Consider the following 113,810-nt stretch of genomic DNA (forward strand, 5'->3'; position numbering starts at 1 on the left):
GGTTGGCAAGGAGAGGAAATTGATCTCGAAGATATTGAGGATAGTAGACGCAAGTTAGTTAAACTCAGTTTATTTCAACGAACCAAAGAGAAAACCTATCGACTCCATCAACTCCTACGAGAGTTTTTCCGCGACAAACTAGAGGAACAAAAAGACGTAGCCGCAATGAAACAAGCCTTTGTCACCACAATGGCTAATATTGCTTCTCATATTCCTCACAATATGACAACGCAACAAGTTAAACGGGTTGAACTTGCTATTAAACATATTGAAGAAGTTGCTAATTCCTACATTGAGTTGTTATCCGATGAAGATTTAATTAGACCGTTTACTAGGTTAGCTTGGTTTTATAAAGGTCAGACTTTGTATTCTGAAGCAGAACCTTGGCTGAAGAAAGGTGTAGAAATTACAAAAAACCGTTTCGGAGAGGAACATCCATCTGTTGCCACTAGCCTGAATAACTTAGCCTCACTTTACGAGTCTCAAGGACGCTACGCTGAAGCTGAACCCCTGTTTCAGCAAGCCTTAGCAATGAGACAACGGCTATTTGATGGCGATCATCCCGATGTTGCTTCCAGCCTGAATAACTTAGCCTCTCTTTACGAGTCTCAAGGACGTTACAGCGAAGCCGAACCCTTGTATCAGCAAGCTTTAGAAATGACACAACGGCTATTTGATGGTGACCATCCCTCTGTTGCACTCAGCCTGAATAACTTAGCCTCTCTTTACAACTCTCAAGGACGCAACAGCGAAGCCGAACCCTTGTTACAGCAAGCCTTAGAAATGACACAACGGCTATTTGAAGGCGACCATCCCGATGTTGCCACTAGCCTGAATAACTTAGCCTACCTTTACAAGTCTCAAGGACGCAACAGCGAAGCCGAACCCTTGTTACAGCAAGCCTTAGCTATGTATCAACGGCTATTTGAGGGCGACCATCCTAATATTGCCACCAGCCTGAATAACTTAGCCTACCTTTACGAGTCACAAGGACGCTACAGCGAAGCCGAAGCTTTGTTTCAACAAGCTTTAGAAATGAGACAACGGCTGTTTGAAGGCGACCATCCCTCTGTTGCTACCAGCCTGAATAACTTAGGCTTACTTTACAACTCTCAAGGACGCTACAGTCAAGCCGAACCCTTGTATCAGCAAGCCTTAGCAATGAGACAACGGCTGTTTGAGGGCGATCATCCCAATGTTGCTTCCAGCCTGAATAACTTAGCCGGACTTTGCCATTCCCAAGGACGCAACAGAGAAGCCGAACCCTTGTATCAGCAAGCCTTAGCTATGTATCAACGGCTATTTGATGGCGACCATCCCGATGTTGCTTCCAGCCTGAATAACTTAGCCTACCTTTACAAGTCTCAAGGACGCAACAGCGAAGCCGAACCCTTGTATCAGCAAGCCTTAGAAATGACACAACGGCTATTTGAAGGCGACCATCCCGATGTTGCCACTAGCCTGAATAACTTAGCCTACCTTTACAAGTCTCAAGGACGCAACAGCGAAGCCGAACCCTTGTATCAGCAAGCCTTAGAAATGAGACAACGGCTATTTGAGGGCGACCATCCCGATGTTGCCACCAGCCTGAATAACTTAGCCTATCTTTACGAGTCACAAGGACGCTACAGCGAAGCCGAACCCCTGTTTCAGCAAGCGTTGTTTATGTTAGTCAAAACTTTAGGTAAAGATCATCCTAATACTCAAACAATTTGGCAAAACTTAATCATATTTTTAATCAAAGTCATCCAGGAAAACAAAACCGATCAATTAAGTGATAATGAATTCATTCAATCTTTAGTTTCTCAGCTTCAGCAGCAAGAAAACTCATCATAATAAATTCAAAGTCCCTCGCCTCGTAGGAGAGGGATTTAGGAAGAAGTTCTTCACAAACTGCGATCGCATTCTAACGAGCTATACTATAATTAACCTAAAATATAGAATCCTCAAAAAAAAGATTATGCTAAATGGTATCAAACAGCGAGGAGTTGTTAGCAAAGATGGCACAATTGAAATTCAAACACCTGAACTTCCAGAAGGAACCGTTGTTGAGGTGATTATTTTAGTAGAGTCAGAGGCAATAGAGTCAGATAGTAGCTCACAAATTCCACAAGATACAACAGAATATTTACTCTCAAATGAAGCGAACCGTCGTCACTTACTCACTGGAATTCAAAATATAGAAACCAATACTAATTTAGTCAGTTTTACATTAGAGGAATGGAATGAGGAACATAACATTCACTCCTAAATCTTTTGAAGATTTTAATAATTGGTCAAAACAGGATCGGAAAATTTATCGTAAGATTATTACTCTGATTAACGATATACTCCGTCAACCTTTCACTGGGCTGGGTAAACCTGAACCCCCTAAAACATGAGCTGAAAGGATATTGGTCACGACGCATTACCGATGAGCATCGTTTAGTATATCAGGTCAGTGAGAATGCAATCACTATTCTAAGTTGCCGATTTCATTACGATAATTAAAATCAAATAAATTCTATACGAAAAGTTTATAAAATCAAACTCAATTCATCTAATCCTCGTTACTATTGCTTAAAATATTTAAAATGCGATCGCTATGTTTCCAAGTCCCTCGCCTTATAGCAGAGGTATTTAGGGAGAGGTTGAAATGGTAAAATAAAATTATCCTTGATTAAGATTCCGATTATGGAAGAAATTCTAGAGTTAAAAGAATTGCTACTCAAAGGTGATATCAAAGGATCGTTAACCCTGGTTGACGAGTTAGAAGAAATGGGTCGCAAAGATATTATTAACAATATTCGCAGTTATGCGGTCATTTTACTCCTACATTTAATTAAACAACAAGCAGAAAATCGGACAACTCGATCCTGGGATGTTTCCATTCGTAACTCGGTTTTGGAAATTCAAGACTTAAACGAACGTCCGAAGTCAAAAGGGGTTTATTTGAATTCTGAAGAATTACGGGGTATTCTGGAGAAAGCCTATCCACAAGCCGTTAACAAAGCTTCCCTGGAAGTTGAAGAAGGACGTTATGATTCTCGCGAATTGGAACAAAAAGTTAATCAGATCGAAATTTTGAATCAAGCGATTAATTTAATTAATCCGGCTTAAAAATTTTATCCCAAAAAATTAATCCGAAACCCCCGTGACGTTGCCCCCAAACCCCCAATATTGGGGGCTTTAAGAAATGGGGACTTTTAAGAATATTCCCCCCAGAATTGGGGGGCGAGGGGGGCGAAAAATGGGGATATTAACTGCAAATAATTCCGCCACCTAAGACAATTTCTCCGTCGTACCACACGGCTGCTTGACCCGGTGTAATTCCAAAAATCGGTTCATCAAATATCAGCTTAACTTGTTCATCTTCTGCGGAATTTAACGGTACAACGGTAACAGGTTGAGGTTTTGTCCGGTATCGAATTTGCACTTCGGCGCGAATAGGAGAAGTTGGCGGTGCTATTGATACCCAATTCACCCGTTTAATGATACACTCAGTTTGTGTTGCATTTTCGCGATCGCCAACAATAACTAGATTTCGTCCGGCATCAATTCCAATCACATACAACGGGTTAGGTGCGGCAATTCCTAAACCTTTGCGTTGTCCGATGGTGTAGTGATGAATCCCCTCATGTTGACCCAACACTTTACCATTTTCATCAACAATATCGCCTGTTTTCCCAGTAATATATTTATCCAAAAACGCCTGCATGGAACCGTTGGCTTCAACTAAACACAGGTCTTGACTTTCCGGTTTGTCTGCCGTTTTTAGATTATATTGTGCCGCAATACGTCGGGTTTCAGTTTTGAGAACTTCCCCCAACGGAAACACTACACCCGCCAGTAAATCTTGAGTTAAATCATACAAGAAATAAGACTGATCTTTACTTTTGTCAACCGCTCTTAATAATTGATAACGGTTATTTTGTTCATCATACCGAATTCTGGCATAATGACCTGTGGCAATCAAATCAATTCCCAATTCTTCTTTTGCATGACGCAACATCGGGCCAAATTTTACGGTTTTATTACATTGAGAACAGGGTAGGGGGGTAATCCCGGCACTATACCCTTCGACCAAATAATCAACAATATGAGTTTGAAACAACTCTCGACTGTCCACGATATGATGAGGAACGCCTAACTGTTCGCAGATAAACGCTGCATCTACCATTCCTTCCGAACAGCATTGACCTTTTCCTTTCATTAACCATAGCGTTAACCCAACCACTTCATAGTCTTGGTGGTGGAGAATAGCGGCGGCGGCGGAACTGTCAACTCCTCCGGATAAACCGACAACGACTTTTTTCATTGGATTAGGGGATAATAAGCTGCTACTTTAGATTTACTTCTCTATAAATGATGGCATTAATACGTTCAGTGTTGGAGGAACCGAGAATGTCTGTAACTTCTATGATAATACATAAAAACTACAAATGGGGGACTTGGCAGAGATTGCGAACCCCGCTGAGGTTGATTTTGATACTGTTGGGAACTTGTATAACAGTAATTTCTCCAGGGTTCGCCCAAGAAGAACGCTATGGAGTGTATATTAACAGCGATAGTGTCTTTTTGCTGGAAGTGGTTCAACAGGTACAACCGGGCGCTGTCATTCGGAGATATAGAAATCGCAGAATTATCGATGCGGGGATTTATTTTAGAGAGAGTGAAGCCGAAAGAGTGGTTGAAGATTTACAGGCTGTCGGTGTAGACTCCCAAATTACAGATTTTGAGGATGAAAAAGAATTTACAGGTGCCATTACTGCTTTTCCGCCTGTTGTTCCTTTACCCACTGAAGAAGATAAACCCATCGAAACCAATTTTCCGCCCATTTATGTTTTTCCAGAAGGGAGTTTAGGTTTATATCAAGTGTTTGTGAGTGTGAATGATGCAGCATTATTTGAAGTTCTTCAAGTGGCACCCTATGCTGAGATAAAAGAATATCAAGGTAAACTGATTATTCAAGCCGGAAGTTTTCTAAACTTAGGAAATGCTCAACAATTGATGGATGAGTTAAACTGGCGAGGAATTCCCTCAGAAGTTATTCAAAGTTTGCGAGAGTTGCAACTTTGGGTAGCAATTCAACCTGAAATTCCAGCTACGCGAGTTACTGCGACTCCTGCGAATCCGGGTGGGGGTTATGGGTTATCGGAAACGAATCGTTATTTTGTATTAATTCCGACTCAACCTGCTGATTTAAACATTGTTGCGAATGATGTGGTTGCTTTGGGTGCGCCCGAACAAAGTGTGATTGTTCAAGACTTAGAAGTTGACCCTTTTGTTGCGGTGGGGCCATTTTCAAGTGAGACTCTAGCCGAAGAATGGGAAAATTATTTTATTGATGCGGGAATTCCGGGGGCGCAGGTTTATTTTGGGAAGTAAAGTATGACCTTAAATTCAAAAAAAGTGTTAAAAAAAGACAGAAGATATAGCGCTACGCGCTAGGGAACAGGGAACAGGGAACAGGGAACAGGGAACAGGGAACAGCAGACTATGAAAGGGTTTCAGAATTTATAAATGTCCTAATCAATTTGCGTAGCGCTATAGAAGTCAGAAGTTTTTTCTATCTCCCGATATCCTTCCTATGACTGAAGACACTCAGGAAAATGAATCATGTTTACTCGTGAAAATCGACAAGAAATTCAACAGTTTGTTGTGACAGCCAAACAAATGCAGGCAATAGAATCTCGTATCTTTGAAGCGGGAATGCCTGTAGCCGCGTTAATGGAAAAAGTAGCCGGACGAATTACCGAACGGATTCTCAGCAAAATCAAGTCAATTTCGGTGACTTCAATTGGCGTTTTAGTCGGGCCTGGTCATAACGGGGGGGATGCGTTAGTTGTTGCCCGAGAATTACTATTTTTAGGATATTCTGTGGTTGTTTGTTGTCCGTTTTCCAAATATAAAGAACTCACCGAATCTCATTATCATTATATCACAAGTTTGGGGATTTCAATTCATCAAAATATAGATGCTTTGCAAAACTGCGATGTGATTATTGATGGAATGTTTGGCTTTGGTTTAACTCGTCCGATTACCGATGAATTGGCGGAGGGGGTTAACCAGATTAATGCTGGGAACAAGCCAATTTTTAGCATTGATTTACCTTCCGGGATTCACACCGATACTGGGGAAGTTTTAGGAACAGCTATTCAGGCGAATTACACGTTTTGTTTGGGGTTGTGGAAGTTAGCATTCTTGCAAGATTCAGCCTTAGAATATCTCGGAAAAGTTGAACTGATTGATTTTGATATTCCTTTAGCAGATATTGAGGCAATTTTAGGTCAAACTCCAGAATTTCGCCGGATTACACCTGAAAATGCGATCGCTGATTTACCGCTTCCGCGTCCTTTGGCTACTCACAAATACAAGAATGGTAACTTACTAATTGTCGCAGGTTCTCATCGTTATACTGGGGCGGCAATTTTAGCTGGTTTAGGCGCTAGGGCGTCGGGTGTGGGAATGTTATCAATTGCGGTTCCTAACTCGATTAAACCGTTACTCAGTACCCAACTTCCTGAAGCATTAATTATTGGCTGTCCCGAAACAGAAGACGGGGCAATTTTAGATTTTCCCTCTCATTTTAGTTTAGATCAATTTGATGCGATCGCCTGCGGCCCTGGTTTGACACAATCGGCAACTACCGTTGTACAATTGATTCTAGACTGTAATCGACCTTTGATTTTAGATGCAGATGGTTTAAATATTTTAGCCCAACTCAACCCCGTTTTTACGCTATCTCAACGACAAGCTGCAACGATTATTACCCCTCATCCAGGTGAGTTTAAGCGATTGTTTCCTGAGTTAGCTGAGGAATTAAAAGATCATGTTTTAGTTACTCAAAAAGCCGCCCAAAAAAGTCAAAGTATTGTAGTCTTAAAAGGGGCAAGAGTTTGTATCGGAACAGCGAACACCGTTTGGATTAATCCTGAAAGTACACCTGCATTAGCAAGGGGAGGAAGTGGAGATGTTTTAACGGGTTTATTAGGGGGGTTATTAGCCGCAGTGGTATTAAATCAAACTCCTCTTGATGCTATCGTGAAAACGGCGGTTTGGTGGCACGCCCAAGCGGGTATTCAAGCTGCAAAAGACAAAACAGAATTAGGGGTTGATGCGTTTACCTTAACTCAGTATTTGAATCTCAACCCAATTCAATCTCGTTTTTTGAACAAATCTCACCCTTGAGGTGATAAAATTTGAGTTTAAACTCGTCGTCTACTCCCTTGTCTTTCTGGTTCGATTAGCATCTAAATTTAACTCCCATGAAACTCAGAATCATTAACAATACTGTTTTTAAAGATCGACCTATTCAATCTGATTTGATTGCTTACAACCGAAAAGTATCAGCTTATGCGGGAACAGAATTTGAGATTGAGAGTTATGATTTTGTTGAAAATAACCACTATAAGATTATCTTTATTAATCCTTTACCCCGCAATCAAAATCTTTGGTATGTATTCTGTGATCATGTCGAAATTGTTGATCCTAATAATCCGATCAAAAGCACTCAACCCGACTCAACTAACTCCTCTGACCGTGATAAACTTTATACCTCATCCGGCTGGATATGGCCGATGAGAGGAACCAGTATGGGGCCAAGAACAGAATTTGGTTACGCCCGAGGACGCTTACACGCAGGGGTTGATATTGGTGGCTACACTCCCGATGAATGTTTTGCAGCGAGTGATGGAACAGTAAGTTATGTTAAAAGAGATACCAGTGGGCTAAATGGTCGTATGATTGAAATTACCCGTCCTGATGGTTGGAAACACATTTATTTACACTTACGATCTATTTCAGTTGAACTCAATCAAAATATAGAAACAGGTCAATTAATTGCAATTCGAGGCGGTTCAGGATTTGGTTCAGAAGGGTTAGAAATTGATGGCGGTGGCTATTCAATTCATCTACATTTTGAAATTCATAACCCAGCAGGAACACCTGTTAACCCTCGTTTATATTTACCCAAAGATGGGAGTGTACCCAATTTAGGATATTAGTTTTTTAGAATTTCCCCTTTTTGTTCTATAAAATCAAGTAAAATATTTTGATGAGGACGACCTAATAATCTCTCCATTTTAGCATTTTGAGAGTAGGCTTGACCCTGGCGAATTTGTTCAGGGGTAATCAATCCAAAATCCCACCCTTCACCGAGAACTAATTGACTCATCTCAACCTTTAAAGGCGCGTAAAACACATGACGAACGACATTTGTTTCTTGATAACAGTGAAACGCTAAAACTTCAGATAGTTCATAACCAATTTCTTCAATCACTTCTCGTTTGACTGCTATTTCCGGCGTTTCTCCGGGTTCGATATGACCCCCAAATAAACCCCAAACACCCGGATAGACAATACTCGGAATATCATCTCGCAACTGCATTAAAAATTGACCTTCGCGGTACAAAATTGCCAGGGAAACATGAACAGGTGAGTTGATCATTCTTCGTCATCCACAACTTGTTCAGACTTAGGAGTTGGGGGTTGAATGGGTTCTTTCTCCCCGTTTTCGGGTGTCGGTTCTTGAATGCGTTCTAGTTCTTGAAGATAAACCCCACCAATATTTTGACCTTGAAGTTCTTTGAGGGTAATTGTCTCATAATTCACTTGACCTCGAACTAATATTTCCTGTCCCTCTTTCGGTAAATCGTCAGTGCTAAAAACCCAAACTGTACCTGTGTTATCCTCAAGTTGATAGGCACCGGCACCAACAAAGGGCGCAAGACTTTCGACTGTTCCTTTAATATAAACCTTTGTGTCAGCTTTGCGTTTTTCGAGGTTTTCAATCGGAGTAACATTGAGATTGAGTTTAGCCGTTGAAGTCGCTAACTTTTCGCAGCCAAATAGCAACGGTGTTAGGCCAAATAACATGACGATGGGAAACGCCCGAACGAATTTAGATTTGGTTGCAGTAGTCATGGAATAGAAAACATCCTGTAAAATTGTAGGCAACGAATAAATTATGGTATTTTGATCGCTGTTCTGAAAAAAAGAGGTGAGTTGGGAAGTTTGTAATTACCCCGTCTCACCTGAAAATTTAAGCAAGGAGTTATGAGACATAACTCGATCTACAGAGAGTGACGGTAGGTTCTATAGTTTTTGTTCCGAATGTAGCCAACAAAACAGGCTTGTGTGAATATAGTTGAACTGATGTCCTTTTAACCTAAAAATTATTATGGCTAACATATTAGATGGTAAAGCACTCGCCCAAAAAATTAGAAAGCAGCTACAACAGGAAATTCAATCTTTGCAAGCCCAAGCTGGACGTCCACCGGGACTCGCCGTGTTGATGGTGGGAGAAAACCCCGCCAGTTCGGTGTATGTTCGCAATAAAGAACGGGCTTGTGAACAGGTGGGAATTGTATCATTTGGAAAACATTTTCCCACAAATATCACTCAAGCGGAATTAACTGAAGTCATTCATTCACTCAACCAAAACTCCGAAGTCGATGGAATATTGCTTCAGCTTCCTTTACCGCCTCATCTCAACGCAATTCCGCTATTATACGAGATATCTCCCGACAAAGATGTAGACGGGCTTCATCCGGTGAATATGGGGCGACTGGTTCGAGGTGAAGCGGGACTTCGTAGTTGTACACCTGCGGGAGTGATGCAGCTTTTGCGAGAATATGAGATTGAGGTTACAGGAAAAGATGCGGTGGTTGTTGGGGCGAGTATTTTAGTCGGAAAACCGATGGCGTTGATGTTGTTGGAAGCCGAAAGTACCGTGTCTATTACTCATATTAAAACAAAAGATTTAGCAAAACTCACTTGTGAAGCTGAGATTTTAGTGGTTGCTGCGGGTTATCCGAAGTTAATTACACCTCAAATGGTTAAACCGGGCGCTGTAGTTGTTGATGTGGGAATTAACCGTATTACTGACTACGAAGGACGATCACGAATTGTCGGAGATGTGGATTTTGAGGGAGTAGAACCTTTAGTTGATTATATTAGCCCAGTTCCGGGCGGTGTTGGGCCGATGACGGTGGCGATGTTGTTACAAAATACTCTTTGGAGTTATAAACAACGAGTCGGTAAAAATCTGGAATAGACATCGTTTTCTCCGAGTTGGGAGATCAAAGGCTGTGAATTTTACCTGCGAAACCCGGTTGATTAAAAAGTATCGGGTTTTTTATTAATTTTCTGCTGCTGTTGAATTGGGAAATAATGTGGTTTCTTGGGGAAAATAACCCGCAGGCATATTCACGTTAACGGTCGTCCACTGGAGTTGATTTTCAAAAGCTTTTTCGATGAATTTGACTTGAAAATCACCAAGTTTAATTTCTTTACCCTGACGAATATCAATGGCTTCAAGTTTGAGGATATTACCCTGACGAACTCCCCATAAACTAATCTGTTTCCATTCATCTTCTGTGGTATAATTATAGGTATCAACATACCCTCGAACTTCTCCTTTTTTTGACTCCAAACAAACATCAATAAAAGGAGGAGGTATTGCCACATTACCTTCATTACTCCAACACTGAGAAATGAGTTGATCGAGTTTTTCGTCCTGCTGCTGTTGGTTTTTTCCGACGGTATTTACTGTATTGATCAGTGTTGTCGCAGAATCCGTGAAAGTAGCTAAACCTGTTATGCCAATAGAGATGAGAATAATCACCACAATTAACGGATGATTTTTTATATTCTCTGTTGTTTTTTCAAGGAGATTTTTATCTTCACTCATTTTTCTATCCTTTTTTTATCTTAGAAAATGGGTAGATTTTGACCGCTAGAAGGCGCAAACCGCAGCGCCCCTACAGATCATTTTAAGGTTCGATAAAATGCGCCCAAACATTCCCATCGGGGCCAGCAACTTGGTTGAAATAACCATAGGAATACAACAACCGTCGCCCTTCTGTATTGTTATAACCAGTGTAAGCATCTCCCCAAGGATCATTGACAATATAGCCTTTTTTGTTGTAGCCAATAATCGTTAAAATATGACCGGACGGCGTTAAATCTGCCCCAATAACCACAGGACGACGATTAATTAATTCTTCTTGAATCTCAGACCAACGGCGAGTCGTACTAAAACTACTTTTATAACCATAAGCCCGAATTAAAGCCGTTAAAACATTATGTTCAGTTTGCGATCCAACTCCAGCATAATTAAAACACCATTGCAACAATTCATCCTCTAATTGTCCGCCATATTGCGATCGCAAACCATAATAATATAACACCATCGCAATTGAAGTCACATTACAAGTAGACCAAGAATAGCGAGGATTATCTCGTTGAGAAAAATAGGGAACATTCAATTCAATTTGGTCAGGTAAGGGATCAAAAGTTTTCCCGCCTCGCTGAAATTTCACAAAGTCAGGAAACACATAACCCGTATTCCCAAAGCCCCGTAATTCCTCCGTTAAAGCAACTCGAATATGATTGTCAGCGATCGCATAACTTCTGACTCCATACACTCGACCTAACGGTAAAGTAGTCCGTTCAGAAGCCGCCAAACGACTCGCATCTATCGGGCGTTTTTTTAACACTGTTGTTTGCCCAATTGTCATCGTCAACGAGTCAGGATCAAAGGGGATTTCTTGACCATTTCGCAGCAACCGAACGTGTTGCCAATAAATATATCCGACATTACCAAACTTCTCAACAGAGTCAGCCAAAGTGACACGAAAATGACCTTGAGTAGAAGCATAACCCTTAATCGGATAAGTTTGACCGAGTAATAAAAGTGCGGATTGATCCGGTGACAAATCAGAAGAATCAATCGGTTTTGCTTTAATTTTTGTCGTTTTAATCACCAACATTTGGGCATTAACATCAGTATCCCGTACACTATCAATCTCAAACTGAAGCACTTCCGAACCTTTGCTGAGTTGAACATGACTTTGGAAGAAATAACCAAATGTTCCGATAGGTGAAATCGCGTTATTTAATAACACTTTCAAATGACCATCAACCCAACCATACTTCAAAACCTTAAACTTCTGACCCGATGCGATCGCGACTTTTTGAAGTTGATTTAGAGAAGCAGAATCAAACGGTGCGACCTTAAAAAGGGTATCATTAGTAATCCTTAGAGTTAACCCTTCTCCCACCGTCAACGGGCTACTACTCACCGTTAAATTAATCACCTGAGAAGCAATCAACTCCTTTTTACTATTTGTTGCTTTCAGTCGTAACCAACGATAACCCGCCTCACTAAATCCTTTTTCTAACTTGACTTCCCAAGTCTTCGCCGTCGAATTCAAAACAACATCAAAACCATAACGATCTTCCGCCATCAAAGTCATCGCCGTCACAACACGCGGATCAAAACTTCCTTTAAGAATAGTCGGTTGATTCACCAAAACTTCTGATGGTCCCTGATAAGTCACAGGTAATTTAGGAATAATCGGTTGATCAGCCCGACTCAGTTGAACAAAATCAGGATAAACATAACCCGTATTTCCAAAACCCGGTAAATTTTCCGTGAGGGCGACTTTGAGATGACCATCTTCTGTGGTATAACTTTGTACACCATAAACCATTCCGGCTGGAATTATGACCTTATCCGTTTCGCTGAGATAAGCCCCATCAACAGGTCGTTTTTTGAAAACAGTGGTATTAATAACCGTTAGATTAATTGCATTTGTATTGTAGGTAATGGCTTGATCTTGTTCCCAAAGTTCAGCATGATAACGGTAGATATAACCATATTGACCAAAACCCGGAATACTGCGATCAAAAGTTACACGGAAATGATCTTCAACACAAGCATAACCTAAAATTGTGTAGGTACTGCCGTGAGTTAATTCAATGGTTTGATTCATTCCCAATTGGGCGGAATCTTGAGGTTTTACTTTGACAGAGGTAGTTTGTGTAATCCATAATAATTGAGTCCCCGATGGAGTCGGGGGTAAATCTTCACGATCAAACCAGAGGATTTGTCCATTTTTAACTAATAGTACGTGTTCTTCGTAGAAATAGCCGAATTTTCCGACTCCACCGAGAGGATTTTTAAGTTCAACTTCGAGGTGATTGTTGACTAATTTGTAGTCCTTGAGAGGGAGAACTTCACCAACGTTAATATTTTGTTGTTGTTGAGGAGTGAGGCGAGAAGAAGAAATCGCTTGTTTTTTAAAGGGAGTTGTATATCGGGCGATTAACAGAGTCTCCGATCCAAAATTGCCTTCGAGGGCAACCGTTAAACGAATAACTTGATCAGAAACCGATTTGTTTTGGCGATCAAAACCTTTTAAGCGTAACCATCTTTGACCTTGAGTATTGAATCCTTTCTCTAGGCTAACGTGCCAAATTCCCGATTTAGAATTGAGACTAACAGTAAGAGGATATTTGTCTTCTGCGATAACAGAAACAGTCTGAATTTTTTCAGAATCAAAGGTTCCAATTAAAGCAACAGGTTGGTTAACTAAGACATTTATCGGGCCGAGATAATTCAGCATAGTTCTAGGAGTTGTCGTAAGTCACAATGAAGGCACAGTTAACTGTGAGTAGCTTGGATGAAGCTAGAAATGAGCTAGTGGGGACGGATCAAGTCAAGGGATCGTTTGAGGTTTATCGCTTCAAACAGAGTTATAGCAGTTCGCGCTAATATTGTGAACAAACTAACAGAACCCAGAAACTCTAAAACCTTGATTTAAAGGGTTTTTAAATCCCCTGTTCCCTGTTCCCTGTTCCCTGTTCCCGCCCGCGTTGCGCTATAGCATAGCTCACAACTGCACCAATAAAGCCGCCCCTAGAACTATCTACGGACGGCTACATCGTTAATAAGGATGAATTTTTCCTGAGACTGGATCAAATCATCGCTTGATTAACCGAGTCGGGCGAGAATATCTTTAGCATGAGACGAGGTATTCACCTTGTCATCAACATAATCAATCATTCCTTCACCATTAATCAGATAGGTAACACGTTTGGCATAGCCTCCACCATCAACATCATAGGCTTTGGTAATCGTGCCATCGGGATCGGCTAACAGAATAAACGGTAAACCATACTTTTCTGCAAAAGCCTTGTGGGAGGCTTCGTCATCCATACTCACCCCTAAAACCACCATGTCTTTGCCTTGGTAGTCGGCGAAGCTGTCACGGAAGCTTTCGGCTTCTTTCGTGCAACCCGGGGTATCATCCTTGGGGTAGAAGTACAGAACAACTATCTTGCCCTTATAGTCCGCCAGAGAGACAGTTTTTCCATTGCTGTCTTTTGCGGTAAAGTCAGGGGCTTTTGTTCCTACAGATAAAGCCATAGCTCAGAGATCCTCCCCAAAAGAAATTTTTTCGATTTTCTTCACAAATTGACACTCCCACGCCGTAAACGGCGGGGATTCTTGGTTCAGCGAGTCCATTTAATACAGATAGGTTGCCCTATCTATACCAGAGATGAATTCTCCCCAAGCGTTTTGCTCCATTTCAGAAACCTGTTTGGGTATGCCCTACCCTACAGTTCAAAACCTAAAATCTTGGTTTCTCTGTACTTGTTGCGTTGCGCGCTAATAAGCGCACAAGCTTTCCCGTGCGGAACCCCATAACTTCAGTGCGTCAAGGTGCGTTGCCTTTCGGTGACTGGGTTTTTAGTGTGGTTGATTACCCTTTCCACAAAAGAAAGTTTAACATAAAGCCGTCAATCACGGACGGGGCTTGTATCCCAATTTTTTCGGTCATTTTAAAGGATTGGGAACGCTTTTTCACAGGCAACAGGCAATCATGCAACAGGCAAGATCTCCCGACCTCCCCATTTGATGAAGTTGTACAACAAAAACTTGAGAGCCAGTCTAGTTTCTGTAACAATGAATACAGAAAATAATTATAATGTCAGGTTTTCAGAGGAAACTTGCGGTGAGATCAAAGTCTCTGAGAACAAACTCAACGAGGAAAAAGCCATGTCACTTGACCTACACCCCCAAATCACCCCAAATCCTTCTCTGACGGGTGGGCTTCAGAGATTTTATTCTAAGAGCGAATATGAACCCGGAAGTTGGGTTAACCTCTCGGAACTTCCCAACCCCTACAGTCACGACGAAGCCCTACTCTTGTGTGAAAACGCTGCAAATCAGTGGATCGCTTGGATACCCGATCATGGTGAAACCATCCTTGATAGACACCAGTTTTTCCGCTAACTGTGGCGTAGTCACCAAATCCCCCCTAATATGGAATAAAAGAAAAGCCCGGTTTTTGAAATTAGCCGGGTTTTTCCATTCATAAAAACATCGGCTGTTTTAAATTACTCTTACCATTACAAATTAGATGACCTCTGTTGAGTCTTCCCCCCCTAAATCAATCCAATATCCCTCTCGCACTCTCGAACGGGCTGAACGTGCGATTCGTTGTTCTCCCTTTACCCTGAAATTGCTGAGTTTGATGCGATATGAAAGCGTTGAACTCAATGCGATCGCCGGATCGCGGGGCGTTGAACAGGGCTACACTCGTTCCCCTCAATCCGAACTCAGTGTGGAAAACCATTTAATGTGGCTCATTCAAGTCGGTGTATTGCGACGGGAAGTAGACGGACAGGGAATTACCGATAGTTTTCGACTCACCCCCCTCAGTCGTCAGCTTGTCGAAAAAGCAGAACATCAAACTCAAGGACTCGAGACTCCCACCGCGCGTGAACGCTGTTTAAATTTCCTCCATCGCCGTTTACGGTTTCCTTTATCTTAATTAAGCAAGAAGACCTACGCCATAAGGAACGTTGGCGTCGGGAGGATGTCAAAAACAGATTTAATTTCCAATTTTTCTAGACATTCAATACAACTTCTCAACCTGTTTTTGTAATACTAACTTTGTAATTTGTCAACATGAAAGCAATTATGATTGTGGGAACCACCTCCCACGCTGGTAAATCCATGATCACCACCGCCCTATGTCGGATTTTGTACCGTCGAGGGGTGAAAGTCACTCCGTTTAAGGGTCAAAATATGGCGTTAAACTCCTACGTGACACCCGCAGGCGCAGAAATTGGTTATGCTCAAGTCGTTCAAGCGTGGGCGGCGGGAATTTCTCCTTCTGTCGCCATGAACCCGATTTTACTCAAACCTCAAGGTGATATGACCTCTCAGGTGATTCTAAAAGGTAAAGCTGTGGGTGTTGTCAAAGCGAGTGAATATTATGAACAATATTTTGATATTGGTTGGCAAGCCATTACCAAATGCCTTGATCATTTAGCCTCAGAATATCAAATGATCGTCTGTGAAGGGGCAGGAAGTCCAGCCGAAATCAACCTCAAACACCGCGATTTAACCAATATGCGGGTGGCTGAGTATCTAAATGCAAAAACATTGCTGGTTGTTGATATTGATCGCGGTGGGGCTTTTGCTCATGTTGTCGGAACTTTACAACTTCTTGAACCTCAAGAGCGGGAATTAGTTAAAGGGATTATTATTAATAAATTTCGAGGTCAGCGATCGCTATTAGAATCGGGGATAACATGGTTAGAAGAATATACCGGAATTCCTGTCGTTGGTGTGATTCCTTGGGTGGATTTACCCTTACCCGCAGAAGATTCTTTAAGTTTGTTAGATCGTCGTCCTCGCAACAATCCTCAAAGCGAAGTTACCATTGCAGTTGTTCGTTTACCTCGGATTGCTAATTTTACTGATTTTGATCCGTTGGATGCAGAACCAACTGTTAATTTAGAATATATTAACCCGCAAGATGCGTTAGGTCATCCCGATGCCGTCATTATTCCGGGTTCTAAAACCACCATTGCTGATTTATTAGTTCTTCAAGAAGCGGGAATGGGAGAAGCCTTGAAAAAATATGTCGCCGCAGGAGGTCAGGTGATGGGAATTTGTGGGGGCTATCAGATGTTAGGTGAAAGTGTCGTTGATAGTCAAGGTATTGAAGGTAAACGGGGCGAATTTCCCGGTTTAGGATTGTTACCTGTAAAAACGATTATGGATCATCATAAAGTTTCTTGTAAGCGGACTGTGACCTCTGCAAACCCTCAAATAGGTTTATCCATCGAAGGATATGAAATTCATCAAGGTCGTACTCAAGTTTTAGATGGAGAAAACACATTACCTCTGTTTGATGATCGCAATTTGGGGGTTACAAATAAACAATTTTCAGTTTGGGGGCATTATCTGCACGGTGCTTTTGATAATAGTCCCTGGCGACGTTCTTGGTTAAATCATCTGCGAACTCCACGCGGTTTAGGAACGTTGCCCACTGGCATTCCCAACTATCGAGAACAACGAGAAATGATGCTGGATGTTTTGGCAGATGTAGTAGAAGAATATTTGGATTTGGATCAGATTTTGAATTAAATTTTGAATTAGATTTTATTCATTCTATAATAGAAATATATCCCAACTCTTGCTTTCTCTTGTTAAGTATTTAACTCGATTTAGCTTCATCTGCAAATTAATTCTTGAGTCAAATTCTGAAAAAAATGGTGAATTCTCAATCCTTGCAAATTCATTTTTTACCGGATGATATCACAGTTTCTGCCCAACCCGGAGAAGCGATTTTAGAAGTTGCTAATCGGGCGGGTGTTAGCATTCCAACAGGCTGTTTAATGGGTTCCTGTCATGCTTGTGAGGTCGAAATTGACGGCGGAGATGTGATTTGTGCTTGTATTAGTGCCGTTCCACCAGGACGAGATAAAATTACAATTAACGTTAGTGTTGATCCGACTTGGTAGATCGAGATCTAGACATTCATCAATTCTCTCCCATTTCACCTCTGATCTGAACCCGGTTTTTCTTGTACGGGAAGACTATCAGACTGAAGTAATTGTTCAATTAAAGCCGGGGGTGTAGCTTGACGAAAAGCACCACAATAATACATACTCAAAACCGCTTTATAAGCCCAATGAGTCGGTTCAACATCGCTATAAGGGTTGGGTAAGGTTTCCGCCTGATTGCGAACACAAGCATTGAGAACATCTGCTTTTGTAGGTGTAGCAGAATTCCAAGATTGAGACAAGTCAGAGGACTGTGATTCAGCATGAGTAGGGCGATTAGAACTCAGCAAGGTGAATAAAAGAATTGCTGCAAAGTTTGTGAATTTCATCAGCTAAAATCACCAATTACAACGACTTTAGTTATAGCAGTCTCTTGAACATCAGACGCACCCTCAACATCGATTTACTAATTTTAAAAATTGAAGTCATTACTTCTCCTCTTAAAGTAGTAGAATAAAACTCGTTTTTATTTCATCAATTCCATGATATAAACCCAGCTGCCGACAACAAAACAGAATTAGGATGATTGTTCTTGTTCAACTTCCGCAGGTAAACAAATTAAATTTTCTCCTTGAGTATGAATCAATCCAGAGGAACGCAATTTACCCATCAATCGTGTTACCGTCACCCGAGTTGAACCAATTGCACTCCCAATTTGAGAGTGAGTTAGAGGCCAAGGCAAGCAATATCCTCGAAAGGGATGTTCTTCACTATCATTAACGTAACATTCACCGTATTCTTCAATGAGTAGCGTTAAAAACCCTAAAAGTCGGTCAATCGTTCGGCGCTGACCCAAGGTACTCAACCATAACAATTTACGCTGATGTTGGTATCGAAACGCATCTAAAACTTCTCGGCGGAAATGCGGCCAATTATCGAGATCTTCCCAGTACATCCACAAAACAGTGGTATCATCCGTATGAGCATAAGCTTGAAGGGAAAAGGGCGACTGGGCGACCAACTCAAAGGGTTGACCTGCACCGACAAAACCCAGAAACGCCTCATCTAAACTACGACGAGGTTCTTTAGAATTGGATTGATTAAAAGTGGTTCCGAGTTGGGCGCTACCGACTAGACGAACAGAACCGCATTGTACAAGATACAGTAAACCCGGACGGGCAGGAATTCGTTCATCTTTGTTAAAACTACGACAACGGTAATGTTCCTGCGCCCAGTCAATAATACGCTGCCAGGTTAAAAAGGGTCGATTACTGGGCGTTTCAGAAGATACAGAGGTTGACTGCATAAGAGGTAATATGAGAGTTCAAGGACAATAGAAAAGCTAAATTCGCGCTTTCAAAGCACGGAGGGTTAAACTAGATACTCAGTAAACGGCGGCCAAAGCTAGCCCAACTTTATACATTGCTGATCTCCGTTTGAGCTATTCTTCTAATGTAGCAAAAAACACATCATCTGCACGCTAGAAAATTAAATTTATACAACGTTTTACTCAGAGATCGACTACAGGAACCTACACAGAATGGTACTCGGGTTCCGGAACTTGGGGCTAGGATCTTCTCTAAATGGTTCTTTGTGCAAATTGACTCTACTATCGTTTCAGTGGTTTTATGGACATCCCCAGGGTTCAATATTTTTTAGTTAACCAGCTTGATCAGCAAATTCAAGATTCAGGAGTTAACATAGATCCCCTCGATATTCCCGTTTATCCCCTCAAAGATTCTTGGCCAATCCGATATCACTCTGCGATCGCCTTGAAACTTGCAAAAATTTACAATCAAAATCCCCTAGAGATCGCCACTAAAATTCTTCAATGTTTGTTATCCCAAAGTGAATGGGTTGAGATTACTATTGATGTTATTCCATCGGGAATCATTATATTTGAATTAACCGATCAGGCTGTAGTTGCTTGGTTAAAACAGATGACTCAAACTCCGTTACCGATATCATTAAGTTCTCCCCTATCCTCAACAACAACATTCACTGAAAATTACAATCAAAACTTATTTGCCGTACAATATAGCCATGCTCGTTGCTGTTCTTTGTTGCGGTTAGCCGATCGCGATCATATTATTACTATAGCTGAACCCCATCCCCAAACTACTCCCCCATTCTGGCTATTTATTAACCCCAATCCGATTCCCTGGCTCGATATTAACGGAAAACTCCAACTCAATCATGCCAGTGAACAGCAATTAATTTGGCAACTTCTTACCGCCTTAGATGCGTGCTATACCTCATCGGAAACACAATTCTGGCAAAACAAAGCCCATCAAATTTCCGATGCGTTTCAAGCCTTCTACAGTCAGTGTCAAATTTGGGGAGAAGTCAAACTCAAAACCCCAAAAAAAGCACAAGCCAGACTCGGATTAATCTCAGTCACTCAAGCCCTATTGCGATACATTTTACAAGAAAAACTGGCGATTATCGCCCCCTTAGAACTATGAATTGATTCTCAAAATAATTCTAAAAAAAGCCTGCTTTTGAGGTGCAGGCTCGATAAAATTTTCTGAAAATTTCTATTTTCTATTCAATAGTGATTGATTGTGGCCCTTTGTTACCGTTACTCGCTTCCGAAGAAGACGTTTGAGAGACTGTTGCGCCCTCTTTTGTTAACCAGGTTTTTACAGGGTCATCAGATAAATTCAACTTGAGAACACCAGAGACAAAACCCCCTAAAAAAGCGATGGGCTGTTGAGTCAGTCCCTCAAAAATTGGCTTTAGTTCATCCATGACAACTTATAGTCTCCTTTTTGACAGTGAACAGTTCTACAGTAAACAATTACCCGTTATTTTAGTTTACAGTTATCGATTTTTTCAGGGATGACCGAAAAAATTGGGATACAAGCCCCGTCCTTTAGGACGGCTTTATGTTAAACTTTCTTTTGTGGAAAGGGTAATCAACCACACTAAAAACCCAGTCGCCGAAAGGCAGCGCACCTTGACGCACTGAAGTTATGGGGTTCCGCACAGGAAAGCTTGTGCGGATAAAAGCTTCAAGCAACAAGTACAGAGAAACCAAGATTTTAGGTTTTGAACTGTAGGGTAGGGCATACCCAAACAGGTTTCTGAAATGGAGCAAAACGCTTGAGGAGAATCCATCTCTGGTATAGATAGGTAGCCCTGTCTGTATTAAGTGGACTCGCTGAACCAAGAATCCCCGCCGTTTACGGCGCGGGAGTGTCAATGTTTAATAACCGCTATATCCGTAGCCCCCGCTAGAGTAGCCCCCACTATATCCATAACCGCCACTAGAATAACCCCCACTAGAATAACCCCCGCTAGAATAACCCCCGCTAGAGTAGCCCCCGCTATATCCATAACCCCCACTATACCCATCATTGTAAGAACGGGAGTTGTAGTTGGTCTTATTCGTGTTCGAGAAGAACCGATGGTAATCTGGATCATCTTTTTGAACAGCAGAACTTCCCGTCACAATGCTGTTGGGTTGATGAGGTTTGGCTTTGATACTTCCCTTGCGTCCTTCCAAGTCGGGTAATTTTGGGAAATCTTCAGCAGGAATATCCTCAACCACCTGCTTCATAAACTGACGCCAGTTGTAAGCCGCAGTTTCACTGGTTCCCCAAGTCGGTTTGTTATCATCATTTCCCAACCAAACTCCCGTCACCATCTGAGGAATATAGCCAATGAACCATAAATCTCGCGCTTCCTCAGAAGTTCCGGTTTTTCCGGCGACATTGCGATCCGATAAATAAGCCGCAGTTCCCGTTCCGCTTTCGACAACCCCTTCTAACATCCAAGTGGTAATCGCAGCACTCCCTTTATCTAAAACTCGTTTAGGTTTAAAATCGGCTTGATAAATCGTTTCGCCTTTTTGGTTAACCACCCGACGAATTCCATGAACAGGAACATGATTCCCCTCATCGGCTAGCGTCCCGTAAGCATTGGTCAACTCCAGCAAATTCACTTCATAAGCACCCAACGCCAGAGAATAGGTTGGTTTTAACGGGGAGTCAATTCCCATCTGTTGAGCCATTTTAATCGTCGGTTCAAAGCCCACATCAACCAACACTCTCACCGCCACCACATTCACCGAACTACTCAAAGCGCTGATCATTGATCGCCAGTTATTTGAGTGACGGTTGCCATAATTCATGGGTCGATAGCCATCTATCCGATAGGGTTCATCCTTGTAGCTATCATAGGGAGAAAATCCGGCCGCGATCGCCGTCGCATAAACCAAACCCTTAAACGTTGATCCGGGCTGACGTTGAGCTTGAGTAACGCGATTAAACTCACTATCGGCAAAACTCGCTCCTCCGACCAGCGCCTTCACCTCTCCATTACGAGGATCAATCGCCACTAACGCCGCCTGATCAAACGCTTGAGACGCCCCATCAATTTCAACCGCTTCTTTAACCACAGTTTGGGCGATTTCTTGCCATTTGAGATTCACACTCGTTTCAACGGTTAATCCTCCCAGTTCCAGGGCTTCCGGCGAGATATACTTCGGTAATTCCTTTTCAATGTAGCTGGCAAAATAGGGAGCGCGAACTTGCAACCGTTTGGGTGAACTCGGCTGAACAGCGATTTTTTGTTGTTTAACCTGTTCGGCTCGAGCAACGGTCAACACCTCAGCATCCGCCATGCGCTGCAAAACCACATTACGACGTTCTGTAGCCGTCTCCAAGTCTACCAACGGAGAATATTGACTCGGAGCCGGAGGCAAACCCGCTAAGGTGGCAATTTCGGAGAGAGTCAGGCGTTGAACTGGCTTGCTAAAGTAGACCAGAGCCGCATCTGCTACTCCGTAAGCTCCTGAACCCAGATAAACTAAATTTAGATACTGCTCGAGAATATCCTCTTTGCTCATCTGGCGTTCAATTTTCGTTGCCAGCAGTGCTTCGCGGAGTTTACGAACAATACTCCGTTCTTGATCGAGAAATACAGTTCGAGCCAATTGTTGCGTGATCGTACTTCCGCCTTCAACAACACCTCCAGCCAACAAGTTTGAGCCAAAAGCCCGGAAAATCCCTTGATAATCAATGCCATTGTGCTTGTAAAACCGACGATCTTCAATCGCCACAAACGCTTCAACCAATTGTTCTGGAATTTCATCAAGCTTGACTTTATCGCGAGTTGCAGGGCCTCGCTGCATCAAAATCGTGCCATCTCCGGCTTTAATAGTTAACGTACCGTCTCGATTGTAAGTGGAAAGGTCAGTCACCTCGGGCAAATTTTGATAAAGCTGATAAAACTTCCAACCCCCATAACCCAGACTTCCCCCTCCCACGGTCACCACACCAATACCGACCCAAACACTCACCCGTCGATACCAAGGCGTTTTACCTTCTTCGGGTGTGGGAATTTTCGATTTTACCCAGACCCACGCTCGACCCGACCAACGTTGTAGAGCCTGCGGGTCCTTTTGATCGGGGGAAGAGGGTTCTTGATCGAGATCTCCTTGTTGATCCTCAGACGAGTGATCCCATTCAGACGTTTCCTCAACAGCATTCGTAGAGGGCTTTAGAGAAGAATCTGTCTGTGTGTCTTCCTCGGTGGCTGACGATAATGACACATCTTGAGTCGAGGGCGTGGGGTTAACGGCGGAATTCGATCTAACTCCTGTCATAGCGCTATCTGGCTCTGAGTTGATAAAAGTTGGATATTTTGTTTCACCCTGGTTGTTAGAGATTTGCCACTGCACGTCTCTAGACTCAGTGCGTTGATCATCGGAATCAATCGAGTAGTCTATAAACTTAGATTGATTTTCCGTATCCTGAGGAAATTTTGTCACGAGAGGCTCCCAAAATTCGTTGGAAACGGATATCTCAAGAGGATAGGTAGGATAAACTCAATCAAAAGTATATCCGTGTTCCGCTTAGGATATCTGTTATGGGGTTGAAAATCAACCTTTTCAAATGTTTTTCTATCTAAAGGCATTAAATGGTATGACCCAATGCCAAACCCACAACCAGCATCCCTAAAACCAAAAACGGTTGAGCGCTAGCTTGATATTTAACATCATTTTCTAAAGGATTGCGTAGAAAATACATATCTTGGAATGTAATCTGAGGAATCACTAACAACAGCAGAATCGTTGCGTAGAGGTTTTGTTGGATGCTGATCAGATACACCGCCACACCTGCTTGAAATATATCAATCATCAACACACAAATCCAAGCCGCAGTTCCGACCCCAAACATCACCGGAAGTGATTGTAACCCCAGTTGGCGATCGCCTTCGACACTCTTGAAGTCATTAACAATGGCAATTCCGAGTCCTGCCAAACTGTAGAATAACGTCAACACCACAATTGTCGAGGTTAAATCCCCAAATAAAGCATGACCTGTCCACCAGGGTAAAGCAATATAACTCGCTCCCAAGGCATAATTTCCTAACCAGCCATTCTTTTTCAGCTTCAAAGGCGGAGCAGAGTAAATATACGATAAAAACGCTCCCCCCAGACACAGACAGGTAATAATGGGGAATTCATGCTGCGCCCAGACATCCAACCCATAGGATAAGGCGACTCCAGCAAACAACAAAACCAAAATTTGCGTCACGACTTGGGGAATAGAAATCACACCCGAAGGAATGGGTCGATAGGGTTCATTGATCGCATCTAAATCCCGATCATAAAAATCATTCAATGTCTGAGTATAACCCGCCAGTAACGGCCCAGCTAGCAGCATACAAGCCGCAGCAATCAGAAAATTTTCTAAACTCCAGGTATAGTTTCCCGAAGATGCCGCCCCACAAACCACACCCCAAATTAAGGGTATCCAGGTGATGGGTTTCATCAGTTGTAGACGGATTTTCCAGATGGACTTTTCTCCGGGGGCAGCACCCTTCATGCCTAACAGTTGGCGAGTTTTGGCACTGCGATCTGGCTGAGGATTGGGGTTCTCGCGAACTTGAGTTTCAGGCGTATCAGACATAACTTGTTATAGAAAATAGTGAGGAGTAAACAGCTTTTACAGTCAACAGTTTACAGTCAAGAGGCAGAAGTAAAGACTGTTCCCTGTTCCTTTTTTTAATGAACTAGAAAGAAATGATCAAGGAATTGTTTTGAAACTTAGCCCCAGTGACAGGTTTTCCGCGTAGGGAATCAGGGAGAAAGATATTGCGTCGCTGATCTCCGGCTTCTATAGTGACTTCAGGGCCGTATTGAGTCAGTTTAATTTGTTTTTTATCAAAACTGGGTAAAAATAAGCTCACTTGCCGTTTAGCCACGTCTATCGAGATGGAACGAGGGGCTGTTGTGGCGGAGGCGCTAAAGTCGGGTAAAGCTTGGGTTAAAATTTGCCAATCCTGAGCGGGAATTTTCGGCACGGAATGGATGTTGAGAGGAGCAAAGCTTTGAGTGATCTCCGGGCTTAAATTGGCTTGATTGAGAATCACTCCACCCACCGTTAAACAGACTTGTTGAGCGCTTCCCCACAAATACTGGGCGGTGGCCAGGGAAATGTCATCGGCAGTTGTCACCAAATAAGCCATCACGCGGTTAGGATCAGCAACGGCGGCTTTTCCATCATCCAAGATATTATTGACTTGATTGGTGGGTTGGGTGAAGTTGTCAGCAGACAGATCCACACTCAATACAGCACTGCTAACGGGTTGAGCAAAAGGAGAAATCGCTTTCCAGAAGTCAGAGTCGAGAAAAACCTGACGAAACCGACGCACATACCAGCTTAAAATCTCTGGCATTCCCAGCATTCTCAGGGTTTCTGGGCTGCTGATTCCATCATAAATAATCACATCATAGGCACCGCTAGCATCGTACTGTCGAATCGCATTTAAAGCTAGCGCACTATCCATTCCCGGTAGTACCCCAAGTTCCTGACCATAAACATTTTTAAAAAAGGGAGTCCGAACATATTGGGCTTCTAGGGTTTTGAGTTCTTCCCAACTCTCTTCGAGTAATTGAGCGCTTTTGAGATAAGTCGCTTTGAGATTGGGTGCGATGTCTGTGGGCTGAGAACCGACTGTTTCCCCCAATAATAGGCTGAGGGCTGGACTGGTATCTTGACTTGCGAGGAGAACTCGCTTTCCTTCTTGTGCAAACCGTTTAGCGGTTGCGACTGCAACTGTGGTTCGTCCAGTTCCACCTTTTCCGAGAAAGGTTAATATTAGAGCCATCTACTCTTTCCTACTGTTAAAATCGCGTACATTTTCTGGGCTTAACCGCACTTTGAAATCTTAGCGTATGTTTTTTAGTGATTTACAACAACTGATCCCCATGAGCTAGGAACAATCAGGTGAAGTCGGGGAGGTGTGTGACTCTCAAGGGAAATTTGTCTTTTTAGGGTTAACCTGATGGATGTTACCCGCAACGCTGGCGGTTTCCAAGCGGTTTCTTTCCCCAATTCAACGTTCTATCCGTTAGAGTCACCGATCGTATGACTCCCCACCTCACAGGAAGTTTAAGATGCCGTTTCTAGTTCATCTTCAAAGAACCAGGTTGAGAGGTTATCATCGAGCTTAACGACGAAACCAACTCCACTCCCATCAACCATTTTGTAGTCTTCGACTGTGCCGAAAGGATTTTGTTTGAGTTTGTTGACAACATTTTCAGGCATCCGATCTCTGATGCGGCATACCTTCACTTTTTGACCGATTTCGATTGCCACTTCCAGTGTTCTCCGTAGGACTTTAACCAATCCACAGTTTATCTGAATCTGTACCCACTCCTCCATTTTTTCAGGTAGAGCCGAAGGACACGAGGCCGAATTCCCAAAGTCAGAAGTCAGACGTTTCAGATATCCCCACCTCCCCACCTCCCCACTTCCCAACCTCCCCACTTCCCCACTTCCCCACCTCCCCACCTCCCCACATCCCAACCTCCCAACCTCCCAACCTCCCCACAAATCAAGTTTTAGGGTTAGAACACGCACAGTCCTGAAGTTTAGGGGGGCTTCAGAATGTTAATGAATGTACATTCAATTTCCCATTCTATTAAGCTAATATATGAGAGGATATACAATTATCACTAAAACTTTATAAACTTAAATTTAAGATTTTCTTTAGATATAAGTTTATGTCTCTAGAGTGGATATCAATCTTATTAATCTAACTCCCCAAAAGTCTAAACTCATTATCTTGTTTTAAGATATTTAATGTTTGAGTGTATATTCTGGGTGTACTTTTGGTAAAGTTTGAGTCATTATCTGATCATGAGTAAATGTTATTTAATTAACAGATTCTTTAAAGCCAAGACAAAAACAGCATTAGATTCACAACCCGGATCGTAAACTCGAATAAGTAGTGATATGAACGTCTCCCAAAAAACATCAAATAATTTTTTTTCTAAGCTTAATAAGAAAGCAAAAACTCAGCTAAATCTTCCCAAAAAACTCAACTTAATCGCTCAAGAATCTCGGAAATTCTTGAAGGTAAGCCGAGTTAAAATTTATCAAATCAAGAATGAAGATTATGGGGTGATTATTGCCGAAGCTCTACAACCCGAAACCTTACCTGCTTTGCTTGGTTTGCATTTTTCCATTCAAGATATTCCAGATGATGCTCTTAATCAATTTAATCACACTCATCAACGAATTATTATAGATGTTTCAGCCAAACGAAAAATCATTGATCGTGCAAACTTATTCTGGGATCAATCTAACCCCTCCAATCGTGATATTTGCTATGCTCCAGTCAACGAATGTCATCTACAATATCTACTCGGAATGGGAGTCTTATCATCTTTAACAATTCCCATTTTTCACTGGGAAAAACTATGGGGTTTGCTCATCATTCATCATAGTGATCCACGCCGTTATCACGAAGCCGAACTTCAAACACTCGAACTATTTAGTAAACAAGCTTCCCTGGTGCTAGCTCAAGAAACGATGATTGCTCAAACTAAACACCAACAAAAACAAGAAATCGCGATTACTCGCATTGACCAAATTTTCGCTCAAAACCCCGATAATCATCAAACTTGGCAAATGATTCTTGAAGAAAGTATTACTATTTTAGAAGCATCGGGAGGACGACTTTTCTTAACAGATGATCTGACCGGAAAATCTTCTCACACATATACTTGGGGCGAACAACCCAGTCAAAACCAACTCGAAAATCATCCCAGTTGGCAACAGTTAATCCAAGAAAATATTCATCCAGTTAGCCAGAAAATTGACTCAACTCAGTTTCACAATCTTGATGAGATTCATCCCATCCAAGCAAACTGGCCACGGGGTTATACCGTTGCAGACTTTTCTAAGCATTCCCATCTTCAATTCCTCGCTGAAGCTTTTAAGAATACCTCTATTCACTCATTATTAATTATTCCTCTGGGATCTCGCCATCAAATGATCGGTTGTCTGACCCTATTTAGAACAGAACAAGAAATTGAAATTCAATGGGCGGGCTATCCAAACAAAGATCCACGCAATCAGATTACCGGACAATCCTTTGAAACCTGGCGAGAAATTCGACGAGAGACTCCTATTTGGCAACTCCATCAACTGAAGTTAGCACAATTACTAAACCTACATCTTTATACCACTTTTATTCAACAACAGCTTTCTCGTTTAACTAATAATCAAGCCTCCTACGATAATGTTACGAAACTGCCCAATCATATTGTTTTAGAACAACAACTAACTTTAGCATTAATTGATGCGTTAAACAATGCAGAAATTATGGCAATTGCCATTTTAGACCTAGATAAATTTAAAAATATTAATGAATCTTTTGGGTATCAAGTTGGAGACCAACTATTACAAGAAGTTGCGATTCGATTACAAGACCGTTTAGCACAATTACAACTCAAGAATAGCTTACTTGCTCGTTGGCATGGAGACGGATTTGTATTTATTTTATCGGAAGTTGCCTATGCAGATGATGCGATTTCCTTCTGTCAAAGCTTACTCAATGTTTTAAGCGAGCCATTTTATCTTCAAAATCAAGCAATTTACCTCAATGCTAGCATAGGAATTACTCTTGCTCCTTATGATGGAGAAACCTCAGAAACGCTACTCAGGAACGCTGAAATTGCTCTAGATCAAGCCAAGCAGTATGGTAATACCTACAAACTTTATTCGCCTAAAGCGAATGTACAGAATCACAAGTCTTTGATCTTAAAAACGGATTTAAAACAAGCATTACAACAGGAAGAATTTGTCGTTCACTACCAACCTAAAATTGAAATTGCAACCGGAAACTTAATAGGTTTAGAAGCTTTGATTCGTTGGAATCATCCCCGTCTAGGCATGATTTCTCCTGACTTATTTTTAGCTAGCTTTGAACAAGCTAATCAGTCAAAAAACATTGATGCTTGGGTTTTAAAAACCGTGTGTAATCAATATCGAACCTGGCAAATGGTCGGGTTGAATATTCCAAATATTAGTGTAAATATTGCCTTACAACAGTTGAATTCTGAAAATTTAGTTGAGGTATTAAGTGAGATTATTCAAGCAGAACAGATAGAACCTAAATCTCTAGAGTTAGAAATTACAGAAACCAAGCTGATATCTGATGTGAGTCACTCAATTAACCGACTTAAAAAATTAATAGATCAAGGACTTCAGATTTCTATAGATGATTTTGGTCGGGGGTCTTTTTCTCTGATTTCACTCAAAGAATTACCCATTAAAACCCTAAAAATTGATTCATCCTTTGTGGAAGATTTAATGAGCGATCCGAAGCAAGGTGCAATCCTAGAAGCATTGGTTCATTTAGGAAATGCTCTAGAGTTTAATGTCTTAGCAAAAGGAGTAGAAACTCGACAACAGTTAGAATTTCTTCAATCTATTGGCTGTCATCAAGCCCAAGGCTATCTGATCAGTCATCCTCTATCGGGAGAAGCTGTGATCGACTGGTTGAGAAAACCTCAAAACCCAACTTCTATTCATTCTGAGTTACACCCAATTAACAGGACAAGAAATTATCCGGGAGGAACTGTAGTTTCTACATCTGAAGATGTCATACCCATGATGCAGATCGAACAACAGAAACTCGCCGAAAAAATTCTTGAATATGCTCACTTAAAAGAAGAACTCAAACAGCAAGTGATCCGTGAAAAACTCGTCATGGAAATTGTGCATAAAATTCGTCAATCTCTCAATCTTAATGATATTCTCAAGACCGCAGCAGATGAGGTGCGACGGCTTCTCGATACAGATCGGGTGATTTTATTTCGCTTTGATAGTCAGTGGAATGGAACTGTAGTCGTAGAATCGGTTTTAACGGATTATCCAGTTAGCTTAGACGATGAGATTGATGATCCTTGTTTTCGAGAAAACTATGTAAAATATTATCGTCAAGGGCGAGTCAGAGCGATTGAGAATATTCGACAAGCAAATTTAAACGAGTGTCATATTGAACTTCTAGAGCGCTATGCAGTCAAAGCTAACTTAGTTGTTCCGATTATTTATCAAGATAAATTATGGGGATTGATGATTGCTCATCATTGTCGCGATACTCGATATTGGGAACAGCATGAAATTACCCTGCTGAGTGAATTATCTGCTCAGACGGCGATCGCCATTCATCAGGGACAACTGTATCATCAACTCGAAATCGCCAATCAAGAATTAGAGCGTCTAGCCGCCCGAGATGGATTAACCCAAATTGCCAACCGTCATTGTTTTGATCGAGTTTTAGAAAAAGAATGGCAACGACTGATGCGATCGCCGGATCAACTCTCGTTAATTTTATGTGATATTGATAATTTTAAACTTTATAACGACACCTACGGGCATCAAGCGGGAGATTATTGCTTGCAGCAAGTCGCCCAAGCGATCCAAGCCGGAGTGAAACGTCCAGCAGATTTAGTTGCTCGCTACGGAGGAGAGGAGTTTGCGGTGATTTTACCGAATACTTCCTTAGAAGGAGCGCTGCGAGTCGCCGAAGAAATTCGAGTGCGAGTCAGAGGGTTAGGAGTCTCTCATACGGGATCTGCTCATCAATGCGTCACCCTCAGTTTGGGAGTAACGAGTTTAATCCCAAACACGAGTTCATCGGTTTCTAAGCTCATTGGAGCAGCAGATGAGGCTTTATATCGGGCTAAAGCAACAGGACGCGATCGCAGTTGTTGTTCTTCGATCTGAACTCATACTCCGGCAATCCCCCGAGGCTGGTAAACTGAAATTTAGGAACAGATACCGACTAGGCTTCCTAGAATTAGCTTAATCGGTTTCTCTGCTCAGGCAGTCTGTTTTAACAATTCGTGACTCAACTTTTTTCAAATTAGACTAAACACATACAAAAGCTTGATGGATATTAAAGAATTCCTTGAACTTTCAGAGGGAAAGTGGTTTTCTCAACGCACAATTCATAACTTATCCTCCGGAGAATTGCAGGCGGGAAAATCTAACCTAACAATTGATCTTTTACCTGAAAATGAACCCACTGTTGTCCAACTATGCGAACATTACCAAGTGAATCCTAGCGAGGCTTGGAAAGGATTAAAATTTAGTTGGGAAGGAACAGTAGACAGTGACTCCAAAAAGCAAATCGGATCAACGATTGTACTTCCTTTAATCGATGATAACTCACCCCAAGCGGGTCAATTTTTGCAAACTAGACCGGGTTCTGATCAGTCTCCCCTCAAAACCTCTAAAGGTCGTTATCTTTTAGGAGAGGATGAGGTTTTAGTTTTGACGACAGAAACCGATACATTTTCGGTAGAAGAACGGTTATGGTATCTGATGCCAAATTTACGATTACGAACGAGCGTGGTTAAACAAAATAATGGCTTAACCCAAGCTTCTTTTTGCTCGGAAATTCGTATGGGTGTGAAGTAAGCCGTCACCCGTGACCGGGGTAGGGGAAATTGATCAATTGCCCCTACGATAAACAGTTGATTAACGGCACATAATTAAAGTATTGGCGGAGATAAAACCCGCTAACGGTTCAACAATTTCTACCCAATTGCGAGGTTCATTATTGACATCGCCAACGAGTTGATAATCCTCAACCAGATAAACTTCTTGACCTGTCGGAACTCCTCCCACCCGAGACGAAAAGCGAGACGGCCTCGCCCGGACAGCTACCCCTCTCGGGGCTGCCCGTCGGTCAATACGACGACACAGAGACGCACTTTGTTGGGGAGGCTGAGAAATGAGATCATCGGAACACAATACTAAGTTACTCCGTCCGTCTGGATAACCATTAGAAATAAATCCACGTATAGGATAGGTAATTTCGATCCAAGTCCGACCTCCTGGCCCACGAATCCCTTCAGAATTGCGAACAAGAGTCACTTCATCTCTATAACGCACTCCCCCAACCCGAGGAGAATTCGGGGTAGGTCGCCGACGAATGGCTAAACCTTGAGGTTCAAACACTTGACGACACAGATCCGATGTCGTTTGACCCACTCGACTTTCAGAGGGCAAAAACTTAGACGGAGTAGTTTTTTGCTCCGCGATCGCCTGAGACTGAAGCCCGATCACAATTAGCAATAAACCACTTAGCCCGGACACCCACCGAGATCTAGAATAGAACATATTTTCCCGTTCAACTCCTAACAAACCCACACACTTGAACAGTCCAAGCAAAATTGCTTTCAAACCCCTGCAATTGAGAATAATTAGAATTGTCTCAAAAAACGTAAATCACTGGCATAGACACGGCGAATATCATCAAGCTGATGCAAAACCATCGCAAAGCGTTCGACCCCAAATCCGGCGGCAAATCCGGTATATTGCTCTGGATCATAGCCCACCGCTTGCAAGACATTGGGATCAACCATCCCACAACCCAAAACTTCTAACCATTTCCCCTGCCATTGTAAATCCACTTCAGCCGAGGGTTCAGTAAACGGGAAATAACTCGCCCGGAACCGAATTGGTAAATCTCCAAACATTTGACGCAAGAACTCTTTAATCGTGCCTTTGAGGTCACTAAAACGCAATCCTTCATCAACGGCTAACAGTTCAATTTGATGAAACACGGCGGCATGAGTCGCATCAACGCTATCCCGGCGATAAACCCGACCCGGTACTATTACTCGTAACGGAGGTTTATGTTGTTCCATGTAGCGAATTTGCACCGGAGAAGTATGGGTTCGCAACAAGTTCCCACCAGGGAGATAAAAAGTATCCTGCATATCTCGCGCCGGATGATCTGGGGGCATATTCAAGGCTTCAAAGTTATAGTAATCACTTTCCATATCTGGCCCGGTGGCGACGGTATAACCTAAACCGACAAAAATATCCAGGGCGCGATCAATAATGCCATTAAGCGGGTGAATTTGACCTTGAGGGCGATAAATTCCCGGCATGGTCACATCTAGGGTTTCACTTTGGAGTTGGGCTTCTAGTTGGGCGGCTTGCAGGGCGGTGCGTTTGTCGTCTAAGTCGGTTTGAATGGCTTGTTTAACTTCATTGGCCATTGCCCCAATTCGAGGACGTTCACTCGGATCGAGTTTGCCCATTGCCCCTAAGACTTTAGAAAGTTGACCTTTTTTACCAAAGTAGTTGATTCGCAACTGTTCGAGTTGATCGAGAGTTTCACAACTGGCAATTTCATCTTGGGCATTTTGGCGTAAATCTTGGAGTTGGGTATCAATTTGAGTCATATCCGGAATTTTCAATAAACAACTTTTAAGTTTAAATGATGCTTAACAGAACAGATGGAATCAATTACAGGTTGTTCGGCGCAAAAATCCTAACATTGATCGATTAACATTACACTGATTGTTGAATGTTCGCTGTTGAGTCTTTGGTGAAACATTTATATTCTGCCCTACACCTGCACTACAATCGCAAATTGCATTTATGAAACTTTTAATTAGCAATGATGACGGCATTTTTGCCCAGGGAATTCGTAGCCTTGCCAATCATCTGGCGGATGTGGGCCATGAAGTGATTGTGGTTTGTCCCGATCAAGAACGATCCGCAACAGGTCATGGTTTGACTTTACATCACCCGATTCGCGCTGAAAAGGTGGAGTCGGTTTTTCGTTCGGGCGTGGAAGCTTGGGCTTGTTCGGGAACTCCGGCTGATTGTGTAAAGTTGGCTTTGTTTGGGTTACTGGAGACACAACCGGATATTGTCCTTTCTGGGGTGAATCACGGGCCAAATTTGGGAACGGATGTTCTCTACTCGGGTACGGTGTCGGCGGCGATGGAAGGGATGATCGAAGGCATTCCCAGTATTGCGTTGAGTTTGGGAAGCTATAGCGGGCGAGAATTTCAGGGGGCGGTTCGTTTTGCGGAACGGTTGGTCAAGCAATTGGAAACCCAACCCTTGCCTCAGGCGATGTTGCTCAATGTTAACATTCCGGCGGTGGCTGAAAAAGATATTGTGGGTGTGGTGATTACTCGTCAAGGGATTCGTCGCTATGTTGATACGTTTGAAAAACGAGTTGATCCCCGTGGGAAGACTTATTATTGGTTAGCTGGGGAAGTGTTAGAAGATGCTGAAGATCCACAACAGGCTGTCATTGATAATGATTTACCTACGGATGTACAAGCTTTACGTCAGAATTACATTACGATGACTCCCTTGCAATATAATCTCACGCACACGACCGGATTAAAAGAGTTGCAGATCTGGCACAATCAAAACAGCACAGATTGAGGGGCAATGGGGTGCTAGGTTGGTTGACAGATATAAGTTTTTGTGCTGATCATCTTAACTTCTTTTAGTACGGGTGTTGTTCTTTTTTCGGAATGTTAACTGACTCTATTTTTCTCAGTTGTTACGGATCCGTATTCTAGGGGTTGATGGAATTGTCAGGAGCGTTAGACTAGATATAAAGAGCAACAAAGTGTCACATCGCTTATGCTACAAGCGTTACTACTTGGGTTCTTGGGGTCGTCAGTTTTATCTATTTGAGTTATTCTGAGTCATTTTGTCTATGAACGCTGATACCTTCAATACATACTCTGTTACTTGCCCGATTTGTCATCACACAAGCATTGTGTCTTCAATGGGGGTATTGGGTGGGCTTTTTACTTGTCCTCATTGTCATACTCACTTTGTCATCAGCAACAGTGGCCATTTTGTCCGTGATCCTTTTTGTCTGAGAAAATGGGCTGTGGGACAAATGTTACGTCGCCAGAGTCATCCTTGGGCAAGAATTCGCAGAGACTTATGGCTGACTCGACGGTTTCCGTTGGCGATGTTAGTGAGTGGGATTTTATTTATTAGTTTAGCAGTCGCGGCAAATAACCAACTCAGTTCTGAACAAAATACACCCGGTATTCAGTTAGAGTCGGTGAAGGAACAAGAATCAAATTCTCAATCTTCTGAGTGAAGTTGAATGAATTTTATTCATGTTATTGAGTTTCATCAGCAATTTTTGCAACTTTTTTAAATCCCTAATTTTCGATCAAATGCAATTGAATCAATCTGGGAAAAGCTGATCAAAAAAACTCAAGATATCTAGCCGTGTAATTTTGAATTAGACGAACCTTCTGATCAAGTTTAAATTGTTGATTTTTGAACGAGGTTTTCACAGCAGGAATTCTGGGTAGTTTGGGTTTTGTTTTTGGTGATGAGTGTCCATCCAGACACGGTACCTAAAGATTTCACTTGATCGAGTTGAAGTCGTTTTAAGCTAGCAGCATCGAGTAACAAATAAGCATGAGGAGATTGCCATTTTTGTTTCAACTCCTCATCTCCAACTGCCCGAATTTTGCGATCGCTATAAAAATTCAAGGAAGGACGAGAATAGGGATGAGAAGTATAGATTGAGTCATCGGCAGATGTTCTTTGTTGAACTAAAGCGGCGACGGGTTTAACCGGATAATCTTCGGCGAGTTCCCAAACCCAATTATTAGAACTAACAAACAAAATTAAGGAAACATACATTCCCCAAAATAAAATGATTAAAAATTGTCGATCTTTGCGATAAAGTAATAAAGCTGTGAGGGCAAATGTGAGTGATAATGAAGCTAAGGTTAACGGTAAATCAATTTCCTGTTCAGCAACCGGAAAGGCGGGAATTAAATCAGCAAAATACAGACAACCTAAGCAACCGACAAAGCTTAAAAGGGCAAAAATAGGGATGAATTTGTGGGGTAAAGGTTCAGGTAAATCTTCGAGTTGGCGATCATTTCCTTGCCATTGTCCAGTTTCGCGATCGCCTTCTCGCCAAACTTGGGCAAAATAACCACCCACGGCTAAAGCCAAAGCCGGATAAATCGGTAGAATATACCAGGGAAGTTTGGTCGTCATTAGGGAAATAGAAACGAAATAAACCCCAGTCCAAACTAAAATTAATTTAGCCCAACTAAAATTCCGATTTTTCCACGTAAAAATGAGTCCGGGTATCCAAAACAGTTGCCAAGGCCAAGCATATTTTAAAATCTCTAGCAAATAATACCAAGGAGCGCCTTGATTATTTTCAACAGACTCCCAAATGCGTCGCCAAGATTGAGATCCTAAATTAATCTGAAAAAACTCTTGATCATATTTTAGCCATTGGGCAGAATACCAAATTGCCACCGGAAACAAACCCAGTAGTAACCCAAGCCAAAGATATTTACACTGAAGCAGTCGCGGCGTATCCCACGCTAAAAAGATCAAAGCGATCGCACCCAGTAACAAAGCCAGAAAAATTCCTTTGGTTAAACACAACAGTCCAAAGGCGAGTCCTGAACCGAGAGCGTAACGTAAATCTCGACGCGATCGCAAGACACAACCAAACATCATAATCAACAAAAACAGCACCGTTCCATCTAACATCGCTAACCGTCCATGTCGAACCACCGGAAGCAACGTCAGATAAACTAAAGCCGAACAAACCGCCGCAGTGCGTTGACGAAATAACTCTAAACCCACAACATAAAGCAGAGGAACAGAAGCCGCCGTTAATAGGGCAGAGGGAAAACGAGCCGTCCATTCGTGAATCCCCGCAAAGTGGTAGACTATAGCCATTAAATTATGGACAAGCGGGGGTTTGTTGAAATAAGGGCTACCATGCAAAGTCGGATAAAGCCAGTGCAGATCTCCTTGGGCAATTTCTCGGGCAACTTGTGCAACCGTTCCTTCATCCCAGTCTCGTAGTGCCACACCGCCAAGATTGAGTCCAAACAGCAATAAAGCGGCAATGAACAGTCCGAATATCCATAAAGAATCAGTCCACTCCTGGTGATCGGGAGTTTGGTTTCTGGGCTTACCTGTCGCAAAAATTTGATGAGACATAGATTAAGGGAATTAAAATTGCAGACACAAGCGCGAGAAATTCCCGCTAAAATCTACAGTGTAACTTTTGTTAAAGAAAGGTTGTCAGTCGAAGGTAATATGGAAGTTTTAGAAATCAAACGCGAACTCGAAACGTTATCTGAGCGCCTGGGTAAAACCCAGGACTATCTTTGACCTACGCCTACTCAATGCTAGGGTAAAAGATTTAGAGCAAATTGCTGCCCAACCCGAGTTTTGGGATGATCAAAGCACAGCTCAAAATACACTCCAAGAACTCAATGACCTCAAATCTATTTTGCAGCAATATCAGCAATGGCAGAAAACGATCGAAGATACTGATGCCATTGTAGAGTTGTTGGAGTTGGAAAGCGATGAGTCTCTGTTAGCGGAGGCAGAATCGAATCTAACCCGCCTCAATCACGATCTTGACCGTTGGGAACTCCAACAGCTTTTATCGGCTCCCTACGATAAAAATGGGGCGGTTCTGACGATTAATGCAGGCGCCGGTGGAACGGATGCTCAAGACTGGGCGGAGATGCTGCTGCGGATGTACACTCGTTGGGGAGAAGCTCACGGTTATAAGGTCTATCTAGCGGAATTGTCGGAGGGCGATGAAGCGGGAATCAAGTCGGTGACTCTGGAAATTGAGGGTCGTTATGCCTATGGTTATCTCAAGTGTGAGAAGGGGACTCATCGTTTGGTGAGGATTTCTCCGTTTAATGCCAATGGCAAGCGACAAACCAGTTTTGCTGGGGTGGAAATCATGCCGATGATTGATCAAGGCGTACACTTGGAGATTCCTGAAAAAGATTTGGAAGTCACCACCTCCCGAGCAGGGGGAAAAGGGGGCCAGAATGTGAACAAGGTGGAAACGGCGGTGCGTATTGTTCACCTTCCAACGGGAATTGCGGTTCGTTGTACTCAGGAACGTTCACAGTTGCAAAACAAGGAAAAGGCTTTGGCATTGCTGAAGGCGAAATTGTTGATTATTGCTCAAGAACAACGCGCCCAAGAAATCGCTGAAATTCGCGGAGACTTGGTAGAGGCGGCTTGGGGAAATCAAATTCGCAACTATGTTTTCCATCCCTATCAGATGGTTAAGGATTTGCGAACGTCTGAGGAAACGACAGCGATTGATGATGTGATGAATGGTGAGTTGGATCGTTTTATTCAAGCTTATCTGCGTCAGGAAAATCAACTGGTAACGAGTGAGTCTGCTTAAGGCTCAGATTTTGTATTCGTTTTCAAGGAAGGGATAAATTTGATCAATCCCTTCCAAAATTCAGGGATAAAATCTACAATCGTGTTTATTTATCAAGTTTAGAGTTGAGCAGTAGGAGGACGCAGAATAATGTCCAAGATCTATAGCACCGATGAACTCATAGAAATCTTGAATGGTGAACGTAAAGCTTGTTTAGATGGAGAGCGTCTCAATTTATCTGCGACTCCGGCGGTGGGGAATCCGGTGATTGATTCTTTTCTCAAACCCGAAGGAATTCAAAAATTCACGGCTTATCAAGATTTTAAAGCGGCTATTCATCAATATCAAATTGATTACCAAGTTTCGGGGATTGTTTGGCGAGAAATTACGATTTCTGGAAAAACGCTTTGTTATCCGAGAGTTGATGATCAATTGATGGCTTTACCCCAGGATAAGTTAACGCTAAAAGCCGCGAAGTCTCAAGTTCTTGAGTTTTGGTATGAGGTGACGGGAGATATGGATTTGTATCTCAGTTTGAATGCGGGGAAAGATTATCGTCGGATTCATCCCCAAGATGTGGATGCCATTGCTCAACGGACTGAATGGGCTTGTATTTTAAAATGGGAAAAGTCTAATTTTTTAGAAGTTTTATTACAATTGGGTTGGGGACAACCTGGAGAGGCGTCTTATCGTCGGGGATGGCCTCACTCGGGAAGTGAATCAATTCATGCGGTGAAACCGGGAAAGTCTCCCATTTGCTAATCATTTTTTTGATTATTTTTTGAGCCAAATTATCAAGGATTTTCATCGGGTTATTTCTTCTGCGCCCGATTTTTATCCTGTTATCTTAAAATCGTTCAGATGGTTTATCCGCTTTCTGCCACTAAACTCCTAGATTACCATCGTTGTCCCCAGGCTTATTATTTTAAGTATGAACGTGGACTCAAAGCCAATGCTTTTTTTAAGTCTCCCCTCCTCGGAAAAGCACTTCACGCCGCTTTAGCACGAATTTATGGGGACTGGAACTATACTGAACCCAAACCCAGTTTAGATTGGATTCGTTTCTGTTGGCAACGGGTTAATCATGAGTTAACCCCAGAGTTATCGACGCAAGGACTGGAAATTTTAGAATCCTATTATTATCAATATATTGCGATTTTACCTGCTTTAAGAAAGCCTGTAGCAGTAGAAGGTAAAATACAAGCTCGGTTAAATCTTTGTAATATAGAGTTTAAGATCTCTGGTCGTTACGATCGTTTAGATTGGCGAGATGATGGACTTGAACTGATTGATTATAAGTCTTCTCGCAAAATTCGAGACTTTGAACCCGATGAAATCGATTTACAACTCGGGTTGTATTATCTTGCTCTCGAACAACGGTATAAAAAGAGTTTGCAGCAAATGAGTCTGATTTATCTGCAACGGGCGAGAATCCATCATTTTTGAGGCAACTCCCCAACACAAACAACAAGCCCAATTAACGATTGGAGAACTGGCAACACAATTAAGAACAGATTGTGAGTGGGAACCGATTCCTGGACATCACTGTGACCGATGCAGTTATACGGGTTACTGTCCGGCAATTACAGAATCTCCTCAACCTCTACCCCAAACGGCTAAAGATCAACGTCCGCTCCAACTCACTTTAGGACTCGATTAAACGTGACCTAAATAAAAATGGAAAAAGTACCTGGGAGTCTGGCCGTGTTTCGACCCCAAGCACTTCTTCTACAGACCTCACTCCTCACACTGATACTAATATACACGATAATCTCAGCTTGTCAAGCGATCAGTCTGTTAAATAAATCTAAACTCATCTAAACAGTCGTTGCCGGTTGAGGTTGGAACTGGAACATAGAATAAATCACATTCCGGCGAATGTCAGTCATCATATCGAGGAATTGTTCGTAGCCTTCGCGTTTATACTCAATCAAGGGATCTTTTTGACCATAGCCCCGTAGTCCAACTGATTCACGTAACGCATCCATCTGCTGAAGGTGTTCGCGCCAGAGGGTATCAATTTGCTGCAAGATAAAGAACCGTTCCGCTTCTCGCATCAAACCGGGCTTAATTTGATTGACTTGGGCTTCTTTGATATCGTAGGCGTTGCGTAACTGTTCGTGTAAGAAGGTCTTAATCTCATCAACACTCAAATCAATCAATTGGTCTGCATTTAAGTCTGACAGCAAATAAACAAACTCTTTGACCTTACTGACCACATTTTCCAAATCCCACTCCTCAGAGGGCAAATCCGGGTTAATGTAGGCATCAACAATGTCATTCATCGTCTGTTCGCCGTACTTAATCACCTGTTCTTTCAAATCCTGACCTTCCAACACCCGACGGCGTTCAGCGTATATTGCCCGACGTTGGTTGTTCATCACCTCATCGTACTCAAACACCTGTTTCCGGATGTCGTAGTAGTAGGTTTCTACCTTTTTCTGAGCATTTTCCAGCGATCGCGTTAACAGTCTGGACTCAATGGGCATATCCTCATCAACATGGAAAGCATCCATCAAACCTGCGACCCGATCTCCGCCAAAAATCCGCAGTAGATTATCCTGCAAACTCAAGAAGAAGCGAGTTGAACCCGGATCACCTTGTCGTCCCGCCCGTCCCCGCAATTGATTATCAATTCGACGAGACTCGTGACGTTCAGTCCCGATCACGTGTAACCCTCCGAGTTGAACCACTTCATCGTGTTCCCGCTCAGTAAAGTTTTCGTATTCTGCGACAATGGTTTTATAAACTTCTCGCAAGCGCTGAATCACCGGATCAGTCGTGGGTGCTTTTTCTGAGGCAATCGCCAGTTTGTCTTCAGCCAACAATTCCGATAAACTGCGTTCTCCATATTGAGAAACCGCAAATTCAACCGTCTCTTTTAATTGTTGTTCAGTTTCTCGTGACAGTTGAGTCGGAAAAATTTGAGGGGAGACTTTCCAGGATTTACCTTTTTTCGGATCACCGCCAAAGCCCTGACCCCCTCCGCTGCCGCCTCCACCCGAAAAAGCCCGTTTCATCGCCAGTTCTCGTTCATCTTCGGGCTTGACAATGCGAGGCATGAAATATTCCCGCATTTTCAGTCGGGCCATGAAGTCGGCATTTCCCCCTAAGATAATATCAGTTCCGCGACCCGCCATATTCGTAGAAATCGTCACCGCCCCTTTGCGTCCAGCTTGGGCAATAATTTCCGATTCCCGTTCGACGTTTTCCGGTTTAGCATTGAGCAGATTATAGGGAATCTGACGTTCAGCCAACAACCGAGAGAGTAACTCAGATTTTTCAACACTGGTCGTCCCGACAAGCACCGGACGGCCAACTTCATTCATTTGGGCGCATTCTTCAGCGATCGCACTCCATTTCCCGAGTTCAGTTTTGTAGACCACATCAGATAAATCTACACGACCTGTGGTTCGGTTTGTCGGTACAATCGTGACTTGTAGATTATAAATTTTCTCAAATTCAACTTCTTCTGTTTTCGCGGTTCCCGTCATCCCCGATAATTTGGGATAAAGCAGGAAGAAGTTCTGATAGGTAATGGTCGCTAGCGTTTGGGTTTCGGGCTGAATATCAACGCTTTCTTTGGCTTCAATCGCTTGATGTAAGCCATCACTCCAACGGCGTCCCGGCATCACCCGTCCCGTAAATTCATCGACGATCACCACTTCATCCTCACGGACAATGTAGTTGACATCTTTGGTAAATAGCTCTTTGGCTTTGACCGCATTAAACACAAAATGCGCCCAAGGATCGTTGGGATCGTATAAATCCCTAACCCCAAGTAGTTCTTCAGCTTTGGCAAACCCTTCATCACCCAACAAAACATTCCGGGCCTTTTCATCGACCTCGTAATCTTCTTCGGGTTGGAGTGTTTTGGCCACTTGAGCCGCACGAATGTATTTTTGGCTCGGACGTTCGACTTGACCCGAGATAATCAAAGGAGTCCGGGCTTCATCAATGAGAACCGAGTCTACTTCATCGATAATACAAAAGTTAAACGGACGCTGAACGACATCATCCATAGAGGTTGCCATGTTATCGCGGAGATAATCAAAGCCCACCTCGCTATTAGTCGCATAGGTGATATCACAGCCATAGTTTCTCTGGCGTTCCTCCGGACTCATGCCCTGCTGAATTAATCCAACGCTCAATCCCATAAAGCGATGGACTTGACCCATCCATTCGGCATCACGGCGAGCGAGATAATCGTTAACAGTAATAATATGAACCCCATGACCTGATAGTGCGTTGAGATAGGCGGGTAGAGTGGCAACGAGTGTTTTTCCCTCTCCAGTTTTCATTTCGGCAATTTCGCCTTTATGAAGGATCATCCCTCCCAACAGTTGCACATCAAAATGGCGCATCCCTAAAACTCGCAGTGCAGCTTCTCGGGTCACTGCAAAGGCTTCGGGCAGAATTTCGTCTAAAATTTGCTCCCGCTCGTCACGCGATTTTGCTTTGGCTAGAATTTCTCTAAACTCTCCCGTTTTTGCGGTTAATTCCTGATCGGAGAGTGCGTGAATTTCTTCTTCTAAAACATTTATATCGGTTACGATCGGTTGATATTTCTTGAGTTTGCGAGCGTTTGGATCGCCCAGCAGAGCTTTCAGCATGGCAACAACAGGACCTTTACACCGACGAGAACTTATTGCTTATTGTAGCAATTGATGCCTCAAAGCTGGATCTTTTCGGTGGCGAACCTGCAAACTTTGCCGATAACCTGCCCAATTTTTAGGACTTATTTTTACACTAATGATCATGTACAAAGGTCTTGTAGCCGTTAGACAGACGGTAATACTGCCGATCAAGAAAGGTGGTGTGCGTACCCCGTTGAAGCCAGAAACCTCAAAAGTGATCTGGGGAAGCCCGCGCTCTACCCGGTGTGGGTGAGCGTCGGGAGAAGGTCACGAAGACGGAACGGCTTGACCTGCGGCTTCATCAAATAGCCACCACAGTTCCCCTTGAGGTTGAATTGCACGAGATGGATAAGCCATTTCGTCGGCTGTTTCTGCAAAAACTTGGGTTAATGCAGGTTGCTTGTTTGCACCTGTAACCAAAAACAGAACGCATTCGGCTTGGTTAATCAGGGGAACCGTAAAGGTTAGACGAGGTTGACCCGCTTTATTCCCCACTGCAATTAAGCGATCGCGAACTTGTAAAGCTTCTGTATGGGGAAATAGAGACGCAGTGTGAGCATCATCGCCCATGCCGAGCAAAATCACATCAAAAGCTGGAAATTCTCCCTCTGAGACTTGAAAAAATTTCTGCAATTGGGCTTCATACTGACGAGAATCAGCGAGCGGATCATTTCCTCCCGTTGGCATTGGGTGAATATTCTCTGCCGGAAATGCCACACAGTCAAGCCAAGCCTGACGAGCCATCCCTTCGTTACTATCCGGGTGATCAGAGGGAACGTAGCGCTCATCTCCCCAAAAAATATGAATTTTATCGAGGGGTAAATTTTCAGTCGCCAGTGCTTCATAAAGGGGTTTGGGCGTACCTCCTCCCGCCAACACGAGCGTAAACCGTCCTCGTTGCTTGATAGCGGGTTCGATTTTGTCCAAAATAATCGATTTTGCTCGTTCTACAAGCTGATCACGACTGGGAAAAACTTCAATATTTTTTTTCATTGTCCTTCAATCGAGTTCAACAATAAATAACAGGAATCAAGCATCAGGAACTGTAGATTAGTCGTGGGTTTAACCCCATATTTCTCTTTGACCTAGCTCCTGACAAAATCAACAGTTAAAATAAAACTGTTAGAGTTTGCTATTCAAACCTGCGAAAATGGCAGTGACGAATCAATCAAGCCAAGACTAGGTTACACCCTGAGATTATCAGCGATTGACTGTTTGCGGTGAGAACTCTAATCATTTCTTTAATCCCTCTGGAACGGAAACTAAACCGATGTCTATCTTAAAAAAAACATCTGAGTCTCTCAGTGGTGTTACCAGCGCACTCAAACCACTCACCCAACCCAGGTTCTGGGGATCAATGAGCGTTACGGCTGTCGTTGTTGCTTTTATTTGGCAAGTTTCAGAACATCCTGAATGGTTTGAGTTGGATGATATCAAGCAAGCAATTTCTGATTCGGGGAATTTCGAGGATCGACTTTCCGAAGAAGAAAGATCAATCGCCGCAGATATTGATAGTTCAGCCGTCTTACTCAAGGAATTAGAAGGCCCACAACTGTTACCCTTTCCGATGGATACTCCGATTAATGCAGGAGCTGGGGTTCTCGATCAGGTGCGTAAATCTCGTTTAGATCGCTCTACAACGCCTCAAACTTCCTCTAATCCCCGATTGAAACCATCCCCATCGGATAACAGTTTACCTGCTTTTCCGGTGACACAAACGCCTTCTGATCCGAACAATATTCTTAATTTTAATTCAACGCCGCCTTTATCTTCAACCACCCCTTCACCTCAATATCCTTCGGGCTTAACGCCTCAGATTACTTTTGATGGCAACTTTCCGAGCGTGACAGCGACAGAGGGAGAAACATCAACGCAGAGTCCCTTACAAGCCGCGATGGATCAACAATCTATTTCTGGACAAGGACAATCTGAGAGTTCTAGCTCATCTTCCTCGTCTACGGACTACAATAATCCGGTTCTGAACTTCAATCAACCTCAAGTCAACTCTGTCAATACTCCCGGAAAACCCACCATTTCCACTCCGACAACCGTTGGGACTCAACCAACTGTTCAAATCCCACCAGCTACCTGGATTGTTCCTCGTACAACGACAACTCCCACTACCCCCACCAGCCCGATACCGACGACCAACTCCTATCAAACTAATATTTCGATTACTTCTCCTGTTATTCCTTCTCAACCGATTATTCAGCCTTCTCGAACCGGGGCGATTGTGACTCCTGATCTACAGAGTATTTATAATTCCTATGGGGCCTATCCTAGCGTGAATTCTAACGGTTCCTACGGCGCTCCTTTTCCCAATAACGCTTCTTCTCCTTCAGTCTATCCGGGCTATTCTAACAACGCTTCTACGAATCCTCAAGATTATCAAGTTAATCAAAATACCCTCATGCAAAACAATCAGGCGGATCAATTTAATCAAATGAATCAGCGTCCTTTCTCTGCACCTCGTCCCGTTCCTGGGCGAAGAATTGGAGGGGGTGAAATCAACACTTTTGCTAACCCTTAAAGCTGGTTTTGACCTTGTTTTAAGATACATTCAGCATCGAGTAGTTGTCGGTGTTCACTTCTAACAACTGCACAGCCTTCGACTAAGGTTGAAAGGACAAATACTTGTCCTTGTTTGATACTGTTTAAAATGGGATCAACTAACTCGACTTGTCGAATTAAAACACGAGTTGAAATATATTCGGCTTTAAATGTACTTTCTCCATCGAGTAACCAAAAATCAATTCCATATTTACGGATAAAGTCTTGAACTTGACGCAAATCAGAACTATATTGAGCGTTAATCAAGTCTATTAACCGTTGCTGAAATGGAGTGTAATATTGGGTATGGTAGGGGTAGTCATATTCCTGTGCAATTAAGGTTGAACGTTGGGCGAGAGTGGGAATAAAATCGGCTTCTTCTGAGAGAGTCGCAACTAATGTATCTTTGGGTTGTTTCTGAAGAAATTCATAGATGAGGGGTTCTTTTCCTGTACGATAAAGTTGGTTCGGGAGAGTAACTCCTGGTAAACAAGGAACCGCAATTAGCACAATTCCCAAACAGAAGGTGAGGCTAAACAGCATTAACTGATATCGAGTCAAACCGTTTTCTAGGAGTTTAATTAAAGCTCGTAATTGTGCTTCTAAGATTAACGTTACTGCTAAACCAGATGCTAAAATTAAGACGATTTTTAAGCTATGATAGGTGTAGCGTGTTGGAAAATAAAGCTGGAATAAAACGGCGTGAGCTAAGAAATATAACGCCAAAGAAGCTAAAATAATTTGTCCTAAAATTTTAACATTATAATTAATTTTTTGAGCCAGATAAAAGCGTTTAGTTTGTTTGAGTAAAAAAGGGAATGCAAATCCAAATAAAGCGAGTGGCGGTAAAATTCCTAAAAACAGTAAACCCGTTTGAGGGGCGACTAGCCAGTAGATTAAAGGATTATCGTGAAAGAAAAAAGCTCGTCCAAATAAACCATCTAGAGGATAAAATTCAGGTTTTAATTTTGCTTGAGCTATTGTAATCATTTCACCAAATGCAGTCGTTGTTAGTTTGTAGGGAAGTAAAATTAAAACAGCGACAATTCCTCCGAATAACCATGATAAACGGTTGAATTTCAGCGAAGAAAGTTTGATTTGAGAATTCTGTATATTAAATAGTCGTAAGGTGAGAATAGCTAAAAACAGTAGTGTAATTTGGGGATAAAATAAACCCGATAAAGCGATAGTAATCAGCAAAGGAAACAATGATTTTTGTAATAAGTAGTATAAAAACGCAAAAAATATAGGGTAGACAAACGCTCTAGGGGTTGCGGAAACGAGATCATCTTCTATCCATAAAGTTTGATTTAAAATTAAGGTTGTGATTAAACCCACAGCCGGAATGGGTAAGAATTGTAAGCTGACTGCAAAACAATAGCCTGTCGTAATTAAGCCTAAAATTAATGGTAAAATTTTACTTGAAATCAGAGGATTAATCCCTAAAAATGCGAGAAACTCATAAAATTTTGTATAACCCCACGGGGCGAGAGATTGTAAATAATTGGCAATTAAATCTTCAGGAAAAAGTTCAGGATCAAGAAATCTTTGCATCCAAAAAACGTGTTGTCTCGCATCATCTTGAATCACATATTCACTGGTAAAAGCTTGTTGTAGAGAAAGCAAACCATATCCCAGTACAATCAATAGACTCAGAACTAGACAAAATCTCATAGCAGGATGAGAAAGAGAAGTCGTTTGAGTTGTTAAAGATCGATGTAAAGTTGTAATTAGGCGATGAGAAAATGGTTTGAAGCTTTTAAGGTTGAACATATTGAAACGACAGATACTCCCGATGCTTTAAGGATGCTTTGAAAGTTTTTTCAGTTCAGAGTTTAACGAGAGTTTTTATAGAGGAAAAATCCTGAAGCCCCTAAACCAATCACAATCGGTAGCCAACCCGCAAGAAAAGGACTAATAATCGCTTTTTGTCCCATCGCCCCGGTGATAAATGCCAACATATAATAAGAAAAAATAATGACAATACTAATCCCGAAACTGGTTGATCGATTCGTTCGTTGATGTTGAGAACCCAAAGCAGCCCCTAATAATCCAAACACCACACAAACAAACGGAAGGGAATATTTTTGTTGAATTCTAACTTTAGTTTTCTGAACAATCTTTTCATTCCCACTACTTTTCATCAGTTCTAAATATTCATGGGCTTGGACAATATTCATCTCATCATAGCGGCGTTTCCGACTCGCTAAATCCAAAGGAACCCGAGGCAATTTTAATTCTTTATGATCAAAACGGATAATATTACGATAAGAGCCTTTAGGATCAATCATATAAACCGTACCATCAAAAAAGTCCCAACTCTGTTGTTTCCCATTCCAGACGGCTGATTCAGAGGAGATTATTTGAGTTATCCCTTGTTGAGACTTATCCAAAATCGTTACTTCATTCATGTATTTTCCATCAAATTCTTGAGCATAGAATAACCGCACAAGAATGGTTATTTCTTCATCAGAGTCTTCGATAGGAATTGTACGATACTCTGGATAAAAAATATTTTCTTCTTGAACGGGAAGCCGATCTTGATGCAAGGCTTGTTCGAGAGTAATTGAAGCCCGATAGTTAGTTGCAGGAACAATTAACTCATTGAAAACAAACATAGAGGCGGTAATAAATAAGCTAAAAATTAGCGTCGGAATCACTAACCGATAAATACTAATCCCACAACTCCGCAAGGCGACAATTTCACTATCACTCGACATTCGCCCATACACAATTAGCGTTGTCAAGACCATGGACATCGGAAAGGATAAGACGACAAACTCAGGCATCTTTAATAAAAAGATTTGCATCGCAATGCCCACATCCAAACCCGACTCAGCCACTTTCCGAACTAAGTCAAAAACCGTATCAATCGACAAAGCGACAGAAGTAAATAATCCGACACCAAACAAAAACGGGGCAATGAGTTCACTAATAATATAGCGATCTAAAATCGATAGGTAGAAACTCGGAAATTGAAAAGAATTAATAGACTTGGAAACTGATGTTTTCATAGTTGAAAGCTATCACCAAGGTAATATTGTCGTACTAGAGGATTATTGTAGAGTTCTTCGGTTGAACCCGCAGCAAAAATTTGTCCGTCTCGCATAATGTAAGCTCGATCGGTGATTTTCAGCGTTTCACGAACATTGTGATCGGTAATCAAAATTCCCATCTGGCGATCGCGAAGTCGGGCGACAATTTGTTGAATTTCAGAGACAGCAATCGGATCAACTCCTGCAAACGGTTCATCAAGCAACAAAAAGTGAGGAAGTTTGACACCTGAAGCCAAAGATCGGGCAAGTTCTGTTCGTCGTCGTTCCCCTCCTGAGACTTGATTTCCCATCGTATCAGCTACTTTATCCAAGCGAAACTCCCGCAATAAAGTATTCAGTCGAGAATGCCACAAATGGGGAGGGACTTGGGTTTGTTGCAAGATTAACAGAATATTGTCCCTTACTGTTAGGTGACGAAAAATGCTCGCTTCTTGTGTCAGATATCCAATTCCCAGTCGCGCTCGTTTGTGTATGGGTAAAGTGGTAATGTCCTGTTCTTCGAGATAAACCTTACCTTCATCGGGTTTTTCGAGTCCTGTAGCGATGTAAAATGTGGTTGTCTTTCCGGCTCCATTTGGCCCAAGTAAGCCGACAATTTCCCCTTGAGAAACCGACAAGTGTACCCGACTGACGACTATGCGTTTTCCGTAGGATTTGTGAATATTTTCTAGGACAATTTTCATAAATTGATCAACCTATACTTCTGCCGATGTCAGTGAATTGAGACAAATAGAGACTAAACCCCTGTACAAGATTTAGACTCAAAAAGTCGGATCAGGGGTCAACTTGCGCTAACAGAATATCTACTCTCTTACTCCAGTCTATTTCGGCAGTTTTCTTCGATTCACTGATCATTGCCGTGAGTTCAAAGAGTTATGGGGTCTAGATTTAGGGAGCAGGAGGAGCGCTAAACGGGTTCTTAAAAGCAGGTTTGGGATTAAAGGGTTCAACGGCAGCATTTTTTGTGCTGGTGCTATCGTCTGGAACGATATAAGTCGATTCCACCTGTTGACCTCCCCCCGGAAGTGCAACAAAGCGTCCTTCCTCGATCAGATAGGTAACGGTTTCTCCACGAATACTACTCCCTTCTTGCAAAATGTAGACATCTCCACTCAATACAATTCGTCCTTCTCGACTAAAATATTGAGCTTGAGCGGCAGTGGCTTGAATATTACGAGCCGGATAGTTAATTTGAACATTACCTCGAGCGGTGATAATTCCGGTATTCGCGTCTGCTTCTTGAATATCAGAGCGAACGGTCATCGCCGTTGCGGGATCTTGTTTAGCGGGGGGAGTGCTTTGGGCTTTACTAACAGAAGGATTGAAAAAGTTTTCGGCAACAATTGCGCCGCCGATCGCACTTGGCAGTAATAGCGCAATCAGTAAGCGTAATATTGTTAAGTTGAGTAATTTAGTAGGATACATTATAACGTCTTGACAGAACACAACGGACAAGAAAACAGACCCCTTTACGGTTCTGACTGTGTAGCAATATAGATTGATCTGTGTGCTTATTGTACTCGATACAACGCCGTCATTGTGCGATCCGGCAATCAGGCATTAACCGTGACCCATTTTTTCTCTCGGGTTAAAAGTCAAAATCTCCCGATCTCCCCACTTGATTAGTAGTAATGAACGTCTCTAAGCTGATATAGCTGATATAATTGAGTAGCATATTTCTGACTGCTTCTGACGATCCCATGCAGCCTGATGAACCTTCTTTGGGCTTGTAATCGTCAATGCTATCTGCAAGCGTGAACAAGTTGAGGGAATTACAGCCTTAAGCTGTGATCGGCTAGCTTGGTAATCGTAGCAGTATCTTTGAAGTGCGACTTCGAGAATATACCCTCAGACCCCTTGCGGTTAATGCCGAACGTGTGTCAAGTTAGATTAATCTCCAACTGTAGCGAGTTCCATGCAGACTGAAGCTTTCAGCGAGCTTTTTCCCTTATTTAAAGGGGCGAATCCAGAGACCTTAGAATGGCTCCTATCCGTTGCGGTTAAGCATGATTATCCGGCTAATCGTGCTGTCGTGATGGAAGATGCCTGGGGGAATGCGGTTTATTTTATTGTCTCCGGATGGGTGAAAGTCCGACGCTTATCGGGTGATAACGTGGTGACATTAGCAATTTTAGGCCGGGGTGATTTTTTTGGAGAAATGGCAATTTTAGATGAATCTCCTCGATCCAATGACGTGATCGCTCTTTCTCCAGTTCGGTTGATCAGTGTTTCGGCTCAACGATTTATTCAAACGTTGTTTAAAGATCCCCAGTTACATCATCGGATGTTGCAGTTAATGGTACGTCGTCTTCGCCAAACCAATCAACGCTACCAAATTCGCCACCGTCCTCCGGCTGTGAAGTTAGCAAATACTTTAGTGGAATTGGCTGAAAATTATGGTCAAATCACTGAAAAACGGGCGGATATTTTTAATATTCCTTACCAAGATTTAGCTGATGTGACAGATATTAGCTTTGAAGAAACAAACAAAATTATGGAAAAGTTGATTTCTAAAGGGTGGTTAGAAATAGATGAGGAAAATCAGACTTTGCATTTAATTAACCTCAAACATTTAAGTCATCTCTCTAGCCAATAATTCGTTGTAAAATGAAAAAATAGTTTTTAACTCTAAGTCTTTTCTGAACTGAATTGTCCATCCAGAATCAAAAATTTAATGACTGAAGCAACTCAATCTCGTCCTCACCTCCAAGCGGAACAAACCCCTGTGATGCAATATTGGGTGGCGATGTCTCAACCCCAATCTCATCTATTTGAAGTTAAATTATGTGTTCGGGTTGATCAGGAATTGAGACATTTAGTAAAATCTGGGGTTCTGGATTTAAAAATGCCTGTATGGACACCCGGTTCCTATTTAGTGCGGGAATATTCTCGACATCTCCAAAAGTTTCAAGCCTATGATCAAGCGGGACAACGCCGAACTTGGCGGAAACTGAGCAAAAATCATTGGCAAATTGATATTAATGATGTTCAGGAATTATTCATTGAATATCAGATTTTTGCCAACGAGTTAACGGTTCGCACAAATCACTTAGATCAAACTCACGGATACTTTAACAGTGCGGCTCTGTTTTTCTACATTCCCGGTTGGGAAAAACATCCGATTTGGATAACAATTGAACCGCCCGAACATTGGCAAGTCACAACAACTTTACCGAAAGTTTCTGAACAGGTTAATACTTTTAAAGCTGTAGATTTTGATACTTTAGTTGATACTCCTTTTGAAATAGGAACACATCAAATTTATGAGTTTAAAGTTCGTGAAAAATCTCATCAATTGGCGATTTGGGGGGAGGAAAATAGACAAAGTAATTCTCGTTCTGAGAGACTTCGCGATCGCTTAATTGCGGATTTTCAAAAAATCATTGAAGAAGAAGCTGAGTTGTTTGGAGATTTACCCTATGAACGCTATTTGTTTTTACTCCATTTATCAAGTCAAGGATTTGGAGGATTAGAACACAAAGATAGTTGTTCATTAAATTATCCTCGTTTTGGCTTACGCGACAAAGACAAATATAATCGCTTTATGCAGTTAGTCGCCCACGAATTTTTTCATTTGTGGAATGTGAAGCGGATTCGTCCGAAAGCGTTGGAAGTCTTTGATTATGAGCAAGAAAACTATACAGAGTCTTTGTGGTTTTGTGAAGGAACAACCAGTTATTATGATATTGTGATTCCTTGGCGATCAGGTATTTTTGATGTCCAAGCCTTTTTTAGGGAACTTTCAAAAGATATTACTCGCTTACAAACGATACCTGGGCGCAAAGTTCAACCGTTAAGTGAGTCCAGTTGGGATGCTTGGATTAAACTCTATCGCCGAGATTCCAATAGCGATAATTGTCAGATTTCTTATTATTTGAAAGGGGAAGTCGTTTCCTTTTTACTCGATTTATTGATTCGAGATCGTCATCGTAACCGTCGTTCCCTAGATGATGTCATGCGGCGAATGTGGGAGGAGTTTGGACGAGAAGAAATTGGCTATACTCCCGAACAACTCAAACAGGTGATTGAATCCGTCGCCGAAACTGATTTAACGGACTTTTTTGAGCGATATATTTATGGAACAGACGAGTTACCTTTGAATGAATTTTTAGAACCGTTTGGCTTACGATTAAAAGCTGAAAAATGCGATGGTGTTCCCTATCTCGGTATACAAGTGGTTTCTGATGGCAACCGAGAACTGATAAAATTTGTAGAAGTGGGAAGTCCTGCACAAATAGCGGGAATTGATCCAGACGATGAATTACTCGCTTTAAATGGCTTCCGGGTGAATGCTCAACAGTTAAGCGATCGCCTCAAAGACTATCTACCGGGTGAGACAGTGGAGTTGGTTATTTTCCATCAAGATCAGCTACAGACTTGTTTGGTAAAGCTTGCTGAACCTCGCCCCAGTAGCTACAAAATTGCTTCTGTTAAAGATCCATCGCCGCAAAATCAAAGAAACTTTTCAGGTTGGTTAGGATGTCCTTACCACAAGTTGTGAGATGATGTGAGATATCGAAGCAAAGTAGTTGATTGAAAATCTGCTTTTGTCGCGATTATTTGTTCTTTCAAAATCATACAATTATCCCTATGTCAATGCAAGCACCCCCTCCACCCCCGATCACCCCCCGTCAGATGAATTTGCTGCGAGTTGTTACTGCGATGGCTTGGGCAGATGGACATCTAGCACAGGAAGAAGTTTCTTTGATGCTTGATGAGTTTAGTCGTTTATTTGCGGTGGGAAGCGAACAGGAAAAGTTGCAACAAGAATTAACAGAATATTTGATGCAAAATATTCCGTTAGAAGAATTAATTCCGAAGTTAAAAACTCAAGAAGAACGGGAATTAGTATTAAGATTAGGCTATGAAGTCATTGGAGCGAGCGCTCGAACTCCCAACGAACCTAATATTAATGAAGAAGAAGAAGCAGCTTATCAAAAGCTAGTCAAGTTACTGAATTTACCGGAAGATGTTGTCAAGAATATCGAATCAGAAGTAGAAGCTAAGTCTAACAATACTCCGAATTTAGTTGCTCGGATGACTAAGGAATTAGGTGCTTTTGTTAAGGGTGAAGAATAAGGTGAGATTTGTCTCACTGTTTGAGGAGTTCGTCAGAAAAAAAGGAAAAAATGCGATCGCAAATTTCTTTTTAATTCATTCTTCTAGAACTGGCGAACTCTACTTTAAGTGACTGGTGTGAGTTTTTATTGAATTAACTAATTTCTAAGTAATCAATCTTCGCTTCAGGAAACTTTTAACCAAAAATTCGTGGTAATCATTTTACCATCACGGTTGAACTGTCCCCACACTTTGTAGGTTCCAGGTTTAGGAAACTTTGTCATAAAATGAACTTCATCGGATGGCGTATTTTTAAGCGCATGAGCGTGAATATAGTCTGCTTTGCTTAAAGGATTAGATTGTTTAAAGATGACTAAATGACCTTGTTCACCTAAATAGGGTTTTAAATCATTAATTGGCTGATTGGTTTTTGCATCTTTGAGGTTGAATTTCAAGGTGACTTCCTGACCTGATTGTAGCACGGGTTGAGAAGAAGTTAAAGTGACTTGTGTATCTTCTAAGATTTGACTCATATTTTCATCAATTTTAACAGATGAAGTGAGCTTAACTCCGGGAACTTGAGCATTTAAGACTGAAATTTGTTCACTTTCTTCAAAAGGTTTGTAGTCACTCACCAAGGTATAATTTCCGGGTTTAGGAAAAGTAATTTCAACCTTAAATAAACCGTCCCCCTCATATTTCGGATGAAGATGATTAAACACCTCTAAGTCGTCACTAACAACGATGAGGTGCATTAGCTTTTCTTGAAAAGTATCAAATTTAGTGATTGATTTTCCCGCTTGATCTTGAATATCAATCAAAAAAGTTTGAGGTTGATTAACAATAATTTCAGCAGGTTTAGTCAGTTGTGCTTTGGTTAAACTCAGGGTGTCTGAAGTCTGATTAGAATGTGAATGAGTAGAAGATTCAGAATGATTAGCAGCATGAGAACTGGTGTTTGACATCATAGAGTCACTATGAGAACTGTCAGCACTATTATGATTCATTTGATGCGTTTGTTCAGTGTGAGCAGTATCTTTTGAGGGAAAATTAACTGAACAACTTTGGAGTAATCCAAACAGTGATGGAATAGCAAAAGTGGTGATTAGAAAACGATTCATAATATATTAAAACTCTAACTAAACTTCAAGGAAAGATACAAGCTAAAATAACATCACTTTATGAAATCAGAATGAAATTTTTCTCTTGTAAAATTAGATGATGATAAGTGAATTGATGAGTTGAGAGGATAGAGAACTTTTCTTGATCTCTTTCCTCATTCTTTTTAGCTAATCGTTTATCGCTGGAAGTTAAACCTTCCGTTAACTTTTTCACCGTTGACATCGCTCAAAATAGCAACTTTATATTCCCCGGTTTCTTCTCCCGGAAGAAAGACCGCATAATGTTTTCCAGCTTCATCATATTCTAAATCTAACGCTTTTTGTTCGCCGTTGGGTAACTGAATTTGAGCCATGACTTTTGCACCAGAAACTGATTCATGGCTATCTCCACTTTGTAAGTAAAAATCTAGGTGAGTTCCACCCGGTTCAGGTAAAGCAACAAACTCCAAATGATAGGCGCCGGTTTCGACAACTTGACCGCCTTTTTGGGGGGCTGAATGGTCTTTTTCTGCAACTTCAGTTGAGGCGGTTTCTGCGGAGGGAGATGGGGTTGTTTCGGTGGTGTTTTGAGTGGTTTCTGTGGAAGAACAGGCGGTTAGAACGGTTAATCCCAAGCTACTAATAATAACGATTTTAGATAAAAAACGTTTCATGGTTTGGACTCCTATAATAGTTGACAATGCTGCGATTTTCTCTAGAATTATTTTAGCCTATTTTAAATCCATAAATACAAAAAAATAGGAAAATTTTAATGAATTACTGGGGTGATTTTATCCGGGGTAGATAAATCTTGAATAACCACAGTATTGATTTGATATTTGGGAACTAAATATCGTCCAAATTGAGAATATAAAGCGGGAAGAACTAATAGAGTAAGTACAGTCGAACTAAACAATCCACCTAAAACAACAACAGCTAAAGGTTGCAAAATTTCCTTACCTGTTCCCGTTCCAAAAGCAAGGGGAACCATTCCCAAAGCAGAGGTAAAAGCGGTCATTAAAATGGCGACTAGACGTTCAGTTGAACCGTCAAAAATGACTCGTTTTAGGGGTATTCCTTCGGCAATTTTTTGATTGTAGTTATCAACGAGTAATAAACCATTGCGAGTCGCCACACCAAACAAAGTAATAAATCCAACCATAGAAGCGACAGAGAGAACACCTCCACCGAGAGCAACAGAAAAAATTCCCCCGGTTATTGCTAAAGGTAAATTAAGCATAATCATCATCATAGCTGAAACAGATTTAACTGCAAAATACATTAAAACTGCGATAACAACTAAGGCTAAACTACCAAAAACAAGTAGATTTTGACTCGCTCGTTCTTCCGACTCAAATTGACCTCCATATTGAATAAAGTAACCCGTTGGGGGGTGAACGTTTTGATTAATTTCGCCTTTAATTTCATCGACAACACTCCCTAAATCACGACCCGAAACATTTGCAGAAACAACGATTAACCGGGAAACATTTTCTCGATTAATTGTATTTGGGCCTGTTCCATAGTCAATGCGAGCCACTTGCGCCAGAGGGATTTTAGAACCTATCGATGTATCAACCCATAAATTACGAATTGTATCTAAATTATTGCGAGAGTCTTCTTTTAACCATACGACTAAATCAAATAACTGTTGATTTTCTAACACTTGTGAAACGACACGACCATTAAGAGCAGTTTCCACAACTTCAGATAAGTTTCCAATAGTTAAACCATAACGAGCCGCAGCCGAACGATCAAACTTAATTTGTACTTGTTTAATCGGAACTTGGGGTTCTAGCTGTAAATCAACAATTCCCGGAATTTCACCCATTACATCTCGAACTTGAGCGCCTAAATTGCGAAGTTCTTGTAAATCAGAGCCAAATATTTTAACCGCAATTGCACTTCTAACACCCGATAAAACCTCATCCATCCGATGAGAAATAAATCCACCAATATTCGGTGCAACTCCGGGTAATTTTCCAAATTCTTCGCGGAGTTTTTCTATACTTTCTTCCCGATTTTTTAGTCCTAAATCACTGAGTTCTATATCCAAATGTCCTAACGTTACTCCTCCGGCGTCTGCATCTCCTGGCGCTCGTCCTGAACGCAGTTGAATGGATTGAAAATAAGGATCATCGATGAGTCCGTCTTGAATGGCTAAACCTGCTCTATTTGTCATTTCTAAAGATACTCCGGGATAGAGTACCATTGCATTCACAAGAGATCGTTCTTGAAACTCTGGTAAAAATACCCTTCCAAGTGTGGGAAAAATTACCAATGATGTGATAAAAGCAGCAATTGCAGTGAAAATAATAACTTTAGGAAACTGAATTGAAAATTTTAATAAAGGTTGATAAAGTTGTTGAGATAGTCGAGAAATCCAAGTCTCATCTTCAGGTAATTTTTGAGAGGCGAGTAAGAAGGCGCACAAAGCGGGGGAGAGGGTTAACGCTACAAATGTTGAGGCAAAAATAGAGATTAAATAGGCGACTCCCATTGGCGCAAAGATGCGACCTTCTACGCCAGTTAAACTAAAAATAGGAGCAAAAATAACAGCAATAATAACTGTTGAAAAAAGTACACTAACTCGCACTTCGACTGAAGTTTCATAAACGACTTGAAATGGATGTTTGGGATTTTCTAATTGTTGATTTTTTCGCAAGCCTCGATAACAGTTTTCCATATCAACAATTGAGTCATCAACAACGGAACCAATGGCAACCGCTAACCCGCCTAACGTCATCGTATTAATCCCCTGACCGAATAAATTCATAATCATTAATCCGATTAACAAAGACAGGGGAATTGCACTTAAAGTAATGATAGCGGTTCGCCAATTCATTAAAAATAGAAGCAAAATAATCGAAACAATAATAATACCATCTCGTAGCGAATTTCTAACATTTTTTATAGACGCCTCAATAAAGTCAGATTGACGAAAAGTAACGGTAACTTCCACATCAGAAGGTAAACTGGTTTGTACTTCTTGCATCGCAGATTCAACTGCTTTGGTAACACTGGGAGTATCCGCTAAAGGCTGTTTATTGACCATCACAACCACTGCTCTTTTTCCGTTCAAACTACCATCTCCCCGCTTCAAAGCTTCGCCGATTTTCACATCAGCAACATCCCGCAATAAAACGGGTGTACCCTGACGAGCGGTAATCACAGATTGTTCTAAATCTTGAATCGATTCTATGCGTCCAATTCCCCGAATTAATAACTCTTTATCGGGACTAATTAAAAAGCCTCCTGCTGCGTTGGTATTGGCGGCTTCTGCTGCGGTTGTAACGTCTTCTAAAGAGATATCAAATGCTTGTAATTTTGCCGGATCAACTAATACTTGATATTGGCGAACATCTCCCCCATAAGCAATTACTTGAGTCACACCGGGAACAGCTAATAGGCGGTTTGTAATATCTCTATCTACTAACCGTCGCACATCCATTAATGTTGTTTTTCCACCGGATTCGACAGTAAAAGCATATTGAATAATAGTACCAATAGGTGAAGAAATCGGAGAAATTTGAGGTGTTTCGGCACTTTCGGGTAACTTTTCTGCGGCTTGTTGTAAACGTTCTGTGACAAATTGACGAGCGAGATAAATATCTGTTCCCCAATTAAATGTTACTTTCACCACCGAAAGTCCAACCGCAGAAGCTGAACGAACTGTTTCTAAACCGGGTGTTCCATTCACGGCACTTTCTATCGGCAAAGTCACTAAAGATTCGACTTCTTCGGGTGCTAATCCGGGTGCTTCGGTTTGTATTTCGACTTGAGGCGGTGCAAAGTTAGGAAACACATCTAAAGGCATTTTAGAAACAGTATTAATGCCCAAAAATGTCACGATAATTGCACCAATGACAACCAACCAACGTTGAGTTATAGACCATTTTAAAATATTATCTAGCATAATTAAAATATCAGAAAAATGACAACAATTTAATCTAAATTAACGAGAGAATCAATAATTTCTCTAGAAACTTTTGTCTGTTCTTCTGATGTATTTCGACTGCGACGCCCTAACCAAAATGCAGTTGAAGCAATCACCCCAAATGCGGGAAAAACGAGCCATCCGGGTACTGTTTGCAGCATTTCTATTCCCATCAGTTGCGGTTTAACTGGGTTATCGCTATGAGTTTCATCTTCATGTTTTTCTGCGGTTTTACTTCCCCCTCGCAGCGATTGAGCATAGAGTTGAATAGCACCTTCAGTAACGATTTTATCGCCTTCAAATAAACCCTGAAGAATCTCAACCTGATCGGCAAATTGTTGTCCGACTGTAACTTCTACAGGTGTAAAATCTTGACCATTTTGTACATAAACTAACGCTTTACCATTCGCCTCTACGATAGCATTTTCAGGAATAGATACAACAGAATTAGTCGTTTTTTCTGTGATTAATTCCAACTCAGCAAACATTCCGGGTTTGAGTAAATTATCCTCATTTTCGAGTTCTGCTCGGACTGGAATAACGCGAGTTTCACCTTCAACTATCGGCGAAATTTGAGCAATACGACCTTCAAAAACTTGATTGGGTAAACTATTAACTTTTAGCCGAACATTCTGTCCTAAACGGACTTGAGCGACATCTTTTTCATACAGATTTGCAGTTGCCCATACTTGGCTATTATCTTGTATTGTCATTAAAGGTAAACCCGCATCATCAACGGATTGACCTAACGTAATTTCGCGATCACTTACAACACCAGATATAGGAGCGGTAATAATAACTTTACCTTCATTATTGCCATTTGTCCCTAACTGTTGAAGTCGTATTTCATAGGTTGTTTGGCTTAAATTTAGATTGGATTTTGCGGCTTCGAGTTCGGCTTCTGTACGTTTTAATTCGGCTTCGGCTTCCAAAACTTCTCGTTTTTGGTTCGCTCTAATTTGTTGCGATTTAGCTTCAGCGAGTAACCCTTCTGACTCCCGTAAATCTCGCACGGGTAAGTCTATTTCTGCTTGTTTAACTTCTGTTTCTGCACTCAAAACTTCTCGGCGACTTTGAGCGCGAGCGAGATCAGTTTTTGCGTTAGCTAACCGTTCTTTTGACTCTAAAAAATCACGCCTGGGTAAAGCACCCGCATTTGTTAATTCTTCATCTCGTTGATAGTTTTCTAGGGCTACTTCTAGAGCAGTTTCTGCTTGTTCAATTTCCGCTTTAGCGATTTCAATTTGACGCTGATAATTTTCTTGTGCGACTCCAACAACGGCACCTCTTTCGACAATCGCTTGATCTCGTTCGTAGCGAAGTTGAGCAGCTTTTAACTGATTATTTGCTTGTTCAATTTCGGCTTCGGCGATATTTTGTTGACGTTGATAATTTTGTTGGGCGAGTTCTAAATTGGCTTGGGCTTGTTTGAGGTGTGCTTGTGCTTCGCCTTGATTTTGTAACGCTTCTACTCGCAGTGAAACTAATTCAGGACTCGATAATACCGCTAGAATTTCCCCTTGATTAACTGTGTCTCCCGGTTCAACTAATAATTCTATCACTTTTCCTGCTAAAGGTGAGGTCACTTCAACAGTTTTTCGGGGTAAAGTTTCAATTTGACCTGTTGTTTTTATCCCGATATTCATAAAGTCTCGTGTTACAGGTTCAACCCTAATTCCTAAGCGTTGAAGGGTTTGAGAATCTACTGTAATTCCACTGGGCGTAGTGGCTTCAGACTCGCTCTGAAATTCGTCTCCATGTCCAGCGTGAGCGAAAACGGGTGTTGGATTTATCAAAAGAACTAAACTAAGAAGCACTCCAGAATATTTAAGAAATTGAACGGAATAAAAGGGCTGGATTATCATATCTGTCTAACTCAGAAGGGAAAATATCAAAATTAAAATTAGCTTTTATAATCCTGAAACTTACAGCATTTCAAAATATAGCTTAAGTATTGCACAAAAAAATGAAATGAGGATGAAATTTAGATTTTAGGTGATTTTATACTGAACGATGACTAACAACTGAAGGGTCTAGAACTAGCGATCAAGAGAGTTGCAGTACCAAGATTTGGCAGTTGACATTTAGATCAATTAAAAACAGCTTACAACATTTTTAGTGACTATAAAAATAGAAGTACAAGCGTCTCACTTGCTATTGCTAAACAATCATTTTAGCTGAGAATTTCATTAACTTTTTAAAGGTAATTTAACCATAAAAATACTTCCTTTTCCTTTTTCACTTTGTATTTCTATTGTACCTTGATGAGCGCGAATAATTGCTGTAACAATTGCTAATCCTAAACCTGAACCTCCTGTACTCCGAGAGCGATCACTATTAATGCGATAAAATCGGTCAAAAATTTTGGTTTGATCTTCTGGAGAAATACCAATTCCTGTATCTTGAACTTGAATAATCGCATAATTTAAACTACTCTCTAAAATGATGCTAACTTTGCCCCCTGGTAAAGTATATTGAATCCCATTTGTTGCTAAATTAAAAATTACCCGATAAAGTTGAGCTTCGTTTCCTTTAACAACAACTGGTTTTTTAACACATATTTCGGTTTTGAGAGTGACTTGATACTGAATTGCTAAAGCGGCTATTTCTTCTTCGGTGTCACTGATTAAATCATTCAGACAACAGAGATTTTTGGAGGATGATTCTATTTTTTGTTCCATGCGAGATAATAACAACAAATCCTGAACCAGTTGAGAAAGACGATGATTTTGTCGCTCAATCACTTCTAGAGTTTCTCTGGCTTGATTTTTACTTAAAGTCTGCTCATTTAAAGTCGATTCTAAAGTAGCTCTAATCGCCGCTAAAGGGGTGCGTAATTCATGGGCAGCATCGGCTGTAAATTGTTGAATTTGTTGGTAAGATTGATAAATTGGCTGCATAGCAATTCCGGCTAATTTCCAACTGGCAATCGCAACACTAATTAAACTTAAAGGCAACCCCAAACCCATCATTAAACGAACATTCGCCAAATATTGATCGAAATCTTGTAGAGAGCGTCCTAATTGTAACCTACCCCAAATTTGATTATTGCGGGTGTGTAACGGAGTCGAATAAAATAAGTAGCGACTTCCCCGATTATCTTCTAAAGTTTGCCAAGGTTGTGAAGTCAATTTACTCGCTAAGGTTGGCAATGACGAACCGGATACAGCGATTAAATTTCCCGACGAATTTAACAATCGAATAGAGTAATAATTTCGACTAAAAATTTTATATTGATGCAGGGGAGATGGATAAAAATGTCTATGATTAACCGCACTATCTGGGGTATTGCTTTGACAATCATTTTCCGATTCAATCACGCACAAATCCGGTAAAATTCGCCAAATATCGGGTTCAAATTGTTCGGGGGTTTTAAAAACAGTTTCTAGGCTATCGTGCAACGTTCCCGCAACGGCTTCAATTTCCCGATCAACGGTGATTTTATGAGCATGAACGATAGCTTCATAAACACCAAAACCTGATAGACTAAGAATAATTCCCATCACACCCACATACCAACTTGCAATTCGCCAACGGGTTTGTTGAAAGAGTTGATTTTGCTTCATGTTTTGGGAATATAAAAACGGTATCCAAGTCCATAAACAGTTTCAATATAGCGATCACAGCCAATTTCTGCAAGTTTGCGACGGAGTAAGCGAATTTGAGCAGCAACAACATTACTTTCCGGTTCACCTCCCACTTCCCAGAGTTGATTTAAAAGCCGATCACGAGTAATAATTTGTTGGGGATGTCGCATAAAATGATCCAGCAGTTGAAACTCCTTATTTGTCAGGGTAATGGTTTGAGATTGACCGTTAAGTTGTTGACAAGATAGCGTATAAAGGCGATAATCAAGAATAAGATTTCCGAGTTGTAATTGTTCAGATTTAAACTGAGGAGATCGCCGTAACAAAGCTCTTAACCTGGCGAGTAACTCTCCCATTCCAAAGGGTTTTACGAGATAATCATCTGCTCCTGCATCTAAACCCAAAATCTTATCCGCTTCTGTATCTTTTGCCGTTAGCATTAAAATTGGAATTGAACTGCCTTTTTGTCGCAATTTCTGACAAAGCTGAAGTCCAGAGAGTCCTGGAAGTAGCCAATCAAATATAGTTAGGGTATAATCTGTCCATTGACTTTCGAGATAAACGCACGCTTCTTTACCATCTATTACCCAGTCAACAATATAACCATTTTGAGTTAACGTTTGTTTAATTGCTTTACCTAAATCTGGCTCATCTTCTACAAGTAAAATTTTCATCTAAATGACTAACAAAAATGTCTACTTTAACAGATGATATTACAAAACAGGCTCATCAAGGAAATGTTGTCGCTCTTGTTCAAGTTCTCAACTCAGAACTCGCAGAAATAGGAGTGAAAACACGAGCAGTATTTGTCGATAATATTCTACAACTCTTATGTGAGGCGACGCAACCCGAACAGCTTGAACGCTGGACTCTTGTAGCCCGAATTGAGAACATTTTAAAATCAATCTCTCCTCGTCATATTCACCAAGTTCGGATTAATAGTCGTCTTCTTCAAAGACAACAACTGCTTTGGTTTGAGGAAATAAACCGCAACCCCAATACTCAACTTTTGTGGTATGAAGACATTTTTCTTAAAAAGCCGTCCCTTCCTCAACGCCTTCTAGGAATAATCCAAGATACCCAATATTTAACTCAAACTTGGACAATTCCGAGAACAACTTCGACTGATTCTATCCAACAAAATCAACCATTCCAGCGAGGATTAGTCGGAGGAATGATTGTCAGTCTGGCGGCGTTATTAGTCAGTTTTGGAGTTTATCAATGGCTGAGTTTACAAACTTCTAACCCTGAAGAAACTCCCTCAACTCCTGTTGCAACACCGACACCCACTCCCGCTCCTGAAAACCAAGCCACTGACTCCGAAAAATTTACTCAAGCCGTTCGACTCGCCCAAGAAGCAGTAGCCGCAGGAGAAATCGCTCGAACTCGTCAGGAATGGTCAGAAATTGCCGAAACTTGGGGGGAAGCCGCAGAATTAATGGAAGCAGTTTCCCCAGAATTTTCCCGCTATGCTACCGCTCAAAATCGAGCTTCTCTCTATCGTCGAAATCAGGAAGTTGCTCTTGAAGAAGCCGCACAAGAAAGTGAATTTTCTCCCTACTAACTCGCGACTAATTTGCTGCAACTTTTTGCTGTACAACTTCAACAATATTGTTACTCACCGCTTGAGGAATACGAGTATATTCTAAGCTTTGATTTAAACCTTGACCTTCACTCATTACCCAACCCACCATCTTTTTAACCGCATCTGCTTTCTGGGCGCTATCATAATTTTGCTTAACAAGCATCCAAGTAATCCCCACAATCGGATAACCTTGTTCTGGGTCTTGAAGGTTAGCAGCGCGAAAATCGTTATAAAACCGCACACTTTCGAGAGCTTTACTTGTTTCCTCAAACGTCGGTGCTACAAATTCACCTGCTAAATTTTCCAGTTGAGCAGTGGGTAGATTTTTTTGGCGAGCAAAGGTATCTTGAACATAACCAATCGCCCCTTGAGTTTGTTGGACAGTATTCGCAACTCCCGTATTTTGGGGAGCTTTTAGCGGACTTCCGGGCCAATTGGGTAACGGAGAAACATTAACGGTTTTTTGAAATAGGGGACTGGTAGAACTGAGGTGGCGAGTGAAAATATACGTTGTACCGCTACCATCTTCGCGCACAACAGGTTTCATCGGTAAATTTGGCAAATTCACACCCGGATTCGCTTTAGCAATTTTGGAGTCATTCCATTGGGTGATTTTTCCCTGGAAAATATCAGCCACCGTAGAACGAGGAAGTTTCAACTCAGAGACTCCAGGTACATTAAAAACAACCGCAACAGCGCCGCCTGCGGTGGGAACTTGTACAACTCCATTCGGCATTGTATCAATCTGGGACTGGGAAGGAGGGGCATCTGTTCCGGCAAAATCAACGCTATTGGCGATAAATTGTTCAATTCCGGCACCGCTTCCGACTGCATCATAACCAACGCTGATACCTGTCTGTTTGTTGAATTCCTCAAAATAACGCTTGTATAAGGGGGCGGGAAAGGATGCCCCAGCGCCTTTGAGAGAAACCGCAATGGCTTGGCCGATTGTAGCGAATGAAAGCGTAACGACTGCAACAGAGGCGGTTAGGGTTCGTTGCCAAGTTGATTTTAGAATCATGGTTTGTCCCTCCACTTTAAAATAGAAATTTCTATAAAGATAGCGTCACTATATCAAAGTTTTTGGTAAGATTTTTCTAGTGTTTAAAAAAATTAAACTTCTAGGATTGGTCGTTGTCTCTGCGTACCTGATGTATATGAAGTTAATCTCTTGTTAAATTCTTCTTAACTTCAGTCACAATTTTTAGAAAGTCTTCATCGATTAACTAAATTATGAATGTAAAATTATGAGTTATGAATAATAAACAGGAATTCCTGACTGGGAGTACAGAGTATCTATTAAATTAGAAATTGATCATTCTGTTGAGTGGGGTTTAGTTTGATCTGGTGAAACAACTTTTTAGGATCGATATCACAATCTGGTTTTATTTTTTGACCTTATTACTAAGCTATACTTTTGTAGGCTGGATATTCACTGCATTTGCGGCTTCTTGGAAAATTTGGCTAGGAACAGTTGCAGTAATCTTACATTTAGCAATAGCAGGAACAGAAGCAATTGTATTAGCAAATGCTTGGGTATTAGCGATCATATTTACTGCGGTCATCCAAAAAATATGGCCGATATATTTAGGGGGTTATCTTCCCAAAATAAATGCTCCCTTGTGGGCTATAATTATGATATTATTTTGGTTATTAGCTATTTTTTTTATAGTTATTCTAGCTTTAACTCGTCAAAAGTTACAGAAAATGGGTTGGAAAAACAGACAAGCAAGTTTAAGTTTAATTATTTTAGTAATACTAGCGTTAGGTATGGGTTGGATGGTTTTTAAAACAACGTTTAACAATTATTGATTTTGAAAAAATTAAATCACTTGCATCAAACTCTATTGAGTGGAAAGTATTTCGGATATTCTCAAATAGGTGTATAAACCAAAGATAATGAATAAACAGAGATCTCAACAAAAAAGTGATTACGAACCTTATCGAAATCGAACTCCCGAATATTATCTGAACAAAATTCAACCTCAAATTTTATCGAGTTTAAATGCGGAACAAATAACTGCTATTCGAGATATTTTAAAACAAGCAATCCCTAAAAATTCTCCTAAAATTGTTGACTTAAGAGTAACAATAGATTTAATTTTATCTCGATTTTATCTTGTTTTATTACTCGGAAAAGAACGTCGTCGTGGACAACGCGAATATCCAGTTACAGGAATCACTCGAATTGGAAACCTAATCGCCGCCACTCTTTTACTGATTGCAATTAATTTGCTGATTAGCGCGTTTATTTTTTTGTTACTTTATCTGATTAAATCAGCATTAGGAATTGACTTGTTTCCAGGAGAACACCTAAAAGATCAACTCAAAAAGTTTTAAAACATCCCTTGCAAAACCTCTCGAATTACCTCCGAGGGAACTTCATCTGTAATCGTTACCGTACCAATTGCTGTCGGCAAAATAAACCGCACTTTCTTATTTTTAACCTTTTTATCCGTTAATAAAGAGGCTAAAATCTCATCAATTTTAATACCCGTGGGTAACTTTGTCGGTAAACCCGTCTTTTGAATTAACGCCAATTGACGGCGATCGCAATCTTCATCCCATAGCCCCAACTTAACCGCAATTCGACTCGCTGCAACCATACCAATTCCCACCGCTTCCCCGTGCAAAACTGTTGTATATCCGGTTAAACTTTCTACTGCATGACCAATCGTATGACCATAGTTTAAAATCGCCCGCAGTCCCAACTCTTTTTCGTCTTTACTCACCACAGAAGCTTTACTTTGACAAGACCTTTGTAAAATTTCTTGTAATAACGACGGTTCAATAAACTGCATTTGATCTAAGCGTTGGGCTTGTTCTAAATGGGTAAATAATTCCGCATCCCAAATTACCCCATATTTAATCACTTCCGCCATTCCCGCCCGAAATTCTCGTTCTGGTAACGTTTTTAAAACCAACGGATCAATAATCACCTTTCGGGGTTGATGAAACGCCCCAATCAGATTTTTACCTTGAGGATGATTAACCCCGGTTTTCCCGCCAATAGACGCATCCACCATCGCCAACAGCGTCGTCGGAACTTGGACAACATTAATCCCTCGCAACCAAGTAGAAGCGGCGAACCCAGTCATATCCCCAACAATACCCCCACCTAAAGCAATCATCGTCGCAGAACGTTCCAGGCGATGTTCTAAGGCGATATCATAGACTTTTTGCAAAGTTTCTAGGGTTTTGTGGGGTTCCCCTGCTGGAAGTGTACAGCAAGCCACCTCAAAGCCAGTCTTTTCAACAGAGGTGATCACCTGTTGTCCATAGTGGTGAAAAATCTCTGGGTTAGACACAATCAATACTTTTTGACCAAGCTGGAGAGGAGTGATCAATTCTCCCAATTTCTCTAGACTTCCAGGCGCGATCGCAATATCGTAGGAAAGTTGTTCTAAATTCACGCGAATCACTGATTCCATTGTGTCCCCCTGATCAATTTATCCCGACACAGATGTATTCTAGCTCACCTTATCTAATTTTCGGCGTGGAGCAGATCGCTTTGAGCAACGAGAGGAAACGCCGCGACCTGTAGTTGTACAATAAAGATTCATACCTCACGCAAAAACCAAGCAGAGTAGGTTCAGTACCTTGAAAACTAGAGTTAGGGGGTTCTAGTCAGGAAAGCTTGACTGGGTGCCCGCTCGCAACAAGTACAAAGTCTTGTGAGACGACCTACCGCAGGGCTTGCGGAATCGGGACTCTGTAATGGGTCGAAAGTCTGTGGACATGACGTAAGACGGGACATAATTAATGCAAATTAGTTGTGTACGCAGACGTGGATGAAACAGAAACTTAAATCGTGAGGTTTAAGAATCCCTCGCCTCTGGTGATGGGAGGATGTCAAGTTTCAATAGTGATAATGATGTTTCGTGGAGCAATAAAAAATGAGTGTTGGTGCAGTAATCGCTTATGCTGGAATTTATGTCGCTGCTTTAGCAGTTGCATTCGGATTTCTGTTTGCGTTTCGTTTGATTAAGCTGATTTAGTTTAGCCAAGCTTGTTAACGACAGTAGAGACGTTCAAGAGAACGTCTTTACCGAAGTTAGATTTTTAGTTCAATGAATAGATTTGCTACTGTCTCAGTTTTAAACACTGACGAACATCATCCGACAATCCCGAATTGTTACCAAACTTTGCTTCTTTGACAATCGCATCAATCACGTTACTCCCAAACAAGTTAGCCCCTCGTAGATTGGTTTTGAATAGTTTCGCTTTGCTGAGATTAGCATGACGAATTTGGGCGTAAGCGAGATTAGCTTCACTGAGATCAACTTTAACCAGTGTCGCCCGAGTTAAATCCACCCGACAAATTTGCGCCCCGATCATCACAGCACTATTTAAGTTCACCTGACGTAAAATGGCACAATTGAGATTCGCTTCACTGAGATTCGCATTTTTCAAGTTTGCTTCGCTAAGATTCGCATTTCTCAAATTCGCTTCACTCAGATTTGCTTTATTTAAGTCAACTCGATAAAGATTAGTTGCTTCTAAATTAGTACGGGTGAGATTGGTTTGAGATAAATTAGCGTTTGAAAAGTTAACTCCACTCAGATTAGCACCTGTTAAGTTAGCATCTTGAAGATTAGCACCCTTGAGGTTCGCATGGGTGAGGTTTACTCCAGTTAAATTGGCTCCTCTGAGATTAACATTTTGTAAATCCGCACCACACAAGTCTGCATAACTCAAGTCGGTTGCATTTAAGCTGGCATCCAAGAGATTAGCATGGGTTAATTTAGCCTGTCTGAGACTTGCTAAATCAAGAATCGCTTTAGTCAGATTAGCATTTGTGAGATTGCTTTTGTTTAAATAGGCGCGTCGCAAATCTGTCGCAATTAAACTCGCATGGCTTAAGTCCGCTTCCGTGAGATTAGCAACTAAAAGTTGAGACTGATCTAAGATAGCGCCGCTGAGATTGACACCACTGAGATTGGCGAGTCGTAAGTCTACTTGAACGAGTTTAATTTCGCTGAGATCGCTGTCTCGCAGATCAGCACCCCGTAGTTCGATACTCCCCAAGTTTATACCTTTGAGGTTAATTCCTCGCAAATCAGGCCCTTTGGATTGACAAAAAATCCGACAAGAATCAAAACTGGTTACGAAAGAAGAAGCTTTTTCTTCAGGAACTCTCACCAGATGAAACTGTACATTTTCAGTGAAAATAGTAAAGACCAAATTAAACACTTCTAAAAAGTGAATTAGACGTTTACATTGGTCTTCTTCATAGTCTTGGTATTGTTGAATCAGCTTGGATATACACAGTTCTAGATAAGTCCGAGCCGAACTACAAATTAAGACAATTTTTAACAGCAGAATCACCAGAGTCAAGGGATTTCCCTGGGAAGTTAAGAGCGAAAATATCGGAGAAGGAGTTTTGTTATCTTCGGTTGTCAGAGTTTCGATCAAGCGGTTACAAGTGCGAATAATTAAACCTTTATTGATCACCCGATCTTCGTAATGGGTGTAAATAATTTTAAGTTTTTTATTCAGTTTTTCTCGAACCTTATTAATCGGAAATTGATCGCTCCCGGAGAGCATTAAATATTGAGGTAAGGTCTTTTTAAAGTCTGCGTAATTTAGGTCTTGGGTGTCTCGGAGAAAGAGTTTAGCTTGCTGGTTGTAGCTGGAGATTCTTTGAGCCGATATTGTCCTTTTGATCAGTTGAATGACATCATCTCCGAGTTGAGTCGGATTTGATCGTTTTTCACCCAACATCGTTGTCGAATTTGCTCGCGCCACATACATGGCTAAATCAAATTTGTACTTGTCTTTAAGCTGTTTTGATAAATTTCGGGCAAATTCTTTTTGTTCATGGGAGTTATCTTCGTTGTTGATATACTCAGGAACCAGTAAATACGAAGTATAACGATGACTCCAATCTTTTTTTGATTTTAACGCACAGTTTTTAATCGCTTGATATTCTGAACTCTTAAAGAAGTTCCGTAGCCAAACTCCCAAACGATTCAAATTCGGAGCAATAGCAATGCTCTCATCTTCTTGTGTTTCTTCTAATAACTCAATAAATTGTTGAACAAAGTTATGCTTTCTGTTAATGTACCAGTTATTAATCAGAATATAGCAAACCCGCTTGAGAGTATTTCTAAAACTCAACTCTCGTTTCGATTCAATGATATTGTTGATTGCTTGAACAACGGGTTCGCTCTCAGGACAACATAGATGAATAAAGATATTTTCAAACTCATCTAAAACCTTTTCAGGTTCCCACTGATGAATAGATTTGAGAAAAAACTGGTAGATGACTTCCTGATCAAGTTCTGGATCGGGTATGGTGGCATAACCATCGGAATAGGATTCCACCTGATAGTCGTTATATGTACATCCGTTTGTCATGCTGTTTTGTTGTCTGACGAAACAACCCTCTCACAATAAAAACAAACATTAAGCACCCAATCCCAACCTTTTTTGTAAAAAATTTCGAGATCACACCCCCAAAATCTCATCAAGACCTCAGTCTAGACAAGAAGTTTGAAGATTTGATGAAACCTAATCTCAGTGTACAAAAGCTCGTCCTCTGCATTGAGATTTTGCTGAGAGTCCGAACCGAAGTCAACTGAAAATTACAACTTCATAGACCATTATACCTACGAGACTGACACTTCGGATAATATTCTTTTTTTATCGCTTAGGAGTTCAGCCCCCCAAAAGACCGTGACCTATGACCTGCGACTTGTAGTTCTCATCAAAAAAGGGGGAGTAACTTCCTACCCGATATCAACCTTTACCCTTATACTGTTAACTAATCTTATCTTCTACGCTTAATATTCCATATATACTCAGCTCAGTCAGTCTATTGTCGGCGTTAGATTTCTAGCTAATCTGGCAAACTCAGTTATTCTCATTGAACTCCAATCAAAAATTGGTAGAAGTAAGCACATCCTTTTGCTGGCTATCAGTGCAAAAATTGATTACAGTTCTTGAATCACAGTTTTATAATTTAACCACCGACCGACTGAAGCGCGTAAACTGAAGAATATCCAAGCTCTTCTGTATACCGTCGAGACACCAACTCATTCTCCCGAAAGTTGCTGTCCCTTGCATTCACAAAGATGATTTTAAAGTACAGGTCTTTTTGGTAAAGGTCTATGAAATCGGCATCTCCAGGCAATCCCAAAGAGCAAACCGTCACCAGAACCGTAGATGTTAATGTTGATGAGAATAGTCAAAAAAGTTATCCCTCATCTCAAGACATGACCTCCTCTGTCTCCCCAGACAATATACCCCCAGGTCAATCTACAGGCAATGGAGGAAGTAGTGCAGCCATTGTGCCATCGAGCAATAGTGGTAGCTTCTCCTCATTTTTGGCACCCTTGAAAAAGGACAACTTTGTTCAAGTCGTCAAAGAGGTTGAACAAAAGCTCAAAACCGTTAATGAAACCCTCTCGATCCTCGATAACCTACTCGACGCCCAAGGGTTTGAGGCAATCCTCAACGAAATGCTCTGTTCGATCACCCTCAAAACAGGTGAATTACTCAGCGCCGATCGGACAACCATTTGGTTAGTCGATGATGAAAAACACGAACTGTGGTCAATTGTCGCCAAAGGAGAAGACGGAAAACCCCTAGAATTGCGAATTCCGAGCGATGCTGGAATTGCTGGAGAAGCAGCCACCTCCAAACAGGTGGTGAGTATTCCTTATGACTTCTACGACGATCCCCGTTCCCAAGCCGCCAAAGAATCCGATCGCAAATATGGGTATCGTACCTACACCATGATGGCAATGCCCCTTCTCAACGAAGAAGAAGAATTAGTGGCCGTTGTCCAACTACTCAATAAACTCAAACCCGAAAGCGATCTCGAAGCCCCTCTAGAAGAAAAAATCGATAAGCGCGGCTTTACCGAAGACGATGAGCAACTGTTCACCGAGTTTGTCCCTTCCATTCGCCTGATTCTCGAATCTTCCAAATCCTTCTACGCCGCCACTCAAAAACAACGAGCCGCCAAAGCGTTGATGAATGCGGTGAACTCCCTGAGTAAATGTAGCCTGGATCTCGAAGAAACGCTCAAAAACGTCATGGATCAGGCGAAAGAACTGATGAACGCTGATCGCAGTACCCTTTGGCTTCTCGATGCTGAAAAAGGCGAACTCTGGACAAAAATCCCGATTGAGGGCAAACTCACCGAAATCCGCATCCCTGCTAATGCTGGATTTGCCGGAATCGTCGCTGACACGGGGGAACCTCTGCTCATTTCCTTTGATGTTTACGAAGATCCCCGTTCCGTTAAATCCCAAGAAACAGACCAAAAAACAGGATATCGTACCTGTAGCCTATTGTGTATGCCTGTGTTCAATTCCGATGAACAATTAATCGGAGTCACCCAGCTTATTAACAAGAAAAAACAAGGCGAATATCCCCCCTACGACCCCGACAATTGGCCCGAGCCTCCCGAACAATGGAAAGCCAGCTTTAACCGCAATGATTTAGACTTCATGCGGGCGTTTAATATTCAAGCCGGAATTGCCCTGCAAAATGCCAAACTGTTTGAAACCGTGCGTCAGCAAGAACAAATGCAGCGCGATATTCTGCGTAGTTTGAGCAACGGCGTCATTTCAACCGACAGAAACGGGAAAATTATTGCCACCAATGAATGCGCTCAAGAATTACTCGGTTTAAGTGAAGCCGATGTCACCGCAGGTCAGTATGTTCCTGATCTGATTCATCTCAAAGAAGGCGACTTTACCAAATGGTTTGAAACCGCCCTACATCCAAAAGATGCCAAAGATCGACAGCAATATTATCCCGATCAAACCCTATTATCCGGTGCAGCAGAAGAACCCCAAAGTATTAACCTCTCGATCAACTCCATGTCCGATGTCTGTGATCCCAAAAAAGTCAGCGGGGTTCTCGTCGTTATGGAAGATATTAGCGGTGAAAAAGAGGTCAAAAATCTCATTTATCGCTACATGACTCCAGAAGTCGCCGAACAATTACTCGCCAGTGGGGATATCGGGCTAGGCGGTAAACGCAAAGATGTTACGGTTCTCTTTAGTGATATTAGAAGCTATACAACCCTGACAGAAAAGCTACAAGCCGAAGAAGTCGTTACCATGCTCAACGAATATTTTGAGGAAATGGTAGACACCGTACTCAACTACAAAGGCACTCTTGATAAATATATCGGCGATGCGTTAATGGCGGTATTTGGTTCTCCAGCCCCGCTAGAGGATCATCCCTGGATGGCAATGCAAGCGGCCGTTGAAATGCGCTATCGTTTGGTAGACTTTAATCAGATCCGAGTTGATCACGGGCTATTACCCATTAGTATTGGTATGGGATTACATTCCGATGAAGTCATCAGTGGGAATATTGGCTCGAGTAAACGGATGGAATTAACTTCTATTGGAGATGGGGTAAATTTAGCATCTCGTTTAGAAGGAACCAGTAAACAATACGGAACCGATATTATTATTAGCGACAATACTTATCATCGCTATGCAGAACGGTTAATCGTCCGCGAACTTGACTACATCACCGTCAAAGGGAAAAGTAAACCCGTCAAAATTTATGAGTTAGTCGGAATTCGAGAAGGAAAACTCGCCCGCCCCCTCTCCGAACCAGAACAAAAAATTATCGACCACTACCACAAAGGACGGGATTATTATCTCAAACCCGCCCGAGAAAAACTCAGCGACCAAGATTGTGTGAACTTGCTCGAACAGTTGGAAGAATTGTCCGACGCTCAACTGGAAGAATTGTCTTACGATGACAAAGAAATGCTCGCAGAAATGATGATCTTGGAGTTGTCTCTTGAAAAACTGGTTGAAATTCTCGGAGAAAATACAGTTGAGCGTCTCGAACTTCCAGCCTTGAAAACCAGTCCCATCGAAGAAGCGATCCTCAAGGTTAAAAACAAATTTCAAGATAAAAAAATTACCCCTCGCGAGAGAAAAAAATTATTGATTGCCAAACTGAAACAGTTCAGCGCCGCACCCCCAACTCAACAAATGCTAGAAGAGGAAGCCAAAGAAATGTCGCTTCCTAAGTTAATAAAGTTGATCGACCTGGCGAAAAAAGAATTTGCAACTCAAGCTACAGAAGCGTTCAAAAACGCCAAGCGAGAATTTTTGGAGGTGTTGAATATCGATCCCAAAAATAAAGCCGCCAAACTACACGTTGATCGCTGTCGTTTGTATGAAACCAGCAAACCCCCCGGTGAAAGCTGGGATGGCGTCTGGAAGTTGACCGAAAAGTAGAAACAGGCTAGAGAACAATCCCGAGAGCGGCGAACGCTTGAGAACGCCGCTCCCCAGCTTCAAAACATCCAAATGTTAATTTTAGATTCAATTTTGATCTCATTGAGACTGTAACTGAATAAAATTGGTATAGAATTAATACGTTCTAGAGGATTTTCACTGATGAAATCCATGCGATAGACCTCAAAATTTGAGATACAGTGTGCTTAAGATATGACTAAACTAAGTTCCCATTTTTCCGATGTTGAATGGCTGGAGAAGGTTCACAATCTGTTGATCGAAATCGCTCGGGCATCACTATCCGACTTACCTCGACTCCCCGAAAGAGTCTCCACAGAAGCCCTGCCCCTCGCCCAAAATGCTCAAGTCCTGCAAGAAAACACCAGCCAATTCAATCCTGACCTCAATTGGGCGCAACAAAGTAAGTGGCTAGAAGATGTTCGTCAACTGTTACTCGAACTGTCTCGGATTGCCTTATCTGAGCGTCCTAAACTTCCCGATAACATCGCTCAAAGAGCCTTAATGCTGGCGGAAACCGCTCAAGATTTACGGGAAAATTTGCCAGACAACGGTGAAGTTGAGTGGGAAAATGAAGAGACTCCCCTCACCCATGAGTCCAAACCGGATGAAGCCTCGACTTCTACCGAACAGCTTCTTCAGCAACTTCAAAACCATTTGCAAGCAGAACAAGCCCGCAGCAGTAACCCTCAGCTTCCTCAATGGCAACAAGTCTTAACCCTACTCGATGTCGCCAAAGAAATCTACAGCCAAATCCATCAATCCTCCCATTAGAGGAGAAATATCTCTAAAAGTTAACATTTGATGATGTTTCGATTAACTCTCAAACCCGGTCAACTTCTCTATGCAATGCTTATAGTTATCGTATTTTCTGAAACTTGATCGCCCCCATCAAGGTCAAGAGATCCCTAAAATCTATCTTCGGGATGATGGAGAAAACCCGTTAATTTTGTGCTATAGTTGGTTAGTAAAAGCTCGCCGAATATACGCTCCAAAGCTTAAAAGAATTTTGTATGGAATCTGATAGTCAACCTCCTAGTGCCTCTAGTCATTCTAGCGACTGGTTTGCGAATTTTGTGGGAACAGTTATTGCTCTAATCACGCTAACGCTACCCCTACTCGCGATTGCCCATTATTCCCCCAGTCAAGGTGCAACTTGGCAGTCTCCTCCCTATCCGATTCAAGGTTTAACCAACAATCAACCCTAAAGACCACTTCTCGCTCTCTCCGAAGCGAAGTATTGGAGACGGGAGGTGTTTTTTCCCTCTAAACCCCAGGGCTGTTTCATTATCAGTCAACCGTTCCCCGGATTGAAAAGCTGGGGCTTGCGGTTGACTCGATTCCCGAGTTAAAAATTGCCGGGGGATGGGGTGACGGGGGTGATGGGTGAAGTGCGCTTCTGATTAAAAATAGTTTTTTCGCGCATAGAAATTCTCCCAACCTCCCAACCTCCCAACCTCCCCATCTCCCCATCTCCCAACCTCCAGTTCAATCAAATTTTAGGGAGAAAATGAAACAGTCCTGCCTCTAAACCCGGCTTCTGATGGACTCCTATTGTTTTGTGGTGAGATGATCATCTCAATTCCTGAGTTTAGGGTTGGCTCGAACACACGATCGCTCCTAGAATGCTAAATGGGAGATCATCCATTCCAATCTGTTGATGACTCGACAGACCAACAGGAAGATCTCCCCTAAAAAATAGCTTGGAGAACGATCAGTGGACTTATCGCGGATTACACCCCAGCCCGAGCCGGGACTGATTAACGTACTTATCGAAATTCCTGCCGGAAGCAAAAATAAGTACGAGTACGACAAAGACTTACAAGCCTTCGCCCTAGATCGGGTGCTTTACGCCTCCGTACAATATCCCTATGATTACGGATTTATTCCCAATACTCTCGCTGATGACGGAGATCCCCTCGATGGAATGGTGCTAATGGATCAGCCCACCTTCCCCGGATGTGTGATCGCAGCCCGACCCATCGGTATGCTAGAAATGATAGATGGGGGCGATCGCGACGAAAAAATCCTTTGTGTTCCAGAAAAAGACCCTCGCTATAAGCAGGTGAAGTCACTCAAAGATATTGCTCCTCATCGCTTAGATGAAATTGCTGAATTCTTCAGAACCTACAAAAACTTAGAAAAAAAAGTCACCGAGATACTCGGGTGGAAAGATGTTGATCAGGTCAATCCTTTAATAGAAGAGTGCATCGCTGCCGGGAAGTCCAAAGGCTGAGACTCAGTTTAAGAAAATATTGATGGGTTTACCCCGAAAGTAAGACCATGTATCGCACGCTCCTATTAGCGAAAATTCACAACTGCACCATCACGGCCGCCAATTTAGAATATGTCGGTAGTATTAGTATCGATCAAACTTTACTAGAAGCTGCCGATATTCTCGTCCACGAACAAGTGCAAGTCGTGAATCTCGCTAACGGGGAGCGCCTGATCACCTATGCGATCGCAGCGCCGCCCGGTTCCGGTGCCATCGAACTTAATGGTGCTGCGGCCCGCTTAGGAATGACAGGTGATCGGATCATCGTGATGTCTTACGGACAGTTGACTCCAGAAGAAATCAAAACCCACATTCCTCAAATTGTTTTCGTAGACGAAAAAAACCGAATTCTTGAGGTTCGGGGCTAGAATAATACTGGTGCTTCGGTAATAAAATCTTCAACACCAATAAAAAACAGCGGTGCAACTGTTCCATAATTGATCGTAGTAACCCTCATCAGTACAATAGATGAGGCTTTCAAGTCTTAAATTTTTAGTCCTACGTTTAAGGTTGAATACCACAAAGATGTCGTCAGTTTCTGATCCACCTGCTCAGAGTCAACAGCCTTCCGAACAGGCTCAGATGGAAACCAACCCCTCACCAGACTTCTACGTGAAATTTTGGGGGGTAAGAGGAACGATTCCCACTCCAGGCCCCCAAACGGTTCGCTATGGAGGTAATACCTCTTGTGTCGAAATGCGCTTAGGGAAAAAACTCCTAATTTTTGATGCGGGAACAGGCTTACGAGTCCTGGGGACAAACTTACTCAAAGAAATGCCTCTCGATGTCTGTATGTTCTTCTCTCATACCCACTGGGATCACATTCAGGGGTTTCCATTCTTCATACCTGCGTTTATCCCCATCAATCGCTTCCACATCTACGGTGCAATTACTCCAGATGGTAGCACCATTGAACAAAGGCTAGCCGACCAGATGGTTCATCCCAACTTTCCGGTTCCTATGCACGTCATGCAATCGGATATGAAATTTTATGATATTATTCCCGGCGAGATTGTATCACTTGAAGATATCAAAATCGAGACAGCTCCCTTGAATTACCCCAACGGAGCCATCGGATATCGGGTCACTTGGCAAGGACATACCGTGGTTTACTGTAGTGATACCGAACATTTTCCAGACCGATTGGATGAAAATGTCTTGCATTTGGCTCGTGGTGCTGATGTCCTAATTTATGATGCGACTTATACCAACGAGGAATACTACCATCTTCAATCTCCTAAAGTCGGTTGGGGACATTCAACTTGGCAAGTGGGAGTCGAAGTTGCCAAAAAAGCCGGAGTCAAAAAAATTGTGATGTATCAACATGATCCCTCTCACGATGATGACTTTCTCGATCAAGTTGAAGCTGATGTGCAAGCAGTCTTTCCCGAAGGGATTGTGGCACGAGAAGGAATGCAATTGCAAATCAACTAATCCTGTCCTGACTGCAAAACTATCCAGCCAATAGACTCTCGCAAACCTCAGTTGAGAGACAAGCCAGTGAAGCAAAAGTTACCTGTACGACTGCGTATATCCGATTCTAAACGATACTTTTCCCGACTCAGGCAACGGAGTCTGCGGGTACTTGTCTTGGGAATTATCCTCTTTTCAGTATTGGGTAACTGGGTAGCTAGAAGTTCAATTCCCCTATCGCCTCAGAGTCAAGATTCTCTCGCCATCTCCTCCAATCAAATTGCTAGTGTAGATCGGGTTCCCCGACGCTTTGAACTCGGACAACAACTCTATCTCGAAAACTGTTCGGCTTGTCATATTGCTCTTCCGCCCCCAGTCTTACCGACGCAAACCTGGCGACAACTTCTCCAAGATACCCAACATTACGGACGCCAACTGCAACCCATTGTCGATCCCCCTCGGATACTGATTTGGAACTACTTACAAACCTTCTCACGTCCCCTAGACCTCAAAGAAGAACAACTCCCTTTTCGAGTTGATCGCTCTCGTTTTTTTAAAGCCCTTCATCCGCGCGTCGAATTTTCTCAACCGATCTCTGTCAAGAATTGCCTCAATTGTCATCCATCCGCCTCAGAATATAACTTTCGGAAATTAACCTCAGAATGGACTGATTCTCCCTAAACCGATAGTCAACCCTGTTCAACGGCTCGAAACTTAACGGGGAATAGGGAACAGGGAGACAACAGCGCAAACTCGTGACTTGCGGTTTGAAGGATGCCTCGCTTCCCGAGTTAAAAATTGCCGAGGTTGATGGGGTGATCGGGTGACGGGGGTGGTGGGGATAGGTCTTTTTGGAGATGAAAAATAACTTTTTATTCATAAAAATCCTCCCTACCTCCCTACCTCCCCATCTCCCGACCTCCCGACCTCCCGACCTCCCGACCTCTCGACCTCCCGACCTCCCGACCTCCCCATCTCCCGACCTCCCGACCTCCCGACCTCCCGACCTCCCGACCTCCCCATCTCCCGACCTCCCCATATCTACTTCTGTATATCGGTTTCTAACAATTTCATAGCTGATAGTGTCTTAAAGTGTCAGAATTGTAAGTAGCTGACTACTGAAAAACTGATGATTGTTTGTCCAAATTGCAATCACCAAAACCCCGAGGGAGCAACTCAATGTGAAGCTTGCTATACTCCCCTACCGACAACAATGGCTTGTCCAAGTTGTGGTGCAACAATTCAAAGTGATGCTGCTTTTTGCGGTCAATGTGGCTACAATTTACAGCCCACACCGACATCGCCATCTTTAGAAGAACAAGAAGCCGCTCTACCCACTGTAGTTTCCCCGCCCTCTGCTCCTGTGACACCTGAGCCGTTGGTGACACCAGAACCTGTTGTATCTTCTAAGATTGAGTCTCCAGTTTTAGAAAAATCAAACCCCGATCCCGCTCGGGATCTCGATCCCGATCCCGATCCAGTGGGGGTTGCATCTGTTGCAAACATTAACGAAATTAATCCGACTCCATCAACAGTATCGGCGGCAAATACGGCGAGTACAAATACTCAGCTTCAAAACCAGTCGGCACATTTACTTCACATCCAAACAAATCTGACTGTAGAACTCCCTCCCAATTTACCTGTGATTCACATTGGTAAACCCAATGAGCTAGTTCCCCCAGATATTGATGTTTCGGGTTTCCCGAGTTCGGAAGTTGTCTCTCGTACTCATGCCGATATTCGCGTTGAGGGAGGTTTCTACTATATTGAAGATGTCGGCAGTTCTAACGGAACTTATGTCAATAATATTCCTCTGACAAAGGGAAATCGACATCTATTGCGACCTGGCGATCGCATTTCTCTTGGAAAAGGTGACCTTGTTTCATTTATTTTTCAACAACCCTCCTAAGTCAAATTTTAGATGTCCGGTATGATTTTGAACTCAACTTCAAAAGGGAATTTTTGAGATCTGACCTGATCAATCAGTCACTATTTGTGAGAGTTCAAAATCTGCACGGAAAATCTAGAATTCGGCTTGAGTGCTCTACTTGAACTGAAACCTGTCAATGTGATTACCTTAACTTTACTTCATCCCAACCAATCTATCCCCGTTCGGACTTGGACTTTTGAGCAGAAGGAGGTGATTCGGATCGGCCGTTCTGTGAAAAATGATGTCGTTTTGTACAGCGCTGTTGTTTCTCGGTATCATGTTGAGCTAAGATTTCAAGAAAAAACTTGGACTGCTATTGGTTTAGGAACAAATGGCACTTATCTTGACGGCAAACTGATTCAACAATCTCCGGTTGTCGATGGACAAATTATTCATTTGGCAATTTCGGGTCCAAAAATTAAGCTGAATATCTCCGCCGATAAAACTCAACATTTAATGCGTCGAATTGGAATCAAACAAAGACAAATACAAACGGTTGATCATTCGAATACTGAAGTTCAAATTGATTCGATTTCATCTTCAACATCTTCTCAATTAATATCTTCTGAACCCTATGAAGATATTACAGAAACTGAGTGAGGTTGATTTTAAGTTGTTCTGTATGGTTTTAGCGGTGTATCAATTTCAATCAAAAAATCAAGAGGATATCAAGATTTAACGGTTATCAAATCGTCATTAGTATGGAGACTGACTCTATGAATACTGAAATTCAGATGATTAAACGCAGTGAGTTAATCAATCGATTAGTGCTAGAACGGAATACGGTTGAAGATTTAGGTCGAGTGGAACAACTGTGGATTAATCCTCAGTCTCATCAAGTCGTGGCTTTGACCTGTAAATCTGGACTGCTTCGAGGTCAAAAACGAGTCTTTGCTTGGGACGATATTACTCAAATTGGTGAAGATGCAGTTCTTGTCAATTGTCGCAGCTATGAAGCATCTAAAAATGAGGCTAAACCTGAACAAGCGATTCATGTGATGAATCATGAAGTTTGGACAGATGGTGGTAATAAAATTGGTGCAATTGTTGACTATATTTTTGAGTTGAAAACTGGGTTTGTCTACAATTATCTCTATACGTCTCAGGGGTTACGAGGCGTATTGGAAGGGGTTTATATTTTACCGTCAACAGCAGTTTCGAGTGCCGGAAATAAACGTCTGATTGTGTTAGAATCTGCCATCAAAACCCCTCAGCAATATTCAGAAGGTTTAGGGAAAAAAATGGATCAAGCGGCTGAATTCTTACAAGAAGATTTTGAGAGAACCCGAGAACATTTGGAAGGATTGAAACGGAATGCTCAAAAAATGACACAAGGAAAACAGGAGGAGATGAAAGAAATTAAAGCTGAAATAATTTCAGAAGAATGGGAAACCGAGGATTCATCACCCAAAATACTTCCCTCGAATTCTTCCGAGACTAATACTCAGAATACTAATCCTGATCATTCTGAAAGTTCCTCCTCAAATTAAATTGAAGTTCTGGGAAACTCAAAAATTGTGAGTTTTGCAAGACTTCGATGATCAAATTTAAAGCTTAAAAAAAGCTAGCTATCGGACTAATAAATGATTCCAACTCAACCTTTTAGGTCTATTTTTATCTCGGTTTTAGATCCATAAGTGATTACTCTGATCCTCATTCACCCAACTCAACCCATACCGGTCAACCGATGGACTTTTAAAGAGAAGTCAGTCATTCGGATAGGCCGTGCAAAAGATAATGATATTGTGATTTATAATGCTGTTGTTTCTCGTCATCATTTAGAACTCTGGAACCGAGAATCAGGGTGGGAGGTTGTCAGTTTTGGTACGAATGGTACATATATCAATAACAAACCTTTAAATCAGTTTTTTATTAAAGATGGAATGGTCATTTGTCTCGGCAATTCTGGGCCTAGATTAATGGTAAAATTGAGTTTAGATGAAATGAATAAAACCCCATCAGACGAAGGGGTTAAAGATTCTCAAAGTTCACAAACTCTAAATTCAGATGCGTTTACTGCAACAGAAGAAATGAATAAAATTCAACAGCAAAAAGAAGTTTTAGCAGAAGAAAAGTTTGAGTTTGAAATTGAAGATGAAGATGAAGATGAAGATGATAATGACAACTCAACGACAAGGATAGATTTCTTGGAATAGTATTTCTCAGTAGGAGTTTTAAATCGACAATCTCTCTTCTTCTCCTCTATTTCGAGGGGTTAACTTGAAGTTGGGGCGTTACCATACCACAAACAATACAGAAAAAGATTAAAATTTGTCTTGAAATATTATTAAATTTTTCGCTGACATCACTCAACATAACAAACCCAATACCAAGATTAGCTTTTTTTAAGCTTTATTTAAGTTTAGATCACATTACTATAATTCGATCTAAATTTCTGTAGAGTAGCACTCATTATTACTTTCATCATACCGAGTAAGATAAGAAATAGTTAAGTATCCTGAAAGTAATACTTTTAGGTCAAAAACCTCGGTTTCCTCACACAAACAAGGAGAAAGTGTCAGTATGGAAGTTATTTTGGTTTACCTTATCCTCGCCGTTGTTTTAGTTTGGAATGATCAGGGTTCATCTTCCACGAATGAACAAGATGATCGAAGTTTCGAGAAAATTGATTACAACAAAGATCGTTCTCAGCCAAATTTTTATCAAGAGAAAAAACAGCCTGAATATGTTCGTTATTTAGACATTGAATATCTAGAAATGAATCATTCTCAAAATCGTTATGGTTCCAGAAAAATATAACTTTATTTAAGGATATTGAGTTTTTAATCTTGGTTTTGGTGACTCAGTAAAAGATATTCTAAACAACTTTTTTAGGTGTGAGGAACTGAGATCACCGATCCTGTGGAACAGTCCCGCTTAATTATTTTGTTGAAATGGCTTATAGCGCTACTTGAATCGGGAATAGGGAACAGGGAACAGCGCTTGCCTTGCGGCGGGCGCGGTTTCCGGCGAGACTTAGTTGGCAATCTTAGGGAACAGCAGACTATGAAAGCGGTGTGACCCTGCGGCTTTGTAAGCCGCCAAGGAATGCACACGCCTGAGAGGGTTTCAGAATTTAGAAATGTCCTAACCAATTTGCGTAGTGCTATAACATCATCAGCCCTTTCAATCTGTCTCAATTCTCGATCAAGCCTCACCCCTTGAGACAAATCAGGTGTAACCATTGGTTTCTAAGGCTTTTGGAATTTTGTTTTTGAGTTTCCTCTCCTCAGAAGTGACAAAAAAAGACTAATGGTTCCCTGTTCCCCGTTCCATGGCCTACCCGTCAACCTCAAACCGATATCAAGAACTTCACCTTTATTCTTTAAGAAAAAAAAATAAATTTACCTTAACAACAGACGAAAGATATAAAACTTAGCTTAAAATTTGGCCGTCTGACCCAAAAAGTCTCCTTAATATAGATGGAGATCCTTCTGCTGTCAGCCAGTCAGTAGAAGTCAAACTGAAATGCTTGTGGACTCGAAGTCGCAAAAGTTAGATTTTTCTGAAGTCTAGTTCAGCGAAAAGGGGAAGCAGCAAAAATCTCTCGACAAGTCATAAAGCTTGTCGGTGAGACTGTCAAAGGCGAGACGAGTAGACACCGGAGACGAAATCATGGTTCAGATTCCAGCAAAGCCAACGCCCTCCGATCCGATGGATCAGGGACAATATATAGATCGGGACTGCACCACGCTATCCCGTCATGTTCTCGAACAACTCAATAGTTTTTCAGCCGATGCTCAAGATATCAGTGCATTGATGAACCGCATCGGACTAGCGGGTAAGTTAATCGCACGCCGTCTGAGTCGAGCAGGATTAGTCGATGATGCGTTGGGGTTCACAGGCAGTGTGAACGTCCAAGGTGAAGAAGTCAAGCAAATGGATCTCTATTCCAACTCGGTGTTTATCTCCGTTTTCAAACAAAGCGGCTTAGTCTGTCGCTTGGCTTCAGAAGAAATGGAGAACCCCTACTATATTCCCGAAAACTGCCCTATCGGACGTTACACCTTGCTGTACGACCCCTTAGATGGTTCATCCAACTTGGATACGAACCTGAATGTCGGATCAATTTTCTCGATTCGACAGCAGGAAGGTAACGACGAAGATAGTACCGCTTCTGACTTGCTCCAACATGGACATAAACAAATAGGTGCTGGTTACATCCTCTATGGCCCGAGTACATTGCTCGTTTACAGCATTGGAACAGGCGTTCATTCCTTCACCCTTGACCCGAGTTTGGGTGAGTTTATCCTTGCAGATGAGAACATCAAAGTTCCAGATCATGGCCCTGTCTACAGCGTGAACGAAGGTAACTTCTGGCAGTGGGATGAATCGATTCGCGATTATATCCGCTATGTTCACCGTCACGACGGTTACACGGCTCGATATAGCGGTGCGTTAGTGGGAGATATTCATAGAATTTTGTATCAAGGCGGTGTATTTCTGTACCCCGGTACCGTGAAAAAACCCGAAGGAAAACTCCGTTTGCTTTATGAGTCGGCTCCGATGGCATATTTAATCGAACAAGCAGGAGGACAGGCTTCTACCGGAACAGAGGAAATTATGGATGTGGTTCCAGAAAAGTTACATCAACGTACACCCCTAATTATTGGGAGTAAAGAAGATGTGACCTTGGTGAAATCCTTTATTCAAGATCGGGAGCGTCGAGATCAAAAATAGTCGTTTCTACACGCTAGACGCTCAACATTGCTAGAGTTCGGCGTAAAAACAACTTGATCATCTACTTTAAACAACTCACCGATTGAATTTGTAGACGTTACAGGAATTGCAGTTATGACCACAAATCATCTGCTAGAAATTGGCAATCTCGGTCAAAGTATCTGGATGGATAATCTAAGCCGTGACATTATTGAGTCCGGTGAATTAAAGACATTAATGGTCGAAAAAGGGATTCGGGGAATTACTTCTAACCCGGCGATTTTTGAGAAAGCCATTAAGGGAAATGCTATCTATGATGCGGAGATCGACAAAGGGATTAAAGCCGGAAAGTCGGTGATGGAAATCTATGAATCTCTGGTTTTTGAGGATATTCGGAATGCTTGCGATATCTTTAAGCCAGTCTATGAACAGACTGGGGGATTAGATGGTTATGTGAGTATCGAAGTTCCTCCGACGATTGCCAAAGATACGGAAAGCACTGTAAAAGAGGCTTTACGCTATTACAAAGCAATTGGCCGAGAAAATGTGATGATTAAGATTCCCGGAACACCTGAAGGGCTTCCGGCGGTAGAACGGGTGATTGCTTATGGAATTAATGTTAACGTCACATTACTTTTTTCGGTGAAATGTTATGTTGATACGGCTTGGGCTTATATCAAAGGCTTAGAAGCTCGTGTCAACAACGGAGAAGAGATCAGCAAGTTGGCTTCGGTTGCGAGTTTCTTTCTCAGTCGCATTGATAGCAATATTGATGATACCGTTGATGCCAAGCTCAAAGGCGTCACAGATATCAATCATCAAGCCAAACTAGAGAAAGTTAAAGGCAAAGTGGCGATCGCCAACGCTAAAATTGCGTATCAAGAATACAAGAAAATTATTCAAAGCGATCGCTGGAAAGCATTATCGGCAAAAGGAGCAAATGCACAACGGCTCTTATGGGCAAGTACAAGTACCAAAAATCCGGCTTACAGCGATGTGATGTACGTCGATGAACTCATTGGGCCGAATACGGTTAATACTTTACCCCCAAATACCATTGATGCTTGCGCCGATCACTGTGATGTCGAAAATCGCGTCGAAACTGAGGTTGATCAAGCCTATCATCTGATTGAAAGCCTCACGGAACCAGAGATTAATATTAATCTCGATCAAGTCATGGATCAACTCTTAGTCGAAGGTATTGATAAGTTTGTCAAACCGTTTACTTCGTTAATGAGTTCTCTCGAAGAAAAGGTGAAACAGCTTTCGACGGTGGGATAGTGAGTGCAAACCAATGCACTTGTTGGCTAAAAACCGGGTTTCTCATTGACCTAAAATCTGGAAGTGAGCAAGTCAAACCAGGTTGATAGAAAAGTCTGATTGACGAAAGGTGATTAGCGGGTGACAACCGGATAATTTAGAGATGAGAACCTCTGTTTCAAACCCAATAATTTTAGGTATCCCAAAGAAACAAGGCAGAAAGGTTAATCGGCAAATTCTAACTCAAGAGCAAGCCCGAGTCAGGCTTTCAACCTCAAGGATTCCTTACCTAAAAATAAAATGGGTAACTGTTCATTTCTAACGGTTTGCTGATCACCAAAAACAGATAATTAACGCAAACAAAAAGTGTCACCGCCTCAACTAAATTGACAAGGGAATGTAAATGGTTACACTACTGGAAAATCCGTTACGGGTTGGACTGCAACAAGATCGCGTCCCTGAACCTCAGATTTTAGTGATCTACGGTGCATCAGGGGATTTAACTCAACGTAAACTGGTTCCAGCCCTCTATCAGATGCGGCTCGAACGCAAGCTCCCTCCGGAATTAACCATTGTCGGAGTTGCTCGACGAGATTGGAGTCATGACTACTTCCGCGAACAGATGCGAATCGGTGTCGAGGAGTTTGGCGGTGGCTTACAGTCAGAAGAACTGTGGAATGATTTCGCTAAGGGGTTATTTTATTGTTCCGGTAACATCGACCAGTCAGAAAGTTATCAGAAACTCAAAGCATTTTTGAGTGAACTAGATGAACAACGGGGAACGCGGGGAAATCGCGTTTTTTACCTGTCTGTCGCCCCGGCTTTCTTTGGAGAAGCAATTCAACAACTCGGTGCTGCGGGTATGTTACCAGACCCGAAAAAGCAGCGTTTGGTGATTGAAAAACCGTTTGGTCGTGACTTAAGCACCGCTCAAGTTCTCAACCGGATTGTCCGTGAGGTTTGTGCAGAAGAACAGGTTTACCGAATTGACCATTATTTGGGGAAAGAAACGGTTCAAAACTTGATGGTGTTCCGGTTTGCAAATGCCATTTTTGAACCCCTGTGGAATCGTCAATTTGTTGATCATGTCCAAATCACGGTTGCAGAAACCGTTGGTTTAGAAGGACGGGCGGGTTACTATGAAACCTCTGGGGCGTTGCGCGACATGGTGCAGAACCATTTGATGCAGGTTTTTTCCCTGACGGCGATGGAAGCCCCCAACTCGCTTGATGCTGATAGCATTCGCAACGAAAAAGTTAAGGTGTTGCAGGCGACGCACCTCGCTGATATTAACAACCTGGAAAATTCGGCGATTAGAGGTCAATATACTCCCGGTTGGATGAAAGGCGAACAAGTCCCCGGTTATCGAGACGAAGAAGGCGCCGACCCCAACTCCACCACGCCGACTTATGTTGCTCTGAAACTCCATATTGATAACTGGCGTTGGAAGGGAGTGCCATTTTATCTACGAACCGGAAAACGGATGCCGAAAAAAGTCTCAGAAATCGCTATCCAGTTTAAAGAAGTTCCCTATTTAATGTTCCAGTCGGCGGCGAAACAAGCTAACCCCAATGTTCTCGCCCTGCGGATTCAGCCCAATGAAGGGATTTCTATGCGGTTTGAGGTGAAGACACCCGGAAACTCATTGAGAACTCGTTCGGTTGATATGGATTTTCGCTATGACACCGCTTTTGGCAAGCCGAATACCGATGCTTACGCTCGTCTATTGATTGATTGTATGCTCGGTGATCAAACCCTGTTTACCCGAGATGACGAAGTAGAAGCGTCTTGGAAGATTATTACTCCCTTGTTAGAAGCTTGGGATGCCCCTGCTCCCCCTGATGCGATTCCTTTCTATGAAGCGGGAACTTGGGAACCTGTAGAAGCGGAACTGTTACTCAACCGCCATGGTCGTCATTGGCGCAGACTGTAGAATTGGGGGGAGAGGCAATCGGAACAGTGACTAGATAACAGATGACAAATGAAAAGAACTGATCACTGATTATTGTTGTCTGTTCCCTGCCTGTTCCCTCTTGCATCAGTACCTGTCCCCGTTTTTAGGATCTAAACTAATCACTATCCGGGCATAGCACTGACTTGAATGAGTGATACTGCTAATGCCCGATTGTCAAAGACTTCCCACAGATGTTTTTACTGAACATCTCTAAAATTAACAGCTAATCACTAACGACTGACACCATGAAGAGTACACCACTTGTTGCACTGCAAAAACCAAAAGATATCTCCCTGAACGAAATTGAGGGAGAATTAAATGGGATCTGGCTCTCTCAAGCTGCGGGGAGCGGAAAGACTACGGCGGTTGCTACCCGGGCGGCGACGTTTAGTATGGTGATTTATGAACCTGAAGAATTTCAACAACTTCTAGCCGGATTGGGATTTTTCTCCGGGCAAATTGATGGGATTCACGGTACGGAAACCCGCGAAGCTATTAAAGAAGCTCAAAAGACTTATGGTTTCAGTATTACAGGTCGGGTAGACTCACACACTCTCGCTAAACTGCGTGAAGAATTTGCGAAGTTACCCAGCGATCGCCAAAAGATTGCTAATTTAGATGGTCGCGGGTTTAGTATTAGTGAAGCGATCGCCGCTCAAAATCCCTGTCGGATTATTACTTTATGTCCGATCATGGGCGAAGATACCGGGGTTACGGCTCAGGTTTCTGCCTATTGTCCGATTCAACAAAAAAGCGAAGAAAGTCTGATTTGTGCAGAATATATTACCCTACGCGGCACTAAAGAAGCGTTAGAACGGGTGGGTGATATTGTCGAGTCTTTGCTAATTCCTGACTTACCTAAGTTTGTTTGGTGGAAGGCGACACCCAACCCCGAACAAGATTTATTTAAGCGGTTGTCGGGTTGTAGTAATTGTTTGATTGTGGATTCTTGTTATTTTAGTGATCCGGAATCGGAATTGCTGAAAATTCAGAATTTGATCGAACACGAAACTTACATTGCTGACTTGAATTGGCATCGTTTGGCGCCTTGGCAAGAATTATCGGCCGCTGCTTTTGACCCCCCTGAACGTCGGATGTCATTGGGTGAAATTGATAATGTGGCGATTGATTATGAAAAGGGAAATGCAACTCAAGCGTTAATGTTTTTGGGTTGGTATGCTTCTCGCCTCGATTGGAAACCGATTTCTTTTACTTCTGAAGGCGGAGACTATGACTTGAAATATGTCAAGTTTAAAGCCCCCAATGATAAGGAAATTGTTGCTGAGTTGGCCGCGATTCCTGCTGCTGATTATGGTGAAATTCCCGGTGATTTGGTCGGTTTGCGGTTAACTTCTAGTAACCCTAATGCCAATTGCTGCACGATTTTGTGTTCAGAAACTACAGGTTGTATGCGGATGGAATCAGGCGGAAGCGCCCAATCTTGTCGCACGGAACAGGTGACAGCGACTTCTGACCAAAAGGCAGAATCTCTGATGACACAACAATTACAACGTTGGGGTCGTGATGTTTTGTATGAAGAAAGTTTAGCGTTAACTGCTCAAATTCTTAAGCTGCGTTAGGAAAGCAAGCGAGTTAAAATTTAATCTGTAGGGGCGCAAGGGTTTGCGCCTATTAGGGGTCGAAGGAGGCTTTACAACCTCCGACTCCCATTCAGAACCGTGCTTGCTACTTTCACAGCACACGGCTCCTAGTACAAGTTATCTGTTATCATCAGAACATCCGGTTTCTTTTGAGTTATAAGACCCATCGGTTGCCGTTTTAATGTCGTGACAATGGCGATGCAATAATTGCAGATTTTTGTATTCATCTTTACCGCCTACAGACGTTGGGATGATATGATCGATTTCTGCGATATCTTCTGGGGTGAAATATTGCCCACAAGATTTACATCTGCCTTTTTGCTTTTTGAGCAAAAGTGCTACTCGTTTGGGAACATCGTAGGATGTACCTTTTCTTGTACTCCAGTAAGTCCAGTTTCCGTCGTAGGGTGATGCTTTAGGTCTTATAGTTACGTGACGTTTAATAGTTGTTTCAGCATGGCTTAGTAGTTTATAACCCTCTTTGGTTTCAAAACTCCATGCCCTATTTCCGTTTTTCCTGAAGTATTTTTTCAGTTTATCATAACTAGCTTTACCGCATCTGCTAACTATCCATGCTCTTAATCTTTGCCATGTAATATGGTCTAAAGAGGAGAATGTCTCTTTGGAGGCAATCTTGGAATGGTAATTGCACCATCCTCTAATTACCGGGTTTAGGCGTTTGATTAATGCGTACTGGGGTGCAGTTTTGTAAGTTTTAATAACTTCCTTAACCTTATCCGCGTGAGCTTTAATTGCCTTCTTGCTAGGTTTTATAATGGTTTTGAACCCTAATAATTTTGAGTTCGCACTACCAGTCTTACCGGAGTGGTGTTTCCCCACTGGGTATTGTCTGAAGTTCCACCCTAGAAAGTCGAATCCAGGTTTAACCTTTATGCCTTTCACTTCAATTTCTTTTAGTGTATGACATATACGAGTTTTGGCTGGTTTCAGTTCTAACCCGATAGGTTTTAACCATTCTTCAATGGCAATTTGGCACTGTTGAATGATTTTTAATTGTGGACTAATTACCACAAAATCATCTGCATATCTGATGACTTTGGCTTGAACTCTTCTTTCCTTTTTTGGGAAATTTTGTTCTATAAGCCTAATCATTCCATCCAGTGCGATGTTAGCTAATAGAGGACTAATGACACCTCCTTGTGGGGTTCCTGCCTCTGTTGCTTCAAATATGCCATTATCCATCACTCCAGCTTTTAACCATTGTCTGATTTGGGCTTTTATTGTTGATGGACAATCGATTTTGGACAGTAGGTGTTCATGGTTAATCTGGTCGAAACACTTTGAGATGTCAGCATCTAAGATGTAATATTCACCTTGATTGATACTTTGGAAGATTCGTGACATTGCATCATGGGCTGAACGTCCGGGTCTAAACCCGTAGCTTTCCCCCTCGAATCTGGCTTCCCATTGTGGTTCTAACGCAGATTTTACCAAAGCTTGCCTTACTCTGTCGTGTATAGTTGGGATTCCTAAAGGGCGTTTTTCATCCTTGGATTTGGGTATCCATTTCCTGCGGAGTGGTTTTGCCTTCTGGTATTTGCTTAGATTTTTGGCAAGTTCTAACCGTTGATTGGGTGTAATAGATTTAATTCCATCTACCCCGGCTGTTTTCTTACCCTGATTATCTTGAGTAACCCTTCTTATTGCTAAGAGTTTGGCGTAATACGACTTAACTAGGAGCTTTTGAAGCTTTCGAGCTTTCGCATTTTGACCCGATATTGATGCCTGGTAAATTCTCTTTTGCAGCTTAAATACTATCCGTTGAACTTTCGCCCAATTGATTGTATTCCATGCAGTCGTAGTCTTGGTTATACTCGTTTTCACCGTTTTAACTGCTAATTGAAACTTTACCTAACAACTTGACCGGAATCTATCAGCGTATCCTAAATATTACATCTAGGCTTTAGCTTCTGACTCCATCTTTCGCCCTCATAACATCCGCCTTAGATTTGTGGCTACCTATCAGTATTCGACCTCTGTAGGAGTAGATGAGGGTTTTTAACGTTCCTTGAAAATGGGTTTATTGCCTTTAGAATCGTCCTCTCCGCCGGGGTACTTTTGGGAGTCTGTGTAAGTGTTAAGATAAAAACTCTTACCTCTTTGTAGAAGTATATGGAAACTTCTACCTTTTCCCCTTGTTCTTTTGAACGCAGCGTAATCAAGTCAGTTTCGCTACTTAATAGTTACGACGGTTCTAGCCAGACGTTCACTTTCGTTATTCTTGGACAATTGGCTAGAGAACTTCTTTGGTATTTGACTTATACCTGATTTCCCGTTATTTCCAGCTTCAGTGTTTTGATAATCAGTCTGACACTGTGGGAATTGCCTTAACTCTTTGGATTTGGGTTACTTTTGCCTGTTAAGGTTCTGTAACTCATACCATTGACTCCGAGTTTGACCTTCCTTTAAGGTCACATTTTTCAAAGTTAAAGTGGGCTTTGTTTCCAAATACCACTTCCCTGCTTACGTTTCGGGTTTTATTCCTCAACTTTGGCAGGAACGTGTCGCACCTTGTTGTTTATTGTATCAAATCGGGTGGGGAAACAACACTTATAGCAGGTCGCACTGGTGTATTGACAAATTGATGAAATTGAGAAACTTTCAAACCTTTACTGAGAGAGGATGGCAACAGGCAATTCTAAACTTCTGATATGATGTCCGGTTGATTAATGCCTGTTATGGGGGCGAACAACAGTGAACAGTGAACAAGTACCGTGCAGTGAAAACTGTAAACTGTAAATCCCCGCCCCTACGAAGCGGATGATTGATTAGTCGGATATCATATGACTTCTGACATCAGAAGCTCCTCAACCGCAAGCCCTGCCAATTCATCGGCGGGGAACGGTTGACCCTTCGCTTCGCTCCTTGGCAAGCTTCTGACGACTGACCAAATCGACCTCACGACTTCCCACCTCCGGTCTCTCCCCAACTCCCCACCACCCCAACTCCCCACCACCCCAACTCTCTATCAGCCGTCCATAGCAAATCTTAAACGATTGCATATTAGTTTCCTCTAATTTAACAAAGTCTACAGAAGTTTGATTTTTGTGGCTGAATTGTGCCGGAGTTTTACATTAGCCCCGGTTATGTAAAACCCCGTGTAAATTTTTAAATAAGAGACTTTTTATCATTACAAAATTATGTTAATCGGCTGAATTGTGCCGGATGTTTTTACATTAGCCCCGGTTATGTAAAACCCATGTAAATTTTCAAACAATAGACTTTATATTGTTGGTAAATTATGTTAATCGGCGGAATGACTCGGGATTTTTTTACATTAACCCCGGTTATGTAAAAATCAGTGTAATTTTTTTAAAACTTAACTTGACTTTTTAAGTAGTTTATGTTTTTTCGCGGTGAATTTAAAAATTTTTACATTAATCCAGTTTATGTAAAACCATGTAAATTTATGTATAAGAAGCTTTATTTGATAAAAAAATATGTTATTGGGGGTAATAGACCAGGATTTTTTACATAAATACCGCTTTTTTAAACCCCATGTAAAACTTTAAACAAGAGACTTTATTTCGTTTAAAAAATATGTTATTGGGGGTAATAGACCAGGATTTTTTACATAAATACCGCTTGTTTAAACCCCATGTAAAACTTTAAACAAGAGACTTTATTTAGTTTAAAAATATGTTATTTGGGGGTAACAGACAATTTTTTTTTTACATAAATACCGCTTGTTTAAACCTCATGTAAAACTTTAAACAAGAGACTTTATTTTCTCCTGAAATTATTGATACTTTTGGAAGTATAGTTTTTTAAAGCTCAAACTAATCATGGCAGCTATTCAAGGAACAAATTTAGGTGAAACGCTTCGCGGAACCAGATTTGCTGATGAAATTTTAGGTAAAGCAGGAAATGATGAAATAATTGGTCGAGGCGGTGATGACTTGCTGAGAGGAAATTCGGGAAATGACACGCTGAGTGGAAATGCAGGAAATGATACCCTCGATGGTGGCAATGGAGATGATGAGCTAATTGGCAGCAGAGGGAACGATACCTTGGATGGCGGAGATGGCGTTGACACAGCTAACTACAGCGAGTTAGGTGAAGTGATTACCCTGCAAGCGGTGGGTGTGGTTGACAAAGGAAATGCCGGACAAGACCAAATTGAAAACATTGAAGCCATCATTGGTGCAAACGGACAAGACAATATTATTGATGGTACGGTTTCTGGTGGAGGGACATCTGCTTTTGATATTGATTTATCGGAGGAAAGTCTCACCGTCACGAACATTCCTGGCTTAGGAGATGTTAACTTCACCGTTGAAAACTTTGTCAATGTGATTGGAACTTCCAACACGGATACAATTACAGGAGACAGTAACGAAAACGAGTTTGGAGGAAGTCGAGGAAATGACTCCTATGATGGTAAAGGCGGTAATGATACCGTTGATTATAGCGACTTAGGTCAAGCCGTTACCCTCGAACGCGGAGGCGTAGTTAACAAAGGTAGTGCCGGAACCGACCGAATTGTTAATATCGAAACTGTCATTGGCGCGACAGGACAAGATAACGCTATCGATGGTTCCACCGGAATTAGCGGTCAAACTTCCTTTGATGTTGACTTATCCCAACAAACCTTCACGGTTAAAAATTTGCCGGGACTCGGCGACCTTGAGTTCGAGATTATCAACTTTGCCAATGTTACCGGAACTTCCAACGCCGATGATATTGTCGGTGATGGTAACGAAAACGAGTTTGGAGGAAGTCGAGGAAATGACTCCTATGATGGTAAAGGCGGTAATGATACCGTTGATTATAGCGACTTAGGTCAAGCCGTTACCCTCGAACGCGGAGGCGTAGTTAACAAAGGTAGTGCCGGAACCGACCGAATTGTTAATATCGAAACTGTCATTGGCGCGACAGGACAAGATAACGCTATCGATGGTTCCACCGGAATTAGCGGTCAAACTTCCTTTGATGTTGACTTATCCCAACAAACCTTCACGGTTAAAAATTTGCCGGGACTCGGCGACCTTGAGTTCGAGATTATCAACTTTGCCAATGTTACCGGAACTTCCAACGCCGATGATATTGTCGGTGATGGTAACGAAAACGAGTTTGGAGGAAGTCGAGGAAATGACTCCTATGATGGTAAAGGCGGTAATGATACCGTTGATTATAGCGACTTAGGTCAAGCCGTTACCCTCGAACGCGGAGGCGTAGTTAACAAAGGTAGTGCCGGAACCCGACCGAATTGTTAATATCGAAACTGTCATTGGTGCGACAGGACAAGATAACGCTATCGATGGTTCCACCGGAATTAGCGGTCAAACTTCCTTTGATGTTGACTTATCGCAACAAAGGTTGACGGTTGAAAATTTGCCGGGACTCGGCGACCAAACTTTCGAGATTATCAACTTTGCCAATGTTACCGGAACTTCTGGTGCTGATGATATTGTCGGTGATGATAACGAAAACGAACTCAAAGGTGGCGAGGGAGCCGATGACCTTGTTGGTGGCGGTGGAGATGACCGTATTATAGGGAATCAAGGTTCGGATAGGTTAACAGGGGTCGATCCGAGTAGCGCCAAACCCGGTGAGGGTGAGGTTGATGTCCTCAATGGGGGTGACGGTGGAGATACCTTTATTCTCGGAGATATTGACAATATCTTCTACTCCTTCTCCGGTAATGGCGACTTTGCTGATATCTTGAACTTCCAAAGCGGTCAAGATACCATTCAACTCAGTGGCAACTTCGATGACTACATCTTTAAATCCGAAAATACTGAAATCTTCTCAGCGAACAATAATGACTTGATTGCTAAGTTTACAAACGGAGCATTCGATACAACTGACCTGATGTTCCTTCATACTGGTAACGATATTACTGGAACCCCCGATAACGATTCATTAACTGGCACCAACCGAGACGATTCTATCAAAGGTTTAGCAGGCGACGACACTATCAAAGGTTTAGGAGGCGACGACACTATCGAAGGTAATAAAGGGGAAGATAACATTGAAGGCAACGAGGGTAACGACCAACTCGACGGAGGTAAAGACGAAGATACCATTGATGGTAATCAGGGAGATGATCACCTCGAAGGTAAGAAAGACGAAGACGTGTTAAATGGCGGAGAGGGTAACGACCAACTCGACGGTGGCAAAGACGAAGATATCCTCAATGGTAGCGACGGAGAGGATACCCTCCAAGGCGAAAAAGCCGATGACTTACTCGAAGGTGGAGAAGGCAACGACCTGTTAGAGGGTGGCAAAGACGAGGATACCCTCAACGGCGGCGGCGGAAATGATACACTCATGGGTGAAAAAGGCGACGATCTCCTCGATGGCGGAGAAGGGGATGATTTGTTAGACGGTGGCGATCGCGAAGATACTATTACAGGGGGTACAGGCAACGATACCCTCAACGGCGGTGATAACGATGATGTCCTCATCGGTGTCGATCCGACAGCTTCTCAACCGGGTATGGGTGAGGTAGATACCTTAACAGGAGATGAGCCTGGAGATGAAGATGATGATATCTTCGTTTTGGGAGATGAAAGCCAAGCTTACTACGATGATGGTTACGAAGCTGACTATGCTTTAATTACGGACTTTGATGATAAGGATGTGATTCAGTTAAGCGGTAGTGCAGGGGACTATGAGTTAGGCACTTCTCCAACAGGTTTACCCGGCGGAACAGCTATCTTCCTCACAACTGGAGGTTTTGATGAATTGATTGGTATTGTTGAAAACACATCTGACCTCGATTTATCGGATGATAAAGTTTTCAACTTTGTGTAAGTAGCTGTAGCGGCTTGCAAACAGTAAGGCTTAGGCTTGCAAGCAACTACAGTTAAAGCAAAATAATCGGGTACACCCCGAGTACCGGAATCTTGAAAATTATAGCGCTACTTGCCTTGCAAAAGGCAATCATGCTGTTATCAGTTATCAGTTTACAGTGATCAGTTATCAGTAGCATGGTACTGGTTACTGTTCACTGTCTCCCCCTGCACCCCCTCTCCCGACTCCCAACTCTTGAACTTCTGTAGGCGAAGCGGACTAGGGAACGCGCTTACTCCTGAACTTCTCCAAGCTGAGAATTTTCTACCTCACCCGTGTGAGAACTGCTATATAATCACCCAATCGGTTCTCATCGATTCATCATGGCAAAAATCCTACCCGCCAAAGATATTTCTCTCGAACAACTGCAATAAAATTTCGGACTTCAACAAACAACTGATACTAACTTTTTTACCGAATGGCGAGAAAATCTACCAAGTTTAACAACAGCATAAAAACCAACCTTAAACCGAGTCAAAAGCAACTATTTTAACTTGACCAGTCGCCGTCCGTTACTGGAAGAAGCGGTTAAAATGGTGGTGCTTTCTTTTTGATTAGATTTGGCGGGATTCTATCAACCTCCGTTTTCGATAAAAACAGAATCTTCGATAGAAATTACAGGGGAAGATGAAGGAATAATCCTGCGGGGTAAAATCGATGTTTTGGTGATAAAAAACCGCCTTTGGGTGTTAGTTATCGAATCTAAAAGCACCAAGTTTGATGTGATGGAAGCTTTACCGCAAGCGTTAGTTTATCTGTTGAATAGTCCAAACATTGCTCAACCAACCTTTGGATTTTTAGTGAATGGTCGAGAGTTTGTATTCGTGAAATTAGTTAAAACGGAACCCCCTCAATATGGTCGTTCTTATGCGTTATCAATTGAACGAGAAAACGAACTCGAACAAGTTTTAGCTACACTTAAAAAAATTAGTAAAATTTTAATTAATTCCTAATTGGCTTTTTTTCTAAAGTTATAGCACTTCGCCCAGGCAATAGGAGGTTAAAAAACGCTCTCAATCTTGGGTTTTAGAGTTTCTGCATTTCATCAATTTATGAAAGCTACCATTCTGTTAAGGCGATCGCAATTCCCTGTTTTAAACTAGGATCAAGATTAGGATGTTGGGCGAGTTGTTGCAGTCGTTCATAGACTGAGGGAGAATTTAAGGGAGAATCTAACTGTTTCAAAGCGGCGATACAGTGAAATTGAACAGTGGTTTCCGAATCTGTTAACAGTTGCACCAAAGGATCAAAAGCAGTAATATTTCCTAACTGTCCTAAGCTTAAAGCTATGAGTTGTTTAATGGTCAGAATTTGCAGAGAAGGATGTTGACTTTGGATAAATTCAACTAAAATTTGACTCGCTTGAGTTTTCGCCTCGGGTTTGCTCATTCGTCCCAATCCTTGAATGATTTCTTGATGAATTGAGAAGGATGAGATATTGGAAGTAGACTCATCTGGAATCGTGAATAAAATGTGTTGAAGTTGATTAATGGCGATGGGCGTTTCTATCCAACAAAGCGATCGCACTGCATCGAGTTTAATCGTTAGGGGAGTTGTTGTGGAGAGAATTTGCTCAACTAAAGCAACCACTGCTTGATCCGTACCAAGACGAGAAAGGGCAATTTGTGCTTGTTGAGAGACTTCGGGGCGAATATCCCATAATAGAGGTTGCAGTTGCTCAACTAAGTTCAATTCCTGGACTAAATCTCCCCGACGACTTAAACCGATAATCGCTTCTTTTCTCACAGAGGCGGAAGGATCATTTAAAGCCTTGACTAATACAGGCGGAATACGGGAATCATGGAAACTGCCTAAAGCTTCAATGGCACTAGCGCGAATTTTGGGGTTAGAATCATTAACAACACTCAATAGAGGGGTAATCGTTTCTGAGTGCCGAATTTGAGCAAGGGCTTCTGTTGCAAACGGTTTTAACTGTTCATTTTCGAGTAACGCACTGAGAGAATCAACTGCTGAAGTGCCTAAATTGGCTAAAGCAGTTGCTGCCATTTCGAGTAATGAGGTTTCGGAAGCGTCGTCTGTTATTTTAGCAGTTTGCAGAAGATTCACTAAAGCGGGTACAACCGCATCGCTGTTAAACTGTCCTAGAGTCCGGGCAACAAACCAACGCACTTCGGGATCAGCTTCTTGATCTTCGAGAATGGCAATCAACGGGTTAATCGCCACTGTTCCCATTTTAGCTAACTGTTTGGCCACATCCCAACGGTGTTGAAAATCTCCAGATTCTAACGCGGCGATCGCTTGGGAGAGTAAGGCTGGAGATTGACCCTCATCAGATAAGTTGGAAAACTGATCACCCATAGAATAATTTGATCTCGTAGGAGTGTAAAGCTTACATCCAAATTGATTGAAAACAATAATTGGTTTTTAGTGTAGCAATCGGTTAATTCTCATGCAATCCTAGATCTAGAATAGTTCAAAAACAGCTATGCTACATTTTCGATATTCTTCTTTAATTGATGCGCCTGTTGAGGTGGTTTGGAACTTCCACGAACGATCAGATATTTTACAACTATTAACCCCCCCTTGGCAGCCTGTAGAGATTATCCGGCGTGAGGGAGGGTTAGATGTAGGGGCGATTACCGAATTTCGCCTCTGGTTGGGGCCGATTCCGGTACAATGGCTAGCAGTACATACTGAATGTGATCGCGATCGACTGTTTACTGATGAACAGAAACAAGGGCCGATGGAAAGTTGGGTACACCGACATCAATTTTCCGCAGAAGGGGGAAAAACTCGCTTAACGGATGCCATTTCCTATTCTCCACCTGGGGGATGGTTCGCTGAGAATTTGTTGGCTTGGTGGGTCAATAGCCGTTTAGAAGATATGTTTCGCTATCGTCACGAAGTCACCAAAAGAGAATGCGAAAAAATTTAAACCCTTTGTCAATTAAGCTTCAGTGTTAACTTTTTCTTTGTCGGTATCGGTTGTTTTTTCAGGGTCTTCGTCTGTTGAATCTTCAGTTGAGTCTTCTGTTAAGTCTTCAGACTCGACGACAGGTTTAGCTTCTATGTCTGGAGAATTGGTTTTAGAAACAACAGTTTTAGAATTGTTGGTATTTTCTTCAGTGTGAATTTTTTCGACATCTCCCTCTAACTCTTGAATTCGCTGTCCTTGTTGATGAATTTGTTGCATATCTTTCTCTAACTCCTCAATTCGCTGTTTTTGTTGACGAATTTGACGGATATTTTGACGAGCGGTTAGCATTCGTTGCAGTTGAGAGAGGAGGCTAAATAACCAAGCCAGTACAGCCCCGACTCCGGTTGCTGCAATGAGTTCAATCGCTAGGGGGGCTTCAAATTCAACCCCTTCGATTACTTGAATTGTAGCAAGTTCTGTATTCTGTAGACTAAATAAAACTAAGAGGACACAGATGATAAAAATTAACACAAAGTTGAGCGGTCGCATGAGGAAACTCCAGACTGCAAGCAGATTACTGTTTCAATTTTACCGAATATTGTTCGTCATAACCGGATATTTTCGGAAGTCTTTGCTAGCTGCAAAAGTTGGACAGTGTTGAGAGGTTAAGCAGATTTTGTGGTTTTTAGCAATGAGTAAATTGATTAATTTCTTGGATCAGGTGATCAAGTTGCGTTTGATTAATATAAGGATTGAGTATAATTGTTCTTAACCAACGTTGTCCCCGATAGAGGGGAAGTGACAGAAATATATTAGTTTTTTGCAGTAAATAAGCTTGTAGATCGGTATTCCATTGATCCTGATCTTCTGGTAATATTTTAGCGGGGATACTCCGAAAACAAATAATATTCATATCCGGTTGACCCATGACTTCTAAATCTGGAACTTTTTGTAATGCTTTCAATAAATAATCGGTTAATTTATAACTTTCATCGATTAATTGAGCATATCCTTTTTTTCCAAAATGTTGTAGTGACAGCCACAATTTTAACCCATCTGCATGACGAGTTCCTTGAATTGTAATTTCTCCTAAATTTATTAAATCATCTGCGGCTTGCATATAGGGCGCACCAATTCTAAACTCGGTTTCTAACTGTTGAAACTCTCGAAACAAAACCATTGCACAAGTTCTCGCTATATATAACCATTTTTGCGGGTTAAATGTGATTGAGTCTGCTTGTTCAATTCCTCGTAATTTTTGACCGTATTGAGGAGAAAAAATAATCGCCCCTCCATAGGCTGCATCGACATGAAACCATAAATTGTGTTGATGGGCAATTTCTGCAATCGGTTCTAACGGATCAATATTTCCTGTAGTTGTAGTTCCCGCAGTAGCGACAATACAAAATGGAGTTTTTTTAGCTAATTTTGCTTGTTATATTTGACGCTTTAAATCTTCAATTTCGATTTGAGAGTTAATATTTGTTTTTACTGGAATCACCGCAGAAGTTCCCAGTCCTAACAACATTGCCGCTTTTTGTAGAGAAGTATGAGCGACTTCAGAAGCCAATAAAACAGGTTGCTGGGTTTGATTCCAAATTCCTAATGTATGTGAATTAAACGCCCGATTGCGGGCAACTGTTAAAGCTTGTAGATTGGCTAACGTTCCCCCACTTGCCATCACTCCACCAGAGGTTTCACCCCAACCAAATAACTGTGCAAATTGTTTGATGAGGTTAAATTCTAGACGCGACAAAATCGGCGACATTTCCACACTCAGCATATTATTATTGAGTGCGGCTGCAACTAATTCTGCTAAAATCGAAATTGTCGTGGGCATTGAGTCCATGTGACCCATATAACCCGGGTTTGCTGCATTGGTTGAACGGGTAATAATTGTGTTTAATTTTTCGAGTAAAATCGACTCAGAAATAGAGTTTTCGGGGATTGAGACAAAATCAGTGAAATCGCCAATTTCTGGAAGCGGTGAATGGTTAATCGCAGTGGTCAGGTGAGATAAGATTAAATCTAAAACTTGACTGGCGAGTTGTTCAATTTCCTGATGATTTTTCCCCTGAGGATCAATAAAAGCGGTTAGTGGTAATTCTGAGAGATTCATCGTCAAAAATAGTTAACCTAAAATAGCTATCTAGCCAGCGAGACGCTTTGATTCTGGTTTGCATTTCACATAAAATACAATCTGTAGAGACGCTTCATTCAACGCCTCTACACAATAAATTATTGTTAATTGAAAAAGTTGGGTTTCACTGTGTTCAACCCAACCTACTCTATGAGAAACTCGGAATTCACTGATCCGTTTCTGATTACTTTGCAACTTTTGCTGAACCCGGATTTCGCCAAGAAACTTTCGGTAAAATTTCGTTTTTGTCAACCCGACTCTTATACTTCATCGCAAAATTCAACAACGAATCTAACAACGAATCAGACAAATAATGCGGTTGTAATCCCAAATCCAACAAATTGGTATTCTTAGCGTTGAAATAATGATCTTCAAGTTCAACCCGGGGATTTTCCATATTTTGAATATCGACATCTAAGCCCACTGCATTTCCGGCTTTTTTCACCATCATCGCTAAGTTACTGACGCTAAACATCTCAGTAAACTGGTTAAAGACACGGAATTGACCGGGTTCTGCGGGAGTCGCAATCGCGAGTTCTACACAACGTACAGTATCGCGAATATCGAGGAATGCACGAGTTTGTCCGCCTTTACCATACACTGTCAGGGGATGACCAATCGCAGCTTGAATACAGAAACGGTTTAAAGCAGTTCCAAATACACCATCATAATCGAGACGATTAATCAACATTTCATCCATCCCGGTTTCATCGGTGAGAACCCCATAAACCACACCTTGGTTTAAATCTGTCGCCCGTAGACCCCAGATTTTACACGCAAAATGGATATTGTGGCTATCGTGAACCTTGGACAGATGATAGAAGCTTCCGGGTTGTTTGGGATAGGGTAGAGTATCTTTACGTCCGTTGTGTTCAATGGTGATATAACCTTCTTCGATGTCAATATTGGGAGTTCCGTATTCACCCATCGTTCCCAGTTTCACCAGATGACTATCTGGGAAATGTTCACGCATGGCATATAAAATATTTAAAGTTCCCACGACGTTATTTGTTTGGGTGAGAACTGCGTGTTCCCGGTCAATCATGGAAAAAGGTGCTGACCGTTGTTCACCGAAGTGAACCACTGCTTCGGGTTGAAACTCCAGTAAACTATCAATCAGGAAGCTATAGTCATTGATATCGCCTACATACAGGTCGATAGACTTCCCAGTTAAATCTTTCCAGCGTTGAATGCGTTGATGAATGGGCGCGATTGGAGTTAGGGTATCAATACAAAGCTGTTGATCCCAGTGTCGCCGAACTAAGTTATCTAAAATCCCAACTTCATAGCCTCGGTTGGATAAATGGAGGGCTGTCGCCCAACCGCAGTAGCCATCACCACCAATTACCAGAACTTTCATAAACTCAATTGCATCTCAGTTTGCTGATACTGGGTTAATGTATCAGGAATTGGTACCCTGTGGACTGTTTTGTTGAAGTTGATTAAATTTTGACTTCTGAAGCAAAACTTCCCCAACGCACAAATTCAAAGGGTCCGGCGACTGACCCCCAAACGTGTTCGTCGGTTTCCGGGTGTCGTCCTCGGTCATGGCTAACCATCCGATGTTCATCGACTTCAAACCAACTATCGAGATAGGTGACTTGACCTTTGCGTTCTACCATACATCCTTTTCCGGGTTCAACTTCTCCTTTGAAGCTATGACCTGTCCAACGGGTGATAAAGCTACAACAGGGGAGTTTTCGCAATTGTTCAATTTTCAGGTTTTGGAGGCGTTCAGGTTGACGGGAGGCACCGTAAAATTGTTCTTGGTTCTCTAGGGCGTAGTTTTCGATCTCGATATGATCTTGGCGAGGAATAAAGTTGAGAACTCGTACACGATAGGGTTGATTAATCATGTAATCATAGGCTTGTTCGAGGTAAAGACTAACTCCACCTAAGAATTCTGTCGGTAACGGACGCATACAAACCCGAATATGGGCGAAAAAGGGGGGGTTTTCAAACGCCTGGGGTTGGTTGCTAAAGTCGGAAGCCATCCAACGGGCTAAAGTGTTGATATCGGTTGAATGAGTCATTTTCTCGGAATTCGTAAATTTTTGATTAGGATAACAGATTCAACTTTGCTTGAGGCTAAAGAGTAAAAATTTCGGGGTTTTGTTGTCATCTTCACTCATTAACAGTAAACTCTGACCTCCTGAAGCTAAACGTGGCCCTAATGTCATACTGGTGAGAGAATTGACGGGTATATTGAGTCGGCTAAACTCGAATAAGAGTTTTTTTCGCATCGGTTGTACTTTCCCCAGTTGTCCGCGTAAACTAGCGATTCTGGAGGTATCGGTGGAGTCGCCTGTAAACACTTGATAAATTTGACCTGAGTTTGGCGATCGCTCTAAACTGAGAAAGTATCCACCTTGATTGAGTGCGACGAGATCAGTTAATTCATGGGGTGAGGGTTCATCGGCTTCTAAGGGATAAAGATTTTCGGAGACGAGAAAAGAAGCGCGATCGGCGATAACATAGTGTAAGATTCGTAGTTTTGTCGCTCCATCTGCATCAGTATCTTGAACTAATGAGGTTTCAGTTGAGGTAAATAAACGAAACGGATCTTTTCCACCAGGACTAAAGCCGTCAGGTGCAATTGTCATTGATTTGAACCCCGAGTGGGCTGAGATTCCTTGTTGTTGTTCTCCGTCTTCAATTGTGGGAATATAATTCGGGGGAATGGGTACGGTATTGCGAAGTTGTCCAGTTTTGAGGTCAAATTCTCCAATTAATGGTAAACTCTGATCCTCGACAAGATTTTCTGTCGCGATAAACAACGAATTTCGGGGCGAAAAGGTGAGACTTTTGGGGTGAGTGTTCGCCAGAGAAAGGGGTTGACCGGATTGATCTTTAAGTTGGGTTTCGCTTTCGATTGTAATCTGATTTAAGGTGGTTTGATCGGCTGAGGTTAAATCAAATTTTAGGGTTAAAAATTGAGTTGTATTTTCTTGGGGATAATCGGCGAGTGCGTAGAAGTAAATTCCTTCAGTTGTCTTGTTGTAGCCGGGAATGGCGTAAGTAATGCCAGAAAGATGACCGATAGAGTGATGATTAAATTGGGTGCTTTGGGGAAGTGAATATTCTCCTAAAAAGTCCAGAGAAAAGTTAAGAAAGATTCGATCTTCTGCGGAGACTTGAGGTAAGCTACAGGAGGTCAGTAGTGTTAACAACATTAACAGCGATACAACTGACTGAAAACAGCGTTGATACCATTTTCGCGGTCTAACTTGATCAGATAGCGAACTTGGTTTGATGGTGTTGTATTCGTTCACGATACTTTTCCCAAACTTCTGTGGGATATTATCTCACGCTTTTGCTAGGAGGAGAGAATTTTTTGAGGTGAAAAATGCTTTTTTTATAGAAATTTTCTTGATCTTCTCACTCCATCACATTCGAGTCTGGGGAACCCTTGCAACCCAATGAGTTGAATTAGCTTCTCTGGTGCGATCGCATTGGGGATTTTGGGTCGGAGTTCAAGCTTGCGCTAAATTCCGGTTTGTGCCAAAATCTATTGCAGTCTGGGCGGTTTAGTTTTGTCATCTGTCGTGAACAAATCCCCTTTCTTCGCCGTCATCTTAAAATAGATCACAGTAAGCCCAAATATTATCATAATGATAGTATAAACCATCAAGTCCCCTTTTTTTGTTAAATAAAGAACAATTTTTAGGCAATCAATAGATTGTTTGATACAACTCTATGACGGATAAATTAACGCGAGTTTTTAGAATTGGATTTGTGACCTTAGCGAGTATAATTTTAGGGGGAAGTTATGGAAGCTTGACTGCTTTTGCTCAAAATCAAAACAACCCCGAAGCCGAAGAAAATACTCAAGTTCTCGATCAATTTTCACCCAATCCTTTAGAAAGTACCGAACCTGATCCGTTATTACCCAATCCTCCAGTTGTTGGAGATTTACTAAGTGAAACGGAACAGGAAAAACTAGCGCCTGAATTAGACAAACTGAATGCAGAAGCGTTACTTTTACTCGAACAACAAGATGCTTTTGGTGCGTTTAATTTATGGACTCGGGAATTAAGATTACGGCGTTATTTTGGATTATTACCCGAAATTGCTGCTTTACAACGAGTCGGTTTAATTGCGTGGAATAATAGTCAACGTCTCTATCTTCAGTTTCTTGTACAACGTTTAGATGATATTTTACAACAGATTAAATTAGAAGAACCTCTTGATTTGGAAGTTTTAGAAGCGTTAGGAACAGCGTTTAAAGAAACCCGAGAAAAAGAATTAGCAATTGAAACCTATCAAACTTTGCTTGATTACGCCCGTCAACAAGAAAATCTCATCCAAGAAGAACAGGCATTGAGTGAAATGGGTCAAGTCTATCTGAATTGGTTAGATTATCAAGCCGCAGCGCAAGTTTATGAGGAGTTATTAGAGACACAACAACAGATTAAATTATTACGAAGTGAGGGAATTTTACCCCCTCCTCCTCCGACTCAAGTTAACGCAGAAGGAGAGACGATTAATCAACCCAGTGAAGTTCAATCTCTCCAAGATTTATCGTTTATTTATGGACAGTTAGAACAACCCTTAAAGTCTATTGCTGCTAAAGAAAGATTAGTGGGTTATTATTCACAATTACAAAACTTCCAACCCCTTCCCGATTTAAAGTTATCCATTGGTTTAGACTATGAAAAGCTAGGTCAATTACAACAAGCCAGCCAAAACTACCAGGAGGCTTATACAGTTGCTACGACGATTCAACAGCTTGCAAATGCGAGTGATGCTTTAGGAAGATTAGCGCGATTGTATCGTTCTCAAAATCAAACCCAAACTGCTATAGAATTATATCAAGCTCAGTTGTTAATCGAGCAACAATCCTACAATTTTTATGGTATGATGAATGTATATGATAATATGGGTCAAGTTTATTTTGATCAAAAAGCATATCAACGGGCTTTAACCGCCTATCAGCAAGGGTTACAAATTGCTCAACAATTAAAATTTAGAGAAGATCACTTTGTCAAACGGATTGAAATTGTTAATCGACAAATTGCTCCATAAATGTGTCGCTATCGAGATCAAATTGATCGATGCCTAATTGATGTTTGAGAATATCCGGTAATCCTGAACAATATTCAAACGTGACTCCTTCTATATTGGCATGGTTTAAGTGACTTCCAAATAAGTTCGCACCCGTTAAATTTGCATTAGAAAGATTGGCTTGATTTAACTCAGCATGACGAATAGAAGTATAGCTCAAATTTGTATTGGAGAGATTTGCATGGATTAAATTTGCCCGAGTTAAATCCGCATGAGATAAGTTAGCATCACTCAAATTGGCTTGTGTAAAGTTACTATGACGCAGATAGGTTGAACTCAAGTTTGCCTCTTGTAATTCTGAACTACTGAGGTTCACGCCACTGAGATTGACTTTGATCAAATTTGTTTGTTTGAGGCTACTCCGACTAATATTCGCACGATAAAGATTTGCACCTCTGAGGTAAGCACTATCGAGGTTGGCTTGAGAAAGATTTACCCGTCTAAGATCAGCATAAGACAAATTGGCATCCCTTAAGTTCACACCACTTAAATTAGCGCCTCGCAAGTTCGCATAACTGAGATTTGCACCCGTTAAATTAGCCCCTTTGAGGTTAGCACATTCTAAATTAGCATGAGATAAATTGGCATCACTTAAATTCGCTGAATTCAAACTCGCCGCCATCAAGTTAGCGGTACTTAAATTAGCATTTTTAAGGTTAGCATGACCTAATTTTGCACTGGTTAAACTGGCGTGAGTTAGGTTAGCAGATTGAAGATCAGCCCGACGTAGATCCGTTTTTACTAAGCTAGCATCGCTTAAATCTGTATGGTTTAAATTAGCAATTAAAAGTTTAGCTTCGTTTAACGTAGCGCTGCTGAGATTGGCACTGCTGAGGTTAGCTAACCGTAAATCAACTTGAATCAAATCCATTCCCCGTAAGTTAGTTTCTCGGAGATTAGCGCCTATAAGATCGGCGCCACTAAAATTTAGAGATCTCAGATTTGCATGGCGAAGATCAGGGCCTTTAAATTGACAAAATAAACGATAGGTGTCTAACTCTGTGCTAGATTCTTCGTTAGATAGATTGTTCTCTAAATTGACTAAGTGATATTGAACGTTGGTGGTAAATAGGGTGAAAACTAGATTGAAAACTTCTAGAAACTTGATAAAGTGCTGACATTCTTCTTCTTCATAGTCTTCATAGTATTGAATGAGATTTGCAATGCAGCATTCTAAATAGATTTGAGCGGATTTAGAAACTAAAACAATTTTTAATAAGAGAAAAACCAGGGTGAGGTAGTTTCCTCGTTCAACTAATAGGACAAATGGGGTAGAGGGTGATTTAGTGTTTTCGGTTGTTAGTAGTCTGATTAATTGTTTGCAGGTTTTGGAAACATAGGGTTTTGTGACGGTTTTGTAATTGTATTGAGAATCAAATTTTTCAAGTTTATTTTGGAGTTTCTCTCGAATTTGATTAGCTGGATATTGAGAGGAGACATGAAGCATTAAGTAGTTGAGAAAACCCTCTTTAAACTCCCGATAATTATAGTTTTGGGTTTGTTCTAGAAAAAGATCGGCTTGATGAGCATAGCTAAAAACTCGCTCAGTCGAGATTGTTTTTTTGATTAAGTTAATTGCTTCGTCTCCCAACTGAGTCGGGTTACTGAGAGTTTGGAGTTGTGTTCCTCGAGATTGGGAACGAGCAACATACATGGCGAGATCAAAATTATATTTGTCTTTAATTTGTTTGGCTAAGTTAATCGTAACTTGATGTTGGGCTTGAGACTGACTGCGATTAATTTGAGTAGATAAGAGATAGGATTGGTAACGGTTTATCCATTGACATTGGGACTGTAACGCATAGTGACAAATATCTTGATAATCTTGACTTTGCAAGAAGTTGTATGTCCATTTTCTCAGGAGGTTAACACTCGGAGAAATTCGTTGTTCTTGATAGTTTGCAGATTCAATGCGTTCAAATAGAGCTTTAACGTATTCCTGCTTTTTATTGATTGTCCAGTTGTTGATTAAAATATAGAAGGATTGTTTGAGTGTTGCTGAAAAGATAGACTGACTTTGATCAATCAGAATACGATTTAAAGCTTGATTAATAGTCGAATTTTCGGTACAATTCAAGTAAACAAAAATTTGTTCAAACTCATTGAGGACTTTCTCTGGAGACCATTGATTAACAATTTGAATCAAAAATTGACAAATTTCAACTTGTCGCTTCTCGAGTTTAGACTGAAAGTCACAATTGTATAAATCTGAGTCTGTCGGAGAAGAAAAACTTTCCGTTTTTACTGTATTAATCATAGTAGAGAAACCCTGGTAGATTGAATATTGATAGATTATTAGTCACCCCAACTCATTTTTTATTGGTAGTATAAGCCCAGTTTAGCTTTATCCTATCATTTTTTTTTAAATCTTTAAGTTTATTTACTTCAATTCATAACTTAACCTGCTAAAATTTAACAATACTTGTAGGGTTAGCAAACTGTTTCTACAATTGTAGAGGGAGTCAACTGTTACCGTAGGCTCATTGTGAACATTTATCTAAGTCGTCTACAAAAACTTATACCTACTGATATCTATAGCTAAGTGATTCAAGCTTATGCAGTTTCAGCTTCAGACTGTTTCAAGACAAGACTCCTCTATTCACTGACTTTAAGCTGACAGTTGTCTAAACTTCAGCCCTAGAATCACATCATTCCACTCTGTTCCCAGATAACTAATTGTATGGGTGATACGATTAATACAGTAAAATCCATCAAGTTCCGAATAGCTATCTGCTAATATTTTTAACTCATATTCAGTTGCAAGCTGAACATTTCGTTTCAGTTCCCAGTTGATTTCATCAGGGTAAACATAAACATCGTCACCTGATTTTTCGATCAGCAATACTCCTTTGACCTTGCGAATGGCAATATCTGGGAGAATACGGCGTGGATTGTATCCTTGAACAATATTCATAGAAGATTCCTCCTTCTCCAAATGAGGTTAGCCTTAGCTAGTTTTTAGAGATTACATCTTTGTACAAGTGTTACCTCGTAATTTCCGCCAGTATCATCCCCATTCCTGATTTTATTGATCAGAAGCTAAAAGCCTCCAGAACAACAATAGCCCAGGAATCAGTAGGAGTTGCGGTAAAGCTAGGGGGTTAGAGTTCAACCTATAGTTTAATGCTTTCAGAAACCAAAAACACTAAACATGATTACACATTGACAAACATTATTTAAGGTATAATCATTGATTAAGAACTCAGTTCGCAAGAGTTCTCAGAAATCAAAAGGTTTAACGCAAATAGAATAGCACAACTTGAGGTCTTGTTACCAGGCTGAATAACTTCTATTTCTACGCTTTAACTATTTTAACAAAACTTTTTATCAATGATAATACACTTTTTTGGATTTATTTGTCAAGATAAAAAATATGTCAATTCAACTTGAACCCTCACTCTCTCGCTCAACTCTCACTGGCTCAATCGTCTACTGGTATACAGAAATCTGAGAGAACTTTTAGACGGTGATTATTTCTACTGAGATAAAAATCAGTGTCTCTTCCACTGTCATAACAATCATCTGATCATTTCCCAGAAATCAAGTAACAGAGTGACAAGAGTATTCAATCGCTCAAAATACTTGATCTGTTATTAAAAGAAACAACATCTTTTACATTTTGTCCTACAATATTATCAAAAATCATGCGATTCCCCAATTGAATTTTAGGTATAAAAATGTCAAACTCTACCGGGAAATCGCCCCACGTTTTCTACTTAATCCTCTATCTTTCTAACATTTTCAAAGCTTGAAAAGCCAGAAAGAAAAATCCAACTGATCCCAAAATCGTGAGAACGGGTTCAACGAGACGTGGTGTAAACAGTTCACCCATGTGATTATTTATCCTCAAATGATTATTTTTCAGAAAGGATACAGAATTTCCCCCTATCAATAAAATAAAAGGAGTTCTCAACCTAGATTTCCCGTCCAAAGACAGCTATCAGTGTTAATCCTCTCTGTTCAATTATTTACGGTAATTCTAGCTTTCGTCAAGCGAGAGGTTCGTCAGGGACTCTCAGACTAGAAGTTAGAGAAAAGATATAAATTTTATAATAACTGCTCTAAAGGTGCTAAAACAAGGTAGAAGCATTAAGAGAACAAAGATAGATATGAAGTTTGAAACTCTTAAACAAGAAGCTTGCTATGAAAAAGTTGAACGCTGGATGCGGGAACTTTACGGTAAGTTTCCCTGTCCGAAAAATGAAGTTCCGGGACTGACTTTATTTATGGGTTCTGCTCAAGTAGAAGTTTTAGTTTCTCCTTGGGGTAAAGATGATTCTATCATCACCACTCGCTCTTACGTGGTGACAGGCGCAGAACTTACACCCGATTTAATGCGGTTTCTATTACGAGAAAATCACAATATGCGCTTTGGAGCATTTGGAGTTGATGAACAGGGTGATATCGTATTTGAGCATACCATTGTCGGTTCAACTTGCGATAAACCTGAACTCGAAGCTTCTGTAAATGCGGTGTTAGAAATTGCGGATGATTATGATGATAAAATTGTCGAACGATGGGGAGGAAAACGAGCATTAGATCGCTTGGGTTCGTGACTATTATGGATAATAACTCAACGGTTTGTATTCATTAACTCCTGAATTTTTGCTAAAGATAATCCGGTGACTTGCACGACTTGTTCCTGAGTCATTCCCTGCTGTAAAAGGGTACGAGCAACTTGATTTAGTTGAGACTCGACTTGCTCTGCTCTTTGGTATTCCTGCTCTGCTCTTTGGTACTCTTGTTCTGCTCTTTGGTGTGCTTGTTCTGCAATTTCTTGAGGAAGCGGAAATAACTCTCCGTCTAAATTTGCCCATCGTAACCAAGTCGCTTCAATCCCTTTATATTCACCGAACCAACGAACTAAACTCAATCCTAAAGCTTGACTAACGAGTTGATTTTTGGCATTGAAATCAATCGGTTGAAAAACGCCTTGTTGTAGGGAAAAACCTGCTAAATCTTCTGGGTTAAACGGATCGAACCAAAAATATTCAGAAACCCGTAAACGATCTTGATAAATGTATTTTTTTTCAGTTTTATCGAGTTCTGCGGTACTATCAGAAAGTAACTCAATCACCACATCCGGGGCTTTTCCTTCCTCCCAAACCACCCAACTACGACGTTCTTTTTTAGGAACCCCCAACACAGCAAAAAAATCAGGCCCGCGAAAGTCTTTATTTCGGACTTGTTCTAAGCTATAATAAACAAACATATTCCCCCCAATAAACCCATCGGAACGCGAAGCCATCCAAGGTTGCAAGGTATTGAGCAGAATTTCCATTTGAAATTGATGACGTTGGCTTTCCATTGGTTCTCCATCATCGTAGGGAAGTTCTTCCTGAGTGGGAGGAAGGGTTATTAGATAGGGAGTTATGGGAGTCGTTTCAGACATAGCGATTTAATCAGAGTTAGGTTGAACTTAACAAGGTCAACAAAATTGACACAAAAAAGCGATCACCTAACTCAATTATAATTGATAGCGATCGCGATCAGATCTAAATGAGTTTGAGAGTCTAAGGAATGCTAAAGTTAGCCATAAGAGGATAGTGATCTGAAAATCCCTCTTTTTCTTTTTGACAAACCTGATTTTGAACGAACAAAATATCAGATTCACAGGGCCACTTCTTCGCCATCTGAGAGACAAAAACATAATCTAAAATACTGGCATATTTAGGATCGCATTGAGTTCCCGTGAGCGGACAAGAATTCGTTTTCAAACAATTCGGCTTAATCCAAGTCATCACATCTTTTCTTACGAAAAGATCAAAAGCCTTATTTCCCTTTTTTTTATCCAAATCAAAATCAAAGTTATAATCTCCAACTGCAATCACAGGCAAAGATTGTGCGGCGGCCCAGTCTCGTAAATTTTCCGCTTGTTGGTTGCGTTTACTCTCACTTCCTCGGTTAAAATGATTAACCGTAAATAAAAACTCTTGACCCGTCGATAAAAACTTAAAATGAGCGACTAATGGCGATCGCGAACCGCCAATATTATCGAGTTCTTCATGGTCGAGAAGATCAAGTCTATTTTGATTGTAGATAATCTGCAACTTATCGAGGCTTCCTGTCGTTCCGAAGATCGACTTAAAATCAGATCCAGGAACAGCAACCGCCTCAGTAAAAATATCCGCCGCCGCTTGATCTGCAACTTCCGATAGTCCCCACAAATCAGCCCCCACAATTTCACGAATATCCTCAGCCACTAAATGAGGATCAGTATCGTCAAGATCATCAGATTCGACATTGTAGCTGATAATAGATAAAGGTTCAGCACTCGCGGGGAAAGTCGGAGCGATCGCCACAAACATGACCAGTAAAATCAGACCGAATCCCCAGAAAATTGATTGAATTCTAGATTTCATCACAATACCTGTAAATTAGATCAAGTTCTGTCAGCTTGGCAATACTGACACCCATATACGCAATATCGCAGCCCAAGGAGTGACTCATGCCTGTTGAAATCGTACCCGAAACTGACTTCAAATATTATCTCATTGCCTTTGATGAAGAAGGTCGAGAACGCCAGGATGATCCCGATGGACTGATGAGCCAACGAGTCCTTGAGGTGTTGAAAACAGAGCCAATCACGGATGTTTTTCTGATTAGTCATGGATGGCGAAGTGATATTCCGGCTGCCCGACGTCAGTATAGTCGTTGGATCAAAGTCATGCTTGAACAACAGGCTGACCTGGATTATATTCGAGAGATTCGACCCGGGTTTTCTCCGTTATTAGTCGGGTTACATTGGCCGAGTCTACCTTGGGGAAATTATGACCTAGCCAATTCTTCGGCGATTTCCTATAACGGTGTGAGTGCGTCTTCTACTGTCACTCCCATGAATCAGTTGGTCAATGAGTACGCCACCCGTTTGAGTGAGACTTCTGCCGCACGACAAGCCTTACGAACGATTTTGCTGTCCGCCCGACAAAATATTGCTCCTGAAGAATTACCTCCCGAAGTCGGTCAAGCTTATCGCATTCTCAACTATGAAACAACTTTAAGGAGTCAAGGTTTAGGGTCTTCACCCGCCACCGATAGAGAACCCTTTGATCCCGAAAGTACCTTTCTTGTTGCTCGTCAGGAGGCGTTGAGTTATGGGGGGTTTAGTTGGGGTGGGGTTTTAGCCCCTTTGCGAACCTTGTCTTTTTGGAAAATGAAAGATCGGGCGCGTCAGTTTGGTGAAGCCGCAGGACATGAATTTCTCAAGGACTTACAACGGGTGAAGGAGGAAGTGCGATTTCATTTAATTGGTCATAGTTTTGGTTGTATTGTGTTGTCGGGAATGTTGGCAGGACAGAACAATTGGGGCGTGTTGGAACGTCCAGTTCACTCTTTATTTTTGATCCAGGGGGCTTTTTCTCATTGGTCTTATTGTCAGGATATTCCGGTAACACCTGGAGTTGCGGGGTATTTTTACCCGTTGATCGCAGAGGGTAAAGTCTCTGGCTCGATTATTACGACTTATTCTAAATTTGATACGGCGGTTTGCAAGTGGTATCCCTTAGCGGCGAGTGCTTCGAGTCTGTTTACGCGATCGGTCAGTTTCTTTGAATTTAATCAATTTCCTATGTATGGTGCTTTGGGGGCTTTTGGAGCCAGGGGAGGAGATGATTTTCAGGTCGTGGAGATGGATATGTTGAATCACAATTCACCTTATCCTTTTTATCCTGGCCAAATTTATAATCTCGACAGTCAGGAGTTTATTCAAGAAGGTTCCGGCCCAGAAGGCGCTCATAACGACATTGCCCGTCGGGAAGTTGCTCATGCGGTTTGGCAAGCTGCGATCGCCAGTTAAGAAGGAATAGGGAGGTTGGGAGATTGGGAGATTGGGAGATTGGGAGATTGGGAGATTGGGAGATTGGGAGGTCGGGAGGTTGGGAGGTCGGGAGGATTTTTATGAATAAAAAGCTATTTTTCATGTTGAAAAAATCTTCTCCCCACCACCCCGTCACCCCAGGGCTGTGCGCGTTGCCCTAAAGCTTGATTTGTTGGGAGGTGGGGAGGTAGTGAGTCCACCCCCGTGCGCGGGTTCCCCGCGTTGAGGGGAGTGGCGAACCCGTGCGCGGGAGGTTGGGAGGTTGGGAGGATTTTTATGAATAAAAAGCTATTTTTCATGTTGAAAAAATACCTCTCCCCGTCACCCCGTCACCCCAGGGCTGTGCGCGTTGCCCTAAAGCTTGATTTGTTGGGAGGTGGGGAGGTGGGGAGGTTG

94 protein-coding genes and 1 pseudogene (1 of these 95 only partly in view) are annotated in these 113,810 nt (G+C 41.7%); 52 read left to right on the forward strand and 43 right to left on the reverse strand.

The features are described 5' to 3' along the window. The 5 genes from L8106_RS33525 to L8106_RS08155 all read left to right on the forward strand — a co-directional run. Nucleotides 1-1,836, forward strand: the 3' portion of a protein-coding gene (locus L8106_RS33525; RefSeq protein WP_083798382.1) for a tetratricopeptide repeat protein. It extends 816 nt beyond the left edge of the window; only the last 1,836 of its 2,652 coding nucleotides appear in the window; its start codon lies beyond the left edge, outside the window; the stop codon is at nt 1,834-1,836. Nucleotides 1,837-1,960: 124 nt separating this feature from the next. Then, the gene (locus L8106_RS08150; RefSeq protein WP_009783775.1) at nt 1,961-2,251 is read left to right on the forward strand and encodes a hypothetical protein; all 291 of its coding nucleotides are present in this window, start codon (nt 1,961-1,963) and stop codon (nt 2,249-2,251) included. Then, nucleotides 2,226-2,381, forward strand: coding sequence for a type II toxin-antitoxin system YoeB family toxin (locus L8106_RS34190; RefSeq protein ID WP_255348879.1), 156 nt, complete (start codon nt 2,226-2,228; stop codon nt 2,379-2,381). The genes L8106_RS08150 and L8106_RS34190 overlap by 26 nt, the downstream gene beginning before the upstream one ends. Before the next feature lie 25 nt (nt 2,382-2,406). Further along, nucleotides 2,407-2,490: a type II toxin-antitoxin system YoeB family toxin gene (locus L8106_RS34195; protein ID WP_255348880.1), complete on the forward strand. Its 84-nt coding sequence runs from the start codon at nt 2,407-2,409 to the stop codon at nt 2,488-2,490. Between the two features lie 183 nt (nt 2,491-2,673). Further along, a complete protein-coding gene (locus L8106_RS08155; protein ID WP_009783776.1) occupies nt 2,674-3,099 on the forward strand; it encodes a DUF29 family protein in 426 nt (141 codons plus the stop codon). A 139-nt stretch (nt 3,100-3,238) separates the two neighbouring features. On the opposite strand, the gene mnmA is transcribed toward L8106_RS08155, so the two are convergent. Then, nucleotides 3,239-4,297 carry a tRNA 2-thiouridine(34) synthase MnmA gene (gene mnmA / locus L8106_RS08160; protein WP_009783777.1) on the reverse strand — a complete coding sequence of 353 codons (1,059 nt, stop codon included), beginning with the start codon at nt 4,295-4,297 and terminating at the stop codon, nt 3,239-3,241. A gap of 86 nt (nt 4,298-4,383) precedes the next feature. Between mnmA and L8106_RS08165 the strand changes: the two genes are divergently transcribed. From L8106_RS08165 to L8106_RS08175, 3 genes are all read left to right on the forward strand, one after another. After that, on the forward strand, nt 4,384-5,367 hold the full coding sequence (locus L8106_RS08165) for a hypothetical protein (protein WP_009783778.1): 984 nt from the start codon (nt 4,384-4,386) through the stop codon (nt 5,365-5,367). Between the two features lie 231 nt (nt 5,368-5,598). Then, on the forward strand, nt 5,599-7,170 hold the full coding sequence (locus L8106_RS08170) for a bifunctional ADP-dependent NAD(P)H-hydrate dehydratase/NAD(P)H-hydrate epimerase (protein ID WP_009783779.1): 1,572 nt from the start codon (nt 5,599-5,601) through the stop codon (nt 7,168-7,170). A gap of 77 nt (nt 7,171-7,247) precedes the next feature. Beyond that, nucleotides 7,248-7,985 carry a M23 family metallopeptidase gene (locus L8106_RS08175; RefSeq protein WP_009783780.1) on the forward strand — a complete coding sequence of 246 codons (738 nt, stop codon included), beginning with the start codon at nt 7,248-7,250 and terminating at the stop codon, nt 7,983-7,985. On the opposite strand, the gene L8106_RS08180 is transcribed toward L8106_RS08175, so the two are convergent. Continuing rightward, complete coding sequence (locus L8106_RS08180; RefSeq protein ID WP_009783781.1) at nt 7,982-8,428, reverse strand: NUDIX hydrolase; 447 nt, start codon at nt 8,426-8,428, stop codon at nt 7,982-7,984. The two genes, L8106_RS08175 and L8106_RS08180, sit on opposite strands and share 4 nt — an antisense overlap. After that, nucleotides 8,425-8,904 (reverse strand): hypothetical protein, encoded by a 480-nt coding sequence (locus L8106_RS08185; protein WP_009783782.1) that lies wholly within the window; start codon nt 8,902-8,904, stop codon nt 8,425-8,427. The genes L8106_RS08180 and L8106_RS08185 overlap by 4 nt, the downstream gene beginning before the upstream one ends. Before the next feature lie 256 nt (nt 8,905-9,160). Between L8106_RS08185 and folD the strand changes: the two genes are divergently transcribed. After that, nucleotides 9,161-10,036: a bifunctional methylenetetrahydrofolate dehydrogenase/methenyltetrahydrofolate cyclohydrolase FolD gene (gene folD, locus L8106_RS08190; RefSeq protein ID WP_009783783.1), complete on the forward strand. Its 876-nt coding sequence runs from the start codon at nt 9,161-9,163 to the stop codon at nt 10,034-10,036. A gap of 84 nt (nt 10,037-10,120) precedes the next feature. Here folD and L8106_RS08195 read toward each other — a convergent pair whose 3' ends face one another. The 3 genes from L8106_RS08195 to L8106_RS08205 form a co-directional block, all read right to left on the reverse strand. Further along, nucleotides 10,121-10,672: a hypothetical protein gene (locus L8106_RS08195; protein ID WP_009783784.1), complete on the reverse strand. Its 552-nt coding sequence runs from the start codon at nt 10,670-10,672 to the stop codon at nt 10,121-10,123. A gap of 82 nt (nt 10,673-10,754) precedes the next feature. Further along, entirely contained in the window at nt 10,755-13,391 is a 2,637-nt protein-coding gene (locus L8106_RS08200) for a C39 family peptidase (RefSeq protein ID WP_009783785.1), read from the reverse strand. Between the two features lie 368 nt (nt 13,392-13,759). Beyond that, a complete protein-coding gene (locus L8106_RS08205; RefSeq protein WP_009783786.1) occupies nt 13,760-14,194 on the reverse strand; it encodes a peroxiredoxin in 435 nt (144 codons plus the stop codon). Nucleotides 14,195-14,827: 633 nt separating this feature from the next. On the opposite strand from L8106_RS08205, the gene L8106_RS08210 reads away from it, so the two are divergent. The 4 genes from L8106_RS08210 (at nt 14,828) to L8106_RS08225 (ending at nt 17,589) form a co-directional block, all read left to right on the forward strand. Next, on the forward strand, nt 14,828-15,064 hold the full coding sequence (locus L8106_RS08210; RefSeq protein ID WP_039895779.1) for a hypothetical protein: 237 nt from the start codon (nt 14,828-14,830) through the stop codon (nt 15,062-15,064). Between the two features lie 127 nt (nt 15,065-15,191). After that, nucleotides 15,192-15,605: an Npun_F0494 family protein gene (locus L8106_RS08215; protein WP_009783788.1), complete on the forward strand. Its 414-nt coding sequence runs from the start codon at nt 15,192-15,194 to the stop codon at nt 15,603-15,605. 137 nt (nt 15,606-15,742) lie between these two features. Continuing rightward, nucleotides 15,743-17,212, forward strand: a complete 1,470-nt coding sequence (cobQ, locus tag L8106_RS08220) for a cobyric acid synthase CobQ (protein WP_009783789.1) — start codon at nt 15,743-15,745, stop codon at nt 17,210-17,212. A 125-nt stretch (nt 17,213-17,337) separates the two neighbouring features. Then, complete coding sequence (locus tag L8106_RS08225) at nt 17,338-17,589, forward strand: 2Fe-2S iron-sulfur cluster binding domain-containing protein (protein ID WP_232228443.1); 252 nt, start codon at nt 17,338-17,340, stop codon at nt 17,587-17,589. A 35-nt stretch (nt 17,590-17,624) separates the two neighbouring features. Here L8106_RS08225 and L8106_RS33530 read toward each other — a convergent pair whose 3' ends face one another. Next, a complete protein-coding gene (locus tag L8106_RS33530; protein WP_009783791.1) occupies nt 17,625-17,960 on the reverse strand; it encodes a hypothetical protein in 336 nt (111 codons plus the stop codon). Between the two features lie 188 nt (nt 17,961-18,148). Then, a complete protein-coding gene (locus tag L8106_RS08235) occupies nt 18,149-18,877 on the reverse strand; it encodes a Crp/Fnr family transcriptional regulator (RefSeq protein ID WP_009783792.1) in 729 nt (242 codons plus the stop codon). Nucleotides 18,878-19,199: 322 nt separating this feature from the next. Between L8106_RS08235 and L8106_RS08240 the strand changes: the two genes are divergently transcribed. Continuing rightward, complete coding sequence (locus L8106_RS08240) at nt 19,200-20,036, forward strand: DALR anticodon-binding domain-containing protein (protein ID WP_009783793.1); 837 nt, start codon at nt 19,200-19,202, stop codon at nt 20,034-20,036. A 79-nt stretch (nt 20,037-20,115) separates the two neighbouring features. Here the strand turns inward: L8106_RS08240 and L8106_RS08245 are convergent, their stop codons facing one another. The 5 genes from L8106_RS08245 to L8106_RS08265 all read right to left on the reverse strand — a co-directional run bounded on the left by L8106_RS08245 (nt 20,116) and on the right by L8106_RS08265 (nt 26,183). After that, nucleotides 20,116-20,322 carry a hypothetical protein gene (locus L8106_RS08245; RefSeq protein WP_009783794.1) on the reverse strand — a complete coding sequence of 69 codons (207 nt, stop codon included), beginning with the start codon at nt 20,320-20,322 and terminating at the stop codon, nt 20,116-20,118. 457 nt (nt 20,323-20,779) lie between these two features. Then, nucleotides 20,780-23,347, reverse strand: a complete 2,568-nt coding sequence (locus tag L8106_RS08250) for a transglycosylase domain-containing protein (RefSeq protein ID WP_009783795.1) — start codon at nt 23,345-23,347, stop codon at nt 20,780-20,782. Nucleotides 23,348-23,492: 145 nt separating this feature from the next. Beyond that, nucleotides 23,493-24,491 carry a chlorophyll synthase ChlG gene (chlG, locus tag L8106_RS08255; protein WP_009783796.1) on the reverse strand — a complete coding sequence of 333 codons (999 nt, stop codon included), beginning with the start codon at nt 24,489-24,491 and terminating at the stop codon, nt 23,493-23,495. A 103-nt stretch (nt 24,492-24,594) separates the two neighbouring features. Continuing rightward, complete coding sequence (locus tag L8106_RS08260; protein ID WP_009783797.1) at nt 24,595-25,692, reverse strand: ArsA family ATPase; 1,098 nt, start codon at nt 25,690-25,692, stop codon at nt 24,595-24,597. Between the two features lie 284 nt (nt 25,693-25,976). Beyond that, nucleotides 25,977-26,183, reverse strand: coding sequence for a DUF2862 domain-containing protein (locus tag L8106_RS08265; RefSeq protein WP_039895784.1), 207 nt, complete (start codon nt 26,181-26,183; stop codon nt 25,977-25,979). Nucleotides 26,184-26,822: 639 nt separating this feature from the next. Between L8106_RS08265 and L8106_RS08270 the strand changes: the two genes are divergently transcribed. Next, entirely contained in the window at nt 26,823-30,605 is a 3,783-nt protein-coding gene (locus tag L8106_RS08270; protein WP_009783799.1) for a diguanylate cyclase domain-containing protein, read from the forward strand. A gap of 165 nt (nt 30,606-30,770) precedes the next feature. Further along, nucleotides 30,771-31,301, forward strand: a complete 531-nt coding sequence (locus tag L8106_RS08275) for a phycobiliprotein lyase (RefSeq protein ID WP_009783800.1) — start codon at nt 30,771-30,773, stop codon at nt 31,299-31,301. 60 nt (nt 31,302-31,361) lie between these two features. Here the strand turns inward: L8106_RS08275 and L8106_RS08280 are convergent, their stop codons facing one another. Further along, a complete protein-coding gene (locus L8106_RS08280; RefSeq protein ID WP_039895785.1) occupies nt 31,362-32,006 on the reverse strand; it encodes an SH3 domain-containing protein in 645 nt (214 codons plus the stop codon). Between the two features lie 83 nt (nt 32,007-32,089). Then, entirely contained in the window at nt 32,090-33,079 is a 990-nt protein-coding gene (pheS, locus tag L8106_RS08285; protein WP_009783802.1) for a phenylalanine--tRNA ligase subunit alpha, read from the reverse strand. 199 nt (nt 33,080-33,278) lie between these two features. Here pheS and surE point away from each other — a divergent pair, with 199 nt between their 5' ends. Both surE and L8106_RS08295 read left to right on the forward strand, forming a co-directional pair. Then, nucleotides 33,279-34,082 carry a 5'/3'-nucleotidase SurE gene (gene surE / locus L8106_RS08290; protein ID WP_009783803.1) on the forward strand — a complete coding sequence of 268 codons (804 nt, stop codon included), beginning with the start codon at nt 33,279-33,281 and terminating at the stop codon, nt 34,080-34,082. Nucleotides 34,083-34,434: 352 nt separating this feature from the next. Beyond that, a complete protein-coding gene (locus L8106_RS08295) occupies nt 34,435-34,761 on the forward strand; it encodes a hypothetical protein (protein WP_232228445.1) in 327 nt (108 codons plus the stop codon). Between the two features lie 170 nt (nt 34,762-34,931). Here the strand turns inward: L8106_RS08295 and L8106_RS08300 are convergent, their stop codons facing one another. Continuing rightward, the gene (locus L8106_RS08300) at nt 34,932-36,653 is read right to left on the reverse strand and encodes a glycosyltransferase family 39 protein (RefSeq protein WP_009783805.1); all 1,722 of its coding nucleotides are present in this window, start codon (nt 36,651-36,653) and stop codon (nt 34,932-34,934) included. An 18-nt stretch (nt 36,654-36,671) separates the two neighbouring features. Here L8106_RS08300 and L8106_RS32870 point away from each other — a divergent pair, with 18 nt between their 5' ends. The 4 genes from L8106_RS32870 (at nt 36,672) to L8106_RS08320 (ending at nt 39,300) form a co-directional block, all read left to right on the forward strand. Then, nucleotides 36,672-36,827, forward strand: a complete 156-nt coding sequence (locus L8106_RS32870; RefSeq protein ID WP_023069151.1) for a hypothetical protein — start codon at nt 36,672-36,674, stop codon at nt 36,825-36,827. Further along, nucleotides 36,753-37,875, forward strand: a protein-coding gene (gene prfB / locus L8106_RS08310) for a peptide chain release factor 2 (protein WP_156803622.1) whose coding sequence is annotated in 2 segments (ribosomal slippage) — nt 36,753-36,824 and nt 36,826-37,875 — 1,122 coding nt in all. Because the reading frame shifts where the segments join, the coding sequence is not laid out codon by codon here. Before L8106_RS32870 ends, prfB begins: the two co-directional genes overlap by 75 nt. A gap of 129 nt (nt 37,876-38,004) precedes the next feature. Then, the gene (locus tag L8106_RS08315; protein ID WP_009783808.1) at nt 38,005-38,616 is read left to right on the forward strand and encodes a hypothetical protein; all 612 of its coding nucleotides are present in this window, start codon (nt 38,005-38,007) and stop codon (nt 38,614-38,616) included. A 99-nt stretch (nt 38,617-38,715) separates the two neighbouring features. Next, nucleotides 38,716-39,300 carry a PD-(D/E)XK nuclease family protein gene (locus tag L8106_RS08320; protein WP_009783809.1) on the forward strand — a complete coding sequence of 195 codons (585 nt, stop codon included), beginning with the start codon at nt 38,716-38,718 and terminating at the stop codon, nt 39,298-39,300. A 371-nt stretch (nt 39,301-39,671) separates the two neighbouring features. On the opposite strand, the gene secA is transcribed toward L8106_RS08320, so the two are convergent. Continuing rightward, nucleotides 39,672-42,467, reverse strand: coding sequence for a preprotein translocase subunit SecA (secA, locus tag L8106_RS08325; RefSeq protein WP_009783810.1), 2,796 nt, complete (start codon nt 42,465-42,467; stop codon nt 39,672-39,674). Between the two features lie 291 nt (nt 42,468-42,758). Continuing rightward, nucleotides 42,759-43,484 carry a 6-phosphogluconolactonase gene (gene pgl, locus L8106_RS08330; RefSeq protein WP_009783811.1) on the reverse strand — a complete coding sequence of 242 codons (726 nt, stop codon included), beginning with the start codon at nt 43,482-43,484 and terminating at the stop codon, nt 42,759-42,761. 277 nt (nt 43,485-43,761) lie between these two features. Between pgl and L8106_RS08335 the strand changes: the two genes are divergently transcribed. Beyond that, a complete protein-coding gene (locus L8106_RS08335) occupies nt 43,762-45,021 on the forward strand; it encodes a hypothetical protein (protein ID WP_009783812.1) in 1,260 nt (419 codons plus the stop codon). Here the strand turns inward: L8106_RS08335 and L8106_RS08340 are convergent. The 4 genes from L8106_RS08340 to L8106_RS08355 form a co-directional block, all read right to left on the reverse strand. Next, nucleotides 45,018-46,814, reverse strand: a complete 1,797-nt coding sequence (locus tag L8106_RS08340; protein ID WP_009783813.1) for a hypothetical protein — start codon at nt 46,812-46,814, stop codon at nt 45,018-45,020. The two genes, L8106_RS08335 and L8106_RS08340, sit on opposite strands and share 4 nt — an antisense overlap. Nucleotides 46,815-46,876: 62 nt before the next feature. Beyond that, on the reverse strand, nt 46,877-48,055 hold the full coding sequence (locus tag L8106_RS08345) for an LptF/LptG family permease (RefSeq protein ID WP_009783814.1): 1,179 nt from the start codon (nt 48,053-48,055) through the stop codon (nt 46,877-46,879). Next, a complete protein-coding gene (gene lptB, locus L8106_RS08350; RefSeq protein WP_009783815.1) occupies nt 48,052-48,780 on the reverse strand; it encodes an LPS export ABC transporter ATP-binding protein in 729 nt (242 codons plus the stop codon). The genes L8106_RS08345 and lptB overlap by 4 nt, the downstream gene beginning before the upstream one ends. A gap of 205 nt (nt 48,781-48,985) precedes the next feature. Further along, complete coding sequence (locus L8106_RS08355; RefSeq protein WP_009783816.1) at nt 48,986-49,522, reverse strand: LptA/OstA family protein; 537 nt, start codon at nt 49,520-49,522, stop codon at nt 48,986-48,988. Nucleotides 49,523-50,012: 490 nt separating this feature from the next. On the opposite strand from L8106_RS08355, the gene L8106_RS08360 reads away from it, so the two are divergent. From L8106_RS08360 to L8106_RS08370, 3 genes are all read left to right on the forward strand, one after another. Next, a complete protein-coding gene (locus L8106_RS08360; RefSeq protein ID WP_009783817.1) occupies nt 50,013-50,693 on the forward strand; it encodes a Crp/Fnr family transcriptional regulator in 681 nt (226 codons plus the stop codon). A 78-nt stretch (nt 50,694-50,771) separates the two neighbouring features. Beyond that, nucleotides 50,772-52,598 carry a M61 family metallopeptidase gene (locus L8106_RS08365; RefSeq protein ID WP_009783818.1) on the forward strand — a complete coding sequence of 609 codons (1,827 nt, stop codon included), beginning with the start codon at nt 50,772-50,774 and terminating at the stop codon, nt 52,596-52,598. 95 nt (nt 52,599-52,693) lie between these two features. After that, nucleotides 52,694-53,176 (forward strand): TerB family tellurite resistance protein, encoded by a 483-nt coding sequence (locus L8106_RS08370; RefSeq protein ID WP_009783819.1) that lies wholly within the window; start codon nt 52,694-52,696, stop codon nt 53,174-53,176. Between the two features lie 164 nt (nt 53,177-53,340). On the opposite strand, the gene L8106_RS08375 is transcribed toward L8106_RS08370, so the two are convergent. The 6 genes from L8106_RS08375 to rppA all read right to left on the reverse strand — a co-directional run bounded on the left by L8106_RS08375 (nt 53,341) and on the right by rppA (nt 62,453). Continuing rightward, the gene (locus L8106_RS08375) at nt 53,341-54,276 is read right to left on the reverse strand and encodes a hypothetical protein (protein WP_009783820.1); all 936 of its coding nucleotides are present in this window, start codon (nt 54,274-54,276) and stop codon (nt 53,341-53,343) included. Between the two features lie 176 nt (nt 54,277-54,452). Continuing rightward, nucleotides 54,453-54,929: a hypothetical protein gene (locus tag L8106_RS08380; protein WP_009783821.1), complete on the reverse strand. Its 477-nt coding sequence runs from the start codon at nt 54,927-54,929 to the stop codon at nt 54,453-54,455. A 95-nt stretch (nt 54,930-55,024) separates the two neighbouring features. Further along, nucleotides 55,025-58,171 (reverse strand): CusA/CzcA family heavy metal efflux RND transporter, encoded by a 3,147-nt coding sequence (locus tag L8106_RS08385; RefSeq protein WP_009783822.1) that lies wholly within the window; start codon nt 58,169-58,171, stop codon nt 55,025-55,027. Nucleotides 58,172-58,200: 29 nt separating this feature from the next. Beyond that, on the reverse strand, nt 58,201-60,057 hold the full coding sequence (locus L8106_RS08390) for an efflux RND transporter periplasmic adaptor subunit (protein ID WP_009783823.1): 1,857 nt from the start codon (nt 60,055-60,057) through the stop codon (nt 58,201-58,203). Nucleotides 60,058-60,381: 324 nt separating this feature from the next. Beyond that, nucleotides 60,382-61,758 (reverse strand): two-component system sensor histidine kinase RppB, encoded by a 1,377-nt coding sequence (rppB, locus tag L8106_RS08395; RefSeq protein ID WP_009783824.1) that lies wholly within the window; start codon nt 61,756-61,758, stop codon nt 60,382-60,384. After that, complete coding sequence (gene rppA / locus L8106_RS08400) at nt 61,755-62,453, reverse strand: two-component system response regulator RppA (RefSeq protein WP_009783825.1); 699 nt, start codon at nt 62,451-62,453, stop codon at nt 61,755-61,757. The genes rppB and rppA overlap by 4 nt, the downstream gene beginning before the upstream one ends. Nucleotides 62,454-62,470: 17 nt before the next feature. Here rppA and L8106_RS08405 point away from each other — a divergent pair, with 17 nt between their 5' ends. Further along, nucleotides 62,471-63,343 (forward strand): hypothetical protein, encoded by an 873-nt coding sequence (locus L8106_RS08405; protein WP_009783826.1) that lies wholly within the window; start codon nt 62,471-62,473, stop codon nt 63,341-63,343. 7 nt (nt 63,344-63,350) lie between these two features. Here L8106_RS08405 and pstS read toward each other — a convergent pair whose 3' ends face one another. Then, nucleotides 63,351-64,385 (reverse strand): phosphate ABC transporter substrate-binding protein PstS, encoded by a 1,035-nt coding sequence (gene pstS / locus L8106_RS08410; protein ID WP_009783827.1) that lies wholly within the window; start codon nt 64,383-64,385, stop codon nt 63,351-63,353. A 371-nt stretch (nt 64,386-64,756) separates the two neighbouring features. Here pstS and L8106_RS08415 point away from each other — a divergent pair, with 371 nt between their 5' ends. Both L8106_RS08415 and L8106_RS08420 read left to right on the forward strand, forming a co-directional pair. Beyond that, on the forward strand, nt 64,757-65,176 hold the full coding sequence (locus L8106_RS08415) for a hypothetical protein (protein ID WP_156803618.1): 420 nt from the start codon (nt 64,757-64,759) through the stop codon (nt 65,174-65,176). Nucleotides 65,177-65,263: 87 nt separating this feature from the next. Next, nucleotides 65,264-65,704: a hypothetical protein gene (locus L8106_RS08420; RefSeq protein ID WP_009783829.1), complete on the forward strand. Its 441-nt coding sequence runs from the start codon at nt 65,264-65,266 to the stop codon at nt 65,702-65,704. Here L8106_RS08420 and aroB read toward each other — a convergent pair. Both aroB and L8106_RS08430 read right to left on the reverse strand, forming a co-directional pair. Then, entirely contained in the window at nt 65,701-66,795 is a 1,095-nt protein-coding gene (gene aroB, locus L8106_RS08425) for a 3-dehydroquinate synthase (RefSeq protein WP_009783830.1), read from the reverse strand. The two genes, L8106_RS08420 and aroB, sit on opposite strands and share 4 nt — an antisense overlap. Nucleotides 66,796-67,447: 652 nt before the next feature. Beyond that, nucleotides 67,448-69,724: a pentapeptide repeat-containing protein gene (locus L8106_RS08430; RefSeq protein WP_009783832.1), complete on the reverse strand. Its 2,277-nt coding sequence runs from the start codon at nt 69,722-69,724 to the stop codon at nt 67,448-67,450. Between the two features lie 752 nt (nt 69,725-70,476). Between L8106_RS08430 and L8106_RS08435 the strand changes: the two genes are divergently transcribed. The 16 genes from L8106_RS08435 (at nt 70,477) to opcA (ending at nt 88,676) form a co-directional block, all read left to right on the forward strand. Then, entirely contained in the window at nt 70,477-73,587 is a 3,111-nt protein-coding gene (locus tag L8106_RS08435) for an adenylate/guanylate cyclase domain-containing protein (RefSeq protein WP_009783833.1), read from the forward strand. A 213-nt stretch (nt 73,588-73,800) separates the two neighbouring features. Continuing rightward, nucleotides 73,801-74,379 carry a hypothetical protein gene (locus L8106_RS08440; RefSeq protein WP_009783834.1) on the forward strand — a complete coding sequence of 193 codons (579 nt, stop codon included), beginning with the start codon at nt 73,801-73,803 and terminating at the stop codon, nt 74,377-74,379. Nucleotides 74,380-74,618: 239 nt separating this feature from the next. Next, nucleotides 74,619-74,813 (forward strand): hypothetical protein, encoded by a 195-nt coding sequence (locus L8106_RS08445; RefSeq protein ID WP_009783835.1) that lies wholly within the window; start codon nt 74,619-74,621, stop codon nt 74,811-74,813. A gap of 509 nt (nt 74,814-75,322) precedes the next feature. Beyond that, nucleotides 75,323-75,841, forward strand: a complete 519-nt coding sequence (locus tag L8106_RS08450; RefSeq protein WP_009783836.1) for an inorganic diphosphatase — start codon at nt 75,323-75,325, stop codon at nt 75,839-75,841. A 47-nt stretch (nt 75,842-75,888) separates the two neighbouring features. Then, nucleotides 75,889-76,248 (forward strand): aspartate 1-decarboxylase, encoded by a 360-nt coding sequence (gene panD, locus L8106_RS08455; protein WP_009783837.1) that lies wholly within the window; start codon nt 75,889-75,891, stop codon nt 76,246-76,248. Between the two features lie 157 nt (nt 76,249-76,405). Further along, on the forward strand, nt 76,406-77,314 hold the full coding sequence (locus tag L8106_RS08460) for an MBL fold metallo-hydrolase (RefSeq protein ID WP_009783838.1): 909 nt from the start codon (nt 76,406-76,408) through the stop codon (nt 77,312-77,314). A 180-nt stretch (nt 77,315-77,494) separates the two neighbouring features. Further along, nucleotides 77,495-77,974 carry a cytochrome c gene (locus L8106_RS08465; RefSeq protein ID WP_009783839.1) on the forward strand — a complete coding sequence of 160 codons (480 nt, stop codon included), beginning with the start codon at nt 77,495-77,497 and terminating at the stop codon, nt 77,972-77,974. Nucleotides 77,975-78,422: 448 nt separating this feature from the next. Beyond that, nucleotides 78,423-79,202 carry an FHA domain-containing protein gene (locus L8106_RS08475; RefSeq protein WP_009783840.1) on the forward strand — a complete coding sequence of 260 codons (780 nt, stop codon included), beginning with the start codon at nt 78,423-78,425 and terminating at the stop codon, nt 79,200-79,202. Between the two features lie 126 nt (nt 79,203-79,328). Continuing rightward, nucleotides 79,329-79,823 (forward strand): FHA domain-containing protein, encoded by a 495-nt coding sequence (locus L8106_RS08480; RefSeq protein ID WP_009783841.1) that lies wholly within the window; start codon nt 79,329-79,331, stop codon nt 79,821-79,823. 116 nt (nt 79,824-79,939) lie between these two features. Further along, nucleotides 79,940-80,713, forward strand: a complete 774-nt coding sequence (locus L8106_RS08485) for a PRC-barrel domain-containing protein (protein WP_009783842.1) — start codon at nt 79,940-79,942, stop codon at nt 80,711-80,713. A gap of 147 nt (nt 80,714-80,860) precedes the next feature. Further along, the gene (locus L8106_RS30405; protein ID WP_009783843.1) at nt 80,861-81,379 is read left to right on the forward strand and encodes an FHA domain-containing protein; all 519 of its coding nucleotides are present in this window, start codon (nt 80,861-80,863) and stop codon (nt 81,377-81,379) included. Between the two features lie 367 nt (nt 81,380-81,746). Further along, the gene (locus L8106_RS08495) at nt 81,747-81,983 is read left to right on the forward strand and encodes a hypothetical protein (RefSeq protein WP_009783844.1); all 237 of its coding nucleotides are present in this window, start codon (nt 81,747-81,749) and stop codon (nt 81,981-81,983) included. A gap of 855 nt (nt 81,984-82,838) precedes the next feature. Further along, the gene (gene fbp / locus L8106_RS08500) at nt 82,839-83,903 is read left to right on the forward strand and encodes a class 1 fructose-bisphosphatase (protein WP_009783845.1); all 1,065 of its coding nucleotides are present in this window, start codon (nt 82,839-82,841) and stop codon (nt 83,901-83,903) included. 114 nt (nt 83,904-84,017) lie between these two features. After that, entirely contained in the window at nt 84,018-85,163 is a 1,146-nt protein-coding gene (tal, locus tag L8106_RS08505; protein WP_009783846.1) for a transaldolase, read from the forward strand. 382 nt (nt 85,164-85,545) lie between these two features. Continuing rightward, nucleotides 85,546-87,075: a glucose-6-phosphate dehydrogenase gene (gene zwf, locus L8106_RS08510; protein WP_009783847.1), complete on the forward strand. Its 1,530-nt coding sequence runs from the start codon at nt 85,546-85,548 to the stop codon at nt 87,073-87,075. A gap of 266 nt (nt 87,076-87,341) precedes the next feature. Then, entirely contained in the window at nt 87,342-88,676 is a 1,335-nt protein-coding gene (opcA, locus tag L8106_RS08515; RefSeq protein WP_009783848.1) for a glucose-6-phosphate dehydrogenase assembly protein OpcA, read from the forward strand. Between the two features lie 138 nt (nt 88,677-88,814). Here the strand turns inward: opcA and ltrA are convergent, their stop codons facing one another. Continuing rightward, entirely contained in the window at nt 88,815-90,542 is a 1,728-nt protein-coding gene (gene ltrA, locus L8106_RS08520) for a group II intron reverse transcriptase/maturase (RefSeq protein ID WP_009783849.1), read from the reverse strand. 1,004 nt (nt 90,543-91,546) lie between these two features. After that, nucleotides 91,547-91,720 carry a hypothetical protein gene (locus L8106_RS32045; RefSeq protein WP_156803619.1) on the reverse strand — a complete coding sequence of 58 codons (174 nt, stop codon included), beginning with the start codon at nt 91,718-91,720 and terminating at the stop codon, nt 91,547-91,549. Between the two features lie 783 nt (nt 91,721-92,503). On the opposite strand from L8106_RS32045, the gene L8106_RS34345 reads away from it, so the two are divergent. The 3 genes from L8106_RS34345 to L8106_RS32875 all read left to right on the forward strand — a co-directional run bounded on the left by L8106_RS34345 (nt 92,504) and on the right by L8106_RS32875 (nt 96,469). Then, on the forward strand, nt 92,504-93,934 hold the full coding sequence (locus L8106_RS34345) for a calcium-binding protein (protein WP_009783851.1): 1,431 nt from the start codon (nt 92,504-92,506) through the stop codon (nt 93,932-93,934). Then, nucleotides 93,909-95,477 (forward strand): calcium-binding protein, encoded by a 1,569-nt coding sequence (locus tag L8106_RS32050; RefSeq protein WP_009783852.1) that lies wholly within the window; start codon nt 93,909-93,911, stop codon nt 95,475-95,477. Before L8106_RS34345 ends, L8106_RS32050 begins: the two co-directional genes overlap by 26 nt. A gap of 599 nt (nt 95,478-96,076) precedes the next feature. After that, on the forward strand, nt 96,077-96,469 hold the full coding sequence (locus L8106_RS32875) for a type I restriction endonuclease (protein WP_009783853.1): 393 nt from the start codon (nt 96,077-96,079) through the stop codon (nt 96,467-96,469). A gap of 106 nt (nt 96,470-96,575) precedes the next feature. Here L8106_RS32875 and L8106_RS08540 read toward each other — a convergent pair whose 3' ends face one another. Beyond that, nucleotides 96,576-97,835 carry a HEAT repeat domain-containing protein gene (locus tag L8106_RS08540; protein WP_009783854.1) on the reverse strand — a complete coding sequence of 420 codons (1,260 nt, stop codon included), beginning with the start codon at nt 97,833-97,835 and terminating at the stop codon, nt 96,576-96,578. Nucleotides 97,836-97,962: 127 nt separating this feature from the next. Between L8106_RS08540 and L8106_RS08545 the strand changes: the two genes are divergently transcribed. Continuing rightward, nucleotides 97,963-98,412: an SRPBCC family protein gene (locus L8106_RS08545; RefSeq protein WP_009783855.1), complete on the forward strand. Its 450-nt coding sequence runs from the start codon at nt 97,963-97,965 to the stop codon at nt 98,410-98,412. Between the two features lie 12 nt (nt 98,413-98,424). Here L8106_RS08545 and L8106_RS29475 read toward each other — a convergent pair whose 3' ends face one another. The 5 genes and pseudogenes from L8106_RS29475 to L8106_RS08570 form a co-directional block, all read right to left on the reverse strand. Next, entirely contained in the window at nt 98,425-98,943 is a 519-nt protein-coding gene (locus tag L8106_RS29475) for a lipopolysaccharide assembly LapA domain-containing protein (RefSeq protein ID WP_009783856.1), read from the reverse strand. Nucleotides 98,944-99,079: 136 nt separating this feature from the next. Then, nucleotides 99,080-100,513: pseudogene (locus tag L8106_RS33545) on the reverse strand (pyridoxal phosphate-dependent decarboxylase family protein). A gap of 205 nt (nt 100,514-100,718) precedes the next feature. Beyond that, on the reverse strand, nt 100,719-101,894 hold the full coding sequence (locus L8106_RS08560; protein ID WP_009783859.1) for an NAD-dependent epimerase/dehydratase family protein: 1,176 nt from the start codon (nt 101,892-101,894) through the stop codon (nt 100,719-100,721). An 82-nt stretch (nt 101,895-101,976) separates the two neighbouring features. Beyond that, complete coding sequence (locus L8106_RS08565; protein WP_009783860.1) at nt 101,977-102,567, reverse strand: chromophore lyase CpcT/CpeT; 591 nt, start codon at nt 102,565-102,567, stop codon at nt 101,977-101,979. A 39-nt stretch (nt 102,568-102,606) separates the two neighbouring features. Beyond that, nucleotides 102,607-103,806, reverse strand: coding sequence for an esterase-like activity of phytase family protein (locus tag L8106_RS08570; protein ID WP_009783861.1), 1,200 nt, complete (start codon nt 103,804-103,806; stop codon nt 102,607-102,609). Nucleotides 103,807-104,230: 424 nt separating this feature from the next. Here L8106_RS08570 and L8106_RS08575 point away from each other — a divergent pair, with 424 nt between their 5' ends. Continuing rightward, complete coding sequence (locus L8106_RS08575) at nt 104,231-105,559, forward strand: lipopolysaccharide assembly protein LapB (RefSeq protein ID WP_009783862.1); 1,329 nt, start codon at nt 104,231-104,233, stop codon at nt 105,557-105,559. On the opposite strand, the gene L8106_RS08580 is transcribed toward L8106_RS08575, so the two are convergent. Both L8106_RS08580 and L8106_RS08585 read right to left on the reverse strand, forming a co-directional pair. Next, entirely contained in the window at nt 105,537-107,855 is a 2,319-nt protein-coding gene (locus tag L8106_RS08580; RefSeq protein WP_009783863.1) for a pentapeptide repeat-containing protein, read from the reverse strand. The genes L8106_RS08575 and L8106_RS08580 overlap by 23 nt on opposite strands. 351 nt (nt 107,856-108,206) lie before the next feature. Further along, the gene (locus tag L8106_RS08585) at nt 108,207-108,512 is read right to left on the reverse strand and encodes a hypothetical protein (protein WP_009783864.1); all 306 of its coding nucleotides are present in this window, start codon (nt 108,510-108,512) and stop codon (nt 108,207-108,209) included. Nucleotides 108,513-109,707: 1,195 nt separating this feature from the next. Between L8106_RS08585 and L8106_RS08590 the strand changes: the two genes are divergently transcribed. Continuing rightward, a complete protein-coding gene (locus tag L8106_RS08590) occupies nt 109,708-110,154 on the forward strand; it encodes a YbjN domain-containing protein (protein ID WP_009783866.1) in 447 nt (148 codons plus the stop codon). Between the two features lie 17 nt (nt 110,155-110,171). Here L8106_RS08590 and L8106_RS08595 read toward each other — a convergent pair whose 3' ends face one another. Together L8106_RS08595 and L8106_RS08600 are read right to left on the reverse strand one after the other, a co-directional pair. Beyond that, on the reverse strand, nt 110,172-110,990 hold the full coding sequence (locus tag L8106_RS08595; protein ID WP_009783867.1) for a Uma2 family endonuclease: 819 nt from the start codon (nt 110,988-110,990) through the stop codon (nt 110,172-110,174). 121 nt (nt 110,991-111,111) lie between these two features. Beyond that, on the reverse strand, nt 111,112-111,960 hold the full coding sequence (locus tag L8106_RS08600; RefSeq protein ID WP_009783868.1) for an endonuclease/exonuclease/phosphatase family protein: 849 nt from the start codon (nt 111,958-111,960) through the stop codon (nt 111,112-111,114). Between the two features lie 86 nt (nt 111,961-112,046). Here L8106_RS08600 and L8106_RS08605 point away from each other — a divergent pair, with 86 nt between their 5' ends. Then, nucleotides 112,047-113,393 (forward strand): hypothetical protein, encoded by a 1,347-nt coding sequence (locus L8106_RS08605; protein ID WP_009783869.1) that lies wholly within the window; start codon nt 112,047-112,049, stop codon nt 113,391-113,393. Nucleotides 113,394-113,810: the final 417 nt, after the last annotated feature.

It is taken from the genome of Lyngbya sp. PCC 8106, from assembly GCF_000169095.1.
In the GTDB taxonomy this organism is placed as follows: Bacteria; Cyanobacteriota; Cyanobacteriia; order Cyanobacteriales; family Microcoleaceae; genus Capilliphycus.

What these genes read in the sequence shown, in the direction of transcription:
- rppA (WP_009783825.1), bottom strand. Translation starts at nt 62,453, where the DNA reads ATGAAAATTTTACTTGTAGAAGATGAGCCAGATTTAGGTAAAGCAATT.
- L8106_RS08155 (WP_009783776.1), top strand. Translation starts at nt 2,674, where the DNA reads ATGGAAGAAATTCTAGAGTTAAAAGAATTGCTACTCAAAGGTGATATC.
- opcA (WP_009783848.1), top strand. Translation starts at nt 87,342, where the DNA reads ATGAAGAGTACACCACTTGTTGCACTGCAAAAACCAAAAGATATCTCC.
- L8106_RS08320 (WP_009783809.1), top strand. Translation starts at nt 38,716, where the DNA reads ATGGTTTATCCGCTTTCTGCCACTAAACTCCTAGATTACCATCGTTGT.
- mnmA (WP_009783777.1), bottom strand. Translation starts at nt 4,297, where the DNA reads ATGAAAAAAGTCGTTGTCGGTTTATCCGGAGGAGTTGACAGTTCCGCC.
- L8106_RS08405 (WP_009783826.1), top strand. Translation starts at nt 62,471, where the DNA reads ATGTCTACTTTAACAGATGATATTACAAAACAGGCTCATCAAGGAAAT.
- L8106_RS08385 (WP_009783822.1), bottom strand. Translation starts at nt 58,171, where the DNA reads ATGCTAGATAATATTTTAAAATGGTCTATAACTCAACGTTGGTTGGTT.
- L8106_RS08600 (WP_009783868.1), bottom strand. Translation starts at nt 111,960, where the DNA reads ATGAAATCTAGAATTCAATCAATTTTCTGGGGATTCGGTCTGATTTTA.
- L8106_RS08195 (WP_009783784.1), bottom strand. Translation starts at nt 10,672, where the DNA reads ATGAGTGAAGATAAAAATCTCCTTGAAAAAACAACAGAGAATATAAAA.
- rppB (WP_009783824.1), bottom strand. Translation starts at nt 61,758, where the DNA reads ATGAAGCAAAATCAACTCTTTCAACAAACCCGTTGGCGAATTGCAAGT.
- L8106_RS08575 (WP_009783862.1), top strand. Translation starts at nt 104,231, where the DNA reads ATGACGGATAAATTAACGCGAGTTTTTAGAATTGGATTTGTGACCTTA.
- surE (WP_009783803.1), top strand. Translation starts at nt 33,279, where the DNA reads ATGAAACTTTTAATTAGCAATGATGACGGCATTTTTGCCCAGGGAATT.
- L8106_RS08240 (WP_009783793.1), top strand. Translation starts at nt 19,200, where the DNA reads ATGGACATCCCCAGGGTTCAATATTTTTTAGTTAACCAGCTTGATCAG.
- L8106_RS08215 (WP_009783788.1), top strand. Translation starts at nt 15,192, where the DNA reads ATGACCTCTGTTGAGTCTTCCCCCCCTAAATCAATCCAATATCCCTCT.
- L8106_RS08565 (WP_009783860.1), bottom strand. Translation starts at nt 102,567, where the DNA reads ATGACTCATTCAACCGATATCAACACTTTAGCCCGTTGGATGGCTTCC.
- L8106_RS34190 (WP_255348879.1), top strand. Translation starts at nt 2,226, where the DNA reads ATGAGGAACATAACATTCACTCCTAAATCTTTTGAAGATTTTAATAAT.
- lptB (WP_009783815.1), bottom strand. Translation starts at nt 48,780, where the DNA reads ATGAAAATTGTCCTAGAAAATATTCACAAATCCTACGGAAAACGCATA.
- L8106_RS08245 (WP_009783794.1), bottom strand. Translation starts at nt 20,322, where the DNA reads ATGGATGAACTAAAGCCAATTTTTGAGGGACTGACTCAACAGCCCATC.
- L8106_RS08595 (WP_009783867.1), bottom strand. Translation starts at nt 110,990, where the DNA reads ATGTCTGAAACGACTCCCATAACTCCCTATCTAATAACCCTTCCTCCC.
- L8106_RS08360 (WP_009783817.1), top strand. Translation starts at nt 50,013, where the DNA reads ATGCAGACTGAAGCTTTCAGCGAGCTTTTTCCCTTATTTAAAGGGGCG.
- tal (WP_009783846.1), top strand. Translation starts at nt 84,018, where the DNA reads ATGACCACAAATCATCTGCTAGAAATTGGCAATCTCGGTCAAAGTATC.
- L8106_RS08495 (WP_009783844.1), top strand. Translation starts at nt 81,747, where the DNA reads ATGGAAGTTATTTTGGTTTACCTTATCCTCGCCGTTGTTTTAGTTTGG.
- L8106_RS08340 (WP_009783813.1), bottom strand. Translation starts at nt 46,814, where the DNA reads ATGTTCAACCTTAAAAGCTTCAAACCATTTTCTCATCGCCTAATTACA.
- L8106_RS34345 (WP_009783851.1), top strand. Translation starts at nt 92,504, where the DNA reads ATGGCAGCTATTCAAGGAACAAATTTAGGTGAAACGCTTCGCGGAACC.
- L8106_RS08270 (WP_009783799.1), top strand. Translation starts at nt 26,823, where the DNA reads ATGAACGTCTCCCAAAAAACATCAAATAATTTTTTTTCTAAGCTTAAT.
- L8106_RS08585 (WP_009783864.1), bottom strand. Translation starts at nt 108,512, where the DNA reads ATGAATATTGTTCAAGGATACAATCCACGCCGTATTCTCCCAGATATT.
- L8106_RS08435 (WP_009783833.1), top strand. Translation starts at nt 70,477, where the DNA reads ATGAAATCGGCATCTCCAGGCAATCCCAAAGAGCAAACCGTCACCAGA.
- pstS (WP_009783827.1), bottom strand. Translation starts at nt 64,385, where the DNA reads ATGATTCTAAAATCAACTTGGCAACGAACCCTAACCGCCTCTGTTGCA.
- L8106_RS08210 (WP_039895779.1), top strand. Translation starts at nt 14,828, where the DNA reads ATGTCACTTGACCTACACCCCCAAATCACCCCAAATCCTTCTCTGACG.
- L8106_RS08235 (WP_009783792.1), bottom strand. Translation starts at nt 18,877, where the DNA reads ATGCAGTCAACCTCTGTATCTTCTGAAACGCCCAGTAATCGACCCTTT.
- cobQ (WP_009783789.1), top strand. Translation starts at nt 15,743, where the DNA reads ATGAAAGCAATTATGATTGTGGGAACCACCTCCCACGCTGGTAAATCC.
- L8106_RS29475 (WP_009783856.1), bottom strand. Translation starts at nt 98,943, where the DNA reads ATGCGACCGCTCAACTTTGTGTTAATTTTTATCATCTGTGTCCTCTTA.
- L8106_RS08300 (WP_009783805.1), bottom strand. Translation starts at nt 36,653, where the DNA reads ATGTCTCATCAAATTTTTGCGACAGGTAAGCCCAGAAACCAAACTCCC.
- fbp (WP_009783845.1), top strand. Translation starts at nt 82,839, where the DNA reads ATGGTTCAGATTCCAGCAAAGCCAACGCCCTCCGATCCGATGGATCAG.
- L8106_RS08275 (WP_009783800.1), top strand. Translation starts at nt 30,771, where the DNA reads ATGGATATTAAAGAATTCCTTGAACTTTCAGAGGGAAAGTGGTTTTCT.
- L8106_RS08365 (WP_009783818.1), top strand. Translation starts at nt 50,772, where the DNA reads ATGACTGAAGCAACTCAATCTCGTCCTCACCTCCAAGCGGAACAAACC.
- chlG (WP_009783796.1), bottom strand. Translation starts at nt 24,491, where the DNA reads ATGTCTGATACGCCTGAAACTCAAGTTCGCGAGAACCCCAATCCTCAG.
- L8106_RS08590 (WP_009783866.1), top strand. Translation starts at nt 109,708, where the DNA reads ATGAAGTTTGAAACTCTTAAACAAGAAGCTTGCTATGAAAAAGTTGAA.
- L8106_RS08485 (WP_009783842.1), top strand. Translation starts at nt 79,940, where the DNA reads ATGAATACTGAAATTCAGATGATTAAACGCAGTGAGTTAATCAATCGA.
- L8106_RS08420 (WP_009783829.1), top strand. Translation starts at nt 65,264, where the DNA reads ATGAATAAACAGAGATCTCAACAAAAAAGTGATTACGAACCTTATCGA.
- L8106_RS08200 (WP_009783785.1), bottom strand. Translation starts at nt 13,391, where the DNA reads ATGCTGAATTATCTCGGCCCGATAAATGTCTTAGTTAACCAACCTGTT.
- L8106_RS08295 (WP_232228445.1), top strand. Translation starts at nt 34,435, where the DNA reads ATGGGGGTATTGGGTGGGCTTTTTACTTGTCCTCATTGTCATACTCAC.
- pgl (WP_009783811.1), bottom strand. Translation starts at nt 43,484, where the DNA reads ATGAAAAAAAATATTGAAGTTTTTCCCAGTCGTGATCAGCTTGTAGAA.
- L8106_RS08445 (WP_009783835.1), top strand. Translation starts at nt 74,619, where the DNA reads ATGGAATCTGATAGTCAACCTCCTAGTGCCTCTAGTCATTCTAGCGAC.
- L8106_RS32045 (WP_156803619.1), bottom strand. Translation starts at nt 91,720, where the DNA reads ATGCAATCGTTTAAGATTTGCTATGGACGGCTGATAGAGAGTTGGGGT.
- L8106_RS08545 (WP_009783855.1), top strand. Translation starts at nt 97,963, where the DNA reads ATGCTACATTTTCGATATTCTTCTTTAATTGATGCGCCTGTTGAGGTG.
- L8106_RS08345 (WP_009783814.1), bottom strand. Translation starts at nt 48,055, where the DNA reads ATGAAAACATCAGTTTCCAAGTCTATTAATTCTTTTCAATTTCCGAGT.
- L8106_RS08540 (WP_009783854.1), bottom strand. Translation starts at nt 97,835, where the DNA reads ATGGGTGATCAGTTTTCCAACTTATCTGATGAGGGTCAATCTCCAGCC.
- L8106_RS08205 (WP_009783786.1), bottom strand. Translation starts at nt 14,194, where the DNA reads ATGGCTTTATCTGTAGGAACAAAAGCCCCTGACTTTACCGCAAAAGAC.
- L8106_RS08335 (WP_009783812.1), top strand. Translation starts at nt 43,762, where the DNA reads ATGTCTATCTTAAAAAAAACATCTGAGTCTCTCAGTGGTGTTACCAGC.
- L8106_RS08560 (WP_009783859.1), bottom strand. Translation starts at nt 101,894, where the DNA reads ATGAAAGTTCTGGTAATTGGTGGTGATGGCTACTGCGGTTGGGCGACA.
- L8106_RS08280 (WP_039895785.1), bottom strand. Translation starts at nt 32,006, where the DNA reads ATGTTCTATTCTAGATCTCGGTGGGTGTCCGGGCTAAGTGGTTTATTG.
- L8106_RS08175 (WP_009783780.1), top strand. Translation starts at nt 7,248, where the DNA reads ATGAAACTCAGAATCATTAACAATACTGTTTTTAAAGATCGACCTATT.
- L8106_RS08605 (WP_009783869.1), top strand. Translation starts at nt 112,047, where the DNA reads ATGCCTGTTGAAATCGTACCCGAAACTGACTTCAAATATTATCTCATT.
- L8106_RS08150 (WP_009783775.1), top strand. Translation starts at nt 1,961, where the DNA reads ATGCTAAATGGTATCAAACAGCGAGGAGTTGTTAGCAAAGATGGCACA.
- secA (WP_009783810.1), bottom strand. Translation starts at nt 42,467, where the DNA reads ATGCTGAAAGCTCTGCTGGGCGATCCAAACGCTCGCAAACTCAAGAAA.
- L8106_RS08375 (WP_009783820.1), bottom strand. Translation starts at nt 54,276, where the DNA reads ATGAATCGTTTTCTAATCACCACTTTTGCTATTCCATCACTGTTTGGA.
- L8106_RS08165 (WP_009783778.1), top strand. Translation starts at nt 4,384, where the DNA reads ATGTCTGTAACTTCTATGATAATACATAAAAACTACAAATGGGGGACT.
- pheS (WP_009783802.1), bottom strand. Translation starts at nt 33,079, where the DNA reads ATGACTCAAATTGATACCCAACTCCAAGATTTACGCCAAAATGCCCAA.
- L8106_RS08185 (WP_009783782.1), bottom strand. Translation starts at nt 8,904, where the DNA reads ATGACTACTGCAACCAAATCTAAATTCGTTCGGGCGTTTCCCATCGTC.
- L8106_RS08390 (WP_009783823.1), bottom strand. Translation starts at nt 60,057, where the DNA reads ATGATAATCCAGCCCTTTTATTCCGTTCAATTTCTTAAATATTCTGGA.
- L8106_RS08260 (WP_009783797.1), bottom strand. Translation starts at nt 25,692, where the DNA reads ATGGCTCTAATATTAACCTTTCTCGGAAAAGGTGGAACTGGACGAACC.
- L8106_RS08380 (WP_009783821.1), bottom strand. Translation starts at nt 54,929, where the DNA reads ATGAAACGTTTTTTATCTAAAATCGTTATTATTAGTAGCTTGGGATTA.
- zwf (WP_009783847.1), top strand. Translation starts at nt 85,546, where the DNA reads ATGGTTACACTACTGGAAAATCCGTTACGGGTTGGACTGCAACAAGAT.
- L8106_RS08475 (WP_009783840.1), top strand. Translation starts at nt 78,423, where the DNA reads ATGATTGTTTGTCCAAATTGCAATCACCAAAACCCCGAGGGAGCAACT.
- L8106_RS08225 (WP_232228443.1), top strand. Translation starts at nt 17,338, where the DNA reads ATGGTGAATTCTCAATCCTTGCAAATTCATTTTTTACCGGATGATATC.
- L8106_RS08370 (WP_009783819.1), top strand. Translation starts at nt 52,694, where the DNA reads ATGCAAGCACCCCCTCCACCCCCGATCACCCCCCGTCAGATGAATTTG.
- folD (WP_009783783.1), top strand. Translation starts at nt 9,161, where the DNA reads ATGGCTAACATATTAGATGGTAAAGCACTCGCCCAAAAAATTAGAAAG.
- L8106_RS08170 (WP_009783779.1), top strand. Translation starts at nt 5,599, where the DNA reads ATGTTTACTCGTGAAAATCGACAAGAAATTCAACAGTTTGTTGTGACA.
- L8106_RS08580 (WP_009783863.1), bottom strand. Translation starts at nt 107,855, where the DNA reads ATGATTAATACAGTAAAAACGGAAAGTTTTTCTTCTCCGACAGACTCA.
- L8106_RS08430 (WP_009783832.1), bottom strand. Translation starts at nt 69,724, where the DNA reads ATGACAAACGGATGTACATATAACGACTATCAGGTGGAATCCTATTCC.
- L8106_RS08440 (WP_009783834.1), top strand. Translation starts at nt 73,801, where the DNA reads ATGACTAAACTAAGTTCCCATTTTTCCGATGTTGAATGGCTGGAGAAG.
- L8106_RS08460 (WP_009783838.1), top strand. Translation starts at nt 76,406, where the DNA reads ATGTCGTCAGTTTCTGATCCACCTGCTCAGAGTCAACAGCCTTCCGAA.
- aroB (WP_009783830.1), bottom strand. Translation starts at nt 66,795, where the DNA reads ATGGAATCAGTGATTCGCGTGAATTTAGAACAACTTTCCTACGATATT.
- panD (WP_009783837.1), top strand. Translation starts at nt 75,889, where the DNA reads ATGTATCGCACGCTCCTATTAGCGAAAATTCACAACTGCACCATCACG.
- L8106_RS08180 (WP_009783781.1), bottom strand. Translation starts at nt 8,428, where the DNA reads ATGATCAACTCACCTGTTCATGTTTCCCTGGCAATTTTGTACCGCGAA.
- L8106_RS08315 (WP_009783808.1), top strand. Translation starts at nt 38,005, where the DNA reads ATGTCCAAGATCTATAGCACCGATGAACTCATAGAAATCTTGAATGGT.
- L8106_RS08355 (WP_009783816.1), bottom strand. Translation starts at nt 49,522, where the DNA reads ATGTATCCTACTAAATTACTCAACTTAACAATATTACGCTTACTGATT.
- L8106_RS33530 (WP_009783791.1), bottom strand. Translation starts at nt 17,960, where the DNA reads ATGAAATTCACAAACTTTGCAGCAATTCTTTTATTCACCTTGCTGAGT.